Genomic DNA, 115343 nt, shown 5'->3' on the forward strand with positions numbered 1-115343 from the left:
CGTAAGTAACGAAGTTTGATGCAAATGTCAGATCGTATGCGCCTGTTAGGGCGCGGCTGGTAAGAGAGCCTTACAGGCGCATCAGAAAAACCTCCGGCTATGCCGGAGGATATTTATTTAAAAAGGAAAGATTACTTCAGGCTGCCAACCAGCGCTTTGCGGCTATCTTCTAAGGTCACTACGCGGCTACAGACATCTTTGCCAAACTGCTGGAAATCTTTCTCCTGGTTTTTCCATTCGTTCTGGATAGCGGTTTGCAAACCACCGAGACTACCCATCACGCCCTGTAAAGGATTGCCGCCGCCTTTAAGCACCGCTTTGGCGCCCATTTCGTTAATGCTGTCCTGCAAAATACCGCCCATCGCCTGATTCACCAACTGCTGACCGTCGGCACGCACCTGGTCGATAGCCTTATAGTGGAACGTCAGGCCGTCCGTACGATGTTCGATAATGCGGTTCATTTGCGCTTTTAATTGCGCATCAAGCTTCGTCAGGCGGCTGCGCATGTTGCTGCTTTCGCCCACCTCTTTAGCGATGATTTTATCCAGCGCCACGCGGCCTTTTTCGACGCGCGATCGGGCGCCCTCATCAATCCACGGCAGCGCGCTTCGCAGTTCCGCCTGGTAATCTTTCGCCTGCTCGCGCTGCGCGGCGCTAAGGGTGTACTGCTTACCGTTGTACATCACATTGCCGTCCGGCGTGATCACCAGGTTGCCGTTTTCACCTTTCACCTGCACCGTTTGTGGACTCAGGATCACATCGTCACGCGGCGTGACGCTGCATTTGTAATCTGCATGAGCGGCCATCGCCGTAAACGTTAGCACTGCCGCCAGCAGCGTTTTGCGCATCATAACTTTCCCTCAAGACAAAGCGGGCCGGCATTTGCCGACCCTGTACTTATTAGTCCCACCAAACGTCGAAAAGTTCGCTGGTTCGGACTTCTTCAAGGTTGCGCGCTTCCAGCCACTTACGCACAATCGCCTGATGTTCTTCGGTACATTTACCGATTTCCTGCATACAAATCAGCCCTTCCCAGGCCAGGTAGCCGCTGCCGTCAAACGCCAGTTTATTAGGCTCAATAACGTCATTAATAAAGTCATCGACAGTCTTATCGATCTGCTCTTCAGATGTACCTTCCGGAAAACGCCATGCCACCGAAAATCCTAATTCCTGGAATTCGTCAATGTGCATTTTTTTACGCAGACGACGACTACGGTTCTTTGCCATTATTTCACCCTCTCGAACATTAAGTCCCATACGCCATGACCAAGACGATGGCCACGTTGTTCAAATTTCGTTACCGGGCGCGATTCCGGGCGCGGTACATAATCATTGCTCTCTGACAGATTTTTGTACCCGTCGATAGAAGACATGACTTCAAGCATGTGTTCCGCATACGCTTCCCAGTCGGTCGCCATATGGAAAACGCCGCCCAATTTCAGCTTGCTCAATACCAGTTCAGCAAACGGCACCTGAACGATACGGCGTTTATTATGACGCGCTTTATGCCACGGGTCAGGGAAAAAGAGCTGAACCATCGATAAAGAATTGTCAGGAATCATTTTATGCAACACTTCTACCGCGTCGTGGCACATGACGTGCAGGTTTTCAACGCCCTCTTCATGAGCGGACGCCAGACACGCGCCGACACCGGGTGAATGCACTTCAATGCCGAGGAAATTCTGCTCCGGGCGCGCTTTCGCCATCGCCACGAGAGACGCCCCCATGCCAAAACCAATCTCCAGCGTCACCGGCGCTTCGCGACCAAACAACGTGGCGAAATCTACCGGCGCTTCGCTGAACTCGACGCCCATCACCGGCCAGTAGTTTTCCAGCGCGTGCTCTTGCCCCTTTGTCAGTCGCCCCTGGCGACGAACAAAACTACGAATACGGCGCAGCGGGCGACCGTTTTCATCAAATTCCGGTGAAATGACGTCGTTTTTCATAAAAGTGTAGTCTGCTGTGTTTGAGTTCTGAAAACGGGCATTATCCAAAGTTAGTTGCCGGATGCAAGCATGAAGCGCACTGCGGAAAGTTCCGGTTTACACCCTGCGGCCTCTGTGCTGCAATCTTGCCCCCGGCAATAATGAATGAGTTTCCATGCAAGCGTCTCAATTTTCAGCCCAGGTTCTGGACTGGTACGACAAATACGGGCGGAAAACGCTGCCCTGGCAAATTAACAAGACGCCTTACAAAGTATGGCTCTCGGAAGTCATGTTGCAACAAACGCAGGTGACGACGGTGATTCCTTACTTTGAGCGATTTATGGCGCGCTTTCCGACGGTAACGGATTTAGCGAATGCGCCGCTGGATGAAGTGCTCCATTTATGGACCGGGCTCGGCTATTACGCCCGCGCGCGTAATTTGCATAAAGCGGCGCAACAGGTAGCAACGCTTCACGGTGGAGAATTCCCGCAAACTTTTGCCGAAATCGCCGCGCTCCCCGGCGTCGGGCGTTCAACCGCCGGCGCGATTCTCTCCCTCGCGTTAGGTAAACATTATCCGATTCTTGATGGAAACGTTAAACGTGTGCTGGCTCGCTGTTATGCTGTTAGCGGCTGGCCTGGAAAAAAAGAGGTGGAGAATACGCTGTGGACGCTGAGCGAGCAAGTGACGCCCGCACGCGGCGTGGAGCGTTTTAATCAGGCGATGATGGATCTGGGCGCGATGGTTTGTACGCGTTCAAAGCCAAAGTGCACCCTGTGTCCGCTGCAAAACGGTTGTATCGCCGCTGCGCATGAAAGCTGGTCACGCTATCCGGGCAAGAAACCGAAACAGACGTTGCCGGAGCGGACGGGTTACTTTTTATTGTTACAGCATAATCAGGAGATTTTCCTGGCGCAGCGCCCTCCCAGCGGTTTATGGGGCGGACTCTACTGCTTTCCGCAGTTCGCCAGCGAAGATGAATTACGTGAATGGCTGGCGCAACGGCATGTTAACGCTGATAATTTGACCCAGCTTAACGCGTTTCGCCACACATTTAGCCATTTCCACCTGGATATTGTGCCTATGTGGCTTCCCGTGTCGTCACTGGACGCCTGCATGGATGAAGGCGGCGCGCTCTGGTATAACTTAGCGCAACCGCCGTCAGTCGGACTGGCGGCCCCCGTGGAGCGCTTGTTACAGCAGTTACGTACCGGAGCGCCAGTTTAACGCCCCGGTCGATGAAGAGGATGACTTATGAGCAGAACGATTTTTTGTACTTACCTGCAACGCGACGCTGAAGGGCAAGATTTTCAGCTCTACCCTGGCGAACTAGGAAAACGTATCTATAACGAGATCTCTAAGGACGCATGGGCGCAGTGGCAGCATAAGCAGACCATGTTGATTAACGAGAAAAAGCTCAACATGATGAACGCCGAGCACCGTAAACTGCTGGAACAGGAGATGGTGAGCTTCCTGTTCGAAGGCAAAGACGTTCATATCGAAGGTTATACGCCGGAAGATAAAAAATAGGCCCGTTGCTGAATGAGGCTGCGCTTATTCGGCCTGTGAGTTATGCCGGATAAGCCCTTAGCGCCGCTGCCCGGCAACATGGCATAACGACAACACAACATGCACTCCCGGAATGATGAAAAAATTACTCGCGCTTGCTGTTATTGCGCCGTTGCTCATCTCCTGCTCCAGTTCGACCAAAAAAGGCGAGACGTATAATGAAGCCTGGGTCAAGGATACCAACGGCTTTGATATTTTGATGGGGCAATTTGCCAACAATATTGAAAATCTGTGGGGATATAAGGAAGTCCTGATCGCCGGGCCGAAAGACTACGTCAAATATACCGATCAGTTCCAGACCCGTAGCCACATCAACTTTGATGATGGGACCATTACCGTTGAAACCATCGCCGGGACGGAACCTACCGCACATCTGCGCCGGGCCATTATTAAAACGTTGCTCATGGGTGACGACCCAACCTCCGTCGATCTTTACTCCGATGTCGATGACATAAAAATTTCTAAAGAACCCTTCCTGTATGGTCAGGTCCTCGACAATACCGGCCAGCCTATTCGCTGGGAAGGCCGCGCCACGACATTCGCGGATTACTTGCTGAAAACGCGGCTCAAAAGCCGCAGTAACGGCCTGCGTATTATTTACAGCGTCACCATTAATCTGGTGCCGAACCACCTTGATAAACGCGCGCATAAATACATTGGCATGGTACGCCAGGCCTCCCGTAAATACGGCGTTGACGAGTCGCTGATTCTGGCGATTATGCAAACGGAGTCCTCGTTTAACCCGTATGCGGTCAGCCACGCGGATGCGCTGGGCCTGATGCAGGTAGTGCAACACAGCGCCGGGAAAGATGTTTTCCGTTCTCAGGGTAAGTCCGGCACGCCAAGCCGTAACTTCCTGTTCGACCCCGCCAGCAATATCGATACCGGCACAGCGTATCTGGCGATGTTGAATAATGTCTATCTGAGCGGTATCGAGAATCCGACGTCGCGGCGCTATGCGGTCATTACTGCCTATAATGGCGGCGCAGGCAGCGTATTACGCATATTCTCGAACGATAAGATTCAGGCCGCGAATATGATTAACCGCATGTCGCCGGGGGATGTGTACCAGATATTAACCACCCGACATCCATCTGCGGAGTCGCGCCGCTATCTGTATAAGGTGAATTCCGCCCAGCGATCGTATCGCCGCCGATAAACCATCGCATCCCGCCTCTGGCCAGCAAATGACAGAGGCGGGAAAGGCAAAAGTGTTAACTCCGTCACCCTTTTGCTTTGCAATCAGAAATTGTTTGCAAATATTTGTCACAGGTAACAAAAAAAGCCCGCCTCTCATTGATAGAATCACACCAAATCACAACGGCAAATGTGCCTTTTAAAACATTCATCCGCTCTCAGGTGTGAGGAAATTAACATGAATCTTAAGCTGCAGCTTAAAATACTCTCTTTTCTGCAGTTCTGTCTGTGGGGAAGCTGGCTCACTACCCTGGGCTCGTATATGTTCGTCACCTTAAAATTTGACGGCGCATCTATTGGCGCAGTTTATAGTTCACTGGGGATTGCTGCCGTCTTTATGCCGACCTTGCTAGGCATTGTGGCTGACAAATGGCTGAGCGCGAAATGGGTCTATGCCCTGTGTCATGTCGTCGGCGCCATCACGCTATTCATGGCCGCGGAAGTCACTACGCCTGGGGCGATGTTCTTTGTGATCCTGCTTAACTCGTTGGCTTATATGCCGACGTTGGGCTTGATCAATACTATATCGTATTACCGCCTGCAGTCTGCCGGCATGGATATTGTGACTGACTTTCCGCCTATCCGTATCTGGGGCACCATCGGCTTTATTCTGGCGATGTGGGGCGTGAGTTTCTCCGGTTTCGAGCTGAGCCATATGCAGCTTTATATCGGCGCGACGCTTTCCGTTCTGCTGGTACTGTTTACCTTTACCCTGCCGCACATTCCGGTGGCGAACCAACAGAAAAACCAGAGCTGGACATCAATGCTGGGCCTTGACGCTTTTGCGCTGTTTAAAAACAAGCGGATGGCGATTTTCTTCATCTTCTCCATGATGCTGGGCGCGGAACTGCAGATCACCAACATGTTTGGCAACACCTTCCTGCATAGCTTTGATAAAGATCCGCTATTCGCCAGTAGCTTTATCGTGCAGCACGCCTCGGTGATGATGTCGATTTCGCAGATTTCTGAAACGTTATTCATCCTGACCATTCCGTTCTTCCTGAGCCGTTATGGTATTAAGAACGTTATGCTTATCAGTATTGTGGCGTGGATGCTGCGTTTCGGCCTGTTCGCTTATGGCGACCCGACGCCGTTCGGTACCGTTCTGCTGGTATTGCCGATGATTGTGTACGGCTGCGCCTTCGACTTCTTCAACATTTCTGGCTCGGTGTTTGTCGAAAAAGAAGTACGCCCGGAAATCCGCGCCAGCGCGCAGGGGATGTTCCTGATGATGACCAATGGCTTCGGCTGTATCCTTGGCGGCATTGTGAGCGGTAAAGTGGTGGAGTATTACACTCAAAACGGCATTACCGACTGGCAGACCGTGTGGCTCATCTTCGCAGGCTACTCGCTGGTGCTGGCCTTTGCGTTCGTAGCCTTGTTCAAATACAAACACGTTCGCGTTCCGGCAAGTTCGCAACCCGTTGCACATTAATCCTTGCCCTGTTTCGCAGGCCGGATAAGGCGTAAATGCCTTATCCGGCCTGCAGGCAACGTTACTTTAAAACATATCCATACAAGCGTTTAATTCCATCGGCATCGGTCTCGCTATATACCCCCTGCAATTCCGGCGAAAAACCGAGCAACAGATTGATGCCCTCTTCCAGCGCCAAAAAATAACGCTGCGCCGCGCCACCCCAAATCTCCCCCGGCACCACGCACAGTACGCCCGGCGGGTATGGCAATGCCCCCTCGGCAGCAATACGCCCGCCCGCCTCGCTGATACGCACCAGCTCTACATCGCCGCGAATAAAGGCGCTGTTGGCATCCTGCGGGTTCATCGCCACATGCGGCAGGCTTTCTTTGCGAAACATCGCTTTTTGCAGATCCTTAACGTCAAAGCTAACGTACAGGTTGTGCATCTCCTGACATAGCTCACGCAGGGTGTAATCGCGGTAGCGCACCGGGTATTTCTGAAAAACCGTCGGCAATACATCCGCAAGCGGCGTATCGTCTTCAATGTGCCGTTCAAATTGCGCCAGCATCGCGACCAGTCGCGCCAGTTTCTCTTCGCTCTCGGCGGGTGTCAGCAAGAATAGAATCGAGTTGAGATCGCACTTCTCAGGCACAATACCGTTCTCACGCAGATAGTGGGCGAGAATGGTCGCCGGGATGCCGAATTCGGTGTACCGCCCACTATCGGCATCAATACCTGGCGTGGTCAGTAACAGTTTACAAGGATCGACAAAATACTGGTCATCCGCATAACCCTCAAAGCCATGCCATTTCGCCCCGGGCTCAAAACTGAAGAAACGACGATTGCTGGCAATGGTCTCCGTCGGATATGCCTGCCACGGCTTGCCGTCAACCACCAGTGGGATAAAGGGCTGAAGCAGTTTGCAACGGGCGAGAATGGCTTTACGCGCGTCAATGCCCAGCGCAACGCACTCCGCCCACAGGCGGCGACCGCTCTCCCCTTCGTGGATTTTGGCATTGACATCCAGCGCCGCAAACAGCGGGTAGAACGGACTGGTTGAAGCATGCAACATGAAGGCGTTTGTGCGGGCAAAAACGCGCCTGGCCGCGAATATGGTTATCTTTTTTGTGGATCTGCGAGGTTTGTGAGAACCCCGCCTGTTGCTTATGTACCGATTGGGTCACAAAGATCCCAGGGTCGTTTTCATTAAGCTCCAGCCGCAACGGCGAGGTATCCGCCATCATATTGATAAACTGCTCATAGCCTACCCACGCGGAGTCAAACAGAATGTAATCGCAGAGATGCCCGATTTTATCCACCACCTGACGGGCGTTGTAAATAGTGCCGTCATAGGTACCCAGCTGAATGATCGCCAGGCGGAACGGACGCGGCGCATCGGCGCTTTCCGGCATCACGTCACGAATCTGGTCGCGCAGGTACGTTTCATCAAAACAGTGCGCATCAATACCACCGATAAAACCAAACGGGTTACGCGCCGCCTCAAGATAGACCGGCGTCGCCCCGGCCTGAATCAGGGCGCCGTGGTGGTTGGATTTGTGATTATTTCGATCAAACAGCACCAGATCGCCGCGCGTCAGCAAGGCGTTGGTGACCACTTTATTCGCCGCCGAAGTTCCATTCAGCACAAAGTAGGTTTTATCCGCATTAAACACTTTTGCCGCAAATTTCTGCGCGTGTTTGGCAGAACCTTCATGTATTAGCAGATCGCCAAGTTTCACATCGGCGTTACACATATCCGCACGAAACAGGTTTTCACCAAAAAAGTCATAAAAATGGCGGCCTGCGGGATGTTTTCTAAAAAACTCGCCATGCTGGTGCCCCGGGCAAGCAAAGGTACTATTCCCCATGTCGACATACTGGGTCAGGGTGCCATAAAAGGGCGGCAGAAGTTCCGCTTCGTAGCGACAGGCAGCGTTTTCCAGCTCCAGCCATTCCTGCGCGTTCCCGCCGATTACCGCCGTAACGCCGACAGGCGCGCTGACGGGTTCATCCGCAAGCATAAATACCGGCAGGTGAAAACCGGTGCGTTTAAGCAACGCCAGAATACCGCTACGGCTGTCGGCAGTGGTAATGACGACTGCGGCCACATCGGTAAAGTCGGTACTTTCCAGTGCCACTACGTTTCGGTGGGTGGAGAGACGGGGGATGAGTTCACCGCTGGCGGCAATATTCATTGATTTCATAAGCGCAAATACCCGTTTCGGGAGTAGAGTAACCCCGGACAAGGCCGATGCCTTGCCCAACGAGATGCCGGGTCAAACTGGATACCAGCTCCGACCGCCAGACATCAGTAAAAACAGACTGTTTCTGATTTTACTGTTGTCCTGCAGTGAGCGTGCGCTGCCCTCACCGCATAGCGGGGATGACAAAAAAAAGGAAAGAAAGGGGCAAACCTCGCGCAGTCAGGCGACAGTGAAGACAATATAAAGGCGCTATGTTCATCCCGGCGAGCCCCATGCTGGCAGGAGAAATTTCGCGCAATCATGGCACCTTTCACCAGACGGCGCAAGGTAAAATCAGCGCTCTATACGTCACAGATAATCAAGCTATTAACAGCTTAATCGCGTGATAATAAGGCAATTTGAAAGACAAATAACAGGAGTCATTGTGGTAATTGGACCTTTTATTAACGCTGGCGCAATTTTATTCGGCGGCGTTATTGGCGCGCTGTTAAGTCAGCGTCTGCCAGAACGGATTCGCGTCTCAATGACGTCTATTTTTGGTCTGTGCTCTCTGGGTATTGGCATTCTGCTGGTGATGAAGTGCGCTAATCTTCCGGTGATGGTGCTGGCGACGCTGGTCGGCGCGCTTATCGGCGAGTTTTGTTTGCTGGAAAAAGGCATTAATGGCGCAGTCGCGAAAATCCAACAATTATTTATGGCATCGGGTAAGAAGCCGACACACGACTCTTTTATTCAAAGTTACGTCGCTATCATTGTACTTTTTTGCGCCAGCGGCACCGGTATTTTCGGCGCGATGCATGAAGGGATGACCGGCGATCCAAACATTTTGATCGCTAAATCTTTTCTGGATTTTTTTACTGCCATTATTTTCGCCTGTTCGCTTGGCATCGCCGTTTCGGCGATTTGCGCACCGATGTTGATTATCCAGTTAACGCTTGCCGCCTGCGCCACCCTCATTCTTCCACTGACTACGCCGGCAATGATGGGCGACTTTAGCGCCGTGGGCGGGCTGCTGCTGGTGGCAACCGGCTTGCGTGTATGTGGAATCAAAATGTTTCCGGTAGTGAATATGCTCCCGGCGCTGTTGCTGGCGATGCCGATCTCCGCCGCATGGGCGATGTTTTTTGCCTGACTCTGCGTGCAATAACAACAAAGTGGTGATAGATTGTGCAGTCTACGTTGATTTGAAGAAATTTCGTTGACGAAGCGAGGCGATTACGGTTTAATGCGCCTCGTTGCCCGGATAGCTCAGTCGGTAGAGCAGGGGATTGAAAATCCCCGTGTCCTTGGTTCGATTCCGAGTCCGGGCACCACCTTTCCTTTTTTACACTTCCTTATAAATCCCCATGTGTTTTTAATTCAATGAGTTAGTGGAAAAACTCTTCCCAGCGAATTTCTATTTATCCGCCCAAATCAGGGGCTTTTGGTGGTCAACTCGGTGCTCAGTTCGGTTAGATAAAGGAGTGCCCTCAAATGGCATTAACCGACAAACAAGCACGTAGTGCAAAGCCTTCTGATAAACCCTATAAACTCGTTGATACACTCGGCCTGTATCTTCTGGTAAAACCCAACGATTTTCGTATCTGGTATTTCAAATATCGTTTTGAGGGAAAAGAGTCCGGGGTATCATTCGGTCCTTATCCCGAAACCTCATTCGCCCTTGTCCGCGAAAAACGCGATGCCACCCGGCGCGTACTAAAATCCGGCTTTACCCCTTCTCAGCAGCGCCGGGACGAAAAAAGGTTGTCAATGAATTAGAACGTTCCAGTACATCGCTAGATTGTGGCATACCGGCTGCCTGAAACTCTGGTCAGAAAGTCACTCCAATAAAATTCCTGTCTGCCTCCAACACTACGTTTTCCCTGATATCGGCGCAATGGGTATTTCGGCGACTTAAACCCTACATCTCGCACGACTGGTCAGAGACATTGATGATAAAGGTGTGCATGTTGTTGCCGGACGTATACGCCAGCATCTGACCAAAATTATGCGCCACGCCGTACAGCAGGGAACGATTAAATATAATCCGGCATTCGATCTGGATGGCGTTGTAACTCCTGTTATAACCCAGCATCACCCCGCCCTTCCCCTGAAACGCCTGCCTGAATTGCTGGGCTATATCGACACCTACAACAAGGCCGGATACCGGCTATCAACACTTTCCGGTATGCCGCACTGCCAGGACAACACCAAACGTGAGTTCACACATCTGGTTAGAGTTTCTCTGGCTTACCGCAAAATTGAGTGGGAACACGTTTCAACAGGCACTTCAGGTGCTGATGACTGACGTGCGCCGCTGGAAGCATAAGAGTAAATCCACAGCATTCCGCCTTAATGGTGGGATGCTGTTTTTGTCCGGGAACGGAGACAAAAAGCCCGTGCCAGCAATGAGTTACGTCTGTTACGTTTCATATATGGGAGATGGTGGATGCCGGAAACTTTGGCGGTAGCGTGCCTGAAGCGGCTGTCCTCCCCATTGCCACTGCCACGAGCGTACCGTGGTTCCTTTTTCGCCAATAAATCCAGAATAAGGTTATGTCACAAAATGGCCTGCGTTTTACGCTGGATGTGGACGGATTAACGCCGGCGGCAACCACTGTCGTCAGCTTCACCCTCCAGAGGTATCAACAGTTCAACAGGTGCAAGCTGGAATAAGAATGAAAGACTAAAAACACCAGATGATGCATCCAATGATAGCATTAAATCAGGCCATGGTTCACAGGAGGAAATATTACCATCTTACCTTTACTTAATAAGATCATTTTTAATGAAAATAGGTTTATCAATAAAACAAAAAATATTCTTGACAGCGAAATTGCATCTTTTCTTGCATCTTCAAGTCAGGAAGGATTTGATTTAGTGGATGATAACAATAATTATCTTTTTGATCGCACAGTTAAAAAAATTAGGCGCATTAGCTGATAATGAAATGTTTGGTTTGGAACCTGCATACATTTTTGGCGGGGAAATAAAAAAGTTTTCTTTATTCAAAAAATTGAATTTTCTGATGGTAAGATTATCATTGATAATGAATCTGTGTCATGGTCACTAAAAAATTTAGTACACAAACAGAATACTCATGCTATATCCAAATTCATAGAAAAAAGAAAGAGAAACTTTATCTAATAACAAATTTTAAAAAAATCAGCAGTGCGTTGAGAAAACCAATACATACATTCCCAGATGGAATTATGCCATCAAATAGAAGAGAAAATAAATTAATTAATATCCTGAATTCGCATAAAAAAGATTCAGAGTTTAGATTTTTATTAAAAGAATTAATTAGTTATATTGGAGTTACAGTAAGTACAATGTTCCTATCACTTATTAACTCCTAATAAATAATTATTCTTATTTTCCAGGATAATCTCACAACTTATTATTTAGTAATGAAGCTATGGAGAAAAATGCCCACAGCCGCCCGACTCAACGATAAAGGCACCCAGTACGACGATTATTACGAGACCGTGAGTATAGCGGATTCCCCCACGGTATTTATTGACGGCCTGTCCGTTGCCAGAATGGGTGATGCGGTGGACTGTGGCGGGATGGTTAATATGACTCGAATGAAATCAGGTAAGGCATCAAAGGTTAGAAAAGTTGACAGAGTCGGAAAACAGGGGTTCGAGCTTCATCATATAGATGAAGTTGCAAATAGAGGCGATGTTTACAATGTAGACAATCCCCGTGTGAACACCATATTGACATACACAGGCGATTTATGAAATTAAAAGAAAATATTAGTGATTATACGGAAAGTGAGTTCATTGATTTCTTGAGAGTGATATTTTCTGAAAACGAGTCGGATACAGATGAAACATTAGATCCATTACTTGAGTATTTTGAGAAGATCACTGAATACCCAGGTGGAACAGATCTTATCTATTATCCTGAAACGGAAAGTGATGGAACACCTGAGGGTATTCTGAACATAATTAAAGAATGGAGAGAATCTCAAGGATTGCCTTGTTTTAAGAAAAGTAAATGAAAATCAGGTGTAGGGGAATGCCCAGAGTTACTGGCGCAGTTTAGTAAATCGAATCAAACTTTGATAAAAAGAGGTCGAGCGCCTTACTCCTTGATAAGGCAACAAGTCGGAGGTAGGTGGACTTATGAAATTCCCCACGTTGGAAAGATCCAGTATGGAGGAATGGTGTTTGATGTTGATAACCTTATGATAAACACTCCTAAAAATCATATACGATTGCATAAGTAAGGTTTGAGGTGAAAATGGAACTAAAAAATAACCTTGAAGATTATACAGAAGATGAGTTTATCGAGTTTTTAAATAATTTTTTTGAGCCTCCTGAAGAGTTGACTGGAGATGAATTATCGAAGTTTATTGATAATCTTCTACGCCATTTTAATAAAATTACTCAACACCCTGATGGCGGGGATTTGATATTTTATCCATCAGAGGAACGAGAAGATAGTCCTGAAGGAGTTATTGAAGAGCTAAAACGCTGGCGGAAGTCTCAGAGACTCCCCTGTTTTAAGGAAAATAAGTAGCGATCAGTGGTGAGGAGTTTGTCAACCGGAACCGGGATGATAATGCAGTGACCGTTAAAAGGCAAAAATATGTCAGTTAAGGGAGTAACTATCAAAGGCATAATTCTGAGTGTTTTTACACTGAACCGTAGTGCCAGAGGATATATTTATCTGACGCGAATCGTATGAAGTGATAGCTTTACGTACGGTTTGTGAGAGGCTGTAGGGAAAGATCCTACGGCCTACTCACTAAGAGTCTATTTTTGTACATTGTTTCATGTTCTGGAAACACGATAAAGTATGAGCCTGACGAACTCTCGCCCGCTAAAGTTCCACGCTGGAACCTGACGGCCAGGAGTCGGACATCTTTGCGGTGGCGAATTTACATCCGTTCAAAAAAATCTAATGTAAGAGATAGATGATATGGCTAAATATATATTCCTCTTTATCTGGATTGTGACATTTTCTGTCAGCGCTGGTGAGCGAGGATATTATTTATTCGTATGGGGTAACCCTGAAGGGAAGGAATATTTTAAAGAATATAGAGCTGATGAAAGGATATATGCGGTCAATAAATCCTGTTGGAATGAAAGAGCGGGGAACTCTATACGAATAGTATATGTTGATACTTATCCTCATGGAATAACCGATTCTTTAATTAATTCCTTTTTGGCTGGGAATAATAAATCCATAATAAATATTAGAGTATCATTGAGTAATTTTAGTGACGATCAAATACTTCATGGTTTTGATGGCATGTTAATAATAAATAAAAAAAATGAAGAGATCGAGATTTTTACTATTCCAGTAGTTGGTGCTAATTACTCATATAAAGATAAATTTTTAGTAAACGTCCATGATTTTGAATTATTTGATGGAAAGATCTGTAACGCTTTGATGCCTATAGATAGTTATTTTTCACCATAAGAAGGGTTGTTGAATAAATCAAATTACCCTGTACCGTCAAATGTACCTACCGTCGACACGGGTAACGGATCTACATCTTCTGGGAAGCAAAAGGCAACAACAAAAGATGCGGAACAATTGCCGACAGAGGGAAATAAAATCGTGGAGGGCCTATAGCTACGGGCTGAGATTATCTGTTCATGATATGTATGGCACACACGTTACCATAACATCATTGAATGTATCAAAAATGCCTACGCAGCAAACGGGCATTACAGGATGCAGGATCATTTTAGTCTTGACAGTAATGATATAACACATTGGCTTTATAGCCATTGGGATGTCTTTAAAATTTGGTTTGTACTTCAACATTATGAGAAAGAGGGGTATGAGTTTAAGCCATTTATACACAAAATCATTCTAGATGCATTGCGGCGGCAAGGGAAGAAATCCCCGGGAGCATAGATAACTCTGTGACCGGGGTTTCTGAGCGCAGCCAACAAAGAGGCAGCTTAAAGGATGAAGTGTATATTACAGAAATAAATACCACCGTAAAAATCTCAGGTGTCAGAGGATATTACTCCTGATTTGGTATGTATTGTCGGCAAGGTATTTGTTTGTATTGTTAACATAGCATAGTCCGATATTTTGCATAAGGAATGTGATTGTGTCATGGGTAATAACGAAAAAATTCATTTATATTGTGACAATCGCCATATTATTTTGTTCTGTTGTTATATACTTATGGTCAGGCAGACCAGTAGAAATCGTGGATGTCCATTATTATTCAGGTAAAGACATTAACATTCTTGCCAGGCATTTCCCCATTACGGACAGGGGAAAGCTGAATTGGTGGAGAGAAAATGAAAGAAAAATTCTGGAAAAATATAATCTCCCTAAAAATAATTTTTCGGTATATATATGGGATTTTGGTGACGGTTATCAAAAATTATCGCCCTATGATGCCGAGGATGAATTTTATTGTTTTCCTGATATAAAATCAGAATCAAAATGTATCAAAAAAGATATATATATGCCTGCTGAATCTGGTGGTAATTATTATCGGATGTTTTTATTTTCTGGTTCTGGTTATTTTTATCAACCGAAAAAAGATGATGATAAGCTTATCGAATCAAATAACTCCACCAAGCTCAACCAGGATAAAAGCCATGAAAAAAATCACTATCATTAGTTTGTTTCTTATCTTACCTTTGAAAGCAAATATTATTCCATCTATATCATTACCAGATAAATTAAGTGAGTCGAAATATTCTGTAAGAATGCTTCGCATTGATGCAAGGATTGACTATCGCGTGGAAACCCCTGAGTGTAAGAACGTAAAATTTAATGATTACTTTTTCTTAAATGAAAATATTAAAGATCTCAATGATAAAAACCATGTTTATGATCCTGAGTTTTATCCAATTACATTATGGAGTTGTTCATATAGCAGAGAGGTGTATGATGTTGGTGAGTATGGCTCACATATACAGCACATCGTTTTTGATAAAAATAAAAACATATGGGTGATAGATGATGATGCAACAAAAACAAATAATGAATTTAAACCATCATTTTTATATAATATAAGTTCAGTGAATGCACAGGGTTTCTTAATCATTGATGAGAATATTTCGGAGATGGATAAAACAATATACGAAGATGATAACATAAAAAAGAAATTTTATTTTTGTATGATTGATGGCTCACATGCTTTATGCGGCGCAGGCAGTTTAATCAGAAAAATAGATAATCAGTTGATTGATTTTACGCCATACATATTAAAGTCACTGGAAAGTATGGAGATTGGCGTTAATTAAAAAAGAATATCCGATATTAATATACTCTAAATAATTTGAGTTACAGGAATGCAGTAAATTTCCAGGAGTCTGGATGTTGGATACTGAGATGAGCGTATCATTAATGACGAGGTTACTCTGCGTTATTTAAGTGGTTCATGCCGCTTTAGTTCTGTCTTTGACACAGACGAGTGGCTTAAAACTCCAGGTGAGAGCAATTATCATTTTTCTGTTCCACTTGATAATATGTATCATTTTTATCAGGTCAGCATCGTTATAGTATACGTATAGTGGATTATTTAATCGTTGATAGAAATTAGCTTTCAAAACAAGAAATTTACTATCATGCGCTACGCCTGTTGACGTTTACGCCTAATAAGATATGCCAGAAAACAGATAATGGCAGGGTTATTCTTCAGCATAAAATTAACTGTCATAATAATGGTGATGGCGACACATAAAGAAAAACCATGAAATATAATGAAGGCACGTTTAAATATATGCTCAAAAAAATCATTGGCGCTCTCGCGTCAATTATTGGCGGGCTACTTGCTTTTTTATGTGTCTATTGGTTATTTCGTCTGGATACCTGGACAGAACGAGGGGTTTATATAGGCATCTCTATATTTTTGGCTCTTATTCTCATAAAAATACTATCATTTTTCAATGATGAATAGACGGCAGGAAAAACCGTGAGTGTCTCACACCGATTCTTGCTGGATGTCAAATTTCGAAAGCCTGCCCTGCTGATACCCTATCAAGAAGAAACTAACCCAACAATTATCAGACAGTAGCAGGAATCGAACCCACACCAGGCAAATCACGTAGATAATTCTGTAAGGGTTAGTTTTGTGGTGGTCTTGATAAACGGTAAAAAATAGCTTTAACAGTCCATTAGCCCAAAGGACTTCTCCGAGTCCGGGCTCCAACCATTCAGATGCGGACGCCCTATGGCGTCCGTTTTTATTTATAAAATCAACAGGTTACCCCGCCCTTCATGTTCACTACTGTTCATTAAAATATACTGGCAGCCACCGCTTTTTGTGGGTAAAAACGCCGGTTTTCTGCATAGCGCATGACGCTATTGAAACGTTATTTAGCAAATCCTGTCTGAGCCAGAAATTAAGTCTCTGTTAACCTGCGCTATTACAGAAAATCATAGAACAGTCGTCTCAAAAGAATATCGTCCTGAAGGACGAGAACTCACGGCATTTTCAGGAGATGAGTCAACCGCGACAGAAAAAAATCATATTAATAATTTTAAATTATTTTTTATAAAACCAGACAGGATTTAAATTAAAATCATTTATTTTCAAGATGTTATAAAAAATACCGCAACATACGTCACATTATTAACATGTGAATGATTGTGTTAACCGAATGTAAATTGTATGTTTCAACATACCACTATTTTACTGCGCCCCGACGCGCTCATCCGGATGGAAGGAGATAACATGTCAGCCTTATCAACTACTGGCCATAATGACGGGATCACTCTCCATTGCTTACAGAGCATTGCGCAACTCATTCCTCTGTCGTCGGCGGTTTTTTATCGTGTTAATGCTTATTTAAAGCCGGAAGCCTATGTTTTACATAATATTTCTAATAGCACACACCAACAATATCTGGAGCATTTTCAACCATTAGACCCGCTATTGCCTTCCCGATTCGGCCAACAGGTTATTACAGTAGCGACGATGACGCCCGGCATCTGTGCTCGTCATCGCCATTATTATCATGAATTTATGCTACCTAATCATGTGTGCGACATGATTGAGATCTTTATTCGTCGGGGCCATCGTATTATCGCGGGCATTTCATTAATGCGCGATATACCTTTTTCCAGCGAAGAGCGTTTGCGAGCCCAGGCAGTACAACCATTATTGGGACTGGCAATTCATGATTCTCTTCAGGAAGACAACGATCTGGCGTCAATATTGACCGCCAAAGAGCGTGAAATTGTGGGAATGGTCTGCGAAGGGGCCAGCAACAAATTGATTGCCCGTCAGTTGAATATTTCTCTCTCAACAGTGAAAACGCATTTACGTAATATTTTTGCTAAAACAGAAGTGATAAATCGCACGGAACTGGTTTCCCGAACCAGAATGTCCTCGGTACAACATTCACTGAATATGTGAAAGCGTTCTTTTTAACCCGCGTCAATTGCGGGTCTTTTCCCCATATGTCATATATGCCTGAATTAATACCACCCTCTGAGCTGATGCCGCAATAAAATGTCATATTATCTGGCGTCGGCATCCTGTTGCAGCCATTGATTCATGGCCTGATTGATCATATTTATCACACTAAGCAGAAGAACACGCTGGTGCCGCTCAAGCCGCAGATAACGGCGCAGCGGCGGCATTTTACAAACCACTTCGCTAGCAGCCCATAGCTCAATGCTGCAATACCATTCCTTATGATGTAAAACCAGAGTAAACCGACGATAATCCAGTTCACTCAGAGCCTGTTGTAAATTGGGGAAACGATTAAGATAGCTAATCAGCCCGGCGGTACTTTTACTGCCAGTAAAAATGACGGGATAACGTTTCAGCCATCCGGGCTGATGAGCGCGAATTTTGCCCTGCAAAGGATAATTGATTGTGCCTTTCACCCTGAATTCACAACTGTGAATACTGGCCATGAATAACCGTTTTTGCTGAACATGGCAGATAACCTGGGTAAATGCATTCAGATGCAGCACGGCGCTATGTTCGGTCAATTTTTCACAACGCCAGCCGCTCAAATCACGTAACACCATATTCATTAATGCGTTCTTAAACCAGGGGACGGAGGACATCTGGCGTCATCTCTTCATTGTTTCGCTTTTCATAATTGCCCATCGCCCGTTCCACGACCTCTTCTACCGGAAGCGGGAGGAAAGGATTAACCCGTTGCACACATAATGTCCAGAATAAGGCATAGGCGGCAGTCAATCCAAGCATAATACCGAATGGTATAAGTACATCCCGACTGTTCATTCCTGGAGGCGCGATATTAATAATGGCGATAATAATACCCACGCTCGAAATAATCTGAGGTAAGGGAAACCAGGGGGCCCGGTAAGCGCGTGGTAAATCGGGGCGCCGAATACGTAAGATAACGACCGATAACGTTACCAGCAGATAAGCTACTCCCCAGGCGCAGACCGCAGCGAGGATCAGCGGAACAATGTGGTCGATATCACCGTTCAGATACCAGGCATGTAAACAGGGAATCGCAACACCGAATGCGATGGCGATGACCGGTGTTTTAAAGCGGGGGTGCAACCAGGTCAGAAACCGCGGCAAAGCGCCGTCCAGCGCCATGCCGTATATAATACGCGGTACTGCCGCCATTAGCGTATTAATCGTCGCACATCCCGCTAACAACAACCCCACGCCCAGCCAGTATTGCCCGACATGTCCCATGACACGATTGGCAAAGGCGGGAATAGCCATCGGCGTATCCAGTAAAAAGATATGGTTTGCCGCATCGACCACCACATTATTTACCTGCCGGTTAATCGCAGCGCCATAGAGGAACATACAACCTGCCACCGCTAAAAGGCCAAGCGCCATCGCTCTGGGAATCGTACGATGCGCTTTTTTAATTTCCGGCGCCATTGGCGTGACCAGTTCACAACCGACGAACATAAACATCGCCATGCCTATATAACCAAACAGACCAGAAAGATTACTGACATCAAGCGGTGCGCCAAACCACCCGGAATGATGAGTGACCGGGGATAACAGGATCCCGCATAAACCGAAGATGGTCAGGGTAGTCCACATACCGAATGTAAGAAACACTTCCACCTTGCCAAATACTTCAACACCAATGGCATTCAGTATCCCGAAAACCACTACCATGCCGACGCCAACCATCCAGGTATTGTGCTGCATGGCCACGTGTTCGCTAACGGACTCAAAGTTCACCAGCGCCATGACGCCAGCGAGAATCGTTTCTGCCGTGCCGGCAAAAATGTGTACGATCAGGTAAGCGCAAAGCGCACCGGTGATAGCGAAAAAACGCCCCATCCCGCAGGAGATATAGTCGTAGACGGAGCCAGTCGTGGGAATGAGCGTTGCCGCTTCGGCAAAGGTGGTAATCTGCGCTTGCATCATAATAAATGCCAGTAATACCGCAAGGGCAAAGGTATCTCCCCCTGAGCCAAAACCACTGGTCACGGTCAGGATCACCGGGCTTGCCATAATCAGCCCGACGGAGCTGGCAAGCGTCGTGGGGAAACCAATAACGCCACGTTCAAGATGGCTGGCAAGTCTGTTTTTAAACATGGTCAACCTCTTCACTATTATTACAACAATAAATTACCGCTCCGGAATAACGCTTATTTATGGCAGGCAGCGCATCTAACAGGTATCGTCCTGAAGAGGGATAACGGTAAATAACGTTGTGACGCCGTCCCCGCATGCGCTAATAGCAAGTGGGGAGCGCGTTATTCTCCCCAGTGATGCCAACGCTACTGACGAACAATTAAAGGGTTCAACCCTGTTTATGGCTTTCAACGTTTGCCAGATAATGTTTTACAAAACGGGGCGTTAAAACTTTCCATGCCACTTCGGTTCCCTGTTCAACAAACCAACTATCGCCCGGTGAAAAACGTATCGGTTCCTGACCCACAACAGTGAGTTCCACTTCCCCTTCCAGCACGGTTGCGTGCTCGGTAAAGGGATAAATCATAGTGAAACCGCCGCGGGTCGATGAAAACAGTCCACAGGTAAATACGTCCTCAGGTTTACCGTAAATCATCGCAACGGCGACCTGGGGACGCCTTCTGTTGGCAACGCCCCTAACAGGCTGACACTCCCGACTGGCTGTAATTCAGGAACAGGTTGATTGAGTTTAAAAGCGTGCATTAATGTTCTCCTGGTTAATTCCGGCCTTTCCAGAAACCGGCTGTTTGATGTATCAGTTTTCCCGCACTGACCAGCAATAGACGTAGACTGTCGCGACCATAAATTGTCGCGTGGGGAATGCTACTCATCAGACGATACCGCTCGGAACCGCCATTTATTCCTTCGGCCAGGATTTTGCATACAATATGGGAAGGCGTGACGCCAAATCCGGAATAACCCTGAACATAAAAAACATTATTGTGCTCACGAAGCGTGCCAATCTGCGGAAACAGATTCGCGCTACAGGCCATCGGTCCGCCCCAGGCAAAATCGATTTTAACGTCTTTCAAATAAGGAAAGACCTCCGTCAACAGAGTGCGGTTCCAGGCAGCAAAATCGTGCGGGGTATATTCAAGAAACCTTGTGGCGCTGCCAAACAGCAGACGGTTTTCTTTTGTGAGACGGTAGTAATTTATCACCGGGCGGATATCGCTAAAAGCCCCGCGCAAGGGACTGATCCGCTCAACAAGCTCGCTGGAGAGAGGTTCTGTAGAGACCTGATAAGAATAAGTAACCAGCGTTTTCTTATAAATTTCTGGTTCCAGATTATTGAGAAAACTATCACAGGCCCACAGCAATTTGGCTGCTTTTACGCTGCCCATCGCAGTACGTACCCGCACAGTTTTACCGTAACTGACCTCAACCACAGGTGAATATTCGAATATCTTCCCCCCCAGCGAATTCGCAGCCTGAGCGGAGCCCAGCAATAAATTCAGCGAGTGGACATGCCCTCCCCCCATATGCTTGAGAACACCGCAGTAGACGTCGGAACCGATAACCTGCTGCACGTCTTTACCGGTATAGAGTTCAATATCGTCTTCCGGCGTAGCGGCTTTGAATTCTTTTTCCCATTGTTGCAGCGTTTTTAACTGCCGCTGGTTGTAGGCCAGATAACCATATCCGGGGACAAAATCAGCATCAATATGGTATTTACGAATTCGCTCCCGAATAATACCCGCGCCGAGGTTCGAGATTTTAAACAGCGTCTCCATTCCCGCTGCGCCTACATATTTTTTAACGGCTTCGATGTCGTGACCTATACCGGCCATCACCTGACCGCCGTTTCGCCCGGTGCCGCCATACCCAAGATGGCGGGCTTCCAGAACGACAACATTAGTGATCCCCTGCTCCGCCAGTTCCAGCGCGGTATTGATGCCTGAAAAGCCACCGCCAATGATCACCACATCGGCATCAATATCGTCTTGCAGAGCAGGAAAATGCAACGGGTATTTTTTCGTCGCGCCGTAGTAATTCAACGCATCGATTTTTGTATTCATCGCGTTACCTTGTCATCACGCTTGACCAAGACCGCTATCACAGCACGGTAACGTTTTACAAAATATCGTCCGGAAGAATGACGTTCTTTGGAACGATATTCAGTTCCAGGCAAGTATGTTGAGATGGAAAAACGTACATTCCTGACCTACAGGCACTTCTGATGAGCGACGTGACATTACTTGCCGAAGTAACGACTTTTTTACGCCAACGACACGGACAATTTATTGCAGGTGAACGTCAGGCCGGAAACGGCACGAACTTCTCGGTCACTAACCCAGCCACCGGCAAAATCATCGCCGACGTTGTGTCGACAACCCCTGCGCAGGCAAAAGAGGCCATGCAGAGCGCCAGACGGGCGTTTGATGTCTGGCGTAAAATGCCAACGTTACAACGCGGCGCATTACTGCTGAAACTGGCTGATACTCTTGCCGCTCATCGTGAAGAGTTAGCTCAACTGGAAAGCGTCTGTTCAGGTAAAACGATTATGCTGTCGCGCGGTCTTGAACTCGATCAGTCAGTGGCCTTCCTGCGTTACTTTGCCGGTTGGGCAGGAAAAATAACCGGTGAAACGCTGAATGTCTCCCTGCCATCAATGGGAGAAGAGAGATACACAGCGTTTACCCAACGCCAACCCATTGGCGTGGTCGTCGGTATTGTGCCGTGGAATTTCTCAATTATGATTGCTATCTGGAAGCTGGCCGCAGCGCTGGTATGTGGCTGCACCATCGTCATTAAACCAAGTGAATATACCCCGCTGACACTGCTGCGAGTCGCTGAACTGGCTAAAGAGGCTGGTTTCCCTGATGGCGTAATTAACGTGGTAAACGGTGCTGGCGGTGAGATAGCGCAACAGCTGATCGCGCATCCAGATTGCGCCAAAGTGAGTTTCACCGGGTCAGTCGCGACAGGTGAGAAAGTCCGGCGTTCGGCAACGTCGTCAGGAAAACGCGTTACCCTCGAACTGGGAGGGAAAAATGCGGCGCTGTTTCTCAATGATCTCACGGCACAAGCCATGGTCAACGGTATTCTTGAAGCCGGTTATCTGAATCAAGGACAGATTTGTGCTGCCGCAGAGCGTTTTTATCTGCCCCAGGAAAAACTGGATACGGTCATGACGCTCCTCAGACAACGGTTATCGGAGATCGTGCCCGGCTCGCCTTTAGATGAAAAAACGGTGATGGGCCCGCTGGCGAATCAGGTTCAGCTTGAAAAAGTGCTGCGTCTGATTCAACGTGCACGGGAAGAAGGGGATACCATTGTTTACGGCGGTGAAACTTTACCCGGCGAAGGGTACTTTTTACAGCCGACAGCGGTAAAAGTGCGTAGTAAAAACAGTACGCTGATGCACGAGGAGACCTTTGGCCCTGTCTGTAGCTTTATCGGTTATCAGAATGAAAAAGAGGCGCTTTCGCATATCAACGATTCGCCATTCGGCCTTGCTGCAAGTGTGTGGTCGGAAAATATATCTAAGGCATTACGCTACGCTGAAGATATTGATGCTGGCATGGTGTGGGTCAATATGCATACCTTCCTCGATCCCGCGGTACCCTTTGGAGGGATGAAAGGATCGGGCATTGGTCGTGAATTTGGCAGCGCGTTTATTGATGACTATACCGAACTTAAATCGGTCATGGTCCGTTATTAACCATCCTGAAAATGATGCAGGCAGATCAACCATACCGAAAGGAGGACTGTCTGCCTGATTATCAGGTTCGCTCGCTGCGTTTTTTTGCTTTTGGGATAATGTTAAACGCCCGGCCCGGCGTTCCTTCCTGCATTACTAGCGCCATCTACCGTTAGAGTAGGCTATCTCCAGTCTTAACGGTTCAGACTCATCCTGTAACATCGCTTCCAAAGACAACGCCAGCGTCTGATGATAGGCATCTTTTACACTGACTTTCAGCATGTTGATGCTCGGTTCATAACGTAAAATAGCAGCGCGAAGCTCACGGCAAAACCAGTTGAGAACCCGTTTGTCACCCACATTCACCTCGTGCCATTCCGGCATACCCCGAGTGAGCAGCGGCGGTAATGTCTCGCCACCTGGCACGGCGCAAGAGTTGAATAAACATATTAATTTGCGGCGTACCAATTCATGTGGGCTTATCCCCTCAACCAAGAGCCTGTCGAATAGCGCGACCGGAATGGTTGGCGTCATCATCATTTCCCTATCTGGTCCATCGCCAGATCCCATACTGACGCTCTGGACTCCTGTTGAGCGCCGTCTGATTTCTCGGCAGTGATTTGCCATTTGATTTTCGTGAAGTTCAGCGACATCGTTTCCACCGGCTTACCGCCGGCGCCGCCGCTAACACTGAGTTGTGATATCAGCACGTTTGTCAGGGTATAAACGATAAGCGACCGCATTTTGCCGTCGTCATTGCGGCACAACGTCAGCACCGCGGTTCTAATTAGCCTCCCGCTACAGCAGTACTCATTGAGCACAGGCGTGGCGAGGTCGACAAATTTGGTGAGCGACATTTCACCAACATGCGCACGCCCGGAAGTCCGCTCAGTGAGGCTAACATCGTTATTTACCTGCATTGCCACATTGTGGCTATAAGACATGATCTCTATCTGATCTTCAAAGCCTTCAACCTGGCTTTCGCCTTTGATATTGTCGAGCTTTAAAAAAATCGCATCCATGATTTATCTCCTTGTTGATCAGGTGGCAGTTCAGCAGCCAGACGAATACCGGCGGCCAACGCTTGTGACTCTTATTAAAAGCGCAACGACCAAAAAACACAGCGTGAAAAGCGCCAGGTTTGCAGGGATTTTGCCAACGTTTACCCACGTCTGATGAACGTTATTCCGCTGGTTGCAATGCAATAGAGGGTTTTGGCCCGCTGTGGCCAAATACAATTGAGGTTATACTGAACGCTCTCTGCCATATTCAATCCCTTTTATCGCAAAGTATCCCTGGTGCCGGTATCACAGCGTCGTTATTCAAAAATTGACATTTCAGAATAATAATCAGCTATATATAAAAAACACATCAAGAAGCAAATATCAACTTAATTTTTACTTATTTAATAAAAAAAATCCAAATTGATTTACATCAATTAACACATACAAAAGCATTAAAAATCAAAGCATTAAATAAAAATAATCACTATGGAAAATTTTATTTTTCTTAATACTCACATTATAAATTTTATTTGCTTATTTTCCTGTGAACACAAAAAATGATTTAAATCAAAAAACAAACTATTCTCGTTGATTAACGTTTTGACCGAAATAAAAAAGATTTTATACGTCCCGGGATAGTCTCCCTTTCTGATGGACAATATGCATTAACAAGCGGGCAAACAGGTAACTTCTGCCCGGGTAATCCGTTACCCGACTGATATTAACATTGTCATGAGGTGATATCATTTGCCTGGCCAGCCATAATCATCCGGAACCGGCGCTACGCCACGAACATCAGGACGGAGCATTTTTTGTCGATCCTCTTCGTCATCCACCCAGACACTGGCTATCTCTTCACAGGTTGCAAACCATACGCCATCATGCCCTTTAATATGTTCAATCAAACGTGACAACATCATCATATGATGCCCATGACCGATTATCTGCGGATGAAGAGCCATCGCATATAAACCGTTTTCCTGATGGTTATAAGCATAGGTAAAAATATCCTTCCAGCGTCGCAGAACACCGTCAGTATCGCTCATCCCCTCCTGGTTACCGGTATACGCCAGTGCGGGAAAATCATCCAGATACCAGCTAACAGGAATTTCCAGAATCGCGCTGGCCGGGCCTGCGATATTTCCCGTTTCCCAATTCACCTGCCAACGTTGAGGATGGTAAGGCACAAGATCTCTCGCCATCAGGCTACTGTCATAGAGAAAACCGGCTTCCTCCAGAAGATCCAGCGTATTCTCGCTATAATCCCAATAGGGAGAACGGTATCCCACAGGGCGTATGCCAAAATGTCTTTTATAACAGGCGAACGCCAGATCCATAAGTCGGCGTTCTGTATCACGATTCACCAGCGTCGGGTTTTCATGATAGTAGCCATGGTGAGCGATTTCATGCCCGGCATCAAAAATCGCTTTACTGATTTCCGGGAAGGTGTCTACAGTGTGTCCGGGAATAAAAAAGGTGGTTTTGATATTATTTTCTTTGAACAATTTCAGAAGCCTTGGAACGCCAACTTGTGCGCCAAACTCTCCTCGTGACATAAAGGATGGCGACGGTCGATTAAATCCGCCCAGCCATAAAGACTGAGCATCTACATCGACACCAAGATTGACCGCAATCCTTTTACCCTCAGGTAATTTTAAATATCCCATAACGACCTCCAGCTAATACATAGAAGGGACACATTCTGTTATTTAATGTGTGATGGCCAGATATTATATATGCCTGCTTTTCTGCGTCTGTCCTTGAACGTTGTTGCTGCCCCCCCAAGTCTATTTTCATATAGAACATCGAGGTTAATTTCTCCTGAAATGACATCCTCTTGATTGACGTGCGCCTCTGCGATAATACCTTGTGGATTTTTCCACACGACATCACAGGGGCTTAAAATTGAACTTCGGGCCCAGCAGCCTGGCAGTGGCCCGCCCGGGTTTCCTCCCAGGCAACAGTGAACAAGATAAATTTGATTTTCAATACAACGTGCGTGGCAACAATGCCTGACTCGCCAAAATCCCTGTTCAGTAAACGTAGCGGAAGGCGTTAAAATTAACTCAGCACCCTGTTCCGCCAGCGTCGCAGCACACTCCGGTATTTCTGCTTCATAACAAATATTAAAACCCACCTTTGCAAATGGCAGTTGAAAAACAGCCATTTTATCGCCTTCCTGAGTATACCAACCCCGTTCAGCCGGGAAGATATGCGTCTTACTGTGAGCATAATGTTCGCCATCGGGTCCCCATATATGCGCAACATTCTCATAGCGATCTGCTCCAGTCTGCTCCAGATGAGAGCCAGCAATAATGAACTGTCCTCTTTCTTTCGCTTCCTGTTGAAAAAGCTGCTTATAGGCATCCGTAAACTGATCAATTAAAGTTAGGTGTGAAATGGGTCTTTCTTGCCATTTTTTCAATAGTGTAAATAGCTCAATGGTAAATAGCTCCGGGAAGATAACGGCATCAGCCCCCTGACTTTTATTAAGAAGTATCCTTACCTTTGTTATGAAATCTTCAAAAGTGTTTATTTCAGTAACAATACCTTTGTTATGAAATCTTCAAAAGTGTTTATTTCAGTAACAATATACTGACAGGCTGAAACAGTAAAATTACGTGACATCGTGATATCCCCAGCATGAAATTTAAACTTAAATTAACGTATAGCGCATGGAGAATATTAGGGAGTGGACATTACGACATCAGGTTATTTTTTGTGAAGCTGCGCAAAATATATGGAGAAAAGAGTAGAAGCATTGAACCTTTATTTACATAAAGGGGACTTTATCGATGATCGCAGCGAGACAGAGAGTCGATAAAAATCCAGGCGAAAAACAATAACCCTTACCACAATATTATTTTCAGCATCTGAAAATAATCAGGCAAACTAAATGATAACGCGCTGGTATAAAACCAACGCGTATTTTTACCGATAAGGGTAATGAAGACGGCCACCCGAAGGTGGCCGTTAGAACCCGGTAGCGCTTCGCTTATCAGGCCTGTGAAACCGAGACAGCTTTAGCGGTGAGACGCCAGCGGCTGTTCCGTCATTGGCGGGTGGTGCTTTTCCGGATCTTTAATCAGTACCCACAGGATGATGGCGCCGATAATATCGAACAGACTGAGTGCAATGAAGAACGGGCCGTAACCGATAATAGCGACCAATGCCCCCATAAACAGGTTGAAGCTTAACTGTCCCATCCATGCCGCAGATCCTGCCAGACCGGCAACCGTCGCGACCTCATTTTTCTTGAACAGGTCAGCGCTCATGGTAATCACAACGGTAGACAGCGTCTGGTGCGCAAAACCGCCAATACTCATCAATGCAATGGCGACATACGGGTTAGTCGTAATGCTGACAAAACCGATCGAAATCATCAAAACAGCGCCGATGGTAAAGCTACAACGACGCGCATTGATCGTGGTCATGTGCATCTTTTCCATGAAGAACTTCGCCAGGAAACCGCCTGCAACGCAGCCGAAGTCCGCCGCCAGGAACGGCAGCCAGGCAAACATGGCGATCTCTTTTAACGGCAGATGCATCACGTTAATCAGATACAGCGGCATCCAGAAACTCAGCGTTCCCCATGCCGGGTCAGCAAGAAAACGGGTAATCGCCAACGCCCAGAAGTTACGCTTTTTAACGATCTCTTTAACGGCCGGTTTTTTATTATCGTCCTGGAGATAGCTTTCCTGGCCGTCTTCGATATAACGCAGCTCTTTGTGGGTGATCCACGGGTGTTTATTTGGCGAGTTATAAATCAGGAACCAGGTGATGGCGAACAGCACGCCGATCCCACCGGTAATCACAAACGCCATTTCAGTACCGATGCCGCTATCAGCAAAGGTCAGCATCGCCCAGACCACCAGCGGCGGCGCCAGCATCGCGCCAATTGAAGTACCGATATTAAACAGGCCCCCCGCAATACCACGTTCTTTCGTCGGGAACCATTCGGCGCTGGCTTTAATCCCGGCCGGAATCGCTGACGCTTCGGTTAGCCCCATCAGACCACGCAGAAATGCCAGGCTTATCCAGCCGCCGGCCAGCGCGTGCGCCATGTTGATCAGCGACCACAACAAGGCAAAGATAAAGAAGCCGATTTTCAGTCCGATGACATCCATCAAATAGCCGGTGATCGGCTGCGCAATGGTGTAACAAAGCTGGAAGGCGCTCACCACCCAGGAATATTGTTGCTCATCAAAATGGAGTTCTTTCATCATCGCTGGCGCCGCAACGCTAAGCGAGCTACGGGACAGGTAGTTTACGATGGTCCCCACGCAGACCAGGCCGATAATCCACCATCTTAATTTTGTCATCTTCATGATAAAGCCTCGTTAAAAAACATTAGCTCCGCGCCGTCTGACCTGTAGCGGGAAAACTGAAATTACAAAAATTGGTTGACCAATCAATATTTTCTCATCCGGACCGGTCAAAATCTGGCGGCAACTCCCGCCCTTAATATTCTTGAAATAAATACATCAACTCATTTCAAGTTGAATGGTGAATGCTTTTCACCCAGCAAAAATTGACGCAGATCAAATAAATAAAATTGGCAGACCGTGAATGATGATATTTGTGATTTGGCTAGCCAATTTAGATAATAAGGTTGACATGAGAAAAATTTTGGTTGAATTTAGGGGGCAGAACGGGTTTACAAAGCACGTTTCGATGTTGGCTGGCAATGGGTCAACCACGAAGACGTTATCGCAAGAAGAGGAAACGAGATATGAAACAAACCTGGCGCTGGTACGGACCTAACGACCCGGTAACGCTGTCAGATGTACGCCAGGCTGGCGCAACCGGCGTGGTAACGGCGTTACACCATATTCCGAATGGAGAAATTTGGTCGGTAGACGAGATCCAGAAACGTAAAGCAATCGTTGAAGAGGCGGGTCTGGAGTGGTCTGTGGTAGAGAGCGTACCTATCCACGAAGACATCAAAACCCACACCGGTCAGTACGATTTATGGATCAAAAACTACCAGCAAACGCTGCGTAACCTGGCGCAATGCGGTATCTATACGGTTTGCTATAACTTTATGCCGGTGCTGGACTGGACACGTACGGATCTGGAATACGTATTGCCGGATGGTTCAAAAGCGCTGCGTTTTGACCAGATTGAATTCGCCGCGTTCGAACTGCACATCCTGAAGCGTCCGGGAGCAGAAGCCGACTATACGGCAGAAGAGATTGCTCAGGCAGAGCGGCGTTTCGCCACCATGAGCGAGGAAGACAAAGCACGTCTGACCCGCAACATTATTGCCGGTTTACCTGGCGCGGAAGAAGGCTATACGCTGGATCAGTTCCGTCAACACCTGGCGACGTATAAAGATATCGATAAAGCAAAACTGCGTGAACATTTTGCCTATTTCCTGAAAGCCATTATTCCGGTTGCCGACGAGGTTGGCGTGCGTATGGCCGTTCACCCTGACGATCCGCCGCGCCCTATTCTCGGCCTGCCGCGCATTGTCTCTACCATTGAAGACATGCAATGGATGGTTGAAACCGTTAATAGCATGGCGAACGGCTTCACCATGTGTACCGGATCTTACGGCGTGCGCGCCGACAACGATCTGGTTGATATAATCAAGCAATTTGGTCCGCGCATCTACTTTACGCATCTGCGCTCTACGCTGCGCGAAGAGAATCCAAAGACCTTCCACGAGGCCGCCCATTTGCACGGCGATGTGGATATGTATGAAGTCGTTAAAGCGATTGTGGAAGAAGAGCACCGTCGTAAAGCCGAAGGTAGCGACGATCTGATCCCAATGCGCCCGGACCACGGTCATCAGATGCTGGACGATCTGAAGAAGAAAACGAATCCGGGTTATTCCGCCATTGGCCGTCTGAAAGGGCTTGCGGAAGTCCGCGGCGTCGAACTGGCTATCCAGCGCGCTTTCTTTAGCAAATAACCTTCTTTCGCATGGCGCGACGCGTCATGCGATTTCCCCTACTCAATGCAATAGCAACATGCCTCGCCCCGGAGATCGCGGGCGAAGACGTCGAATGACAGGAGTTTGCAATGGAACAGAATATCGCCACCGCCCAGGTTTCCGTCGCCCGCCCAAACTGGGACAAATCACGTCTGGTATCCCGTATTGTGCATCTGGGCTGCGGGGCGTTTCACCGCGCGCACCAGGCGCTCTTTACCCATCATCTACTGGAAAAGAGCGACAGCGACTGGGGCATTTGTGAAGTGAACCTGATGCCGGGTAACGACGCGCGGCTGATCGCGAACCTGAAAGCGCAAAATCTGCTGTACACCGTTGCAGAACGCGGCGCAGAAAGCACCGAACTGAAAATTATCGGTTCAATGAAAGAAGCGCTACACCCTGAATTCGACGGTCATGCAGGGATTCTGGCGGCAATGGCGCGCCCGGAAACCGCCATCGTCTCCTTAACCGTAACCGAAAAAGGCTACTGCACCGACCCCGCCAGCGGCGAGCTTGATGTCAATAACCCGCTGATCCAAAACGATCTTGCCCATCCACAGCAGCCTAAATCCGCCATTGGCTATATTGTCGAAGCGCTAAACATGCGCCGGGAGCAAGGACTGAAAGCTTTTACCGTGCTGTCGTGCGATAACGTGCGCGAGAATGGTCACGTCGCGAAGGCTGCCGTCCTCGGCCTGGCAAAAGCTCGCGATGCCGCCCTCGCCGCATGGATTGCCGACAATGTGACCTTCCCCTGCACCATGGTTGACCGCATTGTTCCGGCAGCGACCGAAGAGACGCTACAACTGGTTGCCGACCAGTTGGGCGTTTATGATCCTTGCGCTATCGCCTGCGAACCCTTCCGCCAGTGGGTCATCGAAGATAACTTTGTGAATGGTCGCCCGGACTGGGATACCGTCGGCGCGCAATTCGTTGCAGATGTCGTACCGTTTGAGATGATGAAGCTGCGTATGCTTAACGGCAGTCACTCTTTCCTCGCCTATCTGGGTTATCTCGGCGGGTATGACACTATCGCCGATACTATGACTAACCCGGCTTACCGTCGCGCGGCGCTGGCGCTGATGCTTGATGAACAAGCGCCGACGTTGTCAATGCCGGAAGGCACCGATCTGGAAGGGTATGCGAATTTGTTGATTGCGCGTTTCACTAACCCCTCGTTGAAACACCGCACCTGGCAGATCGCGATGGATGGCAGTCAGAAACTGCCGCAGCGTCTGTTGGACCCGGTACGTCTGCACTTGCAACAGGGCGATGACTATCGCCGCCTGACGCTGGGCGTCGCCGGATGGATGCGTTATGTCGGCGGTGTCGATGAGCAAGGTAAAACCATTGATGTCGTCGATCCGCTGCTTGCACAGTATCAGGCGATTCATCAGCAATATCAGACGCCGGAAGAACGCGTTCGCGGGCTACTGGCCATCGAGTCTATCTTTGGCAACGACCTGCCGAAGAACCACGAATTTGTGCAAGCCGTTACCGACGCTTACCAACAGCTATTGCAGAATGGCGCGAAAGCCACGGTAGAAGCGCTGGCTAAGTAAGGAGATAAATCATGGCTACGTTTATGACTGAAGATTTTCTACTTAAAAACGACATTGCCCGCACGCTGTACCATAAATACGCCGCGCCCATGCCGATTTATGACTTCCACTGCCATTTAAGTCCGCAGGAAATCGCCGACGATCGCCGTTTCGATAACCTCGGTCAGATCTGGCTGGAAGGCGACCACTATAAATGGCGAGCGCTACGAAGCGCAGGCGTGGATGAGTCGCTGATCACCGGCAAAGAGACCAGCGATTATGAAAAATATATGGCCTGGGCCAATACCGTTCCAAAAACGCTGGGCAATCCGCTGTATCACTGGACGCACCTTGAACTACGCCGTCCATTTGGCATTACAGGTACGCTGTTCGGACCGGATACCGCGGAAAGTATCTGGACGCAGTGTAATGAGAAACTGGCGACGCCGGCCTTTTCCGCGCGCGGTATTATGCAGCAGATGAATGTGCGGATGGTCGGAACCACCGACGACCCTATAGATTCTCTGGAATATCACCACCAGATAGCCGCCGACGACAGCATTGATATTGAAGTCGCGCCAAGCTGGCGCCCCGACAAAGTTTTCAAAATCGAACTGGACGGCTTTGTCGATTACCTGGGGAAACTGGAAGCGGCGGCAGATGTCAGCATTACCCGTTTCGACGATTTACGTCAGGCGCTCACTCGCCGCCTCGACCATTTCGCCGCCTGCGGCTGCCGCGCGTCCGATCATGGCATTGAAACGCTGCGATTTGCGCCGGTGCCCGACGACGCGCAGCTTGACGCCATTCTGGGCAAACGTCTGGCAGGCGAAACGTTGAGCGAACTTGAGATCGCCCAGTTTACCACGGCGGTGCTGGTCTGGCTGGGCCGTCAGTACGCCGCGCGCGGCTGGGTGATGCAGCTACATATTGGCGCGATCCGTAACAATAATACCCGTATGTTCCGCCTGCTCGGGCCGGATACCGGCTTTGACTCTATTGGCGATAATAACATTAGCTGGGCGCTCTCCCGTTTGCTCGACAGTATGGATGTGACCAATGAACTGCCCAAGACTATCCTCTATTGCCTGAACCCACGTGATAACGAAGTCCTGGCGACCATGATCGGTAACTTCCAGGGGCCGGGAATTGCCGGAAAAGTGCAGTTTGGTTCCGGCTGGTGGTTTAACGATCAGAAAGACGGGATGCTGCGCCAACTGGAGCAACTGTCGCAAATGGGACTGTTAAGTCAGTTTGTCGGGATGCTGACCGACTCCCGCAGTTTCCTTTCTTATACGCGACATGAATATTTCCGGCGTATTCTCTGTAACCTGCTGGGACAGTGGGCGCAGGACGGAGAGATTCCTGATGATGAAGCGATGTTAAGCCGTATGGTTCAGGATATCTGCTTCAATAATGCCCAGCGTTATTTCACGATTAAATAATCGCTATTAATCTGTGAGCACAGGTTTCAGGTATTTCGAGGGGCAGGAAGGCGGTAAGAGAGTGAGAAATTTAGCAGTAACGCACTTTTCCAGCCAAAGTCTGGCCACCGATAAAAAGCAAAGAGGTTGCTGATTAATCCCGAATCACTTACTAAGGTAAGTGATTCGGGTAAACAAACACAGCCATCTTCTGCGTCATGCTTTTTTTCTCTGTCCGGAATAACTCCAGTGCAGAAAGTGTGATACATCAGTCCTGTTGATGATGGCTCCTGTTGGTTATACGGTAATAACTCATGACTTCACACTGTGGTTTCTTTTAACAAATCGACAGCCAGCATTTCCAGCTGGTTAACCACCTCATTACTGGATCGCTCCATTCTGTCGAGTTCTTGCGACATCGCATTCATATCGCCTGCGGCAAAATAGTTCAGCGCAGAGTGACCAGCGGTATGCACCTCTTTATGCGGCGCTTCCAGACTACGGAAACTGTAGTAATTGCTAAACTGCTGCCCTTCAAAACCGTAGTACCATTTCCCCAGCCGACACTGATCGTGCATCGTTATTTTACTGTTTATGTCTTTATTTAAGAGTAATTTGTAGACTTCCATTTTCCAGATAACATGGTCAACTTTGACAATATTCAAAAACTGCACCGTAGAGATGTACTGCATGACCGATTTCATGCTCAGCGATTTATCAATGACGATGCCAATAGACTCCACAATTTGATTTATGTTAGTCGTAATATTATCAATAACCGGCTGTTGGTTATCCAGCACCTCACTCACTCTGGCCGTATTATCTTTGATTACAGAGGTTAACGTACTGACGCTTTTCGAACTGTGTTTAACATCTTCGGACAGGTTTTTCACTTCTTTCGAAATAACGCTAAAACCACGCCCGGCATCCCCTACGCGCGCGGCCTCGATCGCGGAGTTAATCGCTATCAAATTGGTCTGGTTAGCGATCTTCTGTATCTCTTTAATACACGCATTAATTTGCGTTAAGGAGGTATTTAAGTCGCCCATACGACAGCCAATATCTGATGAAGTCGTGCCAATTTCGGTGATAAATTCCACGAGCGATTTTAATGAACTTCTGGCTTTATCATTCTGTTCGTTAAGTTCATTAATGCGTTCTTTTTCAATATTGAGCTGCTCACAGGACTTAATGATGGCATTACGAATGATATCGATCGTCGAGATCCCCATCAGAATTTTTTGACACAGTATCCGCTCATAAGGCTCAGGAGTATCCACCACCACGTCAGACGCATTAGCGCCAGATTCTGCTGGCGGCGGTATTTTTACAACATTATTATTCCAGTGGCGCAAGCCTAATACTTTTTTAAACATATACCATTCTCCTTATTATATGTGGACATCCTGATCTATGCCTGGATAAAGTATTATCAACTCATGCTAACATAATGAAAAATCGGCTGTCATCTGCCATAACCATACGTTCACCAGAATAAGACAAAATGTCCACTAAACTTAAATAATTACAGAGTAAACTATTCAATAATACCATTAATAGTCATAATGGAAGTCGCTTCACTTTATACGAAAATATCATTCACAAGGCTGACAATAATAGTTGAATAATAATTAACTGCATTTACTTAGGTGTATCTATATCTCGTTCCGAAGATTGCAGACAGGGTTTAAACGCAAACTTTTGCGATAGAAAAATAACCTAACGTAAACTTTTTATATGACTAATAATGTCATTTGAACTCGTCAATATATTATGCTGTCCGTTTACCAGCCAAACAGGCATGACCGAAATCCAAAGGGATAGGGGCGGCGTAACCAGCCGCAAAAAGTACCGATTAGACGAAAATCAGGAAACGAGTGCGCCAACGCAGCGAGCGTCACCGCCTGCGTTAGAAAAGTTAAGAATAATTTGTGATATTATTTCTCATATGTTACCAGTAAATGGCAAGCTGACAGCCGTTCGTTGGTAAACACAACAGGCGGGATATCGGCGCCAACGCCGATATCCCGACGAGAATGACCCCGTTACGCTTTGATGACGATTAACGGTTCAATATCGCTCTCTTTTTTAATGACTAATGAATCATCGCCGCGCAGGCACGTACCGCCGTAGTTACCGCCCACGGTAAACGTACAGACCTGAATATACTTCCCGGCGACCTTCGGCAGGCACCACAACTGCTGATAGATATTTTTCTGCGTGGCGAACTTGCCGCTGGTTTTATCCAGGAGTTCTTCCTGATGGCTCACCAAATCAATATTACTACCGCAACGTCCGGCAATCGGTTTTACCGCATAGCCGGTCTGCACCAGCTCATCGTTAACGGTAAAATCCGTGTCGAGCAAATAGCGATGATGTGGGAAGAGCGACCACAGGATGGGCAGGATCGCTTTGTTACCCGGGATCACCGTCCACAGCGGTTCAAACACCAACACTTCCGGGCGCAGTAATACATCAATCAGCCGGACTTCATTTTCCGGGTGCCCGGTACGAATAGGCACTGCGGCATACTCCGTCTCGCTGACTTCGCGTATCTGCTCCATTGCCGTTTCCCACGCCCAGGTTTTCCAGACACAATTCACCAGCCGTCCGTCGCCATCGATCAACTGCCCGGCGTCATCCCAGCGCAACTCGCCCAGCCCGCGGAGAATTTTGCTCGCGAAACCGGCCTGATGCAGCGCCTGCTGCATAAACTGCGCGTGATAGTCCTCCTCGATATCATCATCCTGCATGATATGGACGAAAGGACGCGCTTTACTGTGTTTCCAGGCGCCTGCCAGCTCGTTAATTAAGCCCTCCGCCGGGTTATGCCCTTTACCGGTATAGCCCTGCTCAGCCCATTTTTCGAGAATTAATCCCGCTTCGGTATGGCATGATGCGGAATCGGCATTGTATTCATAGACTTTCAGCCCGCGTTCATCCATGCAGAAATCCATACGACCGGTGATCATATGGTGACGACGGCGCTGCCAGGAGAGACGCAGGCGCGGCCAAAGAATTTTGGGGATATCGAATAGCGCCAGCAGATTATCGTCTTTTAAAACTTTGTCCGTGGCGTGCAGGTACATCAAATGCAACTCATTGGTCGCTTTGATAAGCTCCTGTTCGGCGCTCTCGGTGATGGTAAAATACTGGTACGGGTCCTGATTGATAACGTGTCCGTTCGCCTGTACATAGGCTTTTTGTAACGGATCGCGCTCATCCAGCCACTGACCGTCAAACTGACCTTTCTCTGGCAGCCTTGCGCCGCGAATCGCCAGCGACTGATTCGCGATGTCAGGCTGTGACAAACTGTATTGCGTGTCGTCGGTCTGGATCATCCAGCCTAAAATCGTCGTGTCATCAAAGGTGTCGCGCAGGGTGTAACACCCGTTTTCTACGACCATTTCCAGTTCGCGAGTCCACTGCTGCCCTGGCGGCAATGGCGTGTGGATAACGTTTTGCTCAGCAATGCGAATTTTGTTATCCAGGAGTTGGGTGATAATCGCGACGTGCCCGGTTTCGTTAAACTCGCCGCCCTTTTGCCAGATGAGCAACGCCCCGGCCTCCGGCGCGCGCGGCGAACCGTTCGGGAAGGCCTGCAAAGGCAAAATATTGTCATTCACGACCTCGCGCAGAAAACGCAGCGAGAAAATTTCCCAGGCCATGCCGACGTCAGTAAAAACAACGCCATAATTCAGAAAGAGAAAACGGCGGGCAAATTCCACGCACTGCCATTTATGCCCCATGTATTCATCGTCGATGTAGCTACGAAAAGCTGCGTCGTCGTCGTCCCACGGATCGAGGGAATTGTAATCTGAAGAGTAGATCGCTACGCCGCCGGGGGCGTAACCCAATAATGTCCCGAAGGGGGCATCCTGACTGGTGGTTCCTTTGCTCATGCACTTACCTCAAAACAAGACCGCCTGAGCAGCCTGGCGTGATTTCGCTCTGATTGTCTGCTCTGTGACACTAACCGGACAGAGGTCGACATAATCATACACCTCAATAAGGCACACTGAGGCCAGAAGGTTAAAATTTCACTCGTCGGAATGTCCCAATCGGTTAAATGTCCGGTTAGCAAGCTGCTACACTGCTTCAACACCACCACTGTGAAGGCAGGTCAATATGGCAGATAATACTTATCAACCCGCAAAAGTCTGGACGTGGGATAAATCCGGCAGCGGCGCGTTCGCTAACATTAATCGCCCGGTTTCCGGCCCGACGCACGACAAAACGCTGCCCGTCGGCAAACATCCGTTACAGCTCTATTCGCTGGGGACGCCTAACGGCCAGAAAGTGACCATTATGCTGGAAGAACTCCTGGCGCTGGGCGTGACCGGCGCCGAATATGACGCCTGGTTGATTCGCATCGGCGAGGGCGATCAGTTCTCCAGCGGCTTTGTTGACATCAATCCGAACTCAAAAATTCCGGCGCTGCGCGATAACTCATACAACCCGCCGATTCGGGTTTTTGAGTCGGGCGCAATTCTTGTTTATCTGGCGGATAAGTTTGGCCATTTCCTGCCGCAGGATCTGGCTAAGCGCACAGAAACCCTTAACTGGTTGTTCTGGCTACAGGGCGCGGCGCCGTTCCTCGGCGGCGGTTTCGGTCACTTCTATCATTATGCGCCGGTAAAAATTGAGTACGCCATTAATCGCTTCACCATGGAAGCCAAGCGTCTGCTGGACGTGCTGGATAAGCAGTTAGCTCACCACCCGTATGTCGCGGGAGAAGAGTACACTATTGCCGATATGGCCATCTGGCCGTGGTTCGGCAACGTGGTGCTGGGGAATGTCTATGATGCAGCGGAGTTTCTGGATGCCGGAAGTTATCAAAACGTACAACGCTGGGCGAAACAGGTAGCCGAACGTCCGGCGGTAAAGCGGGGGCGCATTGTCAACCGGACCAACGGCCCATTGAACGAACGGCTTCATGAACGCCATGACGCCAGCGACTTCGAAAACCATACCGAAGATAAACGTCAAAGTTAAACCATAATGCCGGATGAGGTAGTAATGTCGTCATCCGGCATGGTATTCCCTGCTGACGCTTCGCTTATCAGTTCTGCGAGTGCGTCATATGCGGCGCTTCACTAAACCCATGTTGCATGAGAATCAACCTCGCCCGTGCTGACAGTAAAAAGTCGGCAAGCGTTTTTCCCTGCTCGCTCAGGCAGGCAAAGCCATATTCAGCCACGGGATTATAAGGTTCCGGGATATCAACCACTCGCAGCGAATTAACCTGCCGTAGCCTGGGAGCATAGCTGGCATAGCCGATAAAGATATCGGTGTAATCATGATTGATGAGCCATTCCGCCGCCAGCCGGCCCGCCGGTAACGGCAAAGTCTGTCTGCCGCCAACCAGCGCTACCGCGCGTTTTCGGATCGCTTCGCCCTCCTTGCCCATCCGCGAAAAAAGCTGCTGCGTATAATCGCCGGAAGGATCGCAACCTGCTGTTGAGGTGCCGATCCGCAGATCCCGCCGGGTTAATAGCGACAGCCAGTCCTCGCCTTCACGCATCGCCTGTGCCCGCACGCTCAGACACAAACGGTTCGTCGTAAAAGGCGCGACCCGCAGTGCCCGCCCGCTTTCCAGCAGCGCCTGCGGATGCGCCAGGTTCGCCGAAGCAAAAAAGTCGCATGCTTCGCCCGCTTCGATGCGTTCACGTAACAGCCCCGCCGGACCGAAATCACATACCGCATCCGCCTGAAACGCCGTCATTAGCTGCGGCCAGACGACGCGCAAGCTCCCCGCAGCCAGTATTCGCATCACTGTACGCCCTGATAGTCAGTACGGTAAAAACGTTGATACCAGTCGTTAGCGGCCTTTTGCATGTCAATATCGTGGAATTTTTCCGGATAGAGTTTTTTCGCCATCCATAGTTCGCCGATTCCCACCGCCTCCGGCATCGGATATCCCCAGGCTTTGGCATAATCCGGCATCAGGTAAACCCGATGATGCTTCACCGCGTCAATGACCTGCCACTGGGGATTGTGCAGGATCTCATTGACGACCTTTGGATAGCGATTCTGGACAAAGATTACTTGTGGATCCCAGGCGATCACCTGCTCCATTGTCACCTGCTTAAAGCCTTTCGCCGAGGATGCCGCTACATTCAGCGCCCCCGCATGGGCCATCATCAGACCGGTGTATTTACCGGAACCGTAGGTGGTCAGCTCCGGATTCGCCATATAGGCGCGAACTCGCTCATTTTCAGGAACCGACTGCAAACGGTCGCTGACCATCTTGCGACCTTTATTCATCGCCTCAATCAGCGCTTTCGCCTCCTGCGGTTTATTGACGATATCGCCAATCAGCGTTATTCCTTCACGCAGCCCGCGATTATAAGCCTGCTCTTCATCGGCCAGGGTCGGGTTCATTTTAGCCTGCTCGCCAGCAACATCATGGCGCAGCGAAATCGCCACCACCGGAATGCCAAGACGGCTGATCTTGTCGATCATCTCCTGCGGAGCGTAATTCGTGACAAACACCACCTGCGGGCGCAGCGCCACCAGTTTTTCAGGATCAACGTGCGTTAGATCGCCCAGCGAGGCTTTTTGCGCCAGTTCCGGCGCCAGACGCGCATAGCCGTCGCCTAATTGCTGTTTCCAGTTCGCCATGACCCCAACGATTTTGTCAGTGGCATTCATCTGTACAAGGAGATTGAGCGTTTGATGCTGGAGCACCACCACTCTGTCGAGGGTATCGGGAACCGTGACCTGGCGGCCAAGTTGATCGGTAAAAGTACGCGCCGCCTGTGACATTAACGGCCAGCAAAAAAGCAACGCCAGCAGAGAGAGCTGGCGCAAAAATTTATTCATAGGTTTCGCCCCACAATCGATATATAAATAATTATACAACGATTATAGAGCGATATAATAGAGGTGATTAAGGGATCACGCGCTGGTGATGTCGTACTCCATGCGGCGCAGCGCATCTAACGTGGCTTTCGCTTCGTCTTCGTCAATGATGCTCATCGCAAAACCAACGTGTACCAATACCCATTGCCCTATCAGATCGGCTGGCTTACCTTCACAAATCAGAGCAATATTGACATCACGTTTGATGCCACACACTTCCACCTGCGCAAGCTGGTGAATATCATCTCCGACGGCCAGCACCTGACCGGGGACGCCAATACACATAATTAACCACCTGAAATAAAATGCGGGTTATTCGACCTCAATACTTTTTACTTTCAACGAATCGCCGGTATCCACCCGCAGGCGATCGCCATGACAATGCGGACATTGCGCGTCATGCCTGAGAATTTCCACCACCTGACTGCAATCCCAGCACCAGGCCTGGGCCGGTCTGTAGTCGATGTGCAATTCGCACCCTTGCGCTAAAGTCCCCTGGCAGGCGATGTCAAAGCTGAAACGAACCGCGCGCTCTTCAACGCACGAAAGCGCGCCTATCTCCAGCCATACGCCGGTGACGCGCGCCACGCCGTGCTGTTCTGCCTGCTGCTGAATAATTTCAACGGCGCTTTGGCAAAGAGACAGCTCATGCATTCTCACAGCTCCGACGGCCAAACAGCAACGCACGCCGGCTTGTCTGCGGCGCATCAGGATTGCTTACCGGCAGGGATAACAGCATCCGCGCGCAGTCATCCGCCAGCCGGACGCCCTCTTCCGGCGACAGGCTACGGGAAAGCGGCGACATCAACGAGCAGGCAAGATATTGTGAAACGCCTTCCAGTTCGCCAACGGTAAAGGTCATCGTGCCATAAGGCAGTTGCAGACCGAGTTTTTCACCGACGGTACGCCCGGGCCAGATCTGGTCCGGGCCAGGGAAGATTAATGCGCTTAACATCCACGGCGTAATTACCGTGCCCGTCCATTGTCCTTCAAACAACGTAAAATCAGAGACATGCACAGGCATAGTCGGATGCAGAAACGAAAGATCGTGCATCGAACGATGGGCTATCTCTTCAAACGCCGCCTGAACCCGGGCGACGGGCGCCGTGTCGAATCCGGAAAACGTTTCAGACATGCGCCGTCTCCTTAGGAATTGCTTCGACGCCGGATTCACGCAGCGCAGCAAGAACCTGCTCAAGCGCAGGTTCAATCATCGCCTCGACGGTTGGCGTTAAGCCGATGTGCGGTTCCAGCGACTGTGGAATAACGCCGACCAGGGTCAACTTCTTCGGAAACTCGCCGGTAAAGCGGAGGGCCGACAATACGTCGGCCAGTCCAAGCTGATGGGGGGAGATTTTGTTGGTGAACAGCGCCGGAACTTCATCGTCGCGCAGTACCATAATGGTTCCCGGCGCGTTCTTTTTCGACACGATGGCGTCGGCAATGATCAAATGATCCCGATTCGCCATATCGCCAAGAAGTTCCATTCCCGCCGTACCGCCATCCAGAATCTCAACGAAATCCGACAGGGTGTATCGTTGCTCTAACGCTTCAACAATACGTACCCCGATGGCTTCATCGGTCAGCAAAATATTGCCGACCCCTAAGACTAATATCCGCATTACAAAACCTTCACCGAGACCACTTCATTGCCATCGGCGTCCACCACGTGCACCGCGCACGCCATGCAAGGGTCGAAGGAGTGGATGGTACGTACCACTTCCAGCGGCTTCGCCGGATCGGCGATCGGCGTACCGACCAGCGACTGTTCGTACGGCCCCACGTCATCGTTGAAGTTACGCGGACCTGAGTTCCAGGTCGATGGCACCACTGCCTGATAGTTACTGATAATACCGTCTTTAATCACCATCCAGTGAGACAGCATACCGCGCGGCGCCTCCAGGAAGCCCACGCCTTTGAACTCGCCCGTCGCCTGAATGTTCGGCTTCACAAACGTGGTGTAATCGCCTTTGCCGATATTTACAATCAGCGCGTTGTATTGATCCTGCAATACGTTTTGCAGTTCACAACAGTGAACGGTACGCCCGATGATACGACCCAGCGTAGAGTGAAGTTGCGCCATTTCCAGCGTTTTGCCGGTCAGCTTCTGATAAAGCGCAATGATTTCATTGAGCTTGGTCTGCGTGGATTCACGACCTGCGGCCAGTTTACATAGCATGTTCGCCAGCGGCCCGACTTCGACGGTTTTGCCGTAGAATGTCGGCGACTTGACCCATGAGTATTTACCGTCATCCGACCAACCGTCGTAAGCCGGAATCGTGGTGCCTTCCCACGGCGCCTGCGGCGCTTCATCTTTATACCAGGCGTGCTTCGCGCTCTCCTGAATACCTTTAATCAGGAATTCATCGGAGTGAGAGGTGATCGGACGGTATGTCGACAGATCGGCATTGGTAATGTAACCGCCCGGGAACAGGAAACTGCCGTTTTTACCGTCGGTCGGGAATTCCGGCGCGCTCAGGTAGTTCACCGCGCCTTTGCCGCGCTCCAGCCATTCCGGATAGTAGGCCGCGATGACTGCGGTATCCACTTTATACACCTGCTCGACAAAATCGCTCAGCTTATCGATAAACGATTTGATGTACATCAGGCGTTCAAGGTTCAACGTACCGATGCTGTCGAGATTGATCGGGTTCGCCACCCCACCGACCGCCAGGTTCTGGATATGCGGCGATTTACCGCCCAGCAACGCCACCACGCGGTTAGCGTCACGCTGACATTCCAGCGCCTGCAGATAGTGGGCGACCGCAATCAGGTTGACCTCCGGCGGTAACTGCATTGCCGGGTGCCCCCAGTAGCCATTGGCGAAAATACCTAACTGACCGCTAGCGACAAGATCCTTGATCTTGTTCTGAACTTTCGTGAACTCTTGCGCGCTGTTCAGGTGCCAGCTCGACACGCCATCCAGCATCGCAGAAGCTTTTTCCGGATCGGCTTTCAGCGCAGAGGTAATGTCCACCCAGTCCAGCGCAGAGAGCTGGTAGAAATGGACAATGTGGTCATGGGTGGTATGCGCCGCCAGAATAATATTACGGATATACTGCGCGTTGACGGGAACATCAATATTCAGCGCGCTTTCCGCCGCACGAACGGAGGAGATCGCGTGAGTTGTCGTACAAACGCCGCAAATACGTTGCACAATCATCCACGCATCGCGCGGATCGCGGTTCTTCACGATCTCTTCCATACCGCGCCACATGGTGCCGGACGCCCATGCTTTGGATACGACGCCGTTCTCAATTTCGCAGTCAATGCGTAAATGACCCTCAATACGGGTTACCGGATCAATAGTAATTCTCTGGCTCATGCTTTGCTCGCCTCATGACGATTATGATCGTTTTGTTTTAAAGGAGGAAGTATCGGCAGTAGACGAATGAGTACGATGTATGCACAAATCTCAATAGCCACAAAACCAATAGAAATCAACAATTCTTCCCAGGTTGGGAAGTAGTGGTAGCCGCCACCCGGGTTGAATGCCACCAGCGAATAGGTCAGACGCCACGTCGCGCAACCCAACAGCGCGCTCAGCGCCGACAGGTACAGCATACGAGAGTCATTACGCAGTTTCGCCACACGCAGCACCACTAACGGGAAGACCATCAGGACGACTTCAATCCAGAACATAGCGGAGTAAAAATCGCCGGCAAACGCATAGGACAGCTTGTCGCGATAAATCAGTTCGCCAAAGCGCAGGACGACGAAAATCGCCAGCAGCACGCTGATGGTATTCGTCAGCTTAACAAACAAATTTTTCTCATCCGGACCGTTTCCTTTCAGGCCTGCCTGAACCAGCGCCCCCTCAAATATGACAATGGAGAAGCCCATGATAAACGCGGTCAGAACCGAGAACAGCGGCAGCATTTCATAGCTTTGCCATAGCGGATGCACTTTATAGCCCGCCGAGATCATCAATGACCCCATTGAGGACTGGTGCATCGTCGGCAGCAGCGCGCCCAGCGCGATAATAAAGAACATCACCTTATTCAGACGCTTGAGCGACACTTTCCAGCCCAGACGTTCAAACAAGGCAGGCGCAAACTCCAGCGCCATCACGCCGATGTAGATGGTCATACAGACCGCCGTCTCAAACAGTACCGAGTTCACGTTGAAGTGACCTGGAATGTAGAAGTACGGCAGGTTCCAGTAACGACCGACGTCGATAGTGATCGACAGGCCGCCCAGCGAGTAACCAAACAAGCTTGCCAGCAATGCCGGGCGCACCAACGGATGGTATTGCCCACGGTTAAAGACATACACCGCCCATGCCAACGCCCAACCGCCGCAGGCAAAGCCGGTGCCGATCAACAGGTCAAAGGCAATCCAGACGCCCCACGGGAAACCGCCGTTCAGGTCGGAAACGGAGCCCAACCCGAAGACCAGACGCTTCACGATAAGGAGCATACACAGGACGATTAACGGTCCAAAAATAATGACCGGTTTACTGATGATTTTTCCGCCCAGCGGTTTTGGATCATGACTCATGATCGTCTCCTCCATCGTGATGGTCGTTTTTGCTATTACGACGAACCAGCACGGTTAAGCCCGCCAGCGCAGCCAGGGGTAGTATCATGCCTTTATAAAGCGTGTGTTGAACATGCTCGGAGCGCGCTCCGGTTGAAAGGTCATCCAGCTTCGGCAGATCCAAATCTTCATAAGGAACGCCTGTCAGCACCAGCACCTGAGTACCACCGCCCTCTTTTTCACCGTAGAGGTGTGGGTAGTATTTAGGCACCGTATGCAGATAGGTGTCGTCCGTTTTCAACGTCTGGCGCGGATAGTGATATTCACTGCCTGGTTTGAGGGCCAGACGTTTTTTCGCTTCCGCCATTAGCTCTTCACGAGTACCGAAAATGACGGCCCCTGCCGGACAAACTTCCACACACCCAGGCAAACCGCCTTTATCCAGACGCTCAACGCCTTTCTGGTTACACAACTCACACTTGTGAAGCGCGCCAAACGGGTTGTTGTAGTCGTACTTAGGTACGTTGTACGGACAGGCGACCATACAGTAACGGCAGCCGGTGCAGACATCTTTGTCATAGTGGACGATGCCGGTTTTCGGATCTTTTTTCAGCGCCGACACCGGACAAACGGAAACGCAGTTAGGATCGACGCAGTGCATACACTGTTTCTTGATGTAGGCATAGCCGTTCTCTTCCTGATCTTTGTTCACGCCCGTGCCGCTACGCCATACCTGGATAATGTTATTGGTATACGGCGACAGTTTGTCGTTGTTCGACCAGGTCTGCTCCCCTTCCGGGTTACGCGCCGGGAAGTTGATATCCTGACACTTTGTGACGCAGGCCTGACAGCCCACGCACAGAGTGGAGTCATACAGCATGCCCAGCGAACCTGGAATTGGCGGACGGTTTTCTGCAGCCGCATGGCTGACAGACGGCGCGGCGCCCAACAGCAATGCTCCACCGGAGGCTGCTTTAATAAAGTCACGTCTGTTCACGGTTATTCTCCCCGTGAGTCAGCGTTATCTTTCTTTTGCTGACGCCCCAGTTCACGTACCGCCATCACGCTGACGCCGGCAACCAGACCGACTACGCCGCCAAGCAGACCGACAGCGCCCGCAGAGATATTGCCGCCTTCTTTCATATTGACGTCAGGTTTCTCTGAACGCGGAGTTTGGTTTTCGACATGAGCAAGCTGGTGAATGCCCTTATGGAAGCCGATACCTTCTTCGTTACAGCCATAGCAAGGATGACCGATCGCCACTGGCCAGACGCCGCCAACGTCACAGAACTGTAATGTAGAACAGTTGCCCCAGGTTTCCGGCCCTTTACAGCCAAGATGGTAGAGGCACCAGCCCTGACGGTGGCCTTCGTCGCCAAATTCTTTGGCAAAACGGCCTGCGTCGAAGTGTGGACGACGTTCGCAATGCTCATGGATCAGACGGCCATAGGCAAAGGTTGGACGATTTTTCGCATCCAGCTTCGGCGGCGTGCCGTAAGTGATGATATGCGCGACGGTCGCCAGGAAGTTATGCGGGTTTGGCGGACAACCTGGAATATTGATAACCGTTTTGCCCGGTAAGACTTCCTGCAGACTGACAGCGCCGGTTGGGTTTACGCCAGCCGCAGCAACGCCGCCCCATGCCGAGCAGGAACCGATAGCGATAATCGCGGCTGCGCCGTCGGCGGCTTTGCGGATGTGATCCACGATCGGCTCGCCGGCAACCATGCAGTAGATACCGTTATCTTTTAGTGGGATAGAACCATCCACCACCAGAACATATTGCCCTTTATACTTCTCCAGAGCGTTATGTTTGTTTTCTTCGACCTGGTGACCGAATGCGGCGGAAAGTACCTCGTGGTATTCCAGAGAGATAGTCTCCAGAACGAGGTTTTCAACGGTTGGGTGTGTAGCACGAAGCAGTGATTCGGTACAACCGGTACACTCCTGAGCGCCAATCCAGATAACGGGCGGACGCTGTGGATTGGATACCGATTCTGCCATTTCTGCGGCGGCTTTGCTACTGAGCCCCATAGTAGCGGCCAGTGCTGCACAAAGCTTCATGAAATCACGACGGTTAATGCCGTGAGAAGTGATGAGAGTATTATCTCCAGTCATTTTATAGTTATTCCGTTACGAAGACCTAGCTTTTATTTTGCACTGTTCGCGAAGAAGTTATTGCGATCGGTACGCCATTTACCACACTTTTTTTATGGTTATGTGCGCCATAATACTTCGACGGAACAGTAAAACGAAGGGAAGAGGCGATAGTGTAATTAATTAAAGCAAGATAATACCCCTGTTGGATCAACCTTCGAGTCGATAACCAGCCATAAAGAAGCGAACCGCCATCCCGGAATGATTCTCTTTAAAGAAATCCATCACCATTTCTTTATCCAGACCATAGCGACGCGTCAGAATTCCGGCCTCCCACGCGCTAAGTTGACGATCGCCGGTCTTTTCGAACATACGGTGTGTAAAACCCAATACAAAGCCACGTTTATACTCAGAACAGAAATTCACCGCATGATGCGCGCTATATGCATATGGCGCGTGCAACCCGGCCATTAACCCTTTCCCAAAATGATTATTCATCTGACCTCCTTAGTCGCTATATAATAAATTATATAGCAACTGGTTAAATGAAGGCCAGCGCATTACGCGCTTTTTTGCTTCACATCAGAAGGCAACCCATTCATCAGTAGACTGTGCGGGAGCCGACGCCATTCTCTGAACGCCAGGCGCCGCTTTCGTCGTTACGCGTTGTTGCGGCTCACTAGCGGAAAGCCGGAACTGCTGTACGGAGCGTTGCAAATCCTCCGTCTGCCGTTCCAGCGCCGCCGCCGCGGCGGAAACCTGCTCAACCAGCGCGGCGTTTTGTTGCGTAACGCTATCCATTTGCGTGATCGCCACGCCAACCTGAGAGATACCTTTACTCTGCTCTTCGGAGGCGGACGCGATCTGTTTCATAATCGTCGTCACTTCCGTGACGCCGCGCAGGATGGCGTCCATCGTCGCGCCGGTCTCCTAGACCAACTGCGCGCCCTGCGCTACGCGACGTGCCGATTCGCCAATTAAAGCTTCAATTTCTTTCGCCGCCCCCGCGCTGCGGCTGGCCAGGTTACGTACCTCACCGGCGACCACCGCGAAGCCGCGTCCCTGCTCGCCCGCTCTGGCCGCTTCTACCGCTGCGTTCAAGGCCAGAATATTGGTCTGGAAAGCAATACTATTAATCACGGTAGTAATTTCGGCGATCTGCTGCGAACTGGCGGAAATACCGTTCATTGTTTCTACCACATCGGAAACCAGTTCACCGCCTTTTCCTGCCGTTAGCGAGGCGGCATCCGCAAGCTGACTCGCCTGGCGAGCGTGTTCGGCGTTCATTTTTACCGTTGCGGTAAGCTGTTCCATGCTGGCGGCAGTTTCTTCCAGCGCGACGGCCTGTTCTTCCGTTCGGGAAGAGAGATCGTTATTACCGGTAGAAATTTCCGTCGCGCCGCGCCAGATATTGTCGCTTCCGGCGCGGATCGTACTGACGGCTTCGCGTAAACTGTCCTGCATCGCGCGCAGTAGCGGCACCAACCGGCCTACGCAGTTACGCCCCAACGCTTCAATCGGCTGGCTAAGATCGCCTTGCGCGATACGCTGAAACTGCTGACGGATGCGCTCCAGCGGTTTCACCATCATTGCAACCAAATAGCGATCGGTAAAAATCAGGATGGCAATGCCCAGAATCACCGCCGTAATAAGCAGGATGCGGATGGTATAGGTTTTACCATCGACCATCACACGGGTGTTATCCAGCATGGCGCCAGCTTCATGATTAAACCGTTCCGCGCTGGCGCCGAACGCGCGGCTAAGTGCAGGCGTGACCGTACTGGCATGTTCGCTCCAGGCGGTCAGCGATCCTTGCTGCGCCAGTTGCATTTGAGGAATGACGCCTTTCTCCAGCAAGGCCTGCCAGTTGGACAACACCGCCCTTGAGATATCAGGGTTCATCGGCCCTGGCGATAGCGCTTTCATCTCCTCCAGCTTCTGACGCATATTCTCGAGCGACTGCCGGGCGGGCGCAAAATCGGGCGTGCCGCCGCCGATTTTTACATCCATCGCGCGGCTAAGGCGGGTAACAAAGCGGAAATATTGATCGTTACCCTGGCTTAGCACCGTCATTTGCCGCACAAGATGCCGGTCAATATCATTTCCTTCCGAAACTTCGGATAAAGCATGGACGCTGTATAAACCCACCCCCGACCAGAGTAGACAAAAAAGTCCCAGTATCGTCAGCATGACCATACGAATAGTAAAGTTTTGCAGCAAACGCATATGAATTTCCTTGCTGAATATAAGAGATTAGTCATCAGACGATGACGCACTCTCGTTATCGGCAAGGCGCGGAGAATATATAATGCATTCTCCATTTTTTTACAGTTATCGCCGTTTACGTACCCGTAGATGTTATATATCTGTGAACGCAGAGAAAATCTTTCAGTGTTATTACTGAGTAAATGAATAGATGTAGTAAAAATATTGCGTAAGGCTGCAGGGAGACGGTTATCCACCGTTAAAGAAGCGCTGTTTTACAGCCGGGCTCAGCGTCCTTTGCCCGACTGCCCCGCCGTGGACGGCGGCTCAATGGTTATGTCGCGTCAATCTGTCCAGATAGCCCATCACGAACGCCGACAGGACAAAGGTCAGATGGATGATGACATACCACATTAATTTGTTATCCGGGACGTTTCTCGCATCCATAAACACGCGTAACAGGTGAATGGAAGAGATAGCAACTATCGATGCCGCCACCTTATTTTTTAGCGACGTCGCATCCATTTTCCCCAGCCAGTTCAGCTTCTCCTTGCCCGCAGAGATATCCAGCTGAGAGACAAAGTTTTCATACCCGGAGAACATGACCATTACCAGCAACCCGCCGACCAGCGTCATATCAACCAGCGATAACAGCACCAGGATCAGATCGGCCTCCGCCAGGGCAAAAACGTTCGGCAGAACGTGTAGAATTTCCTGGAAAAATTTTAGCGCTAAAGCGATCAGCGCCAAAGAGAGGCCAAAATACACCGGCGCGAGCAGCCAGCGAGACGCATACATTACATTTTCAAGAAAGCGTTCCATAGGGACCTGTCAGGTAACTAAAACCAGCAACAGTATATCTCAACCATACAACATCAGATCAACATGTCAGTTAAATCTCATCCGGTTTAACCTGTGGGCGCTGATATTCCGGCCATACCAGCGCGACCAACGCCGGGTAGGCTTCAAGACTGAACTCACGAAAACACTGGCGTAAATTAAGGACGTCCAAATCCGAATACGGCACCTTTTCTCCGTTCAGACAACGCTTCTTTATATTGTCGTAATACTTATAAACGGCAGAGTTAAGGTCGCTGCAACGACGCTGTGCGTCAAATAATCCAGGCGTTTCATTCAACTCAGTCATTGTCATTCGTTTTATCGTTGCATGAAGGAAATCGATATATTCATGGTTAACGCGCCAGTACCATACCGGCGTTATCGAATTCATTAATACTGAGAAATGATCTTCGCCCTCTTCCTTTGTCATGGGTTCAGTTTGATTTAAATTTACGGTTTTTCCACCAGGACGTTTTTTATTAACCTCCCACATCAGGAAGAGTATCGCGCCGGTCAGTAATAGCAATATAATAACAGAATAAAAAATACTGTTCATAGCAGGCTCCATTTTTTTTGATTTTAAAATTACACCATGTTATTGTCAACGAAACCTACACTATTAAAAATAGTATACCACTGATCGTAAAGGATATTTAGTCATGCTTCCTGAGCATCTGGTTTCCTCTCATTTTCGCCTGTCATCGCCGCCCCCTGAAGCCACAGAAAACAGTAAAAATTTGTCTCAGGGAAAGACAAAACTCAGCGATTACGAGCCCGATATTTTAATTTGCGCTAACGCAACCGGGCAACACAGAAACGTATTATTTGAAGAACGCGACCGTCATATTAAAGAACGTCTGTATTGTGTGGCTAAAATTGAAACGTTTGCCCGCCTGATAAACGCACTACAGGCAGAAGGCGATATTGATGCCCAAACGCTAAGTAAAATACTGGCGGATAAAACCGCAATGATAAATGAAAAAGGTAATGCCATTTGGCTTAATTTAATCACTCGCGAAACCAATATGCCGCTATTTTATTCACTGGAAGATAAAGATGAAAGAAGTTGAAGACAATAACGTTTATTTGGCTTTAGACAACCATAAAAGTGATGAATTTATCTTAAAGCAAAATCTTGCAGCGCTAATCGCCAGTAAAAATGCCACTCTGGAAAAGGTAACGCAGGAAGTGGTATCCATACCGGCGGCGTTAGTGCGCCTGAAGTGGCAAAACCGACGAGAGATGTATGCGTTACAGGTCAAAGAGGAGATTTATGGCGCGACCATCAATGCTATTATCGAGCAGCATCCTGAATTACGAGACAAAATTATGTCTCGTCTTGAAAGTGACTGGCAGCATCTGCTGGCTCGCGAGACGGCAACCTTACGTCTGACGCGTAAGCTTTCCGATGGCGACTACCGGACGCGCAACGTCACCACAGTCGCACGGCAAGAAAAATAACCTTCATAGCTAGTTAACTCTGTTGTGAATACGGGCGAAGCATAAGGATCGTTCTGATTCTCCCTCTTACGGTAGTAAAAGTGTCTACGCTTAAAGGGTGTTCAACCTGAAGGGAGAAGCTCAATGTCTCATCTATACGACCCTACCACGCAGTATTACACCGGCGAGTATCCTAAGCAAAAACAGCCGGCGCCCGGCGTCCAGGCGAAAATGACGCCTGTTCCTGACTGTGGTGAAAAAAGTTATGTCGGCAGTGGTCGCCTTAAAGATCGTAAGGCGCTGGTGACAGGGGGCGACTCCGGGATTGGGCGCGCTGCCGCTATCGCTTACGCGCGTGAAGGCACAGATGTCGCGATCAACTATCTGCCAGCGGAAGAAGAGGACGCCCAGCAGGTTAAAGCGCTGATTGAGGAGTGCGGCCGTAAAGCGGTGTTATTGCCGGGCGATCTTAGCGACGAATCTTTCGCCCGTTCGCTGGTCCATAAGGCGCGCGAAGCGCTGGGCGGGCTGGACATTCTGGCGCTGGTAGCCGGTAAACAGACGGCAATCCCGGAGATAAAAGATCTAACCAGCGAGCAATTTCAGCAAACCTTCGCCGTTAACGTTTTTGCCCTGTTCTGGATAACCCAGGAAGCGATTCCGCTGCTGCCAAAAGGCGCCAGTATTATCACAACGTCGTCTATCCAGGCCTATCAGCCCAGTCCGCACCTGCTGGATTATGCGGCAACCAAGGCGGCAATCCTTAATTACAGCCGCGGCCTGGCGAAACAGGTGGCGGAAAAAGGAATTCGCGTGAATATTGTCGCGCCTGGCCCTATCTGGACAGCGCTGCAAATTTCCGGCGGCCAAACACAGGATAAAATTCCGCAGTTTGGCCAGCAGACGCCAATGAAGCGGGCCGGTCAACCGGCAGAGCTGGCGCCGGTGTATGTCTATCTGGCAAGCCAGGAATCAAGTTACGTTACCGCAGAAGTGCACGGCGTGTGCGGCGGGGAACATTTAGGCTAACGCATGAAGTCGATTAAGGTGGCGCAATTCTGTTAAGCAAGGCGCCATCTTAGGCAATAAAAAAGCCGGGTGGCGACTTCGCCTTACCCGGCCTACAGCATCAGCAGAATACTTATTTCGCTTTCGCGGTCTCTTCGCCGACCAAACCAATCTTGAGATAGCCCGCCTGATGCAGCATATCCATCACTTTCATCAGGGTTTCATACTCTACGGTTTTATCCGCACGGAAGAAAATCGTAGTATCCTTTTTCCCTTCCGTCAGGGCCGTTAGCTCGGCAATCATCGTATCATCCGTCACCGGATCGTTACCGATAAACATGGTGTTATCCGCTTTCACCGACAGATAAACCGGTTTTTCCGGACGCGGCTGTGGCGTACTGGTAGAAGCGGGCAGATTCACCTTGACGTCCACCGTCGCCAGCGGCGCAGCCACCATAAAGATAATCAGCAGAACCAACATGACATCGATAAACGGCGTCACGTTGATTTCATGCATTTCGCCGTTGTCATCCAGGTTCTCGTTAAGACGCATTGCCATGACGCATTACCCTACCCGTAATTTCTGCGCGGCGCGTACCGGCTGCGCACTGGCGCTCGCATTCAGATCAAGATCGCGGCTTTGCAGCAGCAATACCTGCGCCGCCACGTCGCCCAGCGTCGCTTTGTAACTGCCTATCTGACGTGCGAAGATGTTGTAAATGACGACCGCCGGGATCGCGGCTACCAGCCCAATCGCCGTCGCCAGCAGCGCTTCCGCAATACCAGGAGCGACCACCGCCAGGTTGGTGGTCTGCGTTTGCGCAATACCGATGAAGCTATTCATAATGCCCCATACGGTGCCAAACAACCCGACGAAGGGGGAAATGGCGCCGATCGTCGCCAGATAACCGTTGCCTCGTCCCATGTAGCGGCCAACCGCTGCGACGCGACGTTCCAGACGGAAGCCGGTACGTTCTTTAATCCCTTCGTTATCTTCGCTGCCCTGAGAGAGTTCCAGTTCATTCTGCGCTTCATTGATGAGCTGTGCGCTGAGGCTTTTTGCGCTGAAACCTGCCGCAATGTCGGAAGCCTGATCTAAAGAGCGCGCATCGGCTAATTGCAGTTGTTCGCGCTTTAAGCGGCGCTTTTGCGTGAAAAATTCAACGCTTTTACTGAAGAAGATAGCCCAGGTGACGACTGACGCCAGAATCAAACCAATCATCACGCACTTCACGACAATATCGGCGTGCTGATACATGCCCCAGACGGAAAGATCCGTCTGCATCAAATTATTACCCACTCTGTATCTCCAGGACGCAAATCACAAAATCTGAGCATAATAATATCAAAACAACGTCGAATTGATAGTCGTTCTCATTACTATTTACATACTGCCGCACCTTTACTGCTTTTTCTTTGCGCTTACGCATTAAAAAAGCCACCTGTTTTTATTTTGGCAAAATTTTCATCTGTATCACACATCGCCAGGGTGCAGATGGTTATATTCATGCTAGTTTAGACATCCAGACGGTTAAAATCAGGAAACGCAACATGACGGATAAACAGTTGGATACCAAACTGGTAAACGCAGGACGCAGCAAAAAATACACGCTTGGCTCAGTGAATAGTGTGATTCAACGCGCTTCTTCACTGGTGTTTGACACCGTCGAGGCCAAAAAACACGCTACCCGCAATCGCGCCAACGGCGAATTATTTTACGGACGCCGGGGAACGCTGACTCACTTTTCGCTCCAGGAAGCCATGTGTGAACTGGAAGGCGGCGCCGGATGCGCGCTCTTCCCGTGCGGTGCGGCGGCGGTCGCCAACACCATTCTGGCATTCGTTGAACAGGGCGACCACATCCTGATGACCAACACAGCCTATGAACCCAGCCAGGATTTCTGCAGCAAAATTCTCGGCAAACTGGGCGTGACGACAAGCTGGTTCGACCCGCTCATCGGCGCTGATATCACGCAACATATTCAGCCGAACACGAAAGTCGTATTTCTGGAATCCCCCGGTTCTATTACCATGGAAGTACATGATATTCCGACCATTGTTAGTGCGGTCAGACGCGTCGCGCCAGACGCCGTCATCATGATTGATAATACCTGGGCGGCTGGCGTTCTGTTCAAAGCTCTGGAATTCGATATTGATATCTCTATCCAGGCGGGCACTAAGTATCTAATTGGTCATTCTGATGCGATGGTCGGTACTGCCGTTGCAAATGCGCGCTGCTGGGAACAATTGCGGGAAAACGCCTATCTGATGGGGCAAATGCTCGACGCCGACACGGCTTATATGACCAGCCGCGGTCTGCGCACGCTCGGCGTCCGACTGCGCCAGCATCAAGAAAGCAGCCTCAAAATCGCCGCGTGGCTGGCGAACCATTCTCAGGTCGCGCGCGTTAATCATCCGGCCCTGCCGGGTAGCAAAGGTCATGCGTTCTGGAAACGAGACTTTACAGGCAGCAGCGGCCTGTTCTCCTTTGTGCTCAATAAAAAGCTGACCGAGGCAGAATTATCAGCCTATCTGGATAACTTTTCGCTGTTCAGTATGGCCTACTCCTGGGGAGGCTACGAATCGCTGATTATTGCTAATCAGCCGGAACAGATCGCCGCGATTCGTCCCGCAGGCGGCGTAGATTTTACCGGTACGCTGGTTCGAGTGCATATTGGTTTAGAGAGTGTTGATGATTTGATCGCTGATTTAGCCGCCGGCTTCGCCAGAATTGTGTAAAGTTGCCGTGGATGGACATATATGCAGACAATTTCCGTGGAAAAGTCTGCGTTTGTTGCGTCCGGGATCAAGGCATCCCGGACGATTCAGGAGTACAATAGGCAGATAAAAGCGTAAATGCTGTTCCACAGGAAAGTTCATGGCTGTCATTCAAGATATTATCGCTGCGCTCTGGCAACATGATTTTGCCGCGCTGGCGAATCCACACGTTGTTAGCGTCGTCTACTTTGTCATGTTCGCCACGCTATTTTTAGAAAACGGTCTGCTGCCAGCGTCATTCTTACCCGGCGATAGTCTGCTGCTACTGGCAGGCGCGTTGATCGCCCAGGATGTGATGCATTTTTTGCCGACGATTGGCATTCTCACCGCCGCGGCCAGTCTCGGCTGCTGGCTAAGTTATATCCAGGGACGCTGGCTCGGTAATACGCGTACCGTCAAAGGCTGGCTAGCGCAGCTTCCGGCAAAATATCATCAGCGCGCCACCTGCATGTTTGACCGTCACGGTTTGTTAGCGTTGCTTGCCGGGCGCTTTCTGGCGTTTGTCCGCACGCTGCTGCCAACAATGGCGGGCATTTCCGGCCTGTCCAACCGCCGGTTTCAGTTTTTTAACTGGTTAAGCGGCCTGCTGTGGGTGACTGTCGTGACCAGCTTCGGCTACGCGCTCAGTATGATCCCGTTTGTTAAGCGCCATGAAGACCAGGTAATGACATTTTTAATGATCCTTCCCGTCGCGCTACTGGTCGCCGGGCTGTTAGGTACGCTGGTCGTGGTGATTAAAAAGAAATACTGTAACGCCTGACGTATCCATAATCGGCCAGGATGGCCCGGTTACGCTTCGTTGCCCCGTGGCGGGATGCCCCACTTAGCTCCCTTGCATTGTCCGCATTCTTGCCGCATCTTCGCCCGGCGTAACGCCAAAATAACGTTTAAACTCCCGGCTAAACTGCGATGCGCTCTCATAGCCGACCCGCATCGCCGCGGCGCTGGCCTTCATACCGTCGTGAATCATCATCATCCGCGCTTTATGCAGTCGGTAGCTTTTTAAATACTGCAACGGCGAGGTGCTGGTGACCGCCTTAAAATTATGGTGAAACGCCGACACGCTCATGTTCGCTTCTGCCGCCAGTTGCTCAACATTCAGGTTCTCGGTGTATTTCATTTCGATCTGTTTAAGTACGCGACTGATCAGGCTAAAGTGCGTCTGGCGACTAACCAGCGCAAGCAGCGCCCCGCCGCGCGGCCCCATCAGCACATGATAAAGAATTTCGCGAATAATCTGTTTTCCCAGAATCCGCGCATCCAGCGGGTGCTCCATCACATCCAACAATCTTTCCACCGCGCATAAAATCTCGTCCGACAGCGTGGCGGAGTTAATCCCGCTGGCCGCCATCGGCAACTGGAAACGCTCATCTTCGCCAATGTCCATGAGCAACTCTTGCAGTTGCAGCACATCAATGTCGAGCCGAATACCGGCCAGCGGTACCTCCGGCGTCGCCCAGGTCTCGCATTCAAAAGGGAGCGGCACGGTCAGTAAGAGATATTCATTAGCGTCATAACGAAACTTGCGCTTGTTAATATAGCCAATTTTATGGCCGGAAAAGAGAAATATGATGCCAGGCTGATACATGACCGGCGTGCGCGGCCCCGGTTCAACACCATACAACAGACGAATGCCCGCCAGCCGCTCGCTGATTATTTTATCATTATTTTTTAAATGATTAATTTTATCAGCCAACTGTAAGCAAATTGCTTCACGATTCATAACGCGCCATTTTTTTATCAAATCCACTCCGCTGGATTGTGCGCATTTTTAGCGATTTTCTCCAGCATTCTGGAGAAATAGGCAAAACATTGGCAGAAATGTGCATTGAGAGACATCTCTCACAAGACCACAATGATGACCATCAGGCAGACAGCCGCCTGCCCTCTTTTTACCCACATAAGGGAATGAGCAATGAAAAATTTCAAATTACATACCCCTACCCGCATTCTGTTTGGTAAAGGCGCTATCGTCGATCTCCGCGATCAGATCCCGCAGGACGCCCGCGTGCTGATTACCTATGGCGGCGGTAGCGTGAAAAAGACCGGCGTACTGGCGCAAGTTCAGGACGCGTTAAAAGGACTGGATGTTCGGGAGTTTGGCGGTATTGAACCGAACCCGTCCTATGAAACGCTGATGAAGGCCGTGCAGCTTGTGCGCGACGAAAGTATTACCTTCCTGCTGGCCGTTGGCGGCGGTTCCGTACTGGACGGCACCAAATTTATCGCCGCAGCGGCGCAGTATACGGACGGCGTCGATCCGTGGCACATTCTGGAAACCGGCGGTACTGAGATTCGTAGCGCAATCCCGATGGGGTCTGTGCTGACCCTACCGGCAACCGGCTCAGAATCGAACGCCGGCGCAGTCATTTCCCGTAAAACTACTGGCGACAAACAGGCCTTCCACTCCTCGTTCGTGCAACCGGTGTTTGCCGTACTGGACCCGGTCTACACCTATACATTGCCGCCGCGCCAGGTTGCGAACGGCGTCGTGGATGCTTTCGTCCATACCGTTGAGCAGTACGTCACTTACCCCGTTAACGGCAAAATTCAGGATCGTTTCGCCGAAGGTATTTTACTCACACTGATCGAAGAAGGTCCCAAAGCGCTGCAAGAGCCTGAAAACTATGACGTCCGCGCTAACGTGATGTGGGCCGCTACTCAGGCATTGAATGGCCTGATTGGCGCTGGTGTTCCGCAAGACTGGGCGACGCATATGCTGGGCCATGAGCTTACGGCGATGCACGGTCTCGATCATGCCCAGACGCTGGCTATCATTCTGCCTGCGCTATGGAACGAAAAACGAGACGTTAAACGCGCAAAACTCCTGCAATACGCTGAACGTGTATGGAATATCACCGACGGTTCCGACGACGAGCGTATTGATGCCGCCATTGCCGCCACCCGCCGTTTCTTCGAACAGATGGGCGTGCCTACCCACCTGTCCGATTACGGTCTGGATGGCAGCACTATTCCGGCGCTACTGGCCAAACTTGAGGCGCATGGATGCACAAATTTAGGTGAAAATCAGGATATTACGCTGGATGTCAGCCGTCGGATTTATGAAGCGGCGCGCTAAGGTTTTTTCGCCTCTGACTTTCGTTTTTGGCCATTTCGTCCAGACTTAAGTCACTTAGTCTCGCCGGACCCGACTCCGGCGAGCCAATTAAAAGAGGAACACATCATGGCTAATCCAACCATTATCAGGCTACAGGATGGCAACGTAATGCCACAACTTGGGCTGGGAGTCTGGAAAGCAAGCAATGAAGAGGTGATCGCGGCGATTCATAAAGCGCTGGAGGTGGGCTATCGATCGATTGATACCGCCACAGCATATCAGAATGAAGAAGGCGTCGGCAAAGCGCTAAAAGCAGCGAGCGTGGCGCGGGAAGAGCTGTTTATCACCACTAAGTTGTGGAATGACGATCAAAAACGTCCCCGCGAAGCCCTGCAGGAGAGTCTGAAAAAACTGCAACTTGATTATCTCGATCTCTATCTGATGCACTGGCCCGTACCGGCTATCGATCACTATGTCGACGCCTGGAAGGGCATGATCGCGCTGCAAAAAGAGGGGCTGGTAAAGAGTATCGGGGTCTGTAACTTTCAGATCCATCACCTCCAGCGTCTGATCGATGAAACCGGCGTTCCCCCTGTGATCAACCAGATCGAGCTTCACCCCTTGATGCAACAGCGCCAGCTACATGCGTAGAATGCGACGCATAAAATCCAGACCGAGTCCTGGAGCCCGCTGGCGCAGGGCGGCGAAGGCGTATTCGATCAGAAAGTGATTCGCGAACTGGCGGATAAATACGGCAAAACGCCCGCCCAGATTGTTATTCGCTGGCATCTGGACTGCGGGCTGGTAGTCATTCCGAAATCCGTCACTCCTTCCCGTATCGCGGAAAACTTTGCTGTCTGGGATTTCCGTCTCGATAAAGATGAATTAGGCGAGATCGCAAAACTGGATCAAGGAAAACGCCTCGGGCCCGATCCGGATCAGTCCGGCGGTTAAGCCGGATTTATCGCACGCCATGCCCGACGATGTCGTCGGGCTTTTTTGCATTCCGAAACATTAAGAAACAATTACGCGCATTTAACAGTATATTTCCCCCACACACAAGCGCAGAATTATTCTGATTTTGTGAATATTTATTCGCATTTATTATGAATTTACTTAATACATATAAAATATTTATGGATGTGTGATTGTGGCGGAAAAAAAATCTCAGGGCGTCAAATGGCTCCCATTCATTCTTATTCTGGTTATCGCCGCCGGACTGTGGCAGCTAACGCCCCCTTCCGGGTTAAGCGCGCCGGCCTGGCATTCCGCGATTATTTTTGTCGCGACGATCGCCTCTATCGTGGCGAAAGTGCTGCCTATTGGCGCGGTCGGTATTATCGGCATCACCGTCTTTGCGCTCGCCTATGCTGCCGGCGACAAAACGGCCAGCGGCGCGATTACCACGGCCTTGAGCGAGCTGAACAGTTCGCTGATCTGGCTTATCGTCGTCGCCTTTATGATTGCCCGTGGGTTTATCAAAACCGGGCTGGGTCGGCGTATCGCCCTACAAATGATCCGTCTGTTAGGTAAACGAACGCTGGGTCTGGCTTATGGCCTGGCGTTTGCCGATCTGATCCTCTCCCCCGCGATGCCCAGTAACACCGCGCGCTGCGGCGGCGTGATTTACCCGATCGCCGACTCGCTGGCGCGCAGCTTTGATTCACATCCGGAAGATGAGTCTCGCAGCAAAATCGGCACCTTTCTGATCACCTGTATTGGCAATGTTAACGACGTCACCGCCGCACTGTTTATGACCGGTTATACGGGTAACCTGCTGGCGGTAAAACTGGCGGCGAACGCCGGCGTTACGTTGAGCTGGGGAAGCTGGTTTATTGCCGCGCTCTTGCCTTGCCTGGTCTCTTTTCTTATCGTCCCGCTGCTGGTCTACTGGCTGACGCGTCCGGAAATTAAACATACGCCGGATGCGCCGGATCTGGCGCGCAAAGAGCTGGCGCAAATGGGCAGTATGGCGCGCGGCGAGTGGCTCATGCTGGCGACCGTCGGTGTGTTGCTGGTGCTATGGATTTTTGGCAGCTCGCTCGGCGTGGATGCCACGACGGCCTCTTTTGTCGGTCTCTCTATTTTATTACTGAGCGGCGTGCTCACCTGGGAAGACGTTAAAAGCGAAAAAGGCGCCTGGGATACGTTGATTTGGTTTGCCGCGCTGCTGATGATGGCTAACCAGTTGAAAAAACTAGGATTCACCAGTTGGTTTGGCAACCTGATTGGCGACAGCATCGGCAGTACGATGCATGGAACCAGTTGGATAATCATCCTGCTGCTGCTTAACGCAGCCTATTTTTATACCCACTATTTTTTCGCCAGCGGCAACGCGCAAATCGCCGCGCTGTATGCGGTGTTTCTGGGTGTCGGCCTGCATCTGAATATACCGGCGGCGCCGATGGCGCTCATGCTGGCGTTTACCAGCAGCCTGTACTGCTCTCTTACACAGTATACCCACGCACGCGGCCCCATTCTTTTTGGCGCCGGCTATGTACCGACGGGCATCTGGTGGCGAACGGGATTTATTATCAGCCTCTTTAACCAGGCGGTCTTTTTGACAGTCGGCCTCGCATGGTGGAAAGTGTTAGGGTTGTATTAAACGCTTAACGCATCGATAACCCCCTCGGTTAACGGAGAAATGGAATGACCTGCATTTTCTGTCAAATAGTTGAAGGTAAAGCACCTTGTCATAAAGTTTGGGAAGATGAGCATCACCTGGCTTTTTTGTCGATTTTTCCGAATACCGATGGGTTTACCGTAGTGATCCCGAAAAAACATTACCCCAGCTACGCGTTCGATCTACCGCCGCAGGCGTTAGCGGACCTGATGCTGGCGACCCAAAAAGTGGCGAAGAAACTGGATAAGGCTTTCCCGGATGTCAGTCGTACGGGAATGTTCTTCGAAGGTTTCGGCGTAGACCATGTGCATAGTAAATTAAGCCCCATGCACGGTACTGGCGATTTAGCCCACTGGAAACCGATTGAATCGCGGCAGAATAAATTTTTCGAACAGTATGAAGGATACCTGTCGTCACACGATCATGAACGGGCAGATGATGAGAAACTGGCCGCGCTGGCGGCCAGAATTCGTGAGGCATAAATACGGAGCACTTCTGCCGGATGGTGTTCGGCCTGGGTCGATCTGTGGGCCTGATAAACGCAGCGCCATCAGGCAAAATAATTGCTGGATCGCGGCTTCGCCTTATCCAGCCTGACAGGATACCTGTAAAACCGTTTAACGCCCCGCGCCTTTCCCGCGCTTCTTATTAGCAGCAAGCCCCTGCCGCTGATGTTCCACCGGCGTATGCTTGGTCAACGCCGGGCGGGTATTGCGGTTCTGGCGACGCGCTTCGCGCATCTCTTCAATGGTCGGCGCAGGCACCAGACACTCACGGCGACCGCCAATCAGGTGCTTTTTGCCCATCGCTTCCAGCGCCTGGCGAATCAGCGGCCAGTTCGCCGGATCGTGATAACGCAGCAGCGCCTTATGCAGGCGACGTTGCCTGTCTCCCTTCGGCACCACCACATCTTCACTCTTATAACCAATTTTACCCAGCGGGTTTTTGCCGGTGTAATACATGGTGGTCGAATTTGCCAACGGCGACGGGTAGAAGTTCTGCACCTGATCCAGACGGAAGCGGTGGCGCTTGAGCCACAGCGCCAGATTCACCATATCCTCGTCCCGCGTGCCCGGATGCGCGGAGATAAAATATGGGATCAGATACTGCTCTTTTCCGGCCTGTTTAGAGTAAAGGTCAAATAACTCTTTAAAGCGATCGTAGCTGCCCATACCCGGCTTCATCATTTTCGACAGCGGACCTTCTTCAGTATGCTCCGGCGCAATCTTCAGATAGCCGCCCACATGATGGCTTGCCAGCTCTTTAATGTAGCGAGGATCTTCTACAGCGATGTCGTAGCGCACGCCGGAGGCAATTAAGATTTTCTTAATGCCTTTCAGCTCACGGGCGCGGCGATAAAGATTGATCGTCGGCGTATGGTCAGTATCCATATGCGGACAGATATCCGGATAGACGCATGACAGGCGACGACAGGTCTGCTCCGCACGCGGCGACTTACAGCGCAGCATATACATGTTCGCGGTAGGACCGCCCAGATCGGAGATCACGCCGGTAAACCCCGGCACCGTGTCGCGGATCGCTTCGATCTCGTTGATAATAGAGTCTTCCGAGCGGCTCTGAATGATGCGCCCTTCATGTTCAGTGATCGAGCAGAAAGAGCAGCCGCCAAAGCAGCCGCGCATGATATTGATCGAAAAGCGGATCATCTCATAGGCCGGAATACGGGCATTGCCGTAAGCCGGGTGCGGCACACGCTGATACGGCAGCGCAAACACGCTATCCATCTCTTCAGTGGAGAGCGGTATGGCGGGCGGGTTGATCCAGACATAGCGGTCGCCGTGTTTTTGCATCAACGCCCGCGCGCAGCCAGGGTTAGTTTCGTGATGCAGAATACGCGACGCATGGGCGTACAGCACCTTGTCGCCTTTCACCTTTTCAAAGGATGGCAACAGGATATAGGTTTTTTCCCACGGCTTCGGACGCGGCGGCTGCACGGTAATCGCCTTAGCTTCTTGCTTTTTCGGCGCGACCGGCTTGTTATCCGCGCACGGCAGATCCTCGCCATAGGGATGGGGAATTGGATCGATTTTACCCGGCGTGTCCAGACGAGTGGAGTCGACGCCGCTCCAGCCTGGCAGCGCTTCTTTAACCATAATCGCAGTGTTACGCACGTCGCGAATCTGATCGATGGTTTCGCCCATTGCCAGACGGTGCGCCACTTCCACCAGCGGACGCTCACCGTTGCCAAACATCAGCATGTCGGCTTTGGAATCGACTAACACTGAACGACGCACAGTATCAGACCAGTAGTCGTAATGCGCGGTACGGCGCAGACTGGCCTCAATGCCGCCAAGGATCACCGGGACATCTTTCCACGCTTCTTTGCAACGCTGGGTATAGACCAGCGTGGCGCGGTCCGGGCGTTTGCCCGCGACGTTATCCGGGGTGTAGGCGTCATCGTGGCGCAGCTTACGGTCAGCGGTGTAACGGTTGATCATCGAGTCCATGTTGCCAGCGGTGACGCCGAAGAACAGGTTCGGTTTACCCAGACGCATAAAGTCGTCTTTGCTGTTCCAGTCCGGCTGGGCGATGATCCCCACGCGGAAGCCCTGCGCTTCCAGCATACGGCCGCAAATCGCCATGCCGAAGCTCGGATGATCGACATACGCGTCGCCCGTCACCAGAATGATGTCGCAGCTATCCCAGCCAAGTTGATCCATCTCTTCACGTGACATCGGCAAAAACGGCGCCGGCCCAAAACAGGCGGCCCAGTACTGCGGCCAGGAGAAAAGGTCGCGATCCGGTTGGATCAGGGAGATAGCGCTCATATTGCTTCCAAAAAATTGGCAAAAAAATAATCAAAGGTCGGGGATTATAAGCTGGAATGGAAGAGAAATCGAATTGATTGGTGAGGCTGCACTCTGTAGCGGGGCCGATTGCCTGCCCCGTCGGTTATCGTACTTATGGACGAGCAGGCATATCTGCTACTTTGATAATAGGATTTTGTTCTTCGAGCAAATTCAACAGTACCGGCGTGACATGATACATGGATTCTGCAATCATGACTTTCCCTCGCAGGGTGATTTTCTTCCCTATAAACCGTTGATAATAATTGTATTTTTCAGGCGGAAGAATGAGCTGGACATAGCGATCCCAGTCAGGTTGGTCCATCATGGCCCCTGCCACACACTGAAGGTTTATTGTTTTTAATTCGAGATCTTTATCCGAGTGTTGGCCTTGATTATCTTCAATGACGTGCTCGCGTTTGACCATCATACCTTCCAGTTCAATCGTGTCACCCTCTTTGTTGCAGGAAGAATCAAAGTTCACATAAGCGAGAACATATTTCCCTTTCTTTTCATCAAACTCAAAAGTGGAATTGTAATAAATACCTAAAGGTTCGCTGTATAAAAAGGAGTAGCGCTTATAGCTCTCGATATCGCGTTGACAGTTTCCGCCGCCATTGATCATTAAGTCTCTGTATTTTTGCCATACTTTTTCTAAATTGATTGGCTGATCTGCACCAGTCGTAAGGTATTCTGCCGTATTGTCCATGACATATTTGATATTATTCGCTTTCAGCGCCTCACAAAAATCGGTTGTGTTCTGAATATACAGCGCCTTTTTACGCTGTGACTCAGGAGAAAGCAGCTCTTTGAGGAGTTTGATATTACGATGCTCTGTCTCGGTAATGAGGTAATCAACGTTCGCATAGCGTGGGCGATACCACGGCTGCTGTCGGAAGTACCGATCCATCTCACCGCCCGGTCTGAAAATATAACCGTGACGAGCATAAATCTCATTAAGCATAATTTTAAGATCGGCTATCGAGGTTGCGCTGGTTTGCACGCTTCTTACCTGAAGCCAGGTCCGCGAGGCTTCAGGAAATCGGCCTTCCAGCGTGATGTGCTCTATCTGCGGTGCAAAAGCAAGATAGCTGCCGTAATCCAACAGAGTTCCCTTCGTCCCCATGGGAATGAGTCCTTTCCTTTTAGGCGTCACGAGAAAATCGATACAGCGCGTATGCTCACTTCCAGTAATCACCGAATGGTCATTCTCTTGTTCAAAAAACTGGATGTCACACCACGGCGCGCCACTCATCATAGAAAAATCGTCAGGAACAACGCGCTGCCATTTTCGAACGTCGGGCAACTCAGCGTAAAACCTGAGCCACTCATCTGCAGTGGCGGTATAATCATCGTTTTCGCTGCCATAAAAGGGTTCGCGACTGTCACCGAAAAAGATAAAGTCATTAAGCGTGTAGTCTGTGACCTTGCCCTGAAAATAGATTTTTTTATTTTCGATCTCAGGGCGGAATTTTAGTTCCGCATTAGCTGAGAAGATAAACAGGCACATAAATATAAATAAAAAACATTTTTTCATTATTTACCACTCCCTGTATCTCTCTTAACAATCAATGTAATTTTAATTATCAGAGCACGGCATATCAGTCTAAATCGGCGCACTGCTGTGCTAATTTTATACGCACATTGGTACGCCGCGTATCTTCTGGTGGATACACCTTATCGATCATTGCGTTAAGCTTGTTACAGTCCAACCAGGCCATCCGGTAGGCAGTCATCAGGCTATGCCTTTCATCCTGGTAATCAAGGCTGGCTACAATAAGGGCTTCCGACAACGCCGTATGTTGCTGTTGCATACTTTGCAGTATCCCCGCCAGAATATCCGGCGGCAGCGCGTCCTCTTTCGAGGCTGTATGCAATGTGCGTGAAATCAGGAAATTCCAGCCGTCCGTCAACTTATCCTGAGGGATGTGCTGCCAGTTCAGCATCTGCCCTTTCACCAACGCACGCAGCGTCTCGCCATCCGCATCAATAAACAGCGACGCCAGCAGATTTTTATTCGGATAGACCGACTGCCCCAGCACCTGCGGCGTCAGTTTTATCTGGGCAAGCAGCGCTTTAGTTTGCCCCTGCAACAAGAAATAATATGCGCGATACAGCGGATTTTGCGCTTCACGCCGCTGCCAGAAAAAGGCCAGTGTCTCTTTATCCTGAAGCTGTATCGCCCCCGAATAGGCTTCATCGGTGAGGAGATCGGGCATGACCCGTAGCAGAATGTCGGCCATCTCAAAAAAAGTCTGGCGAAATCCCTCAGGTTTAAAACGGGGCGTGGGGAGATACTCCAACGGATTTTGCCGCCGTACGATGGTGCGATTTGCCTGCGCCTGCGGGGAGTCGCCCATGAGCTGCTCGCTAAAAATACGCACCGCAGTGATATTGCCACTCTCAAAAGCAGCAAAAAATGGCGCATTGACGAAATAGCCATCTTCCCGCGAGAACCTAAAAGGCGATGCCACACGTGCAGTCAGATCGCGCAAGTTTTTTTCTGATATGCCTGGCGCTTTTACCGCCTGAACCAGTGTCTGTTCCAACGTACTGTTATCATGAATGCTCTCTAACTGACGCAGGTCGCCTGCCTGAACCTGCCTGAGCAACTGCGCAATATTTTGCTGTTGCCATTGATAGCTAATAGCACGCCACAGCTCCGGCATCACCGGGCACAGCATCCCAATGAACACAATATGGCACAGTAGCCATGCGGGCCACGGCTTGCGCAGCCAGGTTCCCAGCAGCAGCGCGGGCAGCAAGCCCGCCCAACTCAGAATCGGCAACAGGAGCATCAACATCCATACCGTGCCTGTTTGACTCAACAACTGGGTGTACTGCAACGTGGGTAACAGCAATACCACGAATGCCCACTGTGGTAGTAATACCCACAGCAAAATCTGTCGGCTGCGTTTTTTGGAAAACATCAGGATCAGCAGTGATGCCACCGCAGCGGCATACCCCCACGGTAGAACACAAAACATCAGCAGTTCAGAGCCAAGCCATCGATTAATATAATCCATTTACTATTCCTTTAGTCACTTCGCGACTGGACACAGCGCATTCAGCCTTTGTCGCGTATCGTGTAGTACTTGTTCGCTCCCCACTACTAAAGCATTCAACACCTCACGCAATTGCTCACAGGAAAGCCCAGCCTGTAAAAAAGCGGCAGGAAACGTCGGTGTCCAGGGAAGATAGTGGGCGATTTGCTCGTTGGATAACGCTTTCTGCGCTTGCATCGCCTTAATGATCTGTATCAGCAATGCGTTCTCTAATGCTCCACCACGCAGTCGTAATATGGCCTGATGCAGAGGCTCATTATTTCCGTCTTCCATTGCTCGTTTCCAGTCCACTACGTTTGCATCAATAAGCGACTGAATCATTACCAGATCGCCATTGCTCAGTATGAAAGTGAGTAGGTTTTCACGATCCCACCTCTCAATCGGCGGTGTGATCAATATTTCTGGATTATGGGTTACCTCGCTTATTAGCGATTCCGTTTTGGCTAACAACACCATCGCTTCGAGCCTGCGCAGAGGAATAGTGGGAGGGTGTTTCTGCCAAAAATAAGCAACCAACTCAGTGTTACGTTGGATAATGGGATAAATATAGACAGTATCATTCAACAGTTCTGGCATAATATTCAGCAATAGCTGACTAATTTCTAGTCTGTACTGCTCGCGATACTGTGATATATAGTTAGATTTATAAAGCGTCAGCAGTGGATTTTCTTTACGAGCAACAATATTGCGATTCTCTCTGGCGGAAGATGTCTCGCCCACCAGTTGCTGGCTAAAAAAGCGTACTATCGGTACGTTATGTTGGCGAAGAGCGGTAGCAAATGGCGTATAAAGAAATTCGGCGTTCGGGATCGCCGCTTCAGGGCAAGATTCTGCCGCTGTCAAAAATGGCGAAATACCTCGTATTTTAGCCAGATAACGCAATAAATTTTCCGGTGTATCGCGGTGTTCTGCAGCCAGCGTCAAAACACTTGCCAATTGATAACAAGATGCATCCTGCAAAACCTGAACATCCCCCTTCGCGCGCTCAAACAGTCGGGTAATTTTATAGTTATCTCAGTCTTCACCAATGTGGTGCCATAATCGCGGGCCGTCCATCACATAAACGAAAACGAACAAAAAAATAGTATGGGACACGATAGTTCCCAGTATAAAAAATGGAGACTCTCGACTAGAAAAAATAGCAATTATTATCGAGGGCAGCAATCCTGATATCAATAAATATACGATATAAATATCTTTTGAATCAATCCAGAATAATCCTCCCCACACTACACAGACAACGCTCACCTGCGGAAGAACAACACGCAAGAAAACCCGCCGATAGCGCAAAGAATCAAATGCGCCGACAATTAACCTCAATAATACAACGCCATAAATACCCCACGCGCTCATCAATATTACTGAATCCCACATCATCCACGCAAATGATTCACCCATAAAGTATCCTTACTTTCCATGCTCATTACTGAGTTCAAATTCCTCGTTCCTATTTTCCGATAACACAGCGAGCTAAACGCACTAATAACTATAGTAAATACAATGATTGTATATATTGCCCGGCACGGAGGATATTATCATCAACAACAAACTCCATCCGTTTCCCAAATTCATTATTGCCCGCTATTTTTTCTGATGATAAAACACATCAAATTCAAACTGCCATGAGAAAGGTTCCGGTTTGTTGCTATTATCAAAGGCAACGGCTTGTGCATACAGTTCGTCCGTCAATAATTCCGGCACGACGCTAATCAAACTGGTACAAATATCTCGCGCCAAAAGTTGTTGTTGCAGAAAAGTTTGTTCATCAGCCGTACTATCATTAAAAACACGATTCAGTAGGTCCAATAATGGATTGTTTTGTAAGAGCTGATGCCGATATTGCTTTGCCTGTACAGAATCGCCAATAAACCAGGAGGCAAACGTCCCAACAGCAGAACGATTAAGCCGGTCGATGGCCAAAACCAACCAAATTTTTTCAGTTCCGCCCGCAATATCAAAAGGGGAAATGCGTTTTGCGAGATGCTCAATCCGCCTATTCGTCCCCCAATCCCCTGCGTTTTGCGGCTGCATGGCTTGCGACATCAAATGATTTAAAAAAACGCGGTCATCAGTCGTATCGATTTTTCGTAACAGCGTTTCTTCCGCCACCTGCTGTGCCTGATAGGCATCGCGCCGATGATGCCTATCGAGAATATCCCCCATGTGCGCCAACAACAGCAGCAATACGACCACATAGCACCCGGCCCAAAGGTGGTGTGGTTGGCGTAATCGGTGGCTAAACAGTAGCGCCAACAATAAACTAAGCCCCAGCATCCACCCTGCACTAATCGGAAAGAAAAGCGTTTCATCATCCGCAGCAAACCATAGCAAAAGAACCAGCGCAATCTATGGCAAAGCAATCCACAGCAACACGCGACGAGGCGTTTGGAACAAAAAAGCCAGGCAAATAACAACGAAGAGCAGAATAAGATAGCCGCCTGTAGTAAACATCCAGAACGTCAGTAGCCGCCATCCCTCTTCATTGATTCTCATCGAATATCCCTGGTTCGCCTTTACGACGCCGGATTCACCAGCATTTGCCCAATCGAGCCGCGATCAGCCATTTCCAGCGTCTGGCTGTTGAAATAGAACGGGAAGTGCGGCCAGGACGGCTGACCGTAGTAGACCAGCAATTCGACTTGCCCATCCACCCAGACGGTATCTTTCCAGCCTCTATCTTCCGGGAACGGCATAGCGCCGTTGACGTTACGAATCAGGAAAGAGACGCCCTCAATATGGAACGACTGCGGCATATCGGCGCGTACCGTCCAGCGCTCCCAGGTGCCTTGTTGGGCGGTAATATCAATGCGATTCACATCCCACAGTTGGCCGTTAATCCCCGGATCGTCGCCAAGACTGATGTCCCGACTGCGGACAGGCGCGCCGCTCATGATCTCCGTCGGCAACAGACGCATCGGCAGATTATCGGTCACCAGCGGCAGCAATCCGGTTGGCCGTAACGTCAGCACCAGGGTCGAAACCAGAATACTGGAAGGCTCAAAGAAACCGCGAATCCGATCGACTATGCTGGCCGCTTCCCCGCAGGTGATCGAGACTTCGTCGCCGTTGGTCATATCAACCAGGATTTCACGTCGCTCGCCGGGCGCCAGTGACAACTGTTTGACGGAAACCGGCGCAGGTAAAAAGCCCTGATCGCCTGAAATCACATGCAGCGCCCGGCCATCGCTCATCTGAAGCTGATAGCGCCGCGAGTTCGAGGCGTTCAACAACCGTAACCGCACCCAGCCGCGGGACACTTCGACATAGGGGCTTTGCGCGCCGTTCACCAGCAGCGTATCGCCGACAAAACCACCGCTGCCCGGTTCGCTGTACTCCGGCGTCCCAAAGTTATCCAGCCGTTTATCCTGGATAATAACGGGAAAATCATCCACGCCGTAATGGTTCGGAATGGGCAGCGTTTTACTGATGTCATCTTCGACCAGCCACATTCCGGCCAGGCCGTTATACACCTGCTGCGCAGTGCGGTTAGGCGTGTTAGCGTGATACCACAGCGTCGCGGCGCTCTGACGAATCGGCAACACCGGCGCCCAGTCCGCGTTCGGCGACATCATACGCGCCGGGCCACCCATCAGCGGCCCCGGCACCAGTAAACCAGCAACCGTCATGGAGACATTTTCCGCCAGGCGGTTGCTATAGATGAGTTTAACGTCATCGCCTTTCCAGACGCGGATTGTCGGCCCCAGATAACGACCGTTCACTCCCCAGACCGGCGCGCGCGTGCCTTGCGTAAAGGACCAGTGCGCTCGCTGTAGCGTCATAAACAACGGCTGCCCGCGACGGGACTCCAGCAACGGCGGAACAGGCAACGGCTGTTGCTGACCGGCAGCATTCGCCCTGAGGGGAATCGCGCCTGCACATAGTGCGATTCCCGATGCCTGAAGAAACTGACGCCGACTGAATGACATATAAGCTCCATGTAAAACAGGCTAAAGAGTTGTGCCTGAAAAAATGATTTCTACAATAACAGAGTAAGGCTGCTTAAACCTTACCGGTCGCTTCACGTTCCGCAACCTCTTTATCAAGTTCCGCGATTTTTTGCTCCATTAACGCACGGCAGTGGGCCGCCAGCTCACGAACCTGATCTTTACCATATTCGCTGACGTCGACTGGCGGCAGCATTTCCACAATAACCAGTCCGTTGTTCAGGCGGTTTAGATTGACTTTGTTAGAGGTGTTGGAAACGCAGACAGGAATGATCGGCACACCAGCCGCGATAGCCGCATGAAACGCGCCGGTTTTAAACGGCAGCAGACCGCGTCCCCGGCTACGCGTACCTTCAGGGAACATCCAGATAGAAATACGGCGCTTTTTAAAATGGTTAACTACTGCCGCAATGGTGCTATGCGCTTTGGCGCGGTTATTACGGTCAATCAACAGATTACCGGTCAGCCAGTACAGTTGCCCAAAAAACGGGATCCAAAGCAGGCTTTTTTTCCCCACCGTCACCGTTGGCGGCTGCACAATATTCGCCGCCGTGACCATATCATAATTATTCTGATGGTTAGCAATATAGATAGCATTGCCATAGTTTTCCGCATCGGCGGGTTTGCGGCACTCCACTTTCAGGCCAAACAGCGGGGCCAGACGACCGAACATATGTCCAAACGTCGCCACGTGTTTTGGGTTACGTGGGCTGAAAAGGCAGTAAATAGAACCGAAAACACAGACCAGAATGGAGTAAATAACGGTAACAATAAGACGAAAAATATATAGCATAACAACCTCTGAAGGCCTAAGAGCCCGGCATTCTACGTCACCTGAAATTCAGGTTAGGATTTTGGTAAGTGTGGCTCTCTGGAAAAACGTATTGTTAATCGCAATGCACGAATAAACAACGGTTTTACGGGAAATTTTAATGTTAATCCGATCTGAAACCGTAGGCCGGATAAGACGCTACTGCGTCGTCATCCGGCAACGGCAGAGCGCCGGATGGCGGCTTAGATGCCTTGTCCGGCCTACGGGCGCCCCTGTCTTACTCTTCGCTGTCGCCATGACTTACGCGATGCGGCGAATCAATCTCAATGCGATCGATACGCTGCAGGCCGCGCATTAATGTGCCACGGCGTCCGCGTTCACCGACCACCTTTTGTAACTCTTCAGGGCGCAGTTTGATTTTGCGCTTCCCGACATGGATAGTCAGAGTGCTTTGTGGCGGCAGCACGTACAGGTGCGCCAGTCCATCATCGCCTTTCGCCGCTTCCGCAGAGGGGATATTAATGATCTTATTGCCTTTGCCTTTCGACAGCTGCGGCAGAGAGTCTACCGGGAACATCAACATCCGTCCGGCCTGGGTAATCGCCAGCAGCATATCGTGCTCGTCTTTAATCACCAGCGGCGGCATGACGTGCGCATTTTCCGGCAGTGTAATCAACGTCTTACCGGCACGGTTACGGGCAACCAGATCGTTAAACGTACAAACGAAGCCGTAGCCCGCATCCGACGCCATCAGCAGTTTCTGGTCATCGCCTTCCATCAGCATATGCTCTACGGTCGCCCCCGGCGGCAGCGTGAGTTTGCCGGTCAGCGGCTCGCCCTGCCCACGCGCCGAGGGAAGCGTAATGGGATCAATAGCATAGCTGCGCCCGGTGGTATCAATAAACACCACCGGTTGATTGCTCTTACCTTTCACCGCGGCTTTAAAGCTGTCGCCCGCTTTATAGTTAAGCCCCGGCGCATCAATATCATGACCTTTGGCGCTGCGCACCCAGCCCATCTGCGACAGCACGATAGTCACCGGTTCGGACGGCAGCATATCGTGTTCGCTCATCGCTTTAGCTTCTTCGCGCTCACGCAGCGGAGAACGGCGATCGTCGCCATAGGCATCGGAATCTGCCTGTAGCTCTTTTTTCAGCAAGGTATTCATTTTGCGTTCGGACGCGAGAATGCCCTGCAACTGGTCACGCTCTTTTTCCAGCTCGTCCTGCTCACCGCGAATTTTCATCTCTTCCAGTTTGGCGAGATGACGCAGTTTCAGTTCGAGAATCGCTTCCGCCTGGGTTTCGCTGATGCCGAAACGCGACATCAGCGCGGGTTTCGGCTCATCCTCGTTACGGATAATCTCGATCACTTCATCGATGTTGAGAAACGCCACCAGCAAACCTTCGAGGATATGCAGGCGCTTAAGCACTTTCTCCAGACGATAGTTCAGACGACGGCGCACCGTGTCGCGGCGGAACGCCAGCCACTCGGTGAGGATCTCCAGCAGGTTTTTCACCGCCGGACGACCATCCAGACCGATCATGTTCAGGTTAATACGGTAGCTTTTTTCCAGATCGGTGGTGGCGAACAGATGGTTCATCACCTGTTCCATATCCACACGGTTGGAGCGTGGCACAATCACTAAACGCGTCGGGTTTTCGTGATCCGATTCATCGCGCAGGTCGTCCACCATCGGCAGTTTTTTATTGCGCATCTGCGCAGCAATCTGCTCCAGCACTTTTGCGCCAGATACCTGATGCGGCAACGCGGTGATCACCACGGCGCCGTCTTCTTTGGTCCATACCGCGCGCATACGCACGGAGCCACGCCCATTTTCGTAAATTTTACGAATTTCCGCACGAGGGATAATGATCTCCGCTTCGGTCGGGTAATCCGGCCCCTGGACGATATCCAGCAACTGATCCAGCGTCGTTTTCGGCTGCTCAATCAGCGTAATCGCCGCTTTCGCGACTTCGCGCAGGTTATGCGGCGGAATATCTGTTGCCATGCCCACCGCAATACCGGTGGTGCCGTTCAGCAGGATGTTCGGCAGACGCGCCGGTAACATTTTCGGTTCCTGCATGGTGCCGTCGAAGTTTGGCACCCAGTCCGCAGTCCCCTGACCGAGTTCGCTTAACAGCAGCTCGGCGTATTTGGACAGGCGGGATTCGGTATAACGCATCGCCGCGAATGACTTCGGATCATCCGGCGCGCCCCAATTCCCCTGGCCATCGACCAGCGGGTAACGGTAAGAGAACGGCTGCGCCATCAGCACCATGGCTTCATAGCAGGCGCTGTCGCCATGCGGGTGATACTTACCCAGTACGTCGCCAACGGTACGGGCGGATTTTTTAAATTTAGCGGTGGCGTTCAGCCCCAGCTCTGACATCGCATAGACGATGCGGCGCTGTACCGGCTTCAGGCCGTCGCCAATAAACGGCAACGCACGATCCATGATCACGTACATGGAGTAGTTTAAGTAGGCGTTTTCCGTAAATTCATGTAGCGCAAGGCGCTCTGCCATATCGCTCATTAACAGGGGATCCTCAATCTGCATGCTGACCGTTCGGACGGCAATATTGCCGCAGATAATACCCTATCTCACGGTCTGAGTCACAAACCGTGAGACAGGTTGCGAGGAAGTTAACGAAGCGGCAGATAGATATCCGTCAGCAGCTCATGTTCCGCCACCTCATGGACGAAATTCAGGTACTGGAAGAAGACCGGAAAATCGCGCAGCGTCTCGCCGCTGGCCGGTAGCCATTCGCGGAATAAATACCACACGCTCTCCGGGAGGCTGTCGAGCGATCCCTGATGGCGCACCACCGCGCAGCGCCCGCCAGGAATCTCGCTATTCACCACGCCAACGTCATTTTCGGCTATCGGCTGGCGGACGCTGCCGCAGATATCAAAGCGGAATTGAGCCGGCGGCGTCGTCTGCGGGTCGTGCCAGGCAATACCAAAAGTTTGACTGCTGGCAATCGGCGACTGGCCCGTTTCGCGTCGCCATGCAATAAATTTCGCCGCGCTGGCGTTGACCTTATCCGGATGCCCCAGATGCGTCAGCATCGCGACGCGGGTAGGAGGAAATTCAACGATTTTTACGTCCATGACATGCTGCTCCTGTAACGCAAGTTTAGGAACGCGTTGGTGCCAGGCCAGCCAGTCCGGCGATTGCCGAAACCGGCACGGGCTTTGACCAAACGCGGTTTTGAAAGCACGTGTGAACGACTCCGGATTCTGAAATCCGGCATCCAGCGCGATATCGATAACTTTATCTTGCGGATTAAACGCCAGCCGCCATGACGCCCGGCGCAAACGCAGCCACTGGATATAGCGATAGAGCGGAAGCCCGCTCCAGACGGTAAACTGCCGGTGAAAATGAAACGGCGAGCTGTGCGCCATCCGGCTTAACGCCTCAAGCGACAGAGGCTCATCCAGATGACGCTCAATGTGGTCGCAAACGCGCCGCAGACGTTCGGAATAAGCCGCGCTGATCAGGTCATTCATCACTGCCTCCTTGTGGCCTATTCTGCCCACCGGGCGGCTGTGAATCCTGACCGATCTTGCGCAATGTGGGATTACGGATTCACTTTACGAATCTGTTTCACGTCGATTTCGACAGAGTTCCAGTCTTTATCCACTTCACCCTGAATTTCAACGGTATCCTGCGGGGTTACGGTCAGGCCGTTCCAGCGCTTGTGGTCAATGTCCACATTGATAGTACCGGTCGCATCTTTAAACACATACAGGTCGTCGGAAATGCGCTCGACGATATTCCCGCGCAGCGTTACCCACGCATCGTCACGCAGCGATTTAGCGCTCTCTACCGTCGTGCTGCTGCCGTTCGGGCCGACAAATCCGCCGCCCTGCGTTTGCGTCGCCGACGGGCCGGAGAAACCGCCCTGCTGAGCCGCCAGAACCGGGGTAGAACACAGTGCCATAACGGCAACGATTGCAGCTAATTTTTTCATGATTACTTTTCCCTTTCATGTCGTTTCAGATCCATTTAATAAGGTAATCCTTAACAACTTCTTAAGGCAAAAAAAGATTCTTTTTTTCTGTACATCGCCTGCGGCGACAAGGTTAACTGACGGCAACGCGAGTTACCGCAGGGAAGAACAGATGCGAATTTTACTGGTAGAAGATGACACACTTATTGGCGATGGCATAAAAGCAGGTCTGAGTAAAATGGGTTTCAGCGTCGACTGGTTTACCGAGGGACGTCCGGGCAAAGAGGCGCTTTACAGCGCGCCTTATGATGCGGTCATTTTAGATTTAACGCTGCCAGGAATGGACGGACGGGATATTTTGCGCGAATGGCGCGAAAAGGGTAAACAGGAACCAGTACTGATCCTGACGGCGCGCGACGCGTTAGCAGAGCGCGTCGAGGGGCTACGTCTGGGCGCCGATGACTATTTATGTAAACCTTTCGCGCTCATTGAGGTCGCCGCCCGTCTGGAGGCGCTGGTACGCCGCGCCAGCGGTCAGGCCAGTAGCGAATTGCGCCACGGCCAGGTGACGCTCAATCCAGGCAATCTCGTCGCGACGCTTGCCGGCGAACCGCTGGCCCTAAAACCAAAAGAGTTCGCGTTGCTGGAACTCTTACTGCGCAACAAAGGTCGCGTGCTACCGCGCAAGCTTATTGAAGAGAAGCTGTATAACTGGGATGACGACGTGTCCAGCAATGCAGTGGAAGTCCATGTTCATCATTTACGCCGCAAGCTCGGCAGCGAATTTATTCGCACCGTACACGGCATCGGCTACACCCTGGGTGACGCATGAAATTGACGCAACGTCTCAGCCTGCGCGTCAGGCTGACGCTTATTTTCCTGATTCTGGTCTCCATCACCTGGGCAATTTCCAGTTTTGTGGCCTGGAGAAAGACGACGGATAATGTCGATGAGCTGTTTGACACACAGTTGATGTTGTTCGCCAGACGGCTTAGCACCCTCGATCTTAACGAGCTCAACGCCCCGCAGCGCATGGCGCATACGCCAAAGAAATTAAAACATGGGCATATCGATGACGATGCGCTGGCGTTCGCCATCTTTTCCGCTGACGGCAAAATGTTGCTGCATGATGGCGACAACGGCCAGGATATTCCGTATCGCTATCGCCGGGAAGGTTTCGACAATGGCTATCTGAAGGATGACAACGACCTCTGGCGTTTTTTGTGGTTGAACTCGGCGGACGGCAAGTATCGTATCGTCGTCGGTCAGGAGTGGGATTACCGCGAAGATATGGCGCTGGCGATCGTGGCGGCGCAATTAACGCCGTGGCTGATCGCCCTTCCCTTCATGCTGCTGATTTTATTACTCCTGCTTCACCGCGAGCTCAGACCGTTGAAAAAACTGGCGCAGGCGCTGCGCTTCCGGTCGCCGGAATCGGAAACGCCGCTCGACGCCAAAGGCGTACCGAGCGAGGTTCGCCCACTGGTCGAAGCGCTTAATCAGCTTTTTAGCCGCATCCACTCCATGATGGTGCGCGAACGGCGATTTACCTCCGACGCCGCCCATGAATTGCGCAGCCCGCTGGCCGCGCTGAAAGTACAAACCGAGGTGGCGCAGCTCTCGGGCGACGATCCGCTATCGCGTGATAAAGCGCTGACCCAGCTCCATGCGGGGATCGATCGCGCCACGCGGCTGGTCGATCAGCTACTGACGTTATCGCGTCTCGACTCGCTCAATAATTTGCAGGATGTAGCGGAGATTTCGCTGGAAGAGCTGCTGCAGTCCGCGGTAATGGATATTTATCATCCGGCGCAGCAGGCGAATATCGACGTGCGTTTACAGCTTAACGCCCATGACGTCATACGTACCGGCCAGCCGCTACTCTTAAGCCTGTTAGTGCGTAACCTGCTGGATAATGCGATTCGCTACAGTCCGCAGGGCAGCGTCGTCGACGTTACCTTACATGCCCGCAGCTTCACCGTCAGAGATAATGGCCCCGGCGTAGCGCCAGAGATTCTAACGCATATCGGCGAGCGTTTTTACCGCCCGCCAGGCCAAAGTGTGACCGGCAGCGGTCTGGGATTATCAATCGTCCGCCGCATCGCTACGCTGCACGGCATGACGGTGTCGTTTGGCAACGCCGCGGAAGGTGGATTTGAGGCCGTAGTACGCTGGTAGCAGAGATTTTTGCCAAAAACGCAAAAGACTTTGCACATTTTGCTAATTTCACCGCACCGCCCGTCAGCGTAGAATCAGCAGCAAACGCATTTCTTGAGGACACAAAATGAGTAACATCCTGATTATCAACGGGGCGAAAAAATTCGCGCACTCCAACGGCCAGTTGAATGACACCCTGACCGAAGTTGCCGATGGGCTGCTGCGCGATCTGGGTCATCAGGTTAAGATCGTCCGCGCCGACAGCGACTATGACATTAAAGAAGAGGTGCAGAATTTCGTCTGGGCTGACGTGGTGATTTGGCAGATGCCAGGCTGGTGGATGGGCGCGCCATGGACAGTAAAAAATATATGGATGATGTCTTTACCGAAGGTCACGGCACGCTCTATGCCAGCGATGGCCGCACGCGTTCCGATGCCGCTAAAAAGTACGGTTCCGGCGGTCTGGTGCAGGGGAAAAAATATATGCTGTCACTGACGTGGAACGCGCCGATGGAAGCATTTACCGAAAAAGATCAGTTTTTCCACGGCGTAGGCGTAGATGGCGTCTATCTGCCATTCCATAAAGCCAACCAGTTCCTGGGCATGGACGCGCTGCCAACGTTTATTGCCAACGACGTGATTAAAATGCCGGATGTTCCGCGCTATACCGCAGAATATCGCAAGCATCTTAGCGAAATTTTTGCTTAACTGGTCATCCTGGAATTAGAAGGAGTTAACCATGCTTACCGTCATTGCCGAAATTCGCACGCGTCCGGGCCAACATCACCGTCAGGCCGTCCTCGATCAGTTTGCGAAAATTATTCCAACCGTTCTTAAAGAAGAGGGGTGCCACGGTTACGCGCCGATGGTGGATCATGCCGCGGGCGTGAGTTTTCAGACTCTGGCGCCTGACTCGATCGTGATGATTGAACAGTGGGAAAGCGTTGCGCACCTTGAAGCGCATCTGCAAACCCCGCATATGAAAGCCTATAGCGACGCGGTAAAAGACGATGTGCTGGAAATGAATATTCGTATTCTGGAATCCGGCGTTTAAGTTATTACCCTCGTCTGACGTCGCCCTGATGCGATGCGCAAGTGTCGCCATCAGGCTGCGACGTCATGTCGGATTCTCTTATCCGGCCTGCGGCGCGCAGACCGGATAAAGCGTGCAACAATCGTTACACGTCGAGATCCGCGAGATCGCCTTTTTCCTGTAGCCAGTTGCGTCGATCTTCAGAACGTTTCTTCGCCAGCAGCATATCCATCATCGCATTAGTACGCTGATCGTCTTCATCGCTAATGGTGAGCTGCACCAGGCGGCGAGTATTCGGATCAAGCGTGGTTTCGCGTAACTGCATCGGGTTCATTTCACCCAGGCCTTTGAAACGCTGGACGTTCGGCTTGCCTTTCTTACGCTTCAGTTGTTCCAGTACGCCCGCCTTCTCTTCTTCCGTCAGCGCGTAATAGACCTCTTTACCCAAATCGATACGGTATAGCGGCGGTAGCGCGACGTAGACATGACCATTCTTCACCAGCGCGCGGAAGTGTCTGACAAACAGCGCGCAAAGCAGAGTAGCGATATGCAAACCATCGGAGTCCGCATCCGCCAGGATACAGATCTTGCCGTAGCGCAGCTGACTCAGATCGTCGCTGTCCGGATCGATACCGATCGCCACGGAAATATCATGCACCTCTTGCGAGGCCAGCACTTCATCGGAAGAGACTTCCCAGGTGTTAAGGATCTTACCTTTGAGCGGCATGATCGCCTGATATTCGCGATCGCGCGCCTGCTTGGCGGAACCGCCTGCCGAATCCCCTTCCACAAGGAACAGCTCGGTTCGATTAAGATCCTGCGCGGTACAGTCCGCCAGTTTCCCCGGCAACGCCGGACCGCTGGTGAGTTTTTTGCGTACCACTTTTTTTGCGGCGCGCAGTCGCCGCTGCGCGCTGGCAATCGCCATCTCTGCCAGTTGTTCCGCCGCCTGCACGTTCTGGTTCAGCCACAGGCTGAAGGCATCTTTCACCACGCCGGAAACAAATGCCGCACATTGACGCGACGACAGACGCTCTTTGGTCTGCCCGGCAAATTGCGGGTCCTGCATTTTCACGGAGAGCACATAAGCGCAGCGATCCCAGATATCTTCCGCCGACAGTTTGACGCCGCGCGGCAGAATATTGCGGTATTCGCAAAATTCGCGCATCGCGTCGAGCAGGCCCTGGCGCAGACCGTTGACGTGCGTCCCCCCCTGCATGGTCGGGATCAGGTTGACGTAGCTTTCCGTCAGTAATTCGCCGCCTTCCGGCAGCCACAATAGCGCCCAGTCAACCGCTTCCGTTTCACCGTTAAAATTACCGATAAACGGCTTTTCCGGCAGCGTCGGCAGGCCGTTTACCGCTTCGCCCAGATAGTCGTTCAGACCATCCTGGTAGCACCAGCGCTGCTCGCTGTTATTCACTTCATCTTTAAAAGTGATTTCCACGCCGGGACACAGCACCGCTTTTGCTTTCAGAACGTGCATTAAGCGAGAGACAGAAAAACGCGGGCTGTCGAAGAAACTTTCGTCCGGCCAGAAATGGACGCTGGTGCCAGTATTACGTTTACCGCAGGTGCCGACAACCTGCAAATCCTGCACTTTTTCGCCGTTTTCAAACGCGATGTTATAGACCTGACCGTCGCGGCGCACGGTCACTTCCACGCGCTTTGACAGGGCATTCACGACCGAAATCCCCACCCCATGCAGACCACCAGAGAACTGATAGTTCTTATTGGAGAATTTACCGCCGGCATGAAGCCGACAGAGGATCAGTTCTACCGCCGGAACCCCCTCTTCCGGATGGATATCCACCGGCATCCCGCGTCCGTCGTCAATCACTTCCAGCGATTGATCGGCATGTAAAATGACATCCACGCGTTTGGCGTGACCTGCCAGTGCTTCATCCACACTATTATCAATTACTTCCTGACCCAAATGGTTGGGGCGGGTCGTATCGGTGTACATCCCCGGGCGGCGGCGTACCGGCTCAAGCCCAGTGAGTACCTCAATGGCATCAGCGTTATAAGTTTGCGTCATGGTTTAATTAGCAATTCGAATTGATTGTCAGCAACTGTGCAGTCCAAGAAAATCGACAATCTGGTTGAAATAATCTTCGAAGCCCGTGAATGCGTGATTACCCCCCTCGGTCACTGTCTGACGGCAGGAGGCGTAATATGCCACCGCCTGGCGGTAATCCAGCACTTCATCGCCCGTCTGTTGCAGTAGCCAGATCAGGTCCGGCGCTTCCAGCGGGTCAATCTGCATGACTTTAAGATCATAAATATGGCGAGACTCTAGCACATATTGCTGCCCGGTGTAGGGGTTCTCGTTCTGACCGAGATAGTCGGTCAGTAATTCAAAGGGCCGCACGGCGGGATTCACCACCACAGCCGGCAGCATAAAACATTGCGACAGCCAGGTGGCGTAATAACCACCCAGCGACGATCCTACCAGCCCTAATGGCGCACCGCCATGCTCAAGTACGAGAGATTCCAGCAACTCCGCCGCATCGGCAGGATACGGCGGCAGTTGAGGGACGATCATCTCAACATGCGGATGACGCTCCGCCAGCCAGTTTTTTAGCTGGCACGCTTTTGCCGAGCGAGGGGAACTGTTGAATCCGTGCAAATAGAGAAGCGTAGACATCAGTATCCTTCCGAAGCGGTATCGGGTCGGAACCGGGTATCCTGCAGGCGATGCACTTCCGTCTCCAGGACGCCGTTCGCCTGGAGCTCCAGCGTACGCCAGCCCGGCGCGATAGTATCCAGCGTAAAGTTCGCGCAGTGCGGTTTGAACTGTACGCAGGTTGACGGCGACGCCAACAGACGGCGACCGTTCCAGTCGAGATCCAGCTCCTGGTGAATATGTCCGCATAGCAGATACTTTACACGCGGGAAATTCGCCAGCACGCTATCCAGCTCACCAGCATTACGCAAGCTGTGCTGATCCAGCCAACTGCACCCTGCCGGCAACGGATGGTGGTGCAACAGGAGCAATGTCTGTCTCTCTGGCGCATCGGCGAGCTTACGCTCAAGCCATTCCAGTTGGAACTCGCTCAGTTCGCCATGCGGGACGCCAAACACCTGGCTATCCAGCAACAAAATCTGCCATTGTTCACCGATTAACACGCGTTTAGCCGGGGAAATCCCCGCCTCTTGCAGCGCGCTGTACATTGCCGGCTGAAAATCGTGATTGCCCGGTAGCCAAACGCAAGGCGCGCGAAAGCTTGCGATACCCTCAGCAAAATGCTGATAAGCCGCAGCGGATTGATCCTGCGCCAGATCGCCGGTCGCCACGATCAGATCATATTCATACTGTTGCGCCCGAATAGCCTCCAGCACGGCCTGGTAACTTTCCCAGGTATTGACGCCTAACAGCGTTTCATGCTTTTCGGCAAACAGGTGAGTATCTGTAATTTGTAAAATCCTGACTCGGGCCTCACCAGCCAGAGGTAGGGTTAACAGGCTTTCCAAATGGTGTCCTTAGGTTTCACGACGCTAATAAACCGGAATCGCCATCGCTCCATGTGCTAAACAGAATCGTAGCCAGTCGGCCAGAAACTGATTAATTTGATGCTTTTCGTCGCGTTGATGCAACTTTTTATTTGGATAATCATACCGCGCTTTGAAGCGAAAGATCTGCTGGCTTGAACACACTTCAGCCACCATCGCATCATGGTAGAGGCGCACCGTCAGCGACGGCAGGCTCCAGTAGGTGATGGCTGGCGCCGTTTGCTCGATCGTTACAAGCGTAGTGTATCGGGTCAATTCCACAATCGTTAACCGATATTGTACGTTGCCCACCTGATAGCTCACCGTTTCACCGGGGGCGTCATTGCGCGGCAGCAGGCGGCGCAATTGCGAAAAATTGGTTTCGCACAAACGCATCATTTCTGGGAAGTCAGGTGTATAACGCTTCATTTTTTCCACTCGTTTTTTAACTCTTGATGATGCAACTGAAGCCATTGCAAAGCGATGACTGCGGCTGCGTTGTCGATTTTCCCCTCTTCTACCCACTGGTATGCCTGTTCCCGGCTTACCACATGAACCCGAATATCTTCGTTTTCATCCGCCAGACCATGAATACCTACCGCGGTCGTGGCGTCCACTTCACCCACCAGAATAGATGAGCGCTCGCTGGTTCCTCCTGGACTCGCCAGGTAACTGATGACCGGTCGGGTGCGGCCTACGGTCAGCCCCGCTTCTTCCATCGCCTCCCGCCGGGCGACCGCCTCAATGGTTTCGCCTTCTTCTATCATGCCGGCGACCATCTCCAGCAGCCACGGCGTAACGCTTGTGTCATATGCGGCAATACGAATCTGTTCGACCAGCACCACCTCGTCGCGTTCAGGGTCAAAGGGTAGCAAGACGGCGGCGTGCCCGCGCTCAAAAATTTCGCGCTTTACCTCGCCACTCATTTCTCCGTTGAATAAACGATGGCGGAATCGATACACATCCAATGAAAAAAAACCGCGATAGCGCGTTTCCCGTGCAATAATTTCTACATCGCTTTTGGTGAAAGTAACTGGCAAGTTGTCTGATTTACGCATTGTGCTGCCCTGCTAGCAATAATGATTAAATGATGAATTTCAAGGGTGGTTGACTGCTGTTTTATCACCCTTGTGGTAAATTGGTGCCAATTAAGGCTCGTATGGCACGTAACGCCAACTTTTTGCAGTGGCGGATTCTGCTAGAATCAGCAATTATTTTTACAAATTGATCAGCGCTAAATACTGCTTCACAACAAGGAATGCAAATGAAGAAATTGCTCCCCATCCTTATCGGCCTGAGCCTGTCGGGGTTCAGCACACTAAGCCAGGCAGAGAACCTGATGCAAGTTTATCAGCAAGCACGCCTGAGCAACCCGGAATTGCGTAAATCCGCTGCCGATCGCGATGCTGCATTCGAAAAAATTAACGAAGCACGTAGTCCTTTACTGCCGCAACTGGGTTTAGGTGCCGACTACACCTACAGCAACGGTTATCGCGATGCGAACGGTATCAACTCCAATGAAACCAGCGCTTCTCTGCAATTAACGCAGACGCTATTTGATATGTCGAAATGGCGTGGGCTCACCCTGCAAGAAAAAGCAGCAGGCATTCAGGATGTCACCTATCAGACCGATCAGCAGACGCTGATCCTCAATACCGCGAACGCGTATTTTAAGGTATTGAACGCTATTGATGTGCTTTCCTATACCCAGGCGCAAAAAGAGGCTATCTACCGTCAGTTAGATCAAACGACGCAACGTTTTAACGTGGGTCTGGTCGCCATTACCGACGTGCAAAACGCCCGTGCGCAATATGATACCGTACTGGCGAATGAAGTGACCGCCCGCAACAACCTGGATAACGCGGTAGAAGAGCTGCGCCAGGTAACCGGCAATTATTACCCGGAGCTGGCGTCGCTTAACGTCGAGCATTTTAAAACCGACAAACCCAAAGCTGTTAATGCGCTGCTGAAGGAAGCGGAAAACCGTAACCTGTCGCTGTTGCAGGCGCGTTTAAGTCAGGATCTGGCGCGCGAGCAAATCCGTCAGGCGCAGGATGGTCATCTGCCGACGCTGAATTTAACGGCCTCAACCGGCATTTCTGATACCTCTTATAGCGGTTCTAAAACCAACTCCGCCCAGTACGACGATAGCAACATGGGGCAGAATAAAATCGGCCTGAACTTCTCCCTGCCGCTGTATCAAGGCGGGATGGTTAACTCGCAGGTAAAACAGGCGCAGTATAACTTCGTCGGCGCAAGCGAACAGCTGGAAAGCGCGCACCGTAGCGTGGTGCAGACCGTACGTTCTTCCTTTAACAATATTAACGCCTCCATCAGCAGCATCAACGCGTATAAACAGGCAGTCGTTTCCGCGCAAAGTTCTTTGGATGCAATGGAAGCCGGTTACTCGGTCGGTACACGTACCATTGTTGACGTACTGGATGCCACCACCACTCTGTATGATGCCAAGCAGCAACTGGCCAACGCGCGTTATACCTATTTGATTAATCAGTTAAATATCAAATATGCGCTCGGTACGCTGAACGAGCAGGATCTGCTCGCGCTTAACAGTACGTTGGGTAAACCTATCCCGACGTCGCCGGAAAGCGTAGCGCCGGAAACGCCAGAGCAGGATGCTGCCGCAGACGGTTATAATGCCCATAGCGCCGCGCCGGCAGTACAGCCGACCGCCGCTCGCGCCAACAGCAATAACGGCAATCCATTCCGGCATTGATAAGTTATTCGCTGGCGCTGCGTTTATCAGACCTATGCCCTTGTAGGTCTGGTAAGCGCGGCGCTACCTGTCATAAAGCCGCGCCTGAACGTAAGACAACGTAAAGATCCTGCTATTCCGCCGCATTCTCGCCTTTTCTCGCTTCAATTTCGACCAGTCATCCTCTATTCTGAACGCATGTTGTATTTACCACTGGGTCCTGGAAGACAAATATGAAACGGACAAAATCCATCCATCACGCATCATTTCGCAAAAGCTGGAGCGCGCGGCATTTAACGCCGGTCGCCCTGGCGGTTACGGCTGTTTTTATGCTGGCTGGCTGTGAAAAAAGCGATGAAACCGTATCGCTGTATCAAAACGCTGATGACTGTTCAGCGGCGAATCCGGGCAAAAGCGCGGAATGTACAACCGCGTATAACAATGCGCTGAAAGAGGCCGAACGTACTGCGCCTAAGTACGCTACACGCGAAGATTGCGTCGCTGAGTTTGGCGAAGGCCAGTGCCAGCAAGCGCCCGCACAGGCTGGCATGGCGCCGGAAAATCAGGCGCAGGCCCAACAATCCAGCGGCAGTTTCTGGATGCCGCTTATGGCAGGTTACATGATGGGGCGTCTGATGGGCGGCGGCGCAGGCTTTGCGCAACAGCCGCTGTTTAGCTCGAAAAACCCGGCCAGCCCTGCATACGGCAAATATACCGATGCGGCAGGTAAAAACTACGGGGCGGCGCAACCGGGCCGGACAATGACCGTACCGAAAACCGCGATGGCGCCGAAACCTGCCACCACAACAACCGTTACCCGCGGCGGTTTTGGCGAATCCGTCGCCAAACAGAGCACTATGCAGCGTAGCGCTGCCGGTACTTCAACACGTTCGATGGGCGGCTGATACGCATGGAAAGAGTCAGTATTACCGAGCGCCCGGACTGGCGCGATAAAGCGACTGAATACGGGTTTAATTTTCACACTATGTATGGTGAACCGTACTGGTGTGAAGACGCTTATTACAAGTTAACGCTCGCCCAGGTGGAAAAACTGGAAGACGTTACCGCCGAGCTGCACCAGATGTGCCTCAAGGTAGTAGAACGCGTCATCGCCAGCGATGAGCTGATGACGAAGTTTCGTATTCCAAAACATACCTGGGGTTTTGTTCGCCAGTCCTGGCAAACGCAACAACCGTCACTCTATTCCCGCCTCGATTTGGCCTGGGACGGCATCGGCGAGCCTAAGCTGCTCGAAAATAATGCCGACACGCCAACATCGCTGTATGAAGCGGCGTTTTTTCAGTGGATTTGGCTGGAAGATCAGATCAACGCGGGCAATCTGCCGGAAGGCAGCGATCAGTTTAATAGCCTGCAGGAAAAGCTGATTGAACGCTTTGCTGAACTTCGCGAACAGTACGGTTTTCAGTTGCTGCATCTCACCTGCTGTCGCGATACGGTTGAGGATCGCGGCACCATTCAGTATTTACAGGATTGCGCGGCCGAAGCGGAAATCGCCACCGAATTTCTCTATATCGACGATATTGGTCTGGGGGAAAAAGGTCAATTTACGGATCTGCAGGATCAGGTCATTGCGAACCTGTTCAAGCTCTATCCGTGGGAATTTATGCTACGCGAGATGTTTTCCACCAAGCTGGAAGATGCCGGCGTGCGCTGGCTGGAACCGGCCTGGAAAAGCATTATCTCCAATAAAGCGTTATTGCCGCTGTTGTGGGAGATGTTCCCGGACCATCCGAATCTGTTGCCTGCGTATTTCGCCGAAGACGAACATCCGCCAATGGATAAATATGTCGTGAAACCGATCTTCTCCCGCGAAGGGGCGAACGTATCGATTATTGAGAACGGTAAAACGATCGAATCCGTGGAAGGCCCGTATGGCGAAGAGGGTATGATCGTGCAACAGTTCTATCCGCTGCCAAAATTCGGCGACAGTTACACCCTGATTGGTAGCTGGCTGATTAACGATCAACCCGCCGGAATTGGTATCCGTGAAGATCGGGCACTGATCACCCAGGATCTCTCCCGCTTCTATCCGCATATTTTTGTCGAAGGATAGATTTTCCTGTAAGCCCGATGCGCGTAGCGCCATCGGGCAATCATTCAGCGCCTTATCCGGCCTACCCCACCTGCACCGACAACATACTTATACTGCCCATCTCAATACCGTCGACCGGGATGGTGATAGGTTCCTTGCCGTCCCAGGCGCCAAGTACATACAGCAAAGGCAAAAAGTGCTCCGGCGTCGGGTTCGATAAGGCGCCCCCTTCATGTTGCAGATAATTCACCAGCGGGTGCTGTTCTACCGGCCCCTGCCACGTCAGGTTAGCTTTCACAAAGTCATTAAATGACGCCGCCCAGGGATACGGTATATTGTCACCGTGCCAACGCACAGTCCGCAGGTTATGAACCACATTCCCGCTAGCCACCAGCATCACGCCTTCGTCACGCAGCGTCGCCAGTTTACGACCCATCTCAAAATGCCATGCCGCCGGTTTGGTACTATCAACACTAAGCTGCACCATCGGGATATCCGCATTCGGGTACATCTTGATCAATACGCCCCAGGAGCCGTGATCAAATCCCCACGCCTCTTTATCGAGCGCGACGGGAACGGGAGCCAACAGTTCAACCAGACGCTGCGCCAGCGCAGGCGATCCAGGGGCCGGATAATGCATGTCATACAGCGCCTGCGGAAAACCGCCAAAATCGTGGAGAGTTTGCGGCCTTTCCATCGCTGTGACGCCCGTCCCACGGGTATACCAGTGCGCCGACACCACCACTATCGCCTGTGGTCGCGGTAGGGCTTCCCCCAATCGCCGCCAGGCGCGGGTATAATCATTATCGTCCAGCACGTTCATCGGGCTGCCATGCCCCAAAAACAATGCTGGCATACACGTTAAAGACATGATGTTATCCTTACAGGAAAGACATTTTGTTAACATCACCATACGCTTTCTTCACAGAGGAAGAACTCAGATAACTATGATGAAGATCATCAGTTATTTTGAAGGTCAGGTTCGGACGGCAAATTGATAAGGAGTAATGGATGTCAGTACCACTTATTCTGACCTTACTGGCGGGCGCTGCCACCTTTATTGGCGCGTTTCTTGGCGTTCTTGGCCAAAAACCGTCTAACCGCGTGCTGGCTTTTTCGCTGGGCTTCGCCGCAGGGATCATGCTGCTCATCTCGCTGATGGAGATGCTGCCCGCCGCGTTAGATACCGAGGGGATGTCGCCTGTACTGGGCTACGGGATGTTTATTATCGGCCTGTTGGGCTACTTCGGGCTGGATCGTCTGCTTCCTCACGCTCATCCGCAGGATCTGGTGCAAAAAAGGCAGCAGCCGCTTCCCGGCTCGATAAAACGCACTGCGATTTTATTGACGCTCGGCATTAGCCTGCACAACTTTCCGGAAGGAATCGCCACCTTTGTCACTGCCAGCAGCAATCTTGAACTGGGTTTCGGCATCGCACTGGCGGTGGCGTTGCACAATATTCCTGAAGGGCTGGCGGTTGCCGGCCCGGTTTATGCCGCGACGGGCTCAAAACGTACCGCGATTTTTTGGGCCGGTATCTCCGGCATGGCGGAAATTCTTGGCGGCGTGCTGGCGTGGCTGATTTTGGGCAGCCTGGTTTCACCGATCGTTATGGCGGCTATCATGGCAGCAGTCGCCGGCATTATGGTGGCGCTCTCCGTCGATGAACTGATGCCGTTGGCAAAAGAGATCGATCCTAACAATAACCCCAGCTATGGTGTGCTTTGCGGTATGTCCATCATGGGGCTCAGTCTCGTCATTTTGCAGACGATAGGTATCGGTTAAGAGCAACGTCGCGCCGGATGCAGGCCTTTAGCCAGGCAACATCCGGCTGCCCGTCAAGGATATGCGCTATTTCTGCTCATTCATCACGCTGTCGCCTTCGCTCGTCTGGCGAAAACGTTTCGTTCGCGCTTCAAGTAATGCATCTCTGTCTTGCCGAAACGCTCTGCAATAACGCTTCATATGGCAAATATACCCTACTACCACCAGAACGATTAATATTATCCAATACCAGGCAATAAACATCCTTTTTACCCTTAAAATTTAACATCACTAAACATTTAACGTTAAAATTTTACATACCCTTATTTTGACGTATTCATATACTGGCATATTTGTGGAACAAATAAATGATTTTGATCATATAAATCAGTGGTGAAACACAATAATGAAAGAGGTATTAAGCAGAAAACAATGTCGATAAGATCACACTTCGTACTAATTTATATTGTTCTTAAAATATCACACTCCTACTATCGACTCACTCAGGCAATTAAAAAATATTGATACAGAATATACTTTAAAATAAGTAACAGCATCATGACTTATATTTAAAGACCAATCATTTACCTCATTTATTATTCATAAAAACATAGTATATTCAGAAGTATTATATTTAGAAGTTGTATATAAGGAGATATATCCATGTTTGACCAATACCGGAAAACAATACTTGCCGGCGCCGTCGCACTGACATGCGGACTCACCGCAGCCAGTACGTTTGCCGCAGGTTTTCAACCGGCGCAGCCCGCAGGGAAATTAGGCGCAGTCGTTGTCGATCCTTACGGTAATGCCCCTCTCACCGCACTGGTGGAATTAGATAGCCATATTATTTCAGACGTTAAAGTTACTGTACATGGCAAAGGGGAAAAAGGCGTTCCCGTTACTTATACCGTTGGGAAAGAGTCTTTAGAAACCTATGACGGTATTCCTATTTTTGGCCTTTATCAGAAATTTGCCAACAACGTCACGGTAGAATATAAAGAAAACGGCAAAGCCATGAAGGATGACTATGTGGTGCAGACGTCCGCCATCGTCAACCATTATATGGATAACCGTTCTATTTCAGATCTCCAGCAAACGAAAGTTATTAAAGTTGCGCCAGGATTTGAAGATCGCCTTTATCTGGTAAATACCCATACCTTTACGCCGCAGGGCGCTGAATTTCACTGGCACGGCGAAAAAGATAAAAATGCGGGCATTCTTGATGCCGGCCCGGCGGGCGGGGCTTTGCCTTTCGATATCGCCCCTTATACGTTTGTGGTCGACACCCAGGGTGAATACCGCTGGTGGCTGGATCAAGATACCTTCTACAACGGCCACGATATGAATATCAACAAACGTGGCTACCTGATGGGGATTCGTGAAACGCCTCGCGGCACCTTTACCGCGGTGCAGGGCCAACACTGGTACGAGTTTGACATGATGGGGCAAATTCTTGCCGATCATAAACTGCCGCGCGGGTTCCTGGACGCATCTCATGAATCCATCGAAACCGTGAACGGTACCGTACTGCTGCGCGTCGGCAAACGCGATTACCGCAAAGAAGACGGCATACATGTTCATACTATTCGTGACCAAATCATTGAGGTTGATAAGTCTGGCCGCGTAGTAGACGTTTGGGATTTAACCAAAATCCTCGACCCTATGCGTGATGCGCTGCTCGGCGCGCTGGATGCGGGCGCAGTATGCGTGAACGTCGATCTGGCCCATGCCGGACAGCAGGCGAAACTCGAACCGGATACGCCGTATGGCGATGCGCTTGGCGTTGGTGCCGGTCGTAACTGGGCGCACGTCAACTCTATCGCTTATGACGCGAAAGACGACTCCATCATCCTTTCTTCCCGCCATCAGGGTATTGTAAAAATTGGTCGCGATAAGCAGGTGAAATGGATACTGGCACCGTCTAAAGGCTGGAATAAGCAGCTAGCCAGTAAATTGCTGAAACCGGTAGACGATCATGGTAAGCCGTTGACCTGTGACGAAAACGGCAAGTGTAAGGACACCGATTTCGATTTCACCTATACCCAACATACGGCATGGCTTTCCAGCAAAGGTACGTTAACGGTCTTTGATAACGGTGATGGTCGCGGCCTGGAGCAACCGGCTCTACCGACCATGAAATATTCCCGTTTTGTCGAATATAAGATCGATGAGAAGAAAGGCACCGTACAACAAGTTTGGGAATACGGTAAAGAACGTGGATATGATTTCTATAGTCCTATTACCTCGGTTGTTGAATATCAAAAAGACCGCGACACCATGTTCGGCTTTGGCGGTTCTATTAACCTGTTCGACGTTGGTAAACCAACAGTCGGCAAACTGAATGAGATTGACTATAAAACGAAAGAAGTGAAAGTTGAAATTGATGTGCTGTCGGATAAACCCAACCAGACTCACTATCGTGCGTTACTGGTACATCCAACACAAATGTTTAAATAAATCACGGGAAGGAATTAATATGTCATCTAAATGGATTACCTCTTTATTTAAAAGCGTAGTATTAACCGCGGCATTGGTCACTCCTTTTGCGGCATCGGCTTTTACCGAGGGCACAGATTATATGGTTCTGGAGAAACCAATTCCTAATGCGGATAAAACGCTGATTAAGGTATTTAGCTACGCCTGCCCTTTCTGCTACAAATATGACAAAGCCGTAACAGGTCCGGTTTCTGATAAAGTCGCCGATCTCGTTACGTTCACCCCGTTCCACCTGGAAACAAAAGGCGAATATGGCAAACAGGCCAGCGAAGTATTTGCAGTCCTGATCGCCAAAGATAAAGCTGCCGGGATTTCGTTATTTGATGCTAAATCACAATTCAAAAAAGCGAAGTTCGCCTGGTATACGGCTTACCATGATAAGAAAGAGCGCTGGTCAGATGGGAAAGATCCGGCGGCATTTATTAAAACCGGGCTGGACGCCGCAGGCATGAGCCAGGCTGATTTTGAAGCGGCGCTGAAAGATCCTGCCGTTCAGGAGACTCTGGAAAAATGGAAAGCAGCCTATGACGTTGCCAAAATTCAGGGTGTTCCGGCTTACGTCGTCAACGGCAAGTACCTTATCTACACCAAAAACATCAAATCCATCGATTCTATGGCTGAACTCGTTCGGGAACTGGCCACTAAAAAATAAGCAGGGAAACGATTATGGATTTTATTAAGGGATTATGGCGAGACCTACGCGCAAGACCAGTGGATACGCTGGTGAGATGGCAGGAACAGCGCTTTCTGTGGCTGTTAATGGCCATCGCGATGGGAGGATTAATTATCCTGGCGCACTCGTTCTTCCAAATCTACCTCTACATGGCACCGTGCGAGCAGTGTGTTTACATCCGTTACGCGATGTTTGTGATGGTAATTGGCGGGGTGATTGCGGCAATAAATCCCAAAAATATTGTGCTGAAGCTGATTGGCTGCATCGCGGCGTTTTATGGCAGCATTATGGGCATTAAGTTTTCTATTAAGCTTAATGGTATCCATCATGCGGTACATAATGCGGACCCCGATTCACTTTTTGGCGTGCAAGGATGTTCGACTGACCCGACCTTTCCTTTCAACTTACCGTTGGCGGAATGGGCACCGGAGTGGTTTAAACCTACCGGAGACTGCGGTTATGACGCGCCTATCGTCCCTGATGGCGTGACGCTCAGTAGCGTACAGCAGTGGTTTGTCGATCTCTACCAGCAGTCCGAAGGCTGGTATCTGCTTCCGCCCTGGCACTTTATGAACATGGCGCAGGCATGTATGTTGGCCTTTGGGTTGTGCCTGATTCTGCTGCTGGTGATGAGCGGCGCCTGGGCATTGAAACTGGCCAGAGGCAAATAACCTGAATAGATAAACCAAAGCAGAGGTCTGCATTCAGGCCTCTGCTTTTCTCACAATAATTTTACCATTCAGCTTATTCGTCGTTCTTTGAAACTGAACAATATGGCACCGAAGGAATACAAAAAAGCCGATGAGATGTCATCGGCTTTTTTCAACCATGATCCGTTCGATCAGCTGGCTTTGCGCTCATGCGCCTGGCGGTAAGCCACCAGATCTTCAATCGTGACCACCGCCATATTATGCTGGCCTGCAAACGCGATACACTCCGGCGCGCGCGCCATCGTCCCATCGTCGTTAGTCAACTCGCACAGTACACCTGCAGGTTTAAAACCGGCCAGCGTCATCAGATCGATGGTCGCCTCCGTATGACCGCCGCGCGTCAGCACGCCGCCCGCCTGAGCGCGCAGTGGGAAAACGTGCCCCGGACGGTTAAGATCGGACGGTTTTGCGCCATCCTTAATTGCCGCACGCACCGTAGTGACACGGTCAGCGGCGGAAACGCCGGTGGTCACGCCTTCTGCGGCTTCAATGGTCACGGTAAAACCGGTGCCGTAGGCGCTGGTGTTGTTTTCCACCATCATTGGCAAATCGAGCTGCTTACGGCGATCTTCAGTAATACACAGGCAAACAATACCGCTACCGTGACGAATGGTTAACGCCATCTGTTCTACGGTCATTGTCTCTGCGGGGAAAATCATATCGCCTTCGTTTTCACGATCTTCATCATCAAGCACCATCACACCGCGTCCTTCACGCAGCGCATCCAGTGCAAGTTCAACACGTTCAAAAGGCGTACCAAAAGAGGAAAGTAGCGTCTGATTCATGGTAAAAAAACCTCATTAACATTATGGTTACCAGAATCAGGGCAGTCTTAGGAGTGCCGACAAGCGGCAAAAAAATAACGTGAGCGGGTCCATGCCCGACTGGATCGTTACCCTCTCCCATCCGGACTTTAACCGTCGGCCCCGGAATTACACCGGATCTGCTGACCTTTTCGCTATGGCAAAAAGCGCTCGCGGGCTTTCAACCTGCTCTCCGCGTTCCGTCACGGCGCACCGTGATGAGAAATGCGTTAAACATCGCTGATTTACCGCCGGTGGGGAATTTCGCCCCGCCCTGAGAATAAGCGGGTTAACTATAACGCTATTGATTACCTTCATCAACGCCTTTACTCCGTATGACATCACACAATTCTGGTTTATGGCGTCCACATATCGCACTACAATAAGAGCTAACACTTACCAGTTCAGGGAAACCACAATGATTGACCCGAAAAAAATTGAGCAAATCGCACGCCAGGTTCATGAGTCAATGCCGAAAGGTATTCGCGAGTTCGGGGAAGATATCGAGAAAAAAATCCGTCAAACGCTGCAATCTCAGCTGACGCGTCTCGATCTGGTGAGCCGCGAAGAGTTTGATGTCCAGACTCAGGTCTTGCTGCGCACCCGGGAAAAACTGGCGCTGCTGGAGCAACGCCTCAGCGAACTGGAAGCTCGCGACAAGCCTGAAGAAGTAAAACCTGCGCCCGCCATTCCGCCAGTCGATCCACAAGAGTAAAAACGTGAACGGGCCTGACGGCCCGCTCATATAAGATCTGAATAATGCCCTGCGCCTGTATAAGGGAGCCTGCATTAGTGTTCTAATTCTAACTTTTTCGCCTGAGTCGCCTGCTGGCAGTAAAGCGCGTAACGCTTGCAAAACCAGTCGCGGTGCTCCTCGTCCATATTGCCGGTTACCGCCTGGATATCAACAGGACGCCCCTCCGCCTGCATTCTGGCAAAGCTGCGCGCCAGAAAATCGAAATTATTTAATGAATAGACGTTATTGTTGTTCATCAGCATACCCTCCAGTTATTGAATTCTGTTAAGGCTATATGCTTTTTCTAATTTCAGTATTTCCCTATATGTACGGCGGTTTTATACATAACGTGCGCAAATTTAATGCGCAAAATCACAATATTCACCAAAGATAACGACGGATAAATCGCTTTTCGGACTTAAGGAGATATGGGTCACATGATATTGTAACGCAATGAAATAACAAGCATGAAAATTATCACGCGAACATCCTTCTGAAGGCGGCGACAAGGATAGAAAATATGACCTTATTTGCGGAGTATAACAGCCCCTATCTGTTTGCCATCGCGTTCGTTTTCTTTATCGGCGTGCTGGAGATGATTTCTCTGATTTTTGGCCACTTTCTTTCAGGCGCGCTCGACGCCCATCTCGATCATTATGATGCCCTGTCATCCGGCCCTGCGGGCCAGGCGCTTCATTATCTGAATATTGGACGCGTTCCCGCCCTAGTCGTCCTCTGTCTATTGGCCGGCTATTTCGGCCTCTTCGGTATCCTCATCCAGCATGGCGGGATCATGCTCTGGCAGGCGCCGCTCAGCAATCTGCTGCTGGTCCCGTTAAGCATTGTCCTGTCGGTCTTTGCCGTGCATTACAGCGAAAAAATCCTCGCGCCCTGGCTACCCAGAGATGAAAGCTCCGCCCTCCGGGAAGAGGAATTTATCGGCGGCATGGCGATTATTACCGGCCACGCCGCCGTCGCCGGAACACCTTGCGAAGGAAAATTTACCGATAAGTTCGGCCAGATTCACTATTTACTGCTGGAACCCGAAAAGGGAAAAGAATTTAAAAAAGGAGACAAGGTGCTGATTGTCTGCCGACTTTCCGCAACGCGTTATTTGGCTGAGCGTACCTTCTATGTTTAATTGAGAGGAACTTACATAATGGATGATGTTTTTGGCATATTGCCATCATGGATGTTTACCGCCATCGTGGCGGTTATCGTCTTACTAATTATCGGGATCATTTTTGCTCGCCTTTATCGCCGCGCATCTGCGGAACAGGCGTTTGTCCGTACCGGGCTTGGCGGGCAAAAAGTGGTGATGAGCGGCGGCGCTATTGTGATGCCAATCTTTCACGAAATTATTCCGATCAATATGAATACCCTAAAACTTGAAGTCAGCCGTGCTACCGTCGACAGCCTGATCACCAAAGATCGTATGCGCGTTGACGTGGTCGTTGCTTTCTTCGTGCGTGTAAAACCCTCTGTTGAAGGTATTGCCACCTCCGCACAAACGCTTGGCCAGCGAACGCTGTCACCGGAAGATCTGCGTATGCTGGTTGAGGATAAATTCGTTGACGCCTTACGCGCTACCGCAGCCCAGATGACGATGCATGAGCTACAGGATACGCGTGAAAACTTCGTTCAGGGCGTACAAAACACCGTTGCGGAAGATTTGTCGAAAAACGGCCTGGAGCTGGAAAGCGTCTCATTAACCAACTTTAACCAAACGTCCAAAGAGCATTTCAATCCAAACAATGCCTTTGATGCCGAAGGTCTGACGAAACTGACGCAGGAAACCGAACGCCGCCGTCGTGAACGTAATGAAGTGGAACAGGATGTGGAAGTGGCGGTGCGCGAAAAGAACCGCGACGCGCTTGAACGCAAGCTGGAAATCGAGCAACAAGAAGCCTTTATGACTCTGGAGCAGGAGCAACAGGTTAAAACCCGCACCGCCGAACAAAACGCCAAAATTGCCGCTTTTGAGGCCGAGCGCCATCGTGAAGCAGAACAGACGCGCATTCTTGCTGAGCGGCAGATCCAGGAGACGGAGATCGAACGTGAGCAAGCAGTACGGTCCAGGAAAGTTGAGGCCGAGCGTGAAGTACGTATTAAAGAGATCGAACAGCAACAGGTGACAGAAATCGCCAACCAGACGAAATCTATCGCCATTGCCGCCAAATCCGAGCAGCAATCGCAAGCGGAAGCGCGCGCCAACGACGCGCTGGCCGATGCGGTTCGCGCCCAGCAAAACGTAGAAACCACCCGCCAGACCGCCGAAGCGGATCGCGCCAAGCAGGTCGCTCTGATCGCCGCGGCGCAGGATGCGGAAACCAAAGCGGTCGAACTGACCGTTCGGGCAAAAGCAGAGAAAGAAGCGGCAGAATTGCAAGCCGCCGCCATCATCGAACTGGCGGAAGCAGCGCGTAAAAAAGGTCTGGCGGAAGCCGAAGCGCAACGGGCGCTGAATGACGCTATCAACGTACTATCTGACGAACAAACCAGCCTCAAATTTAAACTAGCGCTCTTACAATCGTTGCCTGCTGTTATTGAGAAGTCTGTTGAACCGATGAAATCCATCGACGGCATTAAGATTATTCAGGTCGATGGCCTCAATCGCGGCGCGACGGCGGGCGACGTCGCCGCTGGCGGCGCTAACGGGGGAAACCTGGCGGAACAAGCGTTATCTGCCGCGCTCACCTATCGTACCCAGGCGCCGCTGATCGATTCGCTGTTAAACGAGATTGGCATCGCCGGCGGCTCGCTAAAGGCGCTGACCACGCCGTTGGTTTCATCGGCAACGGATGAGATTAATCGCGAAGCAACGATAAAAGAGCAATAACCTCCCCGCCATATCTCCTGTCCCTGGCCATAAGGCCGGGGATTTTTTTATCTTTTTTCCACCTTGTCTGTACAAAGCGTTATGACCAGCAGGCCATTTTGCGTGGGCGATCCAGTAACGCAAAATCGGCGGGAGAAAGCCCTTGCGCCAGACAGGCCACTCACCAACAATCGCGATGTCAGCAAGGGGCTGAAACGGGAAAGCCCCTCCCGAGGAAGGGGCTTTAATAAGGAAAGGGTTATGATGCACCAGGTCATCATACTGATTGTTCTGTTACTGATAAGTTTCCCAGCTTACTAACAGCCAATCAGAGGGGGGAGAGATCCCCTCTCACCCTTATTCCTTTACTTTAGGTCGAAAAAAAAGCAGCGTCAACCGCGAGATACGCGTCGAAACAAAATGTCCGACGCACCTTCAAAATCAGCGCCCGCAGCGTCTGTAACGCCTGATGACGCGGTTTTACTTCTCGCTCTCGGTCTGGATCTTTTTGATGATATTGGTCGTGGAACAACCATCTTCGAAGTTCAGCACCATGACTTCGCCGCCGTTGGCCCAGACCTCTTCGCTGCCCGCGATCTCTTCCGGCTTATAGTCGCCGCCTTTTACCAGCAGATCCGGCAGAATACCGGCAATCAGTCGTTGCGGCGTATCCTCTTCAAAAGAGACAACCCAGTCGACCGACTCCAGCGCGCCCAGCACGATCATACGCTGTTCGAGCGGATTAACCGGACGGCTTTCGCCTTTCAGACGTTTAGTCGAGGCGTCACTATTGACCGCAACAATCAGGCGGTCGCCCAGTTTGCGCGCGTTCGCCAGATAAGAGACGTGGCCCGCGTGCAGAATATCGAAAACGCCGTTGGTCATGACCACTTTCTCGCCACGCTTACGCGCGCTGGCGACGGCCTGTCTCAACTCCTCTTCGGTCATGACGCCGAAGCCGGTATCCGCGCGTCCGCGCACTGCGTTTTCCAGCTCAATAGGGGAAACCGTTGACGTCCCGAGTTTACCTACCACTACGCCCGCCGCCGCATTGGCGAAATAACACGCCTCCTCCAGGGTATTTCCCGCCGCCAGCGTCGCCGCCAGCACGCCGATCACCGTATCGCCCGCACCGGTAACATCATAAACTTCCTGCGCCTGCGTCGGCATATGTAGCGGCGCTTTATTCGGTTGCAGCAGCGTCATTCCCTGTTCGGAACGCGTGACCAACAGCGCGGAAAGGTCGTAATCGGCAATGAGCTTCATGCCGCGTTCAACCAGTTCGTCTTCGCTTTTACATTTCCCCGCAACCGCCTCGAATTCAGAAAGGTTTGGCGTCAGCAGCGTGGCGCCGCGGTAACGTTCAAAATCCGTTCCTTTCGGATCGATGAGCACCGGCACGCCCGCCTGGCGCGCTAGGGAAATCATAGTCTGCACGCTGGTCAGAGCGCCTTTGGCATAATCGGACAATACCAGCGCGCCGATCGATCCCAGCGCCTGGTTGATACGCTCATGCAACGGCTGCGGGTCCACGCCCTCAAAGCCTTCTTCAAAATCAAGACGAATGAGCTGCTGATTACGTGATAGTACGCGCAGTTTGGTAATCGTCGGATGCGTCGGCACAGAAACGAAGTCGCACTTCACATTGACCTCCGCCAGCGTTTTGCTCAGCGCGCGCGCGGCGTCATCAATACCCGTCAGGCCGACCAGACGGGCGTTCGCTCCCAGAGACGCAATGTTCATCGCCACGTTCGCCGCGCCGCCCGGACGTTCCTCAACGGTATTTACCTTAACCACGGGCACCGGCGCTTCCGGTGAAATACGGCAAGTGGGGCCATACCAATAGCGATCCAGCATTACATCACCCACAACCATGACGCCTGCACGTTCAAACGCTGGCAGATTTACTTTCATTCCTGTCTCCTGAGAGATTCAAAATTTGCGCGCGATAATAGCATAATTCAAACGGCTACCAGCCACTTCCGCCAGCTTGCCTGCACCAGCGCGCGCTCTTTGCTAAAACATGTCTGCGCCACATGACCGGGAAGCTCCTGCAACGCCAGGTGGTGCAGTTCATCACGCAGTGTGGTGTAGGCTACCGTCAGCGCCTGCGCTTCGTGTTCATCCATAATGCCGTTTTGCGCCAGAAGCTCCAGGATGCGCACGTTATCAGACCAGCGCGTTAATTTAGGTTTTTCATGAGCGTAGCGCAGTACCAGATATTGCGCGATAAACTCAATATCCGTAATACCGCCTTCATCAGCTTTAATATCAAAACGATCGCGATGCTTATTGCCGAGATGCGCCCGCATTTTCTCGCGCATTTCACGCACTTCAGTCTGCAATGTCTTACCGTCACGCGCCGTCGTCATGATAGTGCGGCGCACCGCATCAAACTGTGAGGTAAGCTGCGGGTCGCCATATACCACGCGAGCGCGTACCAACGCCTGATGTTCCCAGGTCCAGGCTTCATGCTGCTGATAATCGGCAAACGCGTCCGCTGAAGTCACCAGCATTCCAGCCGCGCCAGAGGGGCGTAGACGCGCATCCACCTCATACAAAATGCCGGAGGAGGTGCGCGTACTGAACAGATGCATAATGCGCTGCGCCAGGCGCAGATAAAACTGCCGCCCGTCGATTTCGCGTTCGCCGTTGGTCATGACGTCCATCGGACAGTCATGCAGGAAGATGAGATCCAGATCGGAACTGTAGCCCAGCTCCCATCCGCCCAACTTGCCATAACCGACGACCGCAAACCCCCGCCCCTGGCGTTCGTCCAGATGCGCTGGCTGACCATAACGCGCAACCATTTGCGTCCACGCCTGCTGCACCACAGCATCAATCATCGCCTCCGCCAGCCATGTGAGGTGATCGCTCACTTTCATCACCGGCAGCGTACCGGCAATATCCGCCGCCGCAATCCGCAAAAGCTGTGCCTGTTTAAACTGGCGTAATGCCTCCAGTTGTTGTTCTTCGTCCTCTTCCGGCACGCGCAGCAAATACTGGCGTAATTCGTCGCGGTAAGCGTCGGTAGCCGTCGGCTGATAAAGCGTGCCGGGGTCGAGCAGTTCATCAAGCAACAACGGATAACGCGCCAGTTGGCTCGCTATCATTGGCGAAGCGGCGCAGAGCATAATCAGGTGTTTCAGCGCGCCGGGAAATTCGCTCAGCAGCTCCAGATAGGTGGTGCGAGTGACAATCCCCGCCAGCAACGGCGTTATCCGCGATAGCGTAACAGCGGCGTCTTCGCGGGAACAGACGTCAGCAAGCAGGTGCGGCATCAGTTGGTCCAGCACCTGCCGCCCGCGCGGGCCGATAGGGCGTTTATCCAGTTCCTTACGGAAGTCAGCGATAAGGGTCAGAACCTGTCGCCGATCCTCATCGGCTAAATGCGCCAGCACTGGCGTCGAATCATCCTCCTGTAGCGCATCCTGCCATACTTCACGCCACGGCTCTGAACGTTCTTCCTCCTGCGGGGTATCGGCTTCATCATCGCCAATTAATTCGTTGAATACGCGGCGTACATTAGCCATATGATCCGTCAGTTCGCCAACAAGCTGCGGCCAGTTCTCCGCCTTCATTCCCCAGGCCAGCCGCGCCCGATTCAGATCGTCGGCAGGCAACGTTTGCGTCTGTTCGTCATTGATGCTTTGCAGCAGATTCTCCAGACGACGTAGAAAAAGATAGGCCACGCGTAGTTGCGCCACGTCATTCTCAGGCAGCAAATGCAGCGCAGCGATAGCATCCAGCGTCGGCAGTAACGAACGCGACTGTAGCGACGGCTCGCGTCCGCCGCGGATCAGCTGGAATACCTGCACGATAAACTCAATTTCCCGAATACCGCCCGCGCCAAGTTTAATGTTGTCTTTCAAACCGCGGCGTCGCACTTCGCGGGCGATCATCCCTTTCATATTACGTAGCGACTGGATGACGCTGAAATCGATATAGCGGCGGAAAACGAAAGGCCGCAGCATGGCGCGTAATTCACGAGACCAGGCGTCGTCGTTATCGCCCATTAGCCGCGCTTTCACCATGGCGTAGCGTTCCCAGTCGCGTCCTTGCTCCTGATAGTAATCCTCCAGCGCGGCAAAACTCAGTACCAGCGGGCCGCTGTCGCCAAACGGTCGCAGGCGCATGTCTACCCGATAGACAAAACCATCCATTGTGGGCTGATCCAGCGCTTTGATCAGCCGCTGCCCGAGACGCGTAAAAAACTGGGCGTTATCGAGTTCACGACGCCCGCCCCGGGTCTCGCCATGTTCCGGCCAGGCGAAAATCAGATCGATATCAGACGAAAAATTCAGTTCGCCGCCGCCCAGCTTGCCCATGCCTAAAATCAGCAGCGGCTGCGGAACGCCCTGCGGGTTACAGGGGGTTCCCCATTCGCGGCAACAGGCGGCATACAGCCAGTCGCGCGCCCCGACGATGAGCGTCTCCGCCAGATGGCTCAACTGTTGTAAAATAGTCTCATCGTCCACCAGCGACAGCGTCTGTGCCCAGGCGATGCGTACCATGATGCGACGACGAAAAAGCCTCAGCTCACGCATCAGCGAGGCGTCGTCACAGACACCTGCCAACGCCTCCTGTAACCAGCCAGCGTAATGTCGCCATTCATCAGCCTGCGGCGATGCGGATTCCAGTTCGGCAAGCCACTCCGGATGCGCTATCACGCTATCCAGCGCAAAATCGCTAAATGTAAGCACTGACTTCGCCTGCGCGCTAAGCGATGTCTCAGTAAATCCTTCTGGTAGGCGCTCAACAACGGTCTGCCAGTACTGCGATAAGGGTGAAGAGAGCGGCGTCATTTAGGGGATATCCTTTAAATAATGCCGGATGGCGGCGTTTCGCCTGATCCGGCCTACAAGTCCGCATACCGTAAGCCTGATAAGCGCAGCGTCATCAGGCGCTTTCTACGGTTCTGATTATCGTTTTCCGCTGTGCAACCAGAACGGCTGCTGGTTGATGGCCTCATTACGGAAATGTTCAATTTCAATACGTTGCCCGGTAATAATGGCGTGACGCAATCCCTGCCAGTTTTCCAGCCATGCCTGCGCGACCATCGCATCATAATACCCGGCCAGCAGTAAAACGCTGTCGATATCGCGAGTCAAACGCGGCAACTGGTCGCGATACTTATCACCCAGCGGTTGTCCAAAAACTTTTTTTAATTCAGCAGCATGACGAGAAAGATGAATGTCGGCGAAACGCTTAAAAGAATCGGCCATTTTGGCCTGCGCCTTCGCGTCCAGAAATGGCTGCCAGGCTTTCGTCACCAGCCATTCCGTCAATGCCAGTTTCGCCATCGCCGTTTGCGTACTATAAACGGCTGTGACGGCGGACACCGCGGATGTCATCGTCGCTTCCGCCTGGGTAAGTAGATCACGTAAGTGAGCGCTCGCTTTACGTGGAACAATGCCACCAAAAAGCATTAAGGCATGGCGCACTAATCCCATAGCATCCAGCACATGTTCTTTCGCCGACTCGTCGCCGCGCAGCCAGAGCTCTTCATGGTACTGCCACTGTGACAACGCCAGATCCAGCGAGGCCTCCAGCCCTTGCTCTACCGTAGCTTTCGCGGCAGTCCGCAGAATTGCCGTTGGTGTATTCTCTCGCGGCGCATTCCCCTGCGCCAGGTGATAACCTCGCGCCGCCTTACTCAGACTGCCCTGACGCAAACCGGTTTGCGACAGCAGTTGCTTCGCCAGTTTTAACACGGCGCGCGTATCGCCGCGAAGCAACTCAAGCTCCAGCTCACAAATTGGTTCGGCAAACTCGCCCGCTTTTACGTCGCCGAGATCGAGCGCAATTTCAATCCTGCTGCCGTCAACGTCCAGACACCATTTTTCCCGGTAAAAATCGGTACTGAACAGCGGCTGTACGCTTGATGCCAGGCCGTCGGGCAGGTTGCCATCCGGCCAGACCTCCGCCGGAAGTTGCGTCAGATCCAGCACGGGTTCGCTTAGCGCAACATTGTATTCGGGTCGCTGGTGCAGCCCGCCCGTTACCCGGCCGGCAATTTTCATGGTCATTTCATAGCGCCCATTTTCACCACGAATACGCAGCCCCATATCATGGCGGCGTAGCCAGTTATCAGGCGTTTCGAAATAGATATTCAGCAACTGGCTGGGCGCATGATGCTCGCCGCCGAGCGTATGAAGATGATTTCGCAGCGCATCTACGGCGTCGTGATTGACGATAAACTTTAATTCGATTTCCTGAGCCATGGCCTTGTACTTATGGGTTATGTCACATCTGGGAAGATTCTTGGCGAACTTACCCGCATTATTTTTGTCAGTAGATAGTATTTTGCGCCAAATTGCCATGCAACGAGCAATTTGACGGGCGTAAAAGTTTGACGTAGCGGCAAAGGCGACACAGATGATTCCGATTGATGTCGACTGCTTTGCGTAGCGACACTGATGCCGTTACTATCGTTCCACTTTCTCTGACAATAACGACAGCCTGATGCCAAAATTACGCCTGATTGGACTAACTTTACTTGCGCTTAGCGCCACCGCCGTCTCTCATGCTGAAGAGACGCGTTACGTTTCTGATGAACTGAATACCTGGGTCCGCAGCGGTCCGGGAGATAATTATCGCCTTGTGGGTACCGTCAACGCCGGCGAGGAAGTCACGCTCTTACAGAGCGATGCCAACTATGGTCAAATTAAAGACAGTTCTGGTCGTACTGCCTGGATACCGTTAAAAGAACTGAATACCACGCCAAGCCTGCGTACCCGCGTGCCGGATCTGGAAAATCAGGTCAAAACGTTAACCGATAAACTCAACAATATTGATACCACGTGGAATCAGCGCACCGCCGACATGCAGCAGAAAGTGGCGCAAAGCGACAGCGTCATCAACGGGCTAAAAGAAGAGAACCAGAAGCTGAAAAACGAGCTGATTGTCGCGCAGAAAAAAGTTAGCGCCGCGAATCTGCAACTGGATGACAAACAGCGCACCATTATTATGCAGTGGTTTATGTATGGCGGCGGCGTATTGGGTATTGGCTTGCTGTTAGGGCTGGTGCTGCCGCATATGATCCCAAGCCGTAAACGCAAAGACCGCTGGATGAACTAAATCGCCTTCTCTGCGGCACTGTCTTATCATTAGAGGATGATCGTTTTTAAAAGGAAAGTGGCGTGAAGATTTATCTGGTCGGTGGTGCGGTTCGGGATGCGTTGTTAGGGCTACCGGTTAAAGATAAAGATTGGGTCGTTGTCGGCGCCACGCCGCAGGAGATGCTTGATGCGGGCTACCAGCAGGTAGGCCGTGATTTTCCTGTGTTTCTCCACCCGCAAACTCACGAAGAATACGCGCTGGCGCGTACCGAGCGTAAATCCGGTTCCGGCTACACGGGTTTCACCTGCTATGCCGCGCCGGACGTTACCCTGGAAGCCGACCTCCAGCGTCGCGATCTGACCATTAATGCTCTGGCGCGCGACGATGACGGACAGATTATCGACCCTTACCACGGGCGCCGGGATCTGGAGGCGCGTCTACTGCGCCATGTCTCTCCGGCGTTTGGCGAAGATCCCTTGCGCGTATTGCGCGTGGCGCGTTTTGCCGCCCGTTACGCTCATCTTAGTTTCCGTATCGCCGATGAAACACTGACGCTAATGCGCGAAATGACCGCGGCAGGCGAGCTGGAACATCTGACGCCGGAACGGGTATGGAAAGAGACGGAAAATGCGCTTACCACCCGCAATCCGCAGGTTTACTTCCAGGTATTGCGCGACTGCGGCGCCCTGCGCGTCCTGTTTCCGGAAATCGACGCCCTGTTTGGCGTACCCGCGCCGGCAAAGTGGCATCCGGAAATTGATACCGGAGTTCATACGTTGATGACGCTGTCGATGGCCGCCATGCTCAGTCCGCAGCTTGATGTCCGTTTCGCCACGCTTTGTCATGATGTGGGCAAAGGCTTAACGCCGAAAAACCTCTGGCCGCGCCATCATGGCCACGGCCCGGTGGGCGTGAAACTGGTCGAACAGTTATGCCAGCGTTTGCGCGTCCCCAATGACCTGCGTGATTTAGCTAAACTGGTCGCCGCGTACCACGATCTGATTCACACCTTTCCGATACTCCAGCCGAAAACGATCGTTAAGCTGTTTGACGCCATTGATGCATGGCGTAAACCGCAGCGCGTCGAGCAGATTGCGCTGACCAGCGAGGCCGATGTCCGTGGACGTACCGGCTTTGAAGCGTCGGATTACCCGCAGGGGCGCTGGCTGCGCGAAGCCTGGCAGGTGGCCCAAGCGGTACCAACGAAAGAGGTGGTGGAGGCCGGATTTAAGGGCATTGAGATTCGCGAGGAGCTGACGAAGCGACGAATTGCAGCGGTCGCCAACTGGAAAGAGAAGCGCTGCCCGAACCCCGCCAGCTAAACGCCATCCGGCACGATAAATTGCCTGATGGCGCTGCGCTTATCAGACCGACAAAACTGTTAGGCCGGACAAGGCGGTACGCCGCCATCCGGCACGGTCAATCATCAGAAGAAGACAACGTAAACGGCAGCCGCCACCACAAAGCGGTAAATCGCAAACGGAATAAACGAGATACGCTTAATCAGTTGCAGGAAGGTCTTGATGGCGATCAGCGCCACCACAAACGCCGTCACAAAGCCCACCGCGAACATTGGAATATCCGCTGCGGTCAGGAATGACCAACTTTTGTAGAGATCCAGAACCGTTGCGCCCATCATCATCGGCACAGCCAGTAAGAACGAGAACTCGGAGGCGGCGTAACGGCTGACGCCCATCAGCATCCCACCGGAAATGGTCGCTCCGGAACGCGAGAAGCCCGGCCACAGCGCCAGACACTGGAAACAGCCAATCATAAACGCCTGACGATACGTCATATCATCCAGCCCCGGCGCGCGCGGTTCTTTCGGCTTCAGGCACTCGGCGGCAATCAGCAACAGACCGCCTACCACCAGCGCATACATCACGTTAATCGGGTTAAATAGCGACTTGATCGTGTCATGAAAGACTAACCCCAGCACCACCGCCGGAATCATGCCCAGCAGGATGTGAATCAACGTTAATCGACCTTTACTTTCACCTTCACGCTGTAGCGGGCGGCCAAAGTGAATACCGATGAGACCAAACAACCGCCGCCAGAACATCACCACGACCGCCAGAATAGATCCAAGTTGAATCACCACTTCGAATGTCTTGGCCGTATCGCCTTCAAACCCCAGCAGATGACCCACAATAATCATATGGCCCGTGCTGGATACCGGCAAAAACTCCGTCAATCCTTCGACCACACCCAAAATTGCCGCTATCAGCAGCGAGTGCATATCGCTCATCAATAAACCCCTAAAATGAAAAACACTGCAAAAATGGATCTCGCGTTAAGACCCCATATATAACCGTTTGGTTTAAAAAATATAAAATTATTTATTTTTATTTCAGATTATTGCCACGCTCAATAATTACCCCTACGTTCGCCGCGCGCGCGACGGCGCTAGGCTTGCTCAGTTTGATGCGAACCCACGGAGAATTGAATCGGCTAAGCAGTAGATCCGCCACCTCTTCCGCCACACGCTCGACCAGAGCAAAACGCCCGCCTTCAACATGATTTATCACCGTGTCGGCGATATCCGCGTAACTTAGACAATCTGCGACATCATCGCTTTTCGCCGACTTGCGGTTATCCCATGCCATTTCGATATCGAACACCAGTTTTTGCTCGATAGTCTGTTCCCAGTCGTAAACACCGATAGTGGTGATTACCGAAAGTTGCTCTATAAATACAATATCCATCACGACCTGCCTGCTTTTTGGCTAACCCGGATACCACTTCCGGCGAAATGTGCGTATTATCCACAGAAATAGTAAATAAAACGACACTTTCAATACGGAACAGCTTATGAGTGCAATCGCGCCTGGAATGATCCTCTTCGCGTACCTCTGCGGCTCAATTTCCAGTGCCATTCTGGTTTGCCGCATCGCCGGGCTGCCCGATCCGCGAGAAAGCGGCTCCGGCAACCCGGGCGCGACGAACGTATTACGAATCGGTGGCAAGGGAGCGGCTGTCGCGGTACTTATTTTTGACATCCTTAAAGGCATGTTGCCCGTCTGGGGCGCGTATGCGTTAGGCGTTACCCCTTTCTGGCTGGGGCTTATCGCTATCGCCGCCTGTCTGGGACATATCTGGCCGGTCTTTTTTGGCTTTAAAGGCGGGAAAGGCGTAGCAACCGCGTTTGGCGCCATTGCGCCCATCGGCTGGGATTTAACCGGCGTCATGGCAGGCACCTGGCTGCTGACGGTCCTGTTAAGCGGTTATTCATCGTTAGGGGCGATTGTCAGCGCCTTGATTGCGCCGTTTTACGTCTGGTGGTTTAAACCGCAGTTCACTTTCCCGGTGTCGATGCTGTCATGTCTCATTTTGCTGCGCCATCATGACAACATCCAGCGTCTGTGGCGTCGCCAGGAGACGAAAATCTGGACGAAGCTGAAAAAGAAACGCCAGAAAGATTGAGCTGGAACTGCGTCTGGAAGAGGGCCTCAACCGTCTGGGGATCGGCCCACAAGGGTTGACCGGCAATAGCTCGGTGATAGGCGTACATATCGAATCCGCCGCGCGTCACCCTTCCACCATTGGCGTGGTTAGGCGCGATTTTCGGCCTGATTTTCCTGGTGCTGCTGATCGTCTCCAGGCTGTTGTGGATGCCCATCGTTTTGCTGTAAATCCGTTGGGGCGGCATGATGTCGCCCCCTTTTTCCGCTTTTACGCCGCCGGCAGCTCGGCCAGCGGCCAGCGCGGACGTACCGTTACGCCAAGATCCGCCGTAACGCCCGCCTTAAACCGCACCATTCCGGCATAGGCGATCATCGCCCCGTTGTCGGTACAAAATTCCGGGCGCGCATAGAACACTTCGCCGCGGCGTTTTTGCATCATTTCGGCAAGCTTCGCACGCAGCGTGCGGTTAGCGCTGACGCCGCCCGCCATGACAAGACGCTTAAAACCGGTGCTTTCCAGCGCGCGCTTGCACTTGATCATCAGCGTATCCACGACCGCATCTTCAAAAGCGCGCGCGATATCAGCGCGAGTTTGTTCGTCGTCGCCATTACTACGAATGGTGTTAGCGGCAAAGGTTTTCAGACCGGAAAAACTAAAATCCAGCCCCGGGCGATCGGTCATCGGGCGCGGAAAGACAAAACGCCCCGCCGTCCCCTGCGACGCCATTTTCGACAGCATCGGGCCGCCAGGATAATCCAGCCCCAACAATTTGGCGGTTTTATCAAACGCTTCACCGGCGGCATCGTCAATCGACTCTCCCAGCAGTTCGTACTGACCGATTCCGGTCACGCTAATGAGCTGCGTATGTCCGCCGGAGACCAGCAGCGCCACAAACGGGAAATCCGGAGGGTTATCTTCCAGCATTGGCGCCAGCAGATGACCTTCCATATGGTGTACAGGAATGGCTGGCACATTCCAGGCAAATGCCAGCGAACGCCCGACGGTTGCGCCGACCAGCAGCGCGCCGACCAAGCCCGGGCCTGCGGTATAGGCCACCGCGTCGATATCGCTCGCCGTCAGAGCGGCTTCTTTTAATGCCGCCTGAATCAGCGGCACGGTTTTACGCACATGATCGCGGGAAGCCAGTTCAGGCACTACGCCGCCGTAATCAGCATGTAATTTCACCTGACTATACAATTGGTTGGCTAACAGACCTTTTTTGTCGTCGTAAATAGCGATGCCGGTTTCATCGCAAGATGTTTCAATACCCAGTACACGCATGACTTGTTTTACCTCGCTCTAATACCGCGCAGTGTAGGTCGAATGCGGGTGGATGTATACCCTCAGTCCCGACTTCGTGTATACTCCCTCCCCTTATAAAAGTCCCTTTCAAAAAAGGCCGCGGTGCTTTACAAAGCAGCAGCAATTGCAGTAAAATTCCGCACCATTTTGAAATAAGCTGGCGTTGATGCCAGCGGCAAACCGAATTAATCAAAGGTGAGAGGCACATGCCGGTAATTAAAGTACGTGAAAACGAGCCGTTCGACGTAGCTCTGCGTCGCTTCAAGCGTTCCTGCGAAAAAGCAGGTGTTCTGGCGGAAGTTCGTCGTCGTGAGTTCTATGAAAAACCGACGACCGAACGTAAGCGCGCTAAAGCTTCTGCAGTGAAACGTCACGCGAAGAAACTGGCTCGCGAAAACGCACGCCGTACTCGTCTGTACTAATCTTTTGAGAGCGGGCTGCTCTCAATTCAGATCGAGTTGTAGTTGTAAGGCCGTGCTTCCGAAAGGAATGCGCGGCTTGTTTTCGTTTATGCATTAGCATATACACAAAATCATTCATGCTACGTCCAGGCGGCAAGAGAGCAAGTCCCCGGCGCTTACGCAAGTCAGCGACAGGGGTGAGCAAACGTAGCCAACACTACGGCAGCCTGAAGAATGACGTGTATAAAAGGGGCATATGGCTGGACGAATCCCACGCGTATTTATTAATGACCTGCTGGCGAGAACCGATATCGTCGATCTGATCGACGTGCGCGTAAAACTCAAGAAACAGGGCAAGAACTATCACGCGTGTTGTCCATTCCATAATGAGAAAACCCCTTCTTTCACCGTAAACGGTGAAAAACAGTTTTATCACTGCTTTGGATGCGGCGCGCATGGCAATGCGATCGACTTTTTGATGAATTACGACAAGCTCGAATTTGTCGAAACCGTCGAAGAATTAGCGGCCATGCATAACCTGGAAATTCCCTATGAAGCAGGCACCGGGCTTAGCCAGATAGAGCGCCATCAACGGCAAAACCTCTATCAGTTGATGAATGGTCTGAATGACTTTTATCAGCAGTCGCTTACCCATCCTGCGGCAAAACCTGCGCGTGACTATCTGCAAAAGCGCGGTCTGAGCGCTGAAATTATTCAGCGTTTCGCCATTGGCTTCGCGCCGCCTGGTTGGGATAACGCGTTAAAGCGCTTCGGTAATAACAGCGATAACAAGGCATTGTTGCTGGATGCCGGAATGCTGGTCAATAACGAGCAGGGCAGCACTTACGATCGTTTCCGTAATCGGGTCATGTTCCCTATTCGGGACAAACGCGGCAGGGTGATTGGTTTTGGCGGTCGAGTTCTGGGGAACGACACGCCGAAATACCTTAACTCTCCGGAAACGGACATTTTCCATAAAGGCCGCCAGCTATATGGTCTTTATGAGGCTCAGCAATATAGTGCTGAACCGCAACGCTTGCTTGTGGTCGAAGGTTATATGGATGTCGTCGCACTAGCGCAATACGACATTAACTATGCGGTCGCCTCGCTGGGTACCTCAACCACGGCAGACCATATGCATATGTTATTCCGGGCGACGAACAACGTAATTTGCTGTTACGACGGCGACCGGGCTGGCCGTGATGCCGCCTGGAGAGCGCTGGAAACAGCAATGCCTTATATGACCGACGGTCGGCAGGTACGCTTTATGTTTTTACCTGACGGCGAAGACCCGGATACGCTGGTGCGTAAAGAAGGCAAGGCGGCTTTTGAAGCGCGGATGGAGCAGGCGCAGCCGCTCTCTACGTTTCTGTTTAATAGCCTCCTGCCGCAGGTGGATTTAAGCTCGCCGGATGGCAGCACGCAGTTAGCCGCGCTGGCGCTGCCGCTCATTAATCAGGTGCCTGGCGACACGCACCGTATTCAGCTGCGCCAGACGTTGGGGCTGAAGTTAGGCATTTTCGATGATAGTCAGCTTGATCGTTTAGTGCCAAAACAGGCGGAAAGCGGCGTTTCCCGCCCGGCTCCGCAGCTAAAACGCACGACCATGCGTATACTGATAGGATTACTGGTGCAAAATCCGGATCTCGCGCCGTTAGTGCCGCCCTTAGACGCGCTGGATCAGAATAAGCTGCCTGGACTTGGCTTATTTAAAGAATTGGTCAAAACTTGTTTGGCTCAGCCAGGTCTTACTACCGGACAACTTCTGGAACTCTACCGTGGCACAAATGATGCTGCGACCCTTGAAAAATTATCGATGTGGGACGATATAGCAGATAAGGCGATTGCCGAAAAGACCTTTACCGACTCACTCAACCATATGTTTGATTCGCTGCTGCAACTGCGACAAGAAGAGCTGATCGCTCGCGATCGCACTCACGGTTTAAGCAGCGAAGAACGCCGAGAGCTCTGGACGTTAAACCAGGAGCTGGCCAGAAAATGAATTTAACGGCTTAAATGCCGCATATCGTTCGGGAAGCCCCCGACAGCCGCAGTGAGAGGCAGCGGCCAAAATATAAGTATGCCCTCGCTTTAAATGTCGACAGCTATACCGTCGACACCAATCAAACGAATAAGTGTGGATACCGTCTTATGGAGCAAAACCCGCAGTCACAGCTGAAACTTCTTGTCACCCGTGGTAAGGAGCAAGGCTATCTGACCTATGCTGAGGTCAATGACCATCTGCCGGAAGATATCGTCGATTCAGATCAAATTGAAGATATCATCCAAATGATCAACGACATGGGTATTCAGGTAATGGAAGAAGCGCCTGATGCCGATGATCTGCTGCTGGCTGAAAATACCACCAGCACCGATGAAGATGCGGAAGAAGCTGCTGCACAAGTTCTGTCCAGTGTTGAGTCTGAAATCGGTCGTACGACTGACCCGGTACGCATGTATATGCGTGAAATGGGCACTGTTGAACTGTTGACCCGGGAAGGCGAAATCGACATCGCTAAACGTATCGAAGACGGGATCAACCAGGTTCAATGCTCCGTTGCCGAATACCCGGAAGCCATTACCTATCTGCTGGAACAGTACGATCGCGTTGAGGCTGAAGAGGCTCGTTTGTCCGATCTTATCACCGGCTTTGTCGATCCGAACGCGGAAGAAGAGATGGCGCCGACCGCAACTCACGTCGGTTCTGAACTCTCCCAGGAAGACCTGGATGATGACGAAGACGAAGATGAAGAAGACGGCGACGATGACGCCGCCGATGACGACAACAGCATTGACCCTGAACTGGCACGCGAAAAATTCGCTGAACTGCGCGCGCAATACGTCGTTACGCGCGACACCATCAAAGCGAAAGGCCGCAGCCATGCTGCCGCGCAGGAAGAGATTCTGAAGCTGTCTGAAGTGTTCAAACAGTTCCGTCTGGTACCGAAGCAATTCGACTATCTGGTCAACAGTATGCGCGTGATGATGGATCGCGTGCGTACTCAGGAACGTCTGATCATGAAGCTCTGCGTCGAGCAGTGCAAAATGCCGAAGAAGAACTTTATCACGCTGTTTACCGGTAACGAAACCAGCGAAACCTGGTTCAATGCCGCTATCGCGATGAACAAACCGTGGTCGGAAAAACTGCACGATGTCGCGGAAGAAGTGCAACGCTGCCTGCAAAAACTGCGGCAGATAGAAGAAGAGACCGGTCTGACCATCGAACAGGTGAAAGACATCAACCGTCGCATGTCCATCGGGGAAGCGAAAGCCCGCCGTGCGAAAAAAGAGATGGTTGAAGCGAACTTGCGTCTGGTTATTTCTATCGCCAAGAAATACACCAACCGAGGTCTGCAGTTCCTCGATCTGATTCAGGAAGGCAACATCGGTCTGATGAAAGCGGTAGATAAGTTCGAATACCGTCGTGGTTACAAGTTCTCCACCTACGCTACCTGGTGGATTCGTCAGGCGATCACCCGCTCTATCGCCGACCAGGCGCGCACCATCCGTATTCCGGTGCATATGATTGAGACCATCAACAAGCTCAACCGTATTTCTCGCCAGATGCTGCAAGAGATGGGCCGCGAGCCAACGCCGGAAGAGCTGGCTGAACGGATGCTGATGCCGGAAGATAAAATTCGTAAGGTGCTGAAAATCGCCAAAGAGCCTATCTCCATGGAAACGCCGATCGGCGACGATGAAGATTCGCATCTGGGTGATTTCATCGAGGATACTACCCTCGAGCTGCCGCTGGACTCTGCCACCACCGAGAGCCTGCGCGCCGCCACTCACGACGTTTTGGCTGGCCTGACCGCTCGTGAAGCGAAAGTCCTGCGTATGCGTTTCGGTATCGATATGAACACCGACCACACGCTGGAAGAAGTGGGTAAACAGTTCGACGTTACCCGCGAACGTATCCGTCAGATCGAAGCGAAGGCGCTGCGTAAACTGCGCCACCCTAGCCGTTCTGAAGTGCTGCGCAGCTTCCTCGACGATTAATTCGCCGTACACGTATAAACGCCGCCGCAAGGCGGCGTTTTTTTATCAGGTCATGCGCGAGCGTTCTATTTGGCCTGCAGAATCTCTACACAACGCGAGTATTCGCGCCCTCATTCCCCATTGCTATAGCCCACGCATAATGAGCGCTTGATCCAGCTCGCGATAGGCCTCGACCAGTTTTTCCGTTTTAATTCGGTTTAAGCCGCTGGGATTCGGCAACACCCACACCATCGTCGCGCCAATGGCGATCTTTTGTTTACCCCAGGCGATACCGCGCTGGCTGAATCCCTGTTCAAAAGCCTGTTTACCAAGCACCGCCAGCGCCGCGGGCTGGTAGTCCTCTATCTTTTCAATCAGGTTGCGTCCGCCGCTACGTAATTCATGCAACTTCACCTCAGTCGCTTGTACCGTCGGTCGGTCGACGAGTTTCGTTACCCCGCAGCGAAAATCCAGTAATTTTTCCGCCTCCTCCGGTTTCAACTGTCGATCGGTGAAACCGGCCAAATGAATAACTTTCCAAAAACGATTCGCGGGATGCGCAAACGGAAAGCCGGTATTCGCCGAGGAGAGTCCCGGATTGATGCCGCAAAAAACCACCCGTAGCCCTGGCGCCAGTATGTCCTTAACCATTATTACTCCTGAGCAATACAACGTTCTTTAAGTATAACGGGTTGAAAACACATTGTTTATAAAAACAGCACCCGCACGGTTACGGCTGGATTACAGCGTAAAGTTACATTATAATCCACCGCCACGGCCCCTTAGCTCAGTGGTTAGAGCAGGCGACTCATAATCGCTTGGTCGCTGGTTCAAGTCCAGCAGGGGCCACCAAATTTTAGCTTTAAAATCATATAATTAAGCCACTCTAAAGAGTGGCTTTTTTGTTTCTGACAGGGCTCGCCCCATACCGCTATTTACGATGCCAATAGGCTGCCGCACGTACCAGGTGTGGATCAAACCCCTTTTCAAAGCACTGACTTAAACGTTTTACCGTTTTGCCTTCGCCAGTAATCCAGATGAAATAGTCTGATTCTGGTATTGCCAGCTGCGACAGGCGCGTTTGCATTGCCTGTTCATCGCCGCCAACAACATATTCCACAGTAATATCCGTCAAATGGGCGAGATAATCGCGATATGCGGCATCCTGAATGCTCACCAGCGCGGTTACCGCAGGGCGCGCAGGCAGACGGCTAAGCGATTCCAGACGACGACGTAGCGCAGGCATACCGGACTCATCGCAGACATAAACCTGACAAGCATAATCTTCCGGCACCACCAGCGAACCGCGCGGCCCGCCAATCGTCAGTGTATCGCCTTCACGGGCTTCCATTGCCCAACGGCTGGCTACGCCGCCATCGTGGATAAAGAAATCCAGCGCCAGCTCGCGATGCGCCTCGTCATACAGCGGCGTGTAATCCCTGGAGACCGGACGAACGCCCTCCCCCCAGATAATGCCTTCCTCAGTGACTGTCGGGGGCGTAAAGCGACAGCCTGGCTCAGGGAAAAAAACTTTCGTGTGATCGTCAAAGCCCAGGGAGGTGAAACCGTCCAGCGCCTCGCCGCCAAGTACGATCCGCTGAAATCCTGCGCTAATACGTTCTACCCGCAGAACGGTCAGCTCGCGAAAACGCAGTTCATTACGAACACGCTGTGGATAGCGTGCGGATGATGTCGTCATTTTTTGCCTTCGTGAAGTAATACGATATATCTAAATTAAAGTTTTAAATGATAATGATTGTTAATCAGTAAAAATGCAACTGTTTTTTGATAGTGTTCTGGCAACGCGTAGCTAACTATAACCTTAAGATAAAACCTTATAAATTAATAGATTATAGCAAAAATGGCTTTTACCCTTGCTAAAACCCATCATTTAGATATAAATTAGATATATCTAAATAAGCAGGAGACAATGATGCAAAATCAACATGAAGGGTGTTGCAAAAACCAGGATCATAAGCACGACGGCTGCTGTAAAGATCGAGAACATCAGCATGAAGGCTGCCATAGCGCGCATCAGCATGAGAACGCCAGTTGCGGCGGCGAACATCGTCACGGACACGGCTGTGGTCGTCATGGACAGGGCGGTGGTCGGCGTCAGCGATTTTTTGGCCACGGGGAACTTCGGCTGGTCATTCTTGATATCCTGACCCGGGACGCCAGCCACGGCTATGAACTGATTAAAGCGATAGAAAACCTGACGGGGGGCGGCTATACGCCAAGCGCTGGCGTGATCTACCCTACGCTGGATTTTTTACAGGATCAGCAATTTATCACGATTAGCGACGAAGAAGGCGGGCGGAAAAAAATCGCGATTACCGCGAACGGCGCGCAATGGCTTGATGAAAATCGCGAACATCTGACGCATATTCAGGCGCGGCTAAAAGCCCGTTGTGTGGGCATGGAGTTACGTAAAAATCCTCAGATGAAGCGGGCGCTGGATAACTTCAAGGCCGTGCTGGATCTGCGGATAAACCACAGCGATATCAACGACGCGCAAATCAAACGCATTATCGGCGTGATTGATCGCGCGGCGCTGGAAATCGCCGAACTGGATTAAGCGGGCTGCGTGTCCTC

At 51.1% G+C, this 115343-nt stretch carries 104 protein-coding genes, 2 tRNA genes, 10 pseudogenes and 1 riboswitch (1 of these 117 running past the window's edge); of the genes and pseudogenes, 54 read left to right on the forward strand and 62 right to left on the reverse strand.

Annotation, left to right across the window (positions count from 1 at the left end; translation table 11 throughout):
* Nucleotides 1-131: 131 nt before the first annotated feature.
* The 3 genes from AAYN39_RS07850 to trmB are packed head-to-tail and all read right to left on the reverse strand — an operon-like array spanning nt 132 to nt 1946.
* Nucleotides 132-851, reverse strand: a complete 720-nt coding sequence (locus AAYN39_RS07850; RefSeq protein WP_000984827.1) for a DUF2884 domain-containing protein — start codon at nt 849-851, stop codon at nt 132-134.
* A 49-nt stretch (nt 852-900) separates the two neighbouring features.
* On the reverse strand, nt 901-1227 hold the full coding sequence (locus tag AAYN39_RS07855) for a YggL family protein (protein WP_001107559.1): 327 nt from the start codon (nt 1225-1227) through the stop codon (nt 901-903).
* Nucleotides 1227-1946, reverse strand: a complete 720-nt coding sequence (trmB, locus tag AAYN39_RS07860) for a tRNA (guanosine(46)-N7)-methyltransferase TrmB (RefSeq protein WP_000786887.1) — start codon at nt 1944-1946, stop codon at nt 1227-1229. The genes AAYN39_RS07855 and trmB overlap by 1 nt, the downstream gene beginning before the upstream one ends.
* A gap of 154 nt (nt 1947-2100) precedes the next feature.
* Here trmB and mutY point away from each other — a divergent pair, with 154 nt between their 5' ends.
* The 4 genes from mutY (at nt 2101) to AAYN39_RS07880 (ending at nt 6127) form a co-directional block, all read left to right on the forward strand.
* Complete coding sequence (gene mutY / locus AAYN39_RS07865; RefSeq protein WP_001148958.1) at nt 2101-3153, forward strand: A/G-specific adenine glycosylase; 1053 nt, start codon at nt 2101-2103, stop codon at nt 3151-3153.
* Nucleotides 3154-3180: 27 nt separating this feature from the next.
* Nucleotides 3181-3456 carry an oxidative damage protection protein gene (locus AAYN39_RS07870; protein WP_000091706.1) on the forward strand — a complete coding sequence of 92 codons (276 nt, stop codon included), beginning with the start codon at nt 3181-3183 and terminating at the stop codon, nt 3454-3456.
* A gap of 112 nt (nt 3457-3568) precedes the next feature.
* Nucleotides 3569-4654 (forward strand): membrane-bound lytic murein transglycosylase MltC, encoded by a 1086-nt coding sequence (gene mltC / locus AAYN39_RS07875; RefSeq protein WP_000976287.1) that lies wholly within the window; start codon nt 3569-3571, stop codon nt 4652-4654.
* A 216-nt stretch (nt 4655-4870) separates the two neighbouring features.
* Nucleotides 4871-6127: a nucleoside permease gene (locus AAYN39_RS07880; RefSeq protein ID WP_001049802.1), complete on the forward strand. Its 1257-nt coding sequence runs from the start codon at nt 4871-4873 to the stop codon at nt 6125-6127.
* A 61-nt stretch (nt 6128-6188) separates the two neighbouring features.
* On the opposite strand, the pseudogene AAYN39_RS07885 reads toward AAYN39_RS07880, so the two are convergent.
* Nucleotides 6189-8313 (reverse strand): annotated as a pseudogene (locus tag AAYN39_RS07885) (ornithine decarboxylase).
* A gap of 424 nt (nt 8314-8737) precedes the next feature.
* On the opposite strand from AAYN39_RS07885, the gene AAYN39_RS07890 reads away from it, so the two are divergent.
* The 12 genes and pseudogenes from AAYN39_RS07890 (at nt 8738) to AAYN39_RS07945 (ending at nt 17644) form a co-directional block, all read left to right on the forward strand.
* Nucleotides 8738-9445: a DUF554 domain-containing protein gene (locus tag AAYN39_RS07890; RefSeq protein ID WP_000234466.1), complete on the forward strand. Its 708-nt coding sequence runs from the start codon at nt 8738-8740 to the stop codon at nt 9443-9445.
* Nucleotides 9446-9550: 105 nt separating this feature from the next.
* A tRNA-Phe gene (locus tag AAYN39_RS07895) sits at nt 9551-9626 on the forward strand.
* Between the two features lie 160 nt (nt 9627-9786).
* A pseudogene (locus AAYN39_RS07900) lies at nt 9787-10426 on the forward strand (integrase arm-type DNA-binding domain-containing protein); the annotation flags it as partial.
* A gap of 1294 nt (nt 10427-11720) precedes the next feature.
* Entirely contained in the window at nt 11721-12038 is a 318-nt protein-coding gene (locus AAYN39_RS07905; RefSeq protein ID WP_001141622.1) for a PAAR domain-containing protein, read from the forward strand.
* Nucleotides 12035-12301 (forward strand): bacteriocin immunity protein, encoded by a 267-nt coding sequence (locus AAYN39_RS07910; RefSeq protein WP_000768134.1) that lies wholly within the window; start codon nt 12035-12037, stop codon nt 12299-12301. The genes AAYN39_RS07905 and AAYN39_RS07910 overlap by 4 nt, the downstream gene beginning before the upstream one ends.
* Nucleotides 12302-12322: 21 nt before the next feature.
* A pseudogene (locus AAYN39_RS07915) lies at nt 12323-12529 on the forward strand (type VI secretion system tube protein Hcp); the annotation flags it as partial.
* Nucleotides 12530-12543: 14 nt separating this feature from the next.
* A complete protein-coding gene (locus tag AAYN39_RS07920) occupies nt 12544-12822 on the forward strand; it encodes a bacteriocin immunity protein (RefSeq protein ID WP_000421096.1) in 279 nt (92 codons plus the stop codon).
* 402 nt (nt 12823-13224) lie between these two features.
* Nucleotides 13225-13728 carry a hypothetical protein gene (locus tag AAYN39_RS07925; protein ID WP_001151810.1) on the forward strand — a complete coding sequence of 168 codons (504 nt, stop codon included), beginning with the start codon at nt 13225-13227 and terminating at the stop codon, nt 13726-13728.
* A 258-nt stretch (nt 13729-13986) separates the two neighbouring features.
* Nucleotides 13987-14172 carry a DUF3289 family protein gene (locus AAYN39_RS07930; protein WP_001681937.1) on the forward strand — a complete coding sequence of 62 codons (186 nt, stop codon included), beginning with the start codon at nt 13987-13989 and terminating at the stop codon, nt 14170-14172.
* A gap of 202 nt (nt 14173-14374) precedes the next feature.
* Complete coding sequence (locus AAYN39_RS07935) at nt 14375-14899, forward strand: DUF943 family protein (RefSeq protein WP_001764225.1); 525 nt, start codon at nt 14375-14377, stop codon at nt 14897-14899.
* Nucleotides 14877-15527, forward strand: coding sequence for a hypothetical protein (locus AAYN39_RS07940; RefSeq protein WP_000724401.1), 651 nt, complete (start codon nt 14877-14879; stop codon nt 15525-15527). The genes AAYN39_RS07935 and AAYN39_RS07940 overlap by 23 nt, the downstream gene beginning before the upstream one ends.
* A gap of 1433 nt (nt 15528-16960) precedes the next feature.
* Nucleotides 16961-17644: a LuxR family transcriptional regulator gene (locus AAYN39_RS07945; RefSeq protein WP_001275352.1), complete on the forward strand. Its 684-nt coding sequence runs from the start codon at nt 16961-16963 to the stop codon at nt 17642-17644.
* Nucleotides 17645-17748: 104 nt separating this feature from the next.
* Here the strand turns inward: AAYN39_RS07945 and AAYN39_RS07950 are convergent, their stop codons facing one another.
* The 4 genes and pseudogenes from AAYN39_RS07950 to AAYN39_RS07965 form a co-directional block, all read right to left on the reverse strand.
* Nucleotides 17749-18306 carry a DUF3156 family protein gene (locus AAYN39_RS07950; RefSeq protein ID WP_000100097.1) on the reverse strand — a complete coding sequence of 186 codons (558 nt, stop codon included), beginning with the start codon at nt 18304-18306 and terminating at the stop codon, nt 17749-17751.
* Nucleotides 18284-19783, reverse strand: a complete 1500-nt coding sequence (locus AAYN39_RS07955; protein WP_000475953.1) for an APC family permease — start codon at nt 19781-19783, stop codon at nt 18284-18286. Before AAYN39_RS07955 ends, AAYN39_RS07950 begins: the two co-directional genes overlap by 23 nt.
* Before the next feature lie 208 nt (nt 19784-19991).
* Nucleotides 19992-20365, reverse strand: a pseudogene (locus tag AAYN39_RS07960) (cupin domain-containing protein).
* 14 nt (nt 20366-20379) lie between these two features.
* Nucleotides 20380-21681 (reverse strand): FAD-binding oxidoreductase, encoded by a 1302-nt coding sequence (locus tag AAYN39_RS07965; protein WP_001092812.1) that lies wholly within the window; start codon nt 21679-21681, stop codon nt 20380-20382.
* Nucleotides 21682-21842: 161 nt separating this feature from the next.
* Here AAYN39_RS07965 and AAYN39_RS07970 point away from each other — a divergent pair, with 161 nt between their 5' ends.
* Nucleotides 21843-23327, forward strand: coding sequence for an NAD-dependent phenylacetaldehyde dehydrogenase (locus AAYN39_RS07970; RefSeq protein WP_001286412.1), 1485 nt, complete (start codon nt 21843-21845; stop codon nt 23325-23327).
* A 135-nt stretch (nt 23328-23462) separates the two neighbouring features.
* On the opposite strand, the gene iraD is transcribed toward AAYN39_RS07970, so the two are convergent.
* From iraD to AAYN39_RS07995, 5 genes and pseudogenes are all read right to left on the reverse strand, one after another.
* Nucleotides 23463-23843: an anti-adapter protein IraD gene (gene iraD / locus AAYN39_RS07975; protein ID WP_001772482.1), complete on the reverse strand. Its 381-nt coding sequence runs from the start codon at nt 23841-23843 to the stop codon at nt 23463-23465.
* Nucleotides 23843-24328 carry an Hcp family type VI secretion system effector gene (locus tag AAYN39_RS07980; protein ID WP_000338756.1) on the reverse strand — a complete coding sequence of 162 codons (486 nt, stop codon included), beginning with the start codon at nt 24326-24328 and terminating at the stop codon, nt 23843-23845. Before AAYN39_RS07980 ends, iraD begins: the two co-directional genes overlap by 1 nt.
* A gap of 725 nt (nt 24329-25053) precedes the next feature.
* Nucleotides 25054-25977 (reverse strand): polysaccharide deacetylase, encoded by a 924-nt coding sequence (locus AAYN39_RS07985; RefSeq protein ID WP_000540892.1) that lies wholly within the window; start codon nt 25975-25977, stop codon nt 25054-25056.
* 38 nt (nt 25978-26015) lie between these two features.
* Nucleotides 26016-26938: pseudogene (locus tag AAYN39_RS07990) on the reverse strand (carbon-nitrogen hydrolase family protein).
* A 395-nt stretch (nt 26939-27333) separates the two neighbouring features.
* Complete coding sequence (locus AAYN39_RS07995) at nt 27334-28638, reverse strand: MFS transporter (RefSeq protein ID WP_000784371.1); 1305 nt, start codon at nt 28636-28638, stop codon at nt 27334-27336.
* A 404-nt stretch (nt 28639-29042) separates the two neighbouring features.
* On the opposite strand from AAYN39_RS07995, the gene uxuA reads away from it, so the two are divergent.
* The 3 genes from uxuA (at nt 29043) to uxaC (ending at nt 33234) form a co-directional block, all read left to right on the forward strand.
* Nucleotides 29043-30227 carry a mannonate dehydratase gene (gene uxuA / locus AAYN39_RS08000; protein ID WP_000815485.1) on the forward strand — a complete coding sequence of 395 codons (1185 nt, stop codon included), beginning with the start codon at nt 29043-29045 and terminating at the stop codon, nt 30225-30227.
* A gap of 110 nt (nt 30228-30337) precedes the next feature.
* Nucleotides 30338-31810: a fructuronate reductase gene (locus AAYN39_RS08005; RefSeq protein ID WP_000437132.1), complete on the forward strand. Its 1473-nt coding sequence runs from the start codon at nt 30338-30340 to the stop codon at nt 31808-31810.
* A gap of 11 nt (nt 31811-31821) precedes the next feature.
* Complete coding sequence (gene uxaC, locus AAYN39_RS08010) at nt 31822-33234, forward strand: glucuronate isomerase (RefSeq protein ID WP_000190176.1); 1413 nt, start codon at nt 31822-31824, stop codon at nt 33232-33234.
* 299 nt (nt 33235-33533) lie between these two features.
* Here the strand turns inward: uxaC and AAYN39_RS08015 are convergent, their stop codons facing one another.
* Complete coding sequence (locus AAYN39_RS08015) at nt 33534-34589, reverse strand: methyl-accepting chemotaxis protein (protein WP_000475254.1); 1056 nt, start codon at nt 34587-34589, stop codon at nt 33534-33536.
* Nucleotides 34590-35258: 669 nt separating this feature from the next.
* Nucleotides 35259-37115 carry a bifunctional glutathionylspermidine amidase/synthase gene (gene gss / locus AAYN39_RS08020; protein ID WP_000033690.1) on the reverse strand — a complete coding sequence of 619 codons (1857 nt, stop codon included), beginning with the start codon at nt 37113-37115 and terminating at the stop codon, nt 35259-35261.
* A 226-nt stretch (nt 37116-37341) separates the two neighbouring features.
* On the opposite strand from gss, the gene yghU reads away from it, so the two are divergent.
* Nucleotides 37342-38208 carry a glutathione-dependent disulfide-bond oxidoreductase gene (gene yghU, locus AAYN39_RS08025; RefSeq protein WP_000774864.1) on the forward strand — a complete coding sequence of 289 codons (867 nt, stop codon included), beginning with the start codon at nt 37342-37344 and terminating at the stop codon, nt 38206-38208.
* Nucleotides 38209-38275: 67 nt separating this feature from the next.
* Here yghU and AAYN39_RS08030 read toward each other — a convergent pair whose 3' ends face one another.
* The 14 genes and pseudogenes from AAYN39_RS08030 to AAYN39_RS08095 all read right to left on the reverse strand — a co-directional run bounded on the left by AAYN39_RS08030 (nt 38276) and on the right by AAYN39_RS08095 (nt 50254).
* Nucleotides 38276-38986, reverse strand: coding sequence for a molybdate ABC transporter substrate-binding protein (locus AAYN39_RS08030; protein WP_001681930.1), 711 nt, complete (start codon nt 38984-38986; stop codon nt 38276-38278).
* Nucleotides 38986-40038: an ABC transporter substrate-binding protein gene (locus tag AAYN39_RS08035; protein WP_001032012.1), complete on the reverse strand. Its 1053-nt coding sequence runs from the start codon at nt 40036-40038 to the stop codon at nt 38986-38988. Before AAYN39_RS08035 ends, AAYN39_RS08030 begins: the two co-directional genes overlap by 1 nt.
* Nucleotides 40039-40113: 75 nt before the next feature.
* Nucleotides 40114-40362 (reverse strand): hydrogenase maturation factor HybG, encoded by a 249-nt coding sequence (gene hybG, locus AAYN39_RS08040; RefSeq protein WP_000334887.1) that lies wholly within the window; start codon nt 40360-40362, stop codon nt 40114-40116.
* A gap of 27 nt (nt 40363-40389) precedes the next feature.
* Nucleotides 40390-40731 carry a hydrogenase maturation nickel metallochaperone HypA gene (gene hypA / locus AAYN39_RS08045; RefSeq protein WP_000544945.1) on the reverse strand — a complete coding sequence of 114 codons (342 nt, stop codon included), beginning with the start codon at nt 40729-40731 and terminating at the stop codon, nt 40390-40392.
* Complete coding sequence (gene hybE / locus AAYN39_RS08050) at nt 40724-41212, reverse strand: hydrogenase-2 assembly chaperone (RefSeq protein WP_000004951.1); 489 nt, start codon at nt 41210-41212, stop codon at nt 40724-40726. The genes hypA and hybE overlap by 8 nt, the downstream gene beginning before the upstream one ends.
* Entirely contained in the window at nt 41205-41699 is a 495-nt protein-coding gene (locus tag AAYN39_RS08055; protein ID WP_001221964.1) for a HyaD/HybD family hydrogenase maturation endopeptidase, read from the reverse strand. Before AAYN39_RS08055 ends, hybE begins: the two co-directional genes overlap by 8 nt.
* Nucleotides 41699-43402 (reverse strand): hydrogenase 2 large subunit, encoded by a 1704-nt coding sequence (hybC, locus tag AAYN39_RS08060; RefSeq protein WP_000083046.1) that lies wholly within the window; start codon nt 43400-43402, stop codon nt 41699-41701. Before hybC ends, AAYN39_RS08055 begins: the two co-directional genes overlap by 1 nt.
* On the reverse strand, nt 43399-44577 hold the full coding sequence (hybB, locus tag AAYN39_RS08065) for a Ni/Fe-hydrogenase cytochrome b subunit (RefSeq protein WP_000017676.1): 1179 nt from the start codon (nt 44575-44577) through the stop codon (nt 43399-43401). The genes hybC and hybB overlap by 4 nt, the downstream gene beginning before the upstream one ends.
* The gene (gene hybA, locus AAYN39_RS08070; RefSeq protein WP_001081721.1) at nt 44567-45553 is read right to left on the reverse strand and encodes a hydrogenase 2 operon protein HybA; all 987 of its coding nucleotides are present in this window, start codon (nt 45551-45553) and stop codon (nt 44567-44569) included. The genes hybB and hybA overlap by 11 nt, the downstream gene beginning before the upstream one ends.
* A gap of 2 nt (nt 45554-45555) precedes the next feature.
* Entirely contained in the window at nt 45556-46674 is a 1119-nt protein-coding gene (hybO, locus tag AAYN39_RS08075) for a hydrogenase 2 small subunit (protein ID WP_000145429.1), read from the reverse strand.
* 189 nt (nt 46675-46863) lie between these two features.
* The gene (locus AAYN39_RS08080; RefSeq protein WP_001059119.1) at nt 46864-47151 is read right to left on the reverse strand and encodes a DUF2623 family protein; all 288 of its coding nucleotides are present in this window, start codon (nt 47149-47151) and stop codon (nt 46864-46866) included.
* An 84-nt stretch (nt 47152-47235) separates the two neighbouring features.
* Nucleotides 47236-48879 (reverse strand): annotated as a pseudogene (locus AAYN39_RS08085) (methyl-accepting chemotaxis protein).
* Between the two features lie 306 nt (nt 48880-49185).
* Nucleotides 49186-49680, reverse strand: a complete 495-nt coding sequence (locus tag AAYN39_RS08090) for a TIGR00645 family protein (RefSeq protein ID WP_000439337.1) — start codon at nt 49678-49680, stop codon at nt 49186-49188.
* A gap of 70 nt (nt 49681-49750) precedes the next feature.
* Entirely contained in the window at nt 49751-50254 is a 504-nt protein-coding gene (locus AAYN39_RS08095) for an RNA helicase (protein ID WP_001532618.1), read from the reverse strand.
* A 103-nt stretch (nt 50255-50357) separates the two neighbouring features.
* Here AAYN39_RS08095 and AAYN39_RS08100 point away from each other — a divergent pair, with 103 nt between their 5' ends.
* The 3 genes from AAYN39_RS08100 (at nt 50358) to AAYN39_RS08110 (ending at nt 52167) form a co-directional block, all read left to right on the forward strand.
* Nucleotides 50358-50768: a hypothetical protein gene (locus AAYN39_RS08100; RefSeq protein ID WP_000936453.1), complete on the forward strand. Its 411-nt coding sequence runs from the start codon at nt 50358-50360 to the stop codon at nt 50766-50768.
* On the forward strand, nt 50755-51159 hold the full coding sequence (locus AAYN39_RS08105; RefSeq protein WP_000665657.1) for a hypothetical protein: 405 nt from the start codon (nt 50755-50757) through the stop codon (nt 51157-51159). The genes AAYN39_RS08100 and AAYN39_RS08105 overlap by 14 nt, the downstream gene beginning before the upstream one ends.
* Before the next feature lie 123 nt (nt 51160-51282).
* The gene (locus AAYN39_RS08110) at nt 51283-52167 is read left to right on the forward strand and encodes an SDR family oxidoreductase (protein WP_000019040.1); all 885 of its coding nucleotides are present in this window, start codon (nt 51283-51285) and stop codon (nt 52165-52167) included.
* 112 nt (nt 52168-52279) lie between these two features.
* Here AAYN39_RS08110 and exbD read toward each other — a convergent pair whose 3' ends face one another.
* Nucleotides 52280-52705, reverse strand: a complete 426-nt coding sequence (gene exbD / locus AAYN39_RS08115; RefSeq protein ID WP_001251476.1) for a TonB system transport protein ExbD — start codon at nt 52703-52705, stop codon at nt 52280-52282.
* A 6-nt stretch (nt 52706-52711) separates the two neighbouring features.
* The gene (gene exbB / locus AAYN39_RS08120; RefSeq protein ID WP_000527859.1) at nt 52712-53446 is read right to left on the reverse strand and encodes a tol-pal system-associated acyl-CoA thioesterase; all 735 of its coding nucleotides are present in this window, start codon (nt 53444-53446) and stop codon (nt 52712-52714) included.
* A gap of 251 nt (nt 53447-53697) precedes the next feature.
* On the opposite strand from exbB, the gene metC reads away from it, so the two are divergent.
* Nucleotides 53698-54885, forward strand: a complete 1188-nt coding sequence (gene metC, locus AAYN39_RS08125; protein WP_000130268.1) for a cystathionine beta-lyase — start codon at nt 53698-53700, stop codon at nt 54883-54885.
* 139 nt (nt 54886-55024) lie between these two features.
* Nucleotides 55025-55684 carry a DedA family general envelope maintenance protein YghB gene (yghB, locus tag AAYN39_RS08130; protein WP_000268441.1) on the forward strand — a complete coding sequence of 220 codons (660 nt, stop codon included), beginning with the start codon at nt 55025-55027 and terminating at the stop codon, nt 55682-55684.
* A gap of 63 nt (nt 55685-55747) precedes the next feature.
* On the opposite strand, the gene AAYN39_RS08135 is transcribed toward yghB, so the two are convergent.
* Nucleotides 55748-56647, reverse strand: a complete 900-nt coding sequence (locus AAYN39_RS08135) for an AraC family transcriptional regulator (RefSeq protein ID WP_014341484.1) — start codon at nt 56645-56647, stop codon at nt 55748-55750.
* Nucleotides 56648-56839: 192 nt separating this feature from the next.
* Here AAYN39_RS08135 and yqhD point away from each other — a divergent pair, with 192 nt between their 5' ends.
* The 4 genes and pseudogenes from yqhD (at nt 56840) to AAYN39_RS08155 (ending at nt 61087) form a co-directional block, all read left to right on the forward strand.
* Complete coding sequence (gene yqhD / locus AAYN39_RS08140; RefSeq protein ID WP_000787713.1) at nt 56840-58003, forward strand: alcohol dehydrogenase; 1164 nt, start codon at nt 56840-56842, stop codon at nt 58001-58003.
* Nucleotides 58004-58108: 105 nt separating this feature from the next.
* Nucleotides 58109-58936, forward strand: a pseudogene (gene dkgA / locus AAYN39_RS08145) (2,5-didehydrogluconate reductase DkgA).
* A gap of 165 nt (nt 58937-59101) precedes the next feature.
* A pseudogene (locus tag AAYN39_RS08150) lies at nt 59102-60587 on the forward strand (DASS family sodium-coupled anion symporter).
* A 44-nt stretch (nt 60588-60631) separates the two neighbouring features.
* On the forward strand, nt 60632-61087 hold the full coding sequence (locus AAYN39_RS08155) for an HIT family protein (RefSeq protein WP_000128238.1): 456 nt from the start codon (nt 60632-60634) through the stop codon (nt 61085-61087).
* A 135-nt stretch (nt 61088-61222) separates the two neighbouring features.
* Here AAYN39_RS08155 and AAYN39_RS08160 read toward each other — a convergent pair whose 3' ends face one another.
* From AAYN39_RS08160 to AAYN39_RS08215, 12 genes are all read right to left on the reverse strand, one after another.
* Complete coding sequence (locus AAYN39_RS08160) at nt 61223-63394, reverse strand: YgiQ family radical SAM protein (protein ID WP_001274469.1); 2172 nt, start codon at nt 63392-63394, stop codon at nt 61223-61225.
* A 133-nt stretch (nt 63395-63527) separates the two neighbouring features.
* Nucleotides 63528-64949 carry a DUF4459 domain-containing protein gene (locus AAYN39_RS08165; protein ID WP_000710520.1) on the reverse strand — a complete coding sequence of 474 codons (1422 nt, stop codon included), beginning with the start codon at nt 64947-64949 and terminating at the stop codon, nt 63528-63530.
* 64 nt (nt 64950-65013) lie between these two features.
* Nucleotides 65014-66438, reverse strand: a complete 1425-nt coding sequence (locus tag AAYN39_RS08170) for a hypothetical protein (protein WP_000384560.1) — start codon at nt 66436-66438, stop codon at nt 65014-65016.
* Nucleotides 66439-66453: 15 nt separating this feature from the next.
* On the reverse strand, nt 66454-67437 hold the full coding sequence (locus AAYN39_RS08175; RefSeq protein WP_010989241.1) for a hypothetical protein: 984 nt from the start codon (nt 67435-67437) through the stop codon (nt 66454-66456).
* Nucleotides 67438-67491: 54 nt separating this feature from the next.
* On the reverse strand, nt 67492-67875 hold the full coding sequence (locus tag AAYN39_RS08180; protein WP_000504694.1) for a hypothetical protein: 384 nt from the start codon (nt 67873-67875) through the stop codon (nt 67492-67494).
* Nucleotides 67876-68058: 183 nt separating this feature from the next.
* Nucleotides 68059-68808: a hypothetical protein gene (locus tag AAYN39_RS08185; RefSeq protein WP_014341487.1), complete on the reverse strand. Its 750-nt coding sequence runs from the start codon at nt 68806-68808 to the stop codon at nt 68059-68061.
* A gap of 15 nt (nt 68809-68823) precedes the next feature.
* The gene (locus AAYN39_RS08190) at nt 68824-68970 is read right to left on the reverse strand and encodes a hypothetical protein (RefSeq protein WP_001222143.1); all 147 of its coding nucleotides are present in this window, start codon (nt 68968-68970) and stop codon (nt 68824-68826) included.
* 20 nt (nt 68971-68990) lie between these two features.
* Nucleotides 68991-70403 (reverse strand): cell division protein FtsP, encoded by a 1413-nt coding sequence (gene ftsP, locus AAYN39_RS08195; protein ID WP_000010658.1) that lies wholly within the window; start codon nt 70401-70403, stop codon nt 68991-68993.
* Nucleotides 70404-70476: 73 nt separating this feature from the next.
* Nucleotides 70477-71214: a 1-acylglycerol-3-phosphate O-acyltransferase gene (gene plsC, locus AAYN39_RS08200; protein ID WP_000965730.1), complete on the reverse strand. Its 738-nt coding sequence runs from the start codon at nt 71212-71214 to the stop codon at nt 70477-70479.
* A 256-nt stretch (nt 71215-71470) separates the two neighbouring features.
* Nucleotides 71471-73729 (reverse strand): DNA topoisomerase IV subunit A, encoded by a 2259-nt coding sequence (gene parC / locus AAYN39_RS08205; RefSeq protein WP_001281905.1) that lies wholly within the window; start codon nt 73727-73729, stop codon nt 71471-71473.
* A gap of 110 nt (nt 73730-73839) precedes the next feature.
* Nucleotides 73840-74706, reverse strand: coding sequence for an AraC family transcriptional regulator (locus AAYN39_RS08210; RefSeq protein ID WP_000998802.1), 867 nt, complete (start codon nt 74704-74706; stop codon nt 73840-73842).
* Between the two features lie 71 nt (nt 74707-74777).
* Complete coding sequence (locus AAYN39_RS08215; RefSeq protein ID WP_000731552.1) at nt 74778-75170, reverse strand: YgiW/YdeI family stress tolerance OB fold protein; 393 nt, start codon at nt 75168-75170, stop codon at nt 74778-74780.
* 151 nt (nt 75171-75321) lie between these two features.
* On the opposite strand from AAYN39_RS08215, the gene qseB reads away from it, so the two are divergent.
* From qseB to AAYN39_RS08235, 4 genes and pseudogenes are all read left to right on the forward strand, one after another.
* Nucleotides 75322-75981: a quorum sensing response regulator transcription factor QseB gene (gene qseB / locus AAYN39_RS08220; protein WP_001221574.1), complete on the forward strand. Its 660-nt coding sequence runs from the start codon at nt 75322-75324 to the stop codon at nt 75979-75981.
* Entirely contained in the window at nt 75978-77327 is a 1350-nt protein-coding gene (gene qseC, locus AAYN39_RS08225; RefSeq protein WP_000779337.1) for a quorum sensing histidine kinase QseC, read from the forward strand. Before qseB ends, qseC begins: the two co-directional genes overlap by 4 nt.
* A 106-nt stretch (nt 77328-77433) precedes the next feature.
* A pseudogene (locus AAYN39_RS08230) lies at nt 77434-78014 on the forward strand (NAD(P)H-dependent oxidoreductase).
* A gap of 31 nt (nt 78015-78045) precedes the next feature.
* Entirely contained in the window at nt 78046-78360 is a 315-nt protein-coding gene (locus AAYN39_RS08235; protein ID WP_000958587.1) for a putative quinol monooxygenase, read from the forward strand.
* Nucleotides 78361-78484: 124 nt separating this feature from the next.
* On the opposite strand, the gene parE is transcribed toward AAYN39_RS08235, so the two are convergent.
* The 5 genes from parE to nudF are packed head-to-tail and all read right to left on the reverse strand — an operon-like array spanning nt 78485 to nt 82889.
* Nucleotides 78485-80377 carry a DNA topoisomerase IV subunit B gene (gene parE / locus AAYN39_RS08240; RefSeq protein WP_000195318.1) on the reverse strand — a complete coding sequence of 631 codons (1893 nt, stop codon included), beginning with the start codon at nt 80375-80377 and terminating at the stop codon, nt 78485-78487.
* 27 nt (nt 80378-80404) lie between these two features.
* Nucleotides 80405-80986 carry an esterase YqiA gene (gene yqiA, locus AAYN39_RS08245; protein WP_000105725.1) on the reverse strand — a complete coding sequence of 194 codons (582 nt, stop codon included), beginning with the start codon at nt 80984-80986 and terminating at the stop codon, nt 80405-80407.
* Nucleotides 80986-81813: a 3',5'-cyclic-AMP phosphodiesterase gene (gene cpdA, locus AAYN39_RS08250; protein ID WP_000444734.1), complete on the reverse strand. Its 828-nt coding sequence runs from the start codon at nt 81811-81813 to the stop codon at nt 80986-80988. Before cpdA ends, yqiA begins: the two co-directional genes overlap by 1 nt.
* A gap of 24 nt (nt 81814-81837) precedes the next feature.
* Nucleotides 81838-82260: a DUF1249 family protein gene (locus AAYN39_RS08255; RefSeq protein WP_000833403.1), complete on the reverse strand. Its 423-nt coding sequence runs from the start codon at nt 82258-82260 to the stop codon at nt 81838-81840.
* Entirely contained in the window at nt 82257-82889 is a 633-nt protein-coding gene (gene nudF / locus AAYN39_RS08260) for an ADP-ribose diphosphatase (protein ID WP_001231952.1), read from the reverse strand. Before nudF ends, AAYN39_RS08255 begins: the two co-directional genes overlap by 4 nt.
* 200 nt (nt 82890-83089) lie before the next feature.
* Between nudF and tolC the strand changes: the two genes are divergently transcribed.
* The 3 genes from tolC to AAYN39_RS08275 all read left to right on the forward strand — a co-directional run bounded on the left by tolC (nt 83090) and on the right by AAYN39_RS08275 (nt 86618).
* Nucleotides 83090-84565, forward strand: a complete 1476-nt coding sequence (gene tolC, locus AAYN39_RS08265) for an outer membrane channel protein TolC (protein ID WP_001663008.1) — start codon at nt 83090-83092, stop codon at nt 84563-84565.
* Nucleotides 84566-84777: 212 nt separating this feature from the next.
* Nucleotides 84778-85449, forward strand: coding sequence for a DUF1190 family protein (locus AAYN39_RS08270; protein ID WP_000831528.1), 672 nt, complete (start codon nt 84778-84780; stop codon nt 85447-85449).
* 5 nt (nt 85450-85454) lie between these two features.
* The gene (locus AAYN39_RS08275) at nt 85455-86618 is read left to right on the forward strand and encodes a glutathionylspermidine synthase family protein (RefSeq protein ID WP_000442833.1); all 1164 of its coding nucleotides are present in this window, start codon (nt 85455-85457) and stop codon (nt 86616-86618) included.
* Nucleotides 86619-86679: 61 nt separating this feature from the next.
* Here the strand turns inward: AAYN39_RS08275 and ygiD are convergent, their stop codons facing one another.
* Nucleotides 86680-87468 (reverse strand): 4,5-DOPA dioxygenase extradiol, encoded by a 789-nt coding sequence (ygiD, locus tag AAYN39_RS08280; RefSeq protein ID WP_000059619.1) that lies wholly within the window; start codon nt 87466-87468, stop codon nt 86680-86682.
* Between the two features lie 140 nt (nt 87469-87608).
* Here ygiD and zupT point away from each other — a divergent pair, with 140 nt between their 5' ends.
* On the forward strand, nt 87609-88382 hold the full coding sequence (gene zupT, locus AAYN39_RS08285; RefSeq protein ID WP_000115874.1) for a zinc transporter ZupT: 774 nt from the start codon (nt 87609-87611) through the stop codon (nt 88380-88382).
* A 66-nt stretch (nt 88383-88448) separates the two neighbouring features.
* On the opposite strand, the gene AAYN39_RS08290 is transcribed toward zupT, so the two are convergent.
* A complete protein-coding gene (locus AAYN39_RS08290) occupies nt 88449-88625 on the reverse strand; it encodes a hypothetical protein (protein ID WP_000469259.1) in 177 nt (58 codons plus the stop codon).
* 399 nt (nt 88626-89024) lie between these two features.
* On the opposite strand from AAYN39_RS08290, the gene AAYN39_RS08295 reads away from it, so the two are divergent.
* Genes AAYN39_RS08295 through dsbI form a run of 3 tightly spaced genes read left to right on the forward strand, consistent with a single transcriptional unit; the run spans nt 89025 to nt 92204 of the window.
* Nucleotides 89025-90821 (forward strand): aryl-sulfate sulfotransferase, encoded by a 1797-nt coding sequence (locus AAYN39_RS08295; protein ID WP_000460261.1) that lies wholly within the window; start codon nt 89025-89027, stop codon nt 90819-90821.
* Between the two features lie 19 nt (nt 90822-90840).
* The gene (locus AAYN39_RS08300) at nt 90841-91512 is read left to right on the forward strand and encodes a thiol:disulfide interchange protein DsbA/DsbL (RefSeq protein ID WP_000096232.1); all 672 of its coding nucleotides are present in this window, start codon (nt 90841-90843) and stop codon (nt 91510-91512) included.
* Nucleotides 91513-91526: 14 nt separating this feature from the next.
* Entirely contained in the window at nt 91527-92204 is a 678-nt protein-coding gene (gene dsbI / locus AAYN39_RS08305) for a protein-disulfide oxidoreductase DsbI (RefSeq protein ID WP_000345576.1), read from the forward strand.
* A gap of 170 nt (nt 92205-92374) precedes the next feature.
* Here the strand turns inward: dsbI and ribB are convergent, their stop codons facing one another.
* Nucleotides 92375-93028 (reverse strand): 3,4-dihydroxy-2-butanone-4-phosphate synthase, encoded by a 654-nt coding sequence (gene ribB, locus AAYN39_RS08310; RefSeq protein WP_001076978.1) that lies wholly within the window; start codon nt 93026-93028, stop codon nt 92375-92377.
* 105 nt (nt 93029-93133) lie between these two features.
* A riboswitch (FMN riboswitch) is annotated at nt 93134-93332 on the reverse strand.
* Nucleotides 93333-93464: 132 nt separating this feature from the next.
* Here ribB and ubiK point away from each other — a divergent pair.
* Complete coding sequence (gene ubiK / locus AAYN39_RS08315) at nt 93465-93761, forward strand: ubiquinone biosynthesis accessory factor UbiK (protein WP_000566824.1); 297 nt, start codon at nt 93465-93467, stop codon at nt 93759-93761.
* A 74-nt stretch (nt 93762-93835) separates the two neighbouring features.
* On the opposite strand, the gene glgS is transcribed toward ubiK, so the two are convergent.
* Nucleotides 93836-94045 (reverse strand): cell surface composition regulator GlgS, encoded by a 210-nt coding sequence (gene glgS, locus AAYN39_RS08320; protein WP_000928925.1) that lies wholly within the window; start codon nt 94043-94045, stop codon nt 93836-93838.
* A 257-nt stretch (nt 94046-94302) separates the two neighbouring features.
* On the opposite strand from glgS, the gene AAYN39_RS08325 reads away from it, so the two are divergent.
* From AAYN39_RS08325 to AAYN39_RS08335, 3 genes are all read left to right on the forward strand, one after another.
* On the forward strand, nt 94303-94923 hold the full coding sequence (locus AAYN39_RS08325; protein WP_000171735.1) for an OB-fold-containig protein: 621 nt from the start codon (nt 94303-94305) through the stop codon (nt 94921-94923).
* A gap of 18 nt (nt 94924-94941) precedes the next feature.
* Complete coding sequence (locus AAYN39_RS08330) at nt 94942-96621, forward strand: flotillin family protein (protein ID WP_000342894.1); 1680 nt, start codon at nt 94942-94944, stop codon at nt 96619-96621.
* A 240-nt stretch (nt 96622-96861) separates the two neighbouring features.
* Complete coding sequence (locus tag AAYN39_RS08335; RefSeq protein ID WP_192936148.1) at nt 96862-96921, forward strand: type I toxin-antitoxin system Ibs family toxin; 60 nt, start codon at nt 96862-96864, stop codon at nt 96919-96921.
* Between the two features lie 159 nt (nt 96922-97080).
* On the opposite strand, the gene hldE is transcribed toward AAYN39_RS08335, so the two are convergent.
* The 3 genes from hldE to AAYN39_RS08350 all read right to left on the reverse strand — a co-directional run bounded on the left by hldE (nt 97081) and on the right by AAYN39_RS08350 (nt 102824).
* Entirely contained in the window at nt 97081-98514 is a 1434-nt protein-coding gene (hldE, locus tag AAYN39_RS08340; protein ID WP_000867682.1) for a bifunctional D-glycero-beta-D-manno-heptose-7-phosphate kinase/D-glycero-beta-D-manno-heptose 1-phosphate adenylyltransferase HldE, read from the reverse strand.
* Nucleotides 98515-98561: 47 nt separating this feature from the next.
* Nucleotides 98562-101405 carry a bifunctional [glutamate--ammonia ligase]-adenylyl-L-tyrosine phosphorylase/[glutamate--ammonia-ligase] adenylyltransferase gene (glnE, locus tag AAYN39_RS08345; protein WP_000188297.1) on the reverse strand — a complete coding sequence of 948 codons (2844 nt, stop codon included), beginning with the start codon at nt 101403-101405 and terminating at the stop codon, nt 98562-98564.
* A 117-nt stretch (nt 101406-101522) separates the two neighbouring features.
* Nucleotides 101523-102824, reverse strand: a complete 1302-nt coding sequence (locus AAYN39_RS08350) for an inorganic triphosphatase (RefSeq protein WP_000046233.1) — start codon at nt 102822-102824, stop codon at nt 101523-101525.
* A gap of 241 nt (nt 102825-103065) precedes the next feature.
* Here AAYN39_RS08350 and AAYN39_RS08355 point away from each other — a divergent pair, with 241 nt between their 5' ends.
* Both AAYN39_RS08355 and AAYN39_RS08360 read left to right on the forward strand, forming a co-directional pair.
* Complete coding sequence (locus AAYN39_RS08355) at nt 103066-103680, forward strand: TIGR04211 family SH3 domain-containing protein (RefSeq protein ID WP_001125344.1); 615 nt, start codon at nt 103066-103068, stop codon at nt 103678-103680.
* Between the two features lie 62 nt (nt 103681-103742).
* Nucleotides 103743-104984, forward strand: a complete 1242-nt coding sequence (locus AAYN39_RS08360) for a multifunctional CCA addition/repair protein (protein ID WP_000708457.1) — start codon at nt 103743-103745, stop codon at nt 104982-104984.
* Nucleotides 104985-105088: 104 nt separating this feature from the next.
* Here AAYN39_RS08360 and bacA read toward each other — a convergent pair whose 3' ends face one another.
* Both bacA and folB read right to left on the reverse strand, forming a co-directional pair.
* A complete protein-coding gene (gene bacA, locus AAYN39_RS08365) occupies nt 105089-105910 on the reverse strand; it encodes an undecaprenyl-diphosphate phosphatase (protein ID WP_001281933.1) in 822 nt (273 codons plus the stop codon).
* Between the two features lie 97 nt (nt 105911-106007).
* The gene (gene folB / locus AAYN39_RS08370; protein WP_001681574.1) at nt 106008-106367 is read right to left on the reverse strand and encodes a bifunctional dihydroneopterin aldolase/7,8-dihydroneopterin epimerase; all 360 of its coding nucleotides are present in this window, start codon (nt 106365-106367) and stop codon (nt 106008-106010) included.
* A 106-nt stretch (nt 106368-106473) separates the two neighbouring features.
* Here folB and plsY point away from each other — a divergent pair, with 106 nt between their 5' ends.
* Nucleotides 106474-107085 (forward strand): glycerol-3-phosphate 1-O-acyltransferase PlsY, encoded by a 612-nt coding sequence (plsY, locus tag AAYN39_RS08375; protein WP_001272784.1) that lies wholly within the window; start codon nt 106474-106476, stop codon nt 107083-107085.
* Nucleotides 107084-107212 (forward strand): annotated as a pseudogene (locus tag AAYN39_RS08380) (fumarate hydratase); the annotation flags it as partial. The gene plsY and the pseudogene AAYN39_RS08380, both read left to right, overlap by 2 nt.
* A 122-nt stretch (nt 107213-107334) precedes the next feature.
* Here the strand turns inward: AAYN39_RS08380 and tsaD are convergent.
* Nucleotides 107335-108348, reverse strand: a complete 1014-nt coding sequence (tsaD, locus tag AAYN39_RS08385) for a tRNA (adenosine(37)-N6)-threonylcarbamoyltransferase complex transferase subunit TsaD (protein ID WP_001264383.1) — start codon at nt 108346-108348, stop codon at nt 107335-107337.
* Nucleotides 108349-108575: 227 nt separating this feature from the next.
* On the opposite strand from tsaD, the gene rpsU reads away from it, so the two are divergent.
* The 3 genes from rpsU (at nt 108576) to rpoD (ending at nt 112769) form a co-directional block, all read left to right on the forward strand.
* On the forward strand, nt 108576-108791 hold the full coding sequence (gene rpsU / locus AAYN39_RS08390) for a 30S ribosomal protein S21 (RefSeq protein ID WP_001144069.1): 216 nt from the start codon (nt 108576-108578) through the stop codon (nt 108789-108791).
* Between the two features lie 235 nt (nt 108792-109026).
* A complete protein-coding gene (gene dnaG / locus AAYN39_RS08395; protein WP_000918867.1) occupies nt 109027-110772 on the forward strand; it encodes a DNA primase in 1746 nt (581 codons plus the stop codon).
* A 14-nt stretch (nt 110773-110786) separates the two neighbouring features.
* Complete coding sequence (gene rpoD / locus AAYN39_RS08400) at nt 110787-112769, forward strand: RNA polymerase sigma factor RpoD (RefSeq protein WP_001120265.1); 1983 nt, start codon at nt 110787-110789, stop codon at nt 112767-112769.
* Between the two features lie 123 nt (nt 112770-112892).
* On the opposite strand, the gene mug is transcribed toward rpoD, so the two are convergent.
* Nucleotides 112893-113399, reverse strand: a complete 507-nt coding sequence (gene mug / locus AAYN39_RS08405; RefSeq protein ID WP_000237776.1) for a G/U mismatch-specific DNA glycosylase — start codon at nt 113397-113399, stop codon at nt 112893-112895.
* A 125-nt stretch (nt 113400-113524) separates the two neighbouring features.
* On the opposite strand from mug, the gene AAYN39_RS08410 reads away from it, so the two are divergent.
* Nucleotides 113525-113600: transfer RNA gene (locus AAYN39_RS08410), tRNA-Ile, on the forward strand.
* 79 nt (nt 113601-113679) lie between these two features.
* Here the strand turns inward: AAYN39_RS08410 and AAYN39_RS08415 are convergent.
* Nucleotides 113680-114447 (reverse strand): siderophore-interacting protein, encoded by a 768-nt coding sequence (locus AAYN39_RS08415; protein WP_000213683.1) that lies wholly within the window; start codon nt 114445-114447, stop codon nt 113680-113682.
* 231 nt (nt 114448-114678) lie between these two features.
* On the opposite strand from AAYN39_RS08415, the gene AAYN39_RS08420 reads away from it, so the two are divergent.
* Complete coding sequence (locus AAYN39_RS08420) at nt 114679-115326, forward strand: PadR family transcriptional regulator (RefSeq protein ID WP_086011941.1); 648 nt, start codon at nt 114679-114681, stop codon at nt 115324-115326.
* Here AAYN39_RS08420 and AAYN39_RS08425 read toward each other — a convergent pair.
* Nucleotides 115323-115343 carry the 3' portion of a methyl-accepting chemotaxis protein gene (locus AAYN39_RS08425; protein ID WP_000478457.1) on the reverse strand. The gene runs 1548 nt beyond the window's last position, so 21 of the gene's 1569 nt are visible here — the last part of the coding sequence; the start codon falls outside the window, past its right edge; the stop codon is at nt 115323-115325. The genes AAYN39_RS08420 and AAYN39_RS08425 overlap by 4 nt on opposite strands.

Origin of the sequence: Salmonella sp. K21076 (assembly GCF_039650795.1) — a bacterium.
Classification (GTDB): domain Bacteria; phylum Pseudomonadota; class Gammaproteobacteria; order Enterobacterales; family Enterobacteriaceae; genus Salmonella; species Salmonella enterica.

Bases quoted from the DNA above. Each gene is read 5' to 3' on its own strand.
- AAYN39_RS07850 (WP_000984827.1), bottom strand. From the start codon at position 851: ATGATGCGCAAAACGCTGCTGGCGGCAGTGCTAACGTTTACGGCGATG.
- AAYN39_RS07855 (WP_001107559.1), bottom strand. From the start codon at position 1,227: ATGGCAAAGAACCGTAGTCGTCGTCTGCGTAAAAAAATGCACATTGAC.
- trmB (WP_000786887.1), bottom strand. From the start codon at position 1,946: ATGAAAAACGACGTCATTTCACCGGAATTTGATGAAAACGGTCGCCCG.
- mutY (WP_001148958.1), top strand. From the start codon at position 2,101: ATGCAAGCGTCTCAATTTTCAGCCCAGGTTCTGGACTGGTACGACAAA.
- AAYN39_RS07870 (WP_000091706.1), top strand. From the start codon at position 3,181: ATGAGCAGAACGATTTTTTGTACTTACCTGCAACGCGACGCTGAAGGG.
- mltC (WP_000976287.1), top strand. From the start codon at position 3,569: ATGATGAAAAAATTACTCGCGCTTGCTGTTATTGCGCCGTTGCTCATC.
- AAYN39_RS07880 (WP_001049802.1), top strand. From the start codon at position 4,871: ATGAATCTTAAGCTGCAGCTTAAAATACTCTCTTTTCTGCAGTTCTGT.
- AAYN39_RS07905 (WP_001141622.1), top strand. From the start codon at position 11,721: ATGCCCACAGCCGCCCGACTCAACGATAAAGGCACCCAGTACGACGAT.
- AAYN39_RS07910 (WP_000768134.1), top strand. From the start codon at position 12,035: ATGAAATTAAAAGAAAATATTAGTGATTATACGGAAAGTGAGTTCATT.
- AAYN39_RS07920 (WP_000421096.1), top strand. From the start codon at position 12,544: ATGGAACTAAAAAATAACCTTGAAGATTATACAGAAGATGAGTTTATC.
- AAYN39_RS07925 (WP_001151810.1), top strand. From the start codon at position 13,225: ATGGCTAAATATATATTCCTCTTTATCTGGATTGTGACATTTTCTGTC.
- AAYN39_RS07930 (WP_001681937.1), top strand. From the start codon at position 13,987: ATGCAGGATCATTTTAGTCTTGACAGTAATGATATAACACATTGGCTT.
- AAYN39_RS07940 (WP_000724401.1), top strand. From the start codon at position 14,877: ATGAAAAAAATCACTATCATTAGTTTGTTTCTTATCTTACCTTTGAAA.
- AAYN39_RS07945 (WP_001275352.1), top strand. From the start codon at position 16,961: ATGTCAGCCTTATCAACTACTGGCCATAATGACGGGATCACTCTCCAT.
- AAYN39_RS07950 (WP_000100097.1), bottom strand. From the start codon at position 18,306: ATGTCCTCCGTCCCCTGGTTTAAGAACGCATTAATGAATATGGTGTTA.
- AAYN39_RS07955 (WP_000475953.1), bottom strand. From the start codon at position 19,783: ATGTTTAAAAACAGACTTGCCAGCCATCTTGAACGTGGCGTTATTGGT.
- AAYN39_RS07965 (WP_001092812.1), bottom strand. From the start codon at position 21,681: ATGAATACAAAAATCGATGCGTTGAATTACTACGGCGCGACGAAAAAA.
- AAYN39_RS07970 (WP_001286412.1), top strand. From the start codon at position 21,843: ATGAGCGACGTGACATTACTTGCCGAAGTAACGACTTTTTTACGCCAA.
- iraD (WP_001772482.1), bottom strand. From the start codon at position 23,843: ATGATGACGCCAACCATTCCGGTCGCGCTATTCGACAGGCTCTTGGTT.
- AAYN39_RS07980 (WP_000338756.1), bottom strand. From the start codon at position 24,328: ATGGATGCGATTTTTTTAAAGCTCGACAATATCAAAGGCGAAAGCCAG.
- AAYN39_RS07985 (WP_000540892.1), bottom strand. From the start codon at position 25,977: ATGGGATATTTAAAATTACCTGAGGGTAAAAGGATTGCGGTCAATCTT.
- AAYN39_RS07995 (WP_000784371.1), bottom strand. From the start codon at position 28,638: ATGAAGATGACAAAATTAAGATGGTGGATTATCGGCCTGGTCTGCGTG.
- uxuA (WP_000815485.1), top strand. From the start codon at position 29,043: ATGAAACAAACCTGGCGCTGGTACGGACCTAACGACCCGGTAACGCTG.
- AAYN39_RS08005 (WP_000437132.1), top strand. From the start codon at position 30,338: ATGGAACAGAATATCGCCACCGCCCAGGTTTCCGTCGCCCGCCCAAAC.
- uxaC (WP_000190176.1), top strand. From the start codon at position 31,822: ATGGCTACGTTTATGACTGAAGATTTTCTACTTAAAAACGACATTGCC.
- AAYN39_RS08015 (WP_000475254.1), bottom strand. From the start codon at position 34,589: ATGTTTAAAAAAGTATTAGGCTTGCGCCACTGGAATAATAATGTTGTA.
- gss (WP_000033690.1), bottom strand. From the start codon at position 37,115: ATGAGCAAAGGAACCACCAGTCAGGATGCCCCCTTCGGGACATTATTG.
- yghU (WP_000774864.1), top strand. From the start codon at position 37,342: ATGGCAGATAATACTTATCAACCCGCAAAAGTCTGGACGTGGGATAAA.
- AAYN39_RS08030 (WP_001681930.1), bottom strand. From the start codon at position 38,986: ATGCGAATACTGGCTGCGGGGAGCTTGCGCGTCGTCTGGCCGCAGCTA.
- AAYN39_RS08035 (WP_001032012.1), bottom strand. From the start codon at position 40,038: ATGAATAAATTTTTGCGCCAGCTCTCTCTGCTGGCGTTGCTTTTTTGC.
- hybG (WP_000334887.1), bottom strand. From the start codon at position 40,362: ATGTGTATTGGCGTCCCCGGTCAGGTGCTGGCCGTCGGAGATGATATT.
- hypA (WP_000544945.1), bottom strand. From the start codon at position 40,731: ATGCATGAGCTGTCTCTTTGCCAAAGCGCCGTTGAAATTATTCAGCAG.
- hybE (WP_000004951.1), bottom strand. From the start codon at position 41,212: ATGTCTGAAACGTTTTCCGGATTCGACACGGCGCCCGTCGCCCGGGTT.
- AAYN39_RS08055 (WP_001221964.1), bottom strand. From the start codon at position 41,699: ATGCGGATATTAGTCTTAGGGGTCGGCAATATTTTGCTGACCGATGAA.
- hybC (WP_000083046.1), bottom strand. From the start codon at position 43,402: ATGAGCCAGAGAATTACTATTGATCCGGTAACCCGTATTGAGGGTCAT.
- hybB (WP_000017676.1), bottom strand. From the start codon at position 44,577: ATGAGTCATGATCCAAAACCGCTGGGCGGAAAAATCATCAGTAAACCG.
- hybO (WP_000145429.1), bottom strand. From the start codon at position 46,674: ATGACTGGAGATAATACTCTCATCACTTCTCACGGCATTAACCGTCGT.
- AAYN39_RS08080 (WP_001059119.1), bottom strand. From the start codon at position 47,151: ATGAATAATCATTTTGGGAAAGGGTTAATGGCCGGGTTGCACGCGCCA.
- AAYN39_RS08090 (WP_000439337.1), bottom strand. From the start codon at position 49,680: ATGGAACGCTTTCTTGAAAATGTAATGTATGCGTCTCGCTGGCTGCTC.
- AAYN39_RS08095 (WP_001532618.1), bottom strand. From the start codon at position 50,254: ATGAACAGTATTTTTTATTCTGTTATTATATTGCTATTACTGACCGGC.
- AAYN39_RS08100 (WP_000936453.1), top strand. From the start codon at position 50,358: ATGCTTCCTGAGCATCTGGTTTCCTCTCATTTTCGCCTGTCATCGCCG.
- AAYN39_RS08105 (WP_000665657.1), top strand. From the start codon at position 50,755: ATGAAAGAAGTTGAAGACAATAACGTTTATTTGGCTTTAGACAACCAT.
- AAYN39_RS08110 (WP_000019040.1), top strand. From the start codon at position 51,283: ATGTCTCATCTATACGACCCTACCACGCAGTATTACACCGGCGAGTAT.
- exbD (WP_001251476.1), bottom strand. From the start codon at position 52,705: ATGGCAATGCGTCTTAACGAGAACCTGGATGACAACGGCGAAATGCAT.
- metC (WP_000130268.1), top strand. From the start codon at position 53,698: ATGACGGATAAACAGTTGGATACCAAACTGGTAAACGCAGGACGCAGC.
- yghB (WP_000268441.1), top strand. From the start codon at position 55,025: ATGGCTGTCATTCAAGATATTATCGCTGCGCTCTGGCAACATGATTTT.
- AAYN39_RS08135 (WP_014341484.1), bottom strand. From the start codon at position 56,647: ATGAATCGTGAAGCAATTTGCTTACAGTTGGCTGATAAAATTAATCAT.
- yqhD (WP_000787713.1), top strand. From the start codon at position 56,840: ATGAAAAATTTCAAATTACATACCCCTACCCGCATTCTGTTTGGTAAA.
- AAYN39_RS08155 (WP_000128238.1), top strand. From the start codon at position 60,632: ATGACCTGCATTTTCTGTCAAATAGTTGAAGGTAAAGCACCTTGTCAT.
- AAYN39_RS08160 (WP_001274469.1), bottom strand. From the start codon at position 63,394: ATGAGCGCTATCTCCCTGATCCAACCGGATCGCGACCTTTTCTCCTGG.
- AAYN39_RS08165 (WP_000710520.1), bottom strand. From the start codon at position 64,949: ATGAAAAAATGTTTTTTATTTATATTTATGTGCCTGTTTATCTTCTCA.
- AAYN39_RS08170 (WP_000384560.1), bottom strand. From the start codon at position 66,438: ATGGATTATATTAATCGATGGCTTGGCTCTGAACTGCTGATGTTTTGT.
- AAYN39_RS08180 (WP_000504694.1), bottom strand. From the start codon at position 67,875: ATGGGTGAATCATTTGCGTGGATGATGTGGGATTCAGTAATATTGATG.
- AAYN39_RS08190 (WP_001222143.1), bottom strand. From the start codon at position 68,970: ATGAGAATCAATGAAGAGGGATGGCGGCTACTGACGTTCTGGATGTTT.
- ftsP (WP_000010658.1), bottom strand. From the start codon at position 70,403: ATGTCATTCAGTCGGCGTCAGTTTCTTCAGGCATCGGGAATCGCACTA.
- plsC (WP_000965730.1), bottom strand. From the start codon at position 71,214: ATGCTATATATTTTTCGTCTTATTGTTACCGTTATTTACTCCATTCTG.
- parC (WP_001281905.1), bottom strand. From the start codon at position 73,729: ATGAGCGATATGGCAGAGCGCCTTGCGCTACATGAATTTACGGAAAAC.
- AAYN39_RS08210 (WP_000998802.1), bottom strand. From the start codon at position 74,706: ATGAATGACCTGATCAGCGCGGCTTATTCCGAACGTCTGCGGCGCGTT.
- AAYN39_RS08215 (WP_000731552.1), bottom strand. From the start codon at position 75,170: ATGAAAAAATTAGCTGCAATCGTTGCCGTTATGGCACTGTGTTCTACC.
- qseB (WP_001221574.1), top strand. From the start codon at position 75,322: ATGCGAATTTTACTGGTAGAAGATGACACACTTATTGGCGATGGCATA.
- qseC (WP_000779337.1), top strand. From the start codon at position 75,978: ATGAAATTGACGCAACGTCTCAGCCTGCGCGTCAGGCTGACGCTTATT.
- AAYN39_RS08235 (WP_000958587.1), top strand. From the start codon at position 78,046: ATGCTTACCGTCATTGCCGAAATTCGCACGCGTCCGGGCCAACATCAC.
- parE (WP_000195318.1), bottom strand. From the start codon at position 80,377: ATGACGCAAACTTATAACGCTGATGCCATTGAGGTACTCACTGGGCTT.
- yqiA (WP_000105725.1), bottom strand. From the start codon at position 80,986: ATGTCTACGCTTCTCTATTTGCACGGATTCAACAGTTCCCCTCGCTCG.
- AAYN39_RS08255 (WP_000833403.1), bottom strand. From the start codon at position 82,260: ATGAAGCGTTATACACCTGACTTCCCAGAAATGATGCGTTTGTGCGAA.
- nudF (WP_001231952.1), bottom strand. From the start codon at position 82,889: ATGCGTAAATCAGACAACTTGCCAGTTACTTTCACCAAAAGCGATGTA.
- tolC (WP_001663008.1), top strand. From the start codon at position 83,090: ATGCAAATGAAGAAATTGCTCCCCATCCTTATCGGCCTGAGCCTGTCG.
- AAYN39_RS08270 (WP_000831528.1), top strand. From the start codon at position 84,778: ATGAAACGGACAAAATCCATCCATCACGCATCATTTCGCAAAAGCTGG.
- AAYN39_RS08275 (WP_000442833.1), top strand. From the start codon at position 85,455: ATGGAAAGAGTCAGTATTACCGAGCGCCCGGACTGGCGCGATAAAGCG.
- ygiD (WP_000059619.1), bottom strand. From the start codon at position 87,468: ATGTCTTTAACGTGTATGCCAGCATTGTTTTTGGGGCATGGCAGCCCG.
- zupT (WP_000115874.1), top strand. From the start codon at position 87,609: ATGTCAGTACCACTTATTCTGACCTTACTGGCGGGCGCTGCCACCTTT.
- AAYN39_RS08290 (WP_000469259.1), bottom strand. From the start codon at position 88,625: ATGTTTATTGCCTGGTATTGGATAATATTAATCGTTCTGGTGGTAGTA.
- AAYN39_RS08295 (WP_000460261.1), top strand. From the start codon at position 89,025: ATGTTTGACCAATACCGGAAAACAATACTTGCCGGCGCCGTCGCACTG.
- AAYN39_RS08300 (WP_000096232.1), top strand. From the start codon at position 90,841: ATGTCATCTAAATGGATTACCTCTTTATTTAAAAGCGTAGTATTAACC.
- dsbI (WP_000345576.1), top strand. From the start codon at position 91,527: ATGGATTTTATTAAGGGATTATGGCGAGACCTACGCGCAAGACCAGTG.
- ribB (WP_001076978.1), bottom strand. From the start codon at position 93,028: ATGAATCAGACGCTACTTTCCTCTTTTGGTACGCCTTTTGAACGTGTT.
- ubiK (WP_000566824.1), top strand. From the start codon at position 93,465: ATGATTGACCCGAAAAAAATTGAGCAAATCGCACGCCAGGTTCATGAG.
- glgS (WP_000928925.1), bottom strand. From the start codon at position 94,045: ATGCTGATGAACAACAATAACGTCTATTCATTAAATAATTTCGATTTT.
- AAYN39_RS08325 (WP_000171735.1), top strand. From the start codon at position 94,303: ATGACCTTATTTGCGGAGTATAACAGCCCCTATCTGTTTGCCATCGCG.
- AAYN39_RS08330 (WP_000342894.1), top strand. From the start codon at position 94,942: ATGGATGATGTTTTTGGCATATTGCCATCATGGATGTTTACCGCCATC.
- hldE (WP_000867682.1), bottom strand. From the start codon at position 98,514: ATGAAAGTAAATCTGCCAGCGTTTGAACGTGCAGGCGTCATGGTTGTG.
- glnE (WP_000188297.1), bottom strand. From the start codon at position 101,405: ATGACGCCGCTCTCTTCACCCTTATCGCAGTACTGGCAGACCGTTGTT.
- AAYN39_RS08350 (WP_000046233.1), bottom strand. From the start codon at position 102,824: ATGGCTCAGGAAATCGAATTAAAGTTTATCGTCAATCACGACGCCGTA.
- AAYN39_RS08355 (WP_001125344.1), top strand. From the start codon at position 103,066: ATGCCAAAATTACGCCTGATTGGACTAACTTTACTTGCGCTTAGCGCC.
- bacA (WP_001281933.1), bottom strand. From the start codon at position 105,910: ATGAGCGATATGCACTCGCTGCTGATAGCGGCAATTTTGGGTGTGGTC.
- folB (WP_001681574.1), bottom strand. From the start codon at position 106,367: ATGGATATTGTATTTATAGAGCAACTTTCGGTAATCACCACTATCGGT.
- plsY (WP_001272784.1), top strand. From the start codon at position 106,474: ATGAGTGCAATCGCGCCTGGAATGATCCTCTTCGCGTACCTCTGCGGC.
- tsaD (WP_001264383.1), bottom strand. From the start codon at position 108,348: ATGCGTGTACTGGGTATTGAAACATCTTGCGATGAAACCGGCATCGCT.
- rpsU (WP_001144069.1), top strand. From the start codon at position 108,576: ATGCCGGTAATTAAAGTACGTGAAAACGAGCCGTTCGACGTAGCTCTG.
- dnaG (WP_000918867.1), top strand. From the start codon at position 109,027: ATGGCTGGACGAATCCCACGCGTATTTATTAATGACCTGCTGGCGAGA.
- rpoD (WP_001120265.1), top strand. From the start codon at position 110,787: ATGCCGCATATCGTTCGGGAAGCCCCCGACAGCCGCAGTGAGAGGCAG.
- mug (WP_000237776.1), bottom strand. From the start codon at position 113,399: ATGGTTAAGGACATACTGGCGCCAGGGCTACGGGTGGTTTTTTGCGGC.
- AAYN39_RS08415 (WP_000213683.1), bottom strand. From the start codon at position 114,447: ATGACGACATCATCCGCACGCTATCCACAGCGTGTTCGTAATGAACTG.
- AAYN39_RS08420 (WP_086011941.1), top strand. From the start codon at position 114,679: ATGATGCAAAATCAACATGAAGGGTGTTGCAAAAACCAGGATCATAAG.